The 115,343-nt window shown below is 54.8% G+C and carries 90 protein-coding genes, 5 pseudogenes, 2 riboswitches and 1 other annotated feature (1 of these 98 running past the window's edge); of the genes and pseudogenes, 82 read left to right on the forward strand and 13 right to left on the reverse strand.

What is annotated here, in order from left to right; genetic code table 11:
• The first annotated feature begins 213 nt into the window (after positions 1-213).
• Positions 214-867 (forward strand): deoxynucleoside kinase, encoded by a 654-nt coding sequence (locus KQX66_RS03285; RefSeq protein ID WP_216789735.1) that lies wholly within the window; start codon positions 214-216, stop codon positions 865-867.
• A gap of 109 nt (positions 868-976) precedes the next feature.
• On the opposite strand, the gene KQX66_RS03290 is transcribed toward KQX66_RS03285, so the two are convergent.
• Complete coding sequence (locus tag KQX66_RS03290) at positions 977-2,329, reverse strand: LLM class flavin-dependent oxidoreductase (protein WP_216789737.1); 1,353 nt, start codon at positions 2,327-2,329, stop codon at positions 977-979.
• A 367-nt stretch (positions 2,330-2,696) separates the two neighbouring features.
• Here KQX66_RS03290 and KQX66_RS03295 point away from each other — a divergent pair, with 367 nt between their 5' ends.
• The 6 genes from KQX66_RS03295 (at position 2,697) to KQX66_RS03320 (ending at position 8,504) form a co-directional block, all read left to right on the forward strand.
• Positions 2,697-3,482: a methionine ABC transporter ATP-binding protein gene (locus KQX66_RS03295; RefSeq protein ID WP_216789739.1), complete on the forward strand. Its 786-nt coding sequence runs from the start codon at positions 2,697-2,699 to the stop codon at positions 3,480-3,482.
• On the forward strand, positions 3,479-4,147 hold the full coding sequence (locus KQX66_RS03300) for a methionine ABC transporter permease (RefSeq protein WP_216789741.1): 669 nt from the start codon (positions 3,479-3,481) through the stop codon (positions 4,145-4,147). The genes KQX66_RS03295 and KQX66_RS03300 overlap by 4 nt, the downstream gene beginning before the upstream one ends.
• A 69-nt stretch (positions 4,148-4,216) precedes the next feature.
• Positions 4,217-5,086, forward strand: a complete 870-nt coding sequence (locus KQX66_RS03305) for a MetQ/NlpA family ABC transporter substrate-binding protein (RefSeq protein ID WP_216789744.1) — start codon at positions 4,217-4,219, stop codon at positions 5,084-5,086.
• Between the two features lie 58 nt (positions 5,087-5,144).
• Positions 5,145-5,255: riboswitch (TPP riboswitch) on the forward strand.
• An 88-nt stretch (positions 5,256-5,343) separates the two neighbouring features.
• Positions 5,344-7,131: a phosphomethylpyrimidine synthase ThiC gene (gene thiC / locus KQX66_RS03310; protein ID WP_216789746.1), complete on the forward strand. Its 1,788-nt coding sequence runs from the start codon at positions 5,344-5,346 to the stop codon at positions 7,129-7,131.
• Between the two features lie 19 nt (positions 7,132-7,150).
• Positions 7,151-7,801, forward strand: coding sequence for a 5,6-dimethylbenzimidazole synthase (gene bluB, locus KQX66_RS03315; RefSeq protein ID WP_216789748.1), 651 nt, complete (start codon positions 7,151-7,153; stop codon positions 7,799-7,801).
• A gap of 172 nt (positions 7,802-7,973) precedes the next feature.
• Positions 7,974-8,504 (forward strand): GNAT family N-acetyltransferase, encoded by a 531-nt coding sequence (locus tag KQX66_RS03320; protein ID WP_216789750.1) that lies wholly within the window; start codon positions 7,974-7,976, stop codon positions 8,502-8,504.
• 95 nt (positions 8,505-8,599) lie between these two features.
• Here the strand turns inward: KQX66_RS03320 and KQX66_RS03325 are convergent.
• Positions 8,600-9,057 (reverse strand): annotated as a pseudogene (locus KQX66_RS03325) (sugar O-acetyltransferase); the annotation flags it as partial.
• 428 nt (positions 9,058-9,485) lie between these two features.
• Between KQX66_RS03325 and KQX66_RS03330 the strand changes: the two are divergent.
• From KQX66_RS03330 to KQX66_RS03355, 6 genes are all read left to right on the forward strand, one after another.
• Positions 9,486-10,670 (forward strand): Glu/Leu/Phe/Val family dehydrogenase, encoded by a 1,185-nt coding sequence (locus tag KQX66_RS03330; protein WP_253956911.1) that lies wholly within the window; start codon positions 9,486-9,488, stop codon positions 10,668-10,670.
• 122 nt (positions 10,671-10,792) lie between these two features.
• Positions 10,793-12,412, forward strand: a complete 1,620-nt coding sequence (locus tag KQX66_RS03335) for a spore germination protein (protein WP_216789753.1) — start codon at positions 10,793-10,795, stop codon at positions 12,410-12,412.
• Positions 12,413-12,792: 380 nt separating this feature from the next.
• Entirely contained in the window at positions 12,793-12,987 is a 195-nt protein-coding gene (locus tag KQX66_RS03340; RefSeq protein ID WP_216789755.1) for a hypothetical protein, read from the forward strand.
• Between the two features lie 170 nt (positions 12,988-13,157).
• Positions 13,158-15,131, forward strand: a complete 1,974-nt coding sequence (locus tag KQX66_RS03345) for a putative thiazole-containing bacteriocin maturation protein (protein WP_216789765.1) — start codon at positions 13,158-13,160, stop codon at positions 15,129-15,131.
• Entirely contained in the window at positions 15,128-17,071 is a 1,944-nt protein-coding gene (locus tag KQX66_RS03350; protein WP_216789768.1) for a TOMM precursor leader peptide-binding protein, read from the forward strand. The genes KQX66_RS03345 and KQX66_RS03350 overlap by 4 nt, the downstream gene beginning before the upstream one ends.
• Positions 17,072-17,095: 24 nt before the next feature.
• A complete protein-coding gene (locus KQX66_RS03355) occupies positions 17,096-18,691 on the forward strand; it encodes a SagB family peptide dehydrogenase (protein WP_216789770.1) in 1,596 nt (531 codons plus the stop codon).
• A 78-nt stretch (positions 18,692-18,769) separates the two neighbouring features.
• Here KQX66_RS03355 and KQX66_RS03360 read toward each other — a convergent pair whose 3' ends face one another.
• A complete protein-coding gene (locus tag KQX66_RS03360) occupies positions 18,770-19,294 on the reverse strand; it encodes a DUF420 domain-containing protein (protein ID WP_216789773.1) in 525 nt (174 codons plus the stop codon).
• Between the two features lie 299 nt (positions 19,295-19,593).
• Between KQX66_RS03360 and KQX66_RS03365 the strand changes: the two genes are divergently transcribed.
• From KQX66_RS03365 to KQX66_RS03540, 37 genes and pseudogenes are all read left to right on the forward strand, one after another.
• Positions 19,594-20,652: a spore germination protein gene (locus KQX66_RS03365; protein ID WP_216790461.1), complete on the forward strand. Its 1,059-nt coding sequence runs from the start codon at positions 19,594-19,596 to the stop codon at positions 20,650-20,652.
• Positions 20,649-21,884, forward strand: coding sequence for a Ger(x)C family spore germination protein (locus KQX66_RS03370; protein WP_216789775.1), 1,236 nt, complete (start codon positions 20,649-20,651; stop codon positions 21,882-21,884). The genes KQX66_RS03365 and KQX66_RS03370 overlap by 4 nt, the downstream gene beginning before the upstream one ends.
• A 278-nt stretch (positions 21,885-22,162) precedes the next feature.
• A pseudogene (locus KQX66_RS37225) lies at positions 22,163-23,440 on the forward strand (family 8 glycosyl hydrolase); the annotation flags it as partial.
• A gap of 81 nt (positions 23,441-23,521) precedes the next feature.
• A complete protein-coding gene (locus KQX66_RS37230; RefSeq protein WP_438804169.1) occupies positions 23,522-24,157 on the forward strand; it encodes a discoidin domain-containing protein in 636 nt (211 codons plus the stop codon).
• Between the two features lie 139 nt (positions 24,158-24,296).
• The gene (locus KQX66_RS03380) at positions 24,297-27,743 is read left to right on the forward strand and encodes an S-layer homology domain-containing protein (protein WP_216789779.1); all 3,447 of its coding nucleotides are present in this window, start codon (positions 24,297-24,299) and stop codon (positions 27,741-27,743) included.
• A 219-nt stretch (positions 27,744-27,962) separates the two neighbouring features.
• A complete protein-coding gene (locus KQX66_RS03385; protein ID WP_216789781.1) occupies positions 27,963-29,558 on the forward strand; it encodes an AraC family transcriptional regulator in 1,596 nt (531 codons plus the stop codon).
• Positions 29,559-29,671: 113 nt separating this feature from the next.
• Positions 29,672-30,664, forward strand: coding sequence for an iron-hydroxamate ABC transporter substrate-binding protein (locus KQX66_RS03390; RefSeq protein WP_216789783.1), 993 nt, complete (start codon positions 29,672-29,674; stop codon positions 30,662-30,664).
• Between the two features lie 304 nt (positions 30,665-30,968).
• The gene (locus KQX66_RS03395) at positions 30,969-36,497 is read left to right on the forward strand and encodes a glycerophosphodiester phosphodiesterase family protein (RefSeq protein WP_216789786.1); all 5,529 of its coding nucleotides are present in this window, start codon (positions 30,969-30,971) and stop codon (positions 36,495-36,497) included.
• 224 nt (positions 36,498-36,721) lie between these two features.
• On the forward strand, positions 36,722-37,081 hold the full coding sequence (locus KQX66_RS03400; RefSeq protein WP_216789788.1) for a VOC family protein: 360 nt from the start codon (positions 36,722-36,724) through the stop codon (positions 37,079-37,081).
• Between the two features lie 102 nt (positions 37,082-37,183).
• Positions 37,184-38,005: a GNAT family N-acetyltransferase gene (locus KQX66_RS03405; protein ID WP_216789790.1), complete on the forward strand. Its 822-nt coding sequence runs from the start codon at positions 37,184-37,186 to the stop codon at positions 38,003-38,005.
• 456 nt (positions 38,006-38,461) lie between these two features.
• Positions 38,462-39,877 (forward strand): amino acid permease, encoded by a 1,416-nt coding sequence (locus KQX66_RS03410; protein WP_216789792.1) that lies wholly within the window; start codon positions 38,462-38,464, stop codon positions 39,875-39,877.
• Positions 39,878-40,072: 195 nt separating this feature from the next.
• A complete protein-coding gene (gene bioA / locus KQX66_RS03415; protein ID WP_216789794.1) occupies positions 40,073-41,440 on the forward strand; it encodes an adenosylmethionine--8-amino-7-oxononanoate transaminase in 1,368 nt (455 codons plus the stop codon).
• Entirely contained in the window at positions 41,437-42,216 is a 780-nt protein-coding gene (bioD, locus tag KQX66_RS03420) for a dethiobiotin synthase (RefSeq protein WP_216789797.1), read from the forward strand. The genes bioA and bioD overlap by 4 nt, the downstream gene beginning before the upstream one ends.
• An 18-nt stretch (positions 42,217-42,234) precedes the next feature.
• Complete coding sequence (gene bioB / locus KQX66_RS03425) at positions 42,235-43,260, forward strand: biotin synthase BioB (RefSeq protein ID WP_284439779.1); 1,026 nt, start codon at positions 42,235-42,237, stop codon at positions 43,258-43,260.
• 12 nt (positions 43,261-43,272) lie between these two features.
• Positions 43,273-44,451, forward strand: a complete 1,179-nt coding sequence (gene bioF, locus KQX66_RS03430; protein ID WP_216789800.1) for an 8-amino-7-oxononanoate synthase — start codon at positions 43,273-43,275, stop codon at positions 44,449-44,451.
• Positions 44,448-45,308 (forward strand): alpha/beta hydrolase, encoded by an 861-nt coding sequence (locus KQX66_RS03435; RefSeq protein ID WP_216789802.1) that lies wholly within the window; start codon positions 44,448-44,450, stop codon positions 45,306-45,308. The genes bioF and KQX66_RS03435 overlap by 4 nt, the downstream gene beginning before the upstream one ends.
• Entirely contained in the window at positions 45,271-46,131 is an 861-nt protein-coding gene (gene bioC, locus KQX66_RS03440; protein ID WP_216789804.1) for a malonyl-ACP O-methyltransferase BioC, read from the forward strand. Before KQX66_RS03435 ends, bioC begins: the two co-directional genes overlap by 38 nt.
• 54 nt (positions 46,132-46,185) lie before the next feature.
• A complete protein-coding gene (locus KQX66_RS03445; protein ID WP_216789807.1) occupies positions 46,186-46,566 on the forward strand; it encodes a hypothetical protein in 381 nt (126 codons plus the stop codon).
• A gap of 247 nt (positions 46,567-46,813) precedes the next feature.
• Positions 46,814-48,451: a spore germination protein gene (locus tag KQX66_RS03450; RefSeq protein ID WP_216789809.1), complete on the forward strand. Its 1,638-nt coding sequence runs from the start codon at positions 46,814-46,816 to the stop codon at positions 48,449-48,451.
• Positions 48,448-49,653: a Ger(x)C family spore germination protein gene (locus tag KQX66_RS03455; protein ID WP_216789811.1), complete on the forward strand. Its 1,206-nt coding sequence runs from the start codon at positions 48,448-48,450 to the stop codon at positions 49,651-49,653. The genes KQX66_RS03450 and KQX66_RS03455 overlap by 4 nt, the downstream gene beginning before the upstream one ends.
• A gap of 15 nt (positions 49,654-49,668) precedes the next feature.
• Positions 49,669-49,899: a hypothetical protein gene (locus tag KQX66_RS03460; protein ID WP_216789813.1), complete on the forward strand. Its 231-nt coding sequence runs from the start codon at positions 49,669-49,671 to the stop codon at positions 49,897-49,899.
• A gap of 39 nt (positions 49,900-49,938) precedes the next feature.
• Positions 49,939-51,033 carry a GerAB/ArcD/ProY family transporter gene (locus tag KQX66_RS03465; RefSeq protein ID WP_216789815.1) on the forward strand — a complete coding sequence of 365 codons (1,095 nt, stop codon included), beginning with the start codon at positions 49,939-49,941 and terminating at the stop codon, positions 51,031-51,033.
• Between the two features lie 9 nt (positions 51,034-51,042).
• Complete coding sequence (locus KQX66_RS03470) at positions 51,043-52,158, forward strand: GerAB/ArcD/ProY family transporter (protein ID WP_216789818.1); 1,116 nt, start codon at positions 51,043-51,045, stop codon at positions 52,156-52,158.
• A gap of 52 nt (positions 52,159-52,210) precedes the next feature.
• Entirely contained in the window at positions 52,211-52,732 is a 522-nt protein-coding gene (locus KQX66_RS03475) for a GNAT family N-acetyltransferase (protein ID WP_216790466.1), read from the forward strand.
• Between the two features lie 147 nt (positions 52,733-52,879).
• A complete protein-coding gene (locus tag KQX66_RS03480) occupies positions 52,880-53,977 on the forward strand; it encodes a GerAB/ArcD/ProY family transporter (RefSeq protein ID WP_216789820.1) in 1,098 nt (365 codons plus the stop codon).
• Between the two features lie 61 nt (positions 53,978-54,038).
• Positions 54,039-54,374 carry an antibiotic biosynthesis monooxygenase family protein gene (locus tag KQX66_RS03485; RefSeq protein WP_010497341.1) on the forward strand — a complete coding sequence of 112 codons (336 nt, stop codon included), beginning with the start codon at positions 54,039-54,041 and terminating at the stop codon, positions 54,372-54,374.
• Positions 54,375-54,545: 171 nt separating this feature from the next.
• On the forward strand, positions 54,546-55,100 hold the full coding sequence (locus KQX66_RS03490) for a hypothetical protein (RefSeq protein WP_216789822.1): 555 nt from the start codon (positions 54,546-54,548) through the stop codon (positions 55,098-55,100).
• A 100-nt stretch (positions 55,101-55,200) separates the two neighbouring features.
• On the forward strand, positions 55,201-56,178 hold the full coding sequence (locus tag KQX66_RS03495; RefSeq protein ID WP_216789825.1) for a phosphotransferase enzyme family protein: 978 nt from the start codon (positions 55,201-55,203) through the stop codon (positions 56,176-56,178).
• A 1-nt stretch (position 56,179) separates the two neighbouring features.
• On the forward strand, positions 56,180-56,875 hold the full coding sequence (locus KQX66_RS03500; RefSeq protein ID WP_216789827.1) for a DUF4274 domain-containing protein: 696 nt from the start codon (positions 56,180-56,182) through the stop codon (positions 56,873-56,875).
• 16 nt (positions 56,876-56,891) lie between these two features.
• Positions 56,892-58,199 (forward strand): SMI1/KNR4 family protein, encoded by a 1,308-nt coding sequence (locus KQX66_RS03505; protein WP_216789830.1) that lies wholly within the window; start codon positions 56,892-56,894, stop codon positions 58,197-58,199.
• 41 nt (positions 58,200-58,240) lie between these two features.
• Positions 58,241-59,755 carry an SMI1/KNR4 family protein gene (locus tag KQX66_RS03510; RefSeq protein ID WP_216789832.1) on the forward strand — a complete coding sequence of 505 codons (1,515 nt, stop codon included), beginning with the start codon at positions 58,241-58,243 and terminating at the stop codon, positions 59,753-59,755.
• Positions 59,756-59,870: 115 nt separating this feature from the next.
• Positions 59,871-60,126: a binding site (T-box leader), on the forward strand.
• Between the two features lie 44 nt (positions 60,127-60,170).
• Positions 60,171-63,251, forward strand: coding sequence for an isoleucine--tRNA ligase (gene ileS, locus KQX66_RS03515; protein ID WP_216789835.1), 3,081 nt, complete (start codon positions 60,171-60,173; stop codon positions 63,249-63,251).
• 177 nt (positions 63,252-63,428) lie between these two features.
• Positions 63,429-64,340, forward strand: coding sequence for an SDR family oxidoreductase (locus tag KQX66_RS03520; RefSeq protein WP_216789837.1), 912 nt, complete (start codon positions 63,429-63,431; stop codon positions 64,338-64,340).
• 36 nt (positions 64,341-64,376) lie between these two features.
• Positions 64,377-64,622, forward strand: a pseudogene (locus KQX66_RS03525) (GNAT family N-acetyltransferase); the annotation flags it as partial.
• Positions 64,623-64,728: 106 nt separating this feature from the next.
• Positions 64,729-65,127 carry an IS200/IS605 family transposase gene (gene tnpA / locus KQX66_RS03530; RefSeq protein WP_216789839.1) on the forward strand — a complete coding sequence of 133 codons (399 nt, stop codon included), beginning with the start codon at positions 64,729-64,731 and terminating at the stop codon, positions 65,125-65,127.
• A gap of 4 nt (positions 65,128-65,131) precedes the next feature.
• Entirely contained in the window at positions 65,132-66,187 is a 1,056-nt protein-coding gene (locus KQX66_RS03535) for an RNA-guided endonuclease InsQ/TnpB family protein (RefSeq protein WP_216789841.1), read from the forward strand.
• A gap of 279 nt (positions 66,188-66,466) precedes the next feature.
• Positions 66,467-67,252, forward strand: coding sequence for an arylamine N-acetyltransferase family protein (locus KQX66_RS03540; RefSeq protein ID WP_216789843.1), 786 nt, complete (start codon positions 66,467-66,469; stop codon positions 67,250-67,252).
• A gap of 138 nt (positions 67,253-67,390) precedes the next feature.
• Here KQX66_RS03540 and KQX66_RS03545 read toward each other — a convergent pair whose 3' ends face one another.
• Positions 67,391-67,966, reverse strand: coding sequence for a TetR/AcrR family transcriptional regulator (locus tag KQX66_RS03545; protein WP_216789845.1), 576 nt, complete (start codon positions 67,964-67,966; stop codon positions 67,391-67,393).
• Between the two features lie 47 nt (positions 67,967-68,013).
• Complete coding sequence (locus KQX66_RS03550; RefSeq protein ID WP_216789847.1) at positions 68,014-69,354, reverse strand: SCP2 sterol-binding domain-containing protein; 1,341 nt, start codon at positions 69,352-69,354, stop codon at positions 68,014-68,016.
• 252 nt (positions 69,355-69,606) lie between these two features.
• Positions 69,607-69,811, forward strand: a riboswitch (cobalamin riboswitch).
• Between the two features lie 157 nt (positions 69,812-69,968).
• On the opposite strand from KQX66_RS03550, the gene nrdI reads away from it, so the two are divergent.
• The 17 genes from nrdI (at position 69,969) to KQX66_RS03635 (ending at position 92,691) form a co-directional block, all read left to right on the forward strand.
• On the forward strand, positions 69,969-70,328 hold the full coding sequence (gene nrdI / locus KQX66_RS03555; protein WP_216789849.1) for a class Ib ribonucleoside-diphosphate reductase assembly flavoprotein NrdI: 360 nt from the start codon (positions 69,969-69,971) through the stop codon (positions 70,326-70,328).
• Positions 70,315-72,399, forward strand: a complete 2,085-nt coding sequence (nrdE, locus tag KQX66_RS03560; RefSeq protein WP_216789852.1) for a class 1b ribonucleoside-diphosphate reductase subunit alpha — start codon at positions 70,315-70,317, stop codon at positions 72,397-72,399. Before nrdI ends, nrdE begins: the two co-directional genes overlap by 14 nt.
• A gap of 43 nt (positions 72,400-72,442) precedes the next feature.
• Positions 72,443-73,405, forward strand: coding sequence for a class 1b ribonucleoside-diphosphate reductase subunit beta (gene nrdF, locus KQX66_RS03565; protein ID WP_216789854.1), 963 nt, complete (start codon positions 72,443-72,445; stop codon positions 73,403-73,405).
• A 208-nt stretch (positions 73,406-73,613) separates the two neighbouring features.
• On the forward strand, positions 73,614-74,798 hold the full coding sequence (locus KQX66_RS03570) for an MFS transporter (RefSeq protein ID WP_216789856.1): 1,185 nt from the start codon (positions 73,614-73,616) through the stop codon (positions 74,796-74,798).
• Between the two features lie 71 nt (positions 74,799-74,869).
• Positions 74,870-75,847 (forward strand): helix-turn-helix transcriptional regulator, encoded by a 978-nt coding sequence (locus KQX66_RS03575; protein ID WP_216790468.1) that lies wholly within the window; start codon positions 74,870-74,872, stop codon positions 75,845-75,847.
• Positions 75,848-76,065: 218 nt separating this feature from the next.
• Positions 76,066-77,019, forward strand: a complete 954-nt coding sequence (locus tag KQX66_RS03580; protein ID WP_216789858.1) for an ABC transporter substrate-binding protein — start codon at positions 76,066-76,068, stop codon at positions 77,017-77,019.
• Positions 77,020-77,450: 431 nt separating this feature from the next.
• Complete coding sequence (locus KQX66_RS03585; protein WP_216789860.1) at positions 77,451-79,526, forward strand: hydantoinase/oxoprolinase family protein; 2,076 nt, start codon at positions 77,451-77,453, stop codon at positions 79,524-79,526.
• Complete coding sequence (locus tag KQX66_RS03590; RefSeq protein WP_216789863.1) at positions 79,523-81,268, forward strand: hydantoinase B/oxoprolinase family protein; 1,746 nt, start codon at positions 79,523-79,525, stop codon at positions 81,266-81,268. The genes KQX66_RS03585 and KQX66_RS03590 overlap by 4 nt, the downstream gene beginning before the upstream one ends.
• A gap of 18 nt (positions 81,269-81,286) precedes the next feature.
• Positions 81,287-82,111, forward strand: a complete 825-nt coding sequence (locus KQX66_RS03595) for a PfkB family carbohydrate kinase (RefSeq protein WP_216789865.1) — start codon at positions 81,287-81,289, stop codon at positions 82,109-82,111.
• Positions 82,112-82,135: 24 nt separating this feature from the next.
• Positions 82,136-83,140, forward strand: coding sequence for an SIS domain-containing protein (locus KQX66_RS03600; RefSeq protein WP_373948194.1), 1,005 nt, complete (start codon positions 82,136-82,138; stop codon positions 83,138-83,140).
• A gap of 358 nt (positions 83,141-83,498) precedes the next feature.
• The gene (locus tag KQX66_RS03605; protein ID WP_216789869.1) at positions 83,499-84,491 is read left to right on the forward strand and encodes an ABC transporter ATP-binding protein; all 993 of its coding nucleotides are present in this window, start codon (positions 83,499-83,501) and stop codon (positions 84,489-84,491) included.
• Positions 84,488-85,501: an ABC transporter ATP-binding protein gene (locus KQX66_RS03610; RefSeq protein ID WP_216790470.1), complete on the forward strand. Its 1,014-nt coding sequence runs from the start codon at positions 84,488-84,490 to the stop codon at positions 85,499-85,501. The genes KQX66_RS03605 and KQX66_RS03610 overlap by 4 nt, the downstream gene beginning before the upstream one ends.
• On the forward strand, positions 85,498-86,442 hold the full coding sequence (locus KQX66_RS03615) for an ABC transporter permease (protein WP_216789871.1): 945 nt from the start codon (positions 85,498-85,500) through the stop codon (positions 86,440-86,442). Before KQX66_RS03610 ends, KQX66_RS03615 begins: the two co-directional genes overlap by 4 nt.
• A gap of 48 nt (positions 86,443-86,490) precedes the next feature.
• Complete coding sequence (locus KQX66_RS03620) at positions 86,491-87,315, forward strand: ABC transporter permease (RefSeq protein WP_216789873.1); 825 nt, start codon at positions 86,491-86,493, stop codon at positions 87,313-87,315.
• A 69-nt stretch (positions 87,316-87,384) separates the two neighbouring features.
• Positions 87,385-88,965 carry an ABC transporter substrate-binding protein gene (locus KQX66_RS03625; protein ID WP_216789876.1) on the forward strand — a complete coding sequence of 527 codons (1,581 nt, stop codon included), beginning with the start codon at positions 87,385-87,387 and terminating at the stop codon, positions 88,963-88,965.
• A 132-nt stretch (positions 88,966-89,097) separates the two neighbouring features.
• Complete coding sequence (locus tag KQX66_RS03630; RefSeq protein WP_216789878.1) at positions 89,098-91,044, forward strand: cache domain-containing sensor histidine kinase; 1,947 nt, start codon at positions 89,098-89,100, stop codon at positions 91,042-91,044.
• Between the two features lie 27 nt (positions 91,045-91,071).
• Positions 91,072-92,691 (forward strand): response regulator transcription factor, encoded by a 1,620-nt coding sequence (locus KQX66_RS03635; protein ID WP_216789880.1) that lies wholly within the window; start codon positions 91,072-91,074, stop codon positions 92,689-92,691.
• A gap of 51 nt (positions 92,692-92,742) precedes the next feature.
• Here KQX66_RS03635 and KQX66_RS03640 read toward each other — a convergent pair whose 3' ends face one another.
• The gene (locus tag KQX66_RS03640; protein ID WP_216789882.1) at positions 92,743-93,759 is read right to left on the reverse strand and encodes an acyltransferase family protein; all 1,017 of its coding nucleotides are present in this window, start codon (positions 93,757-93,759) and stop codon (positions 92,743-92,745) included.
• Between the two features lie 311 nt (positions 93,760-94,070).
• Between KQX66_RS03640 and KQX66_RS03645 the strand changes: the two genes are divergently transcribed.
• The 3 genes from KQX66_RS03645 (at position 94,071) to KQX66_RS03655 (ending at position 97,651) form a co-directional block, all read left to right on the forward strand.
• Positions 94,071-94,511 carry a Dps family protein gene (locus KQX66_RS03645; RefSeq protein ID WP_216789885.1) on the forward strand — a complete coding sequence of 147 codons (441 nt, stop codon included), beginning with the start codon at positions 94,071-94,073 and terminating at the stop codon, positions 94,509-94,511.
• A 132-nt stretch (positions 94,512-94,643) separates the two neighbouring features.
• Positions 94,644-96,014 carry a M23 family metallopeptidase gene (locus KQX66_RS37755; RefSeq protein WP_284439776.1) on the forward strand — a complete coding sequence of 457 codons (1,371 nt, stop codon included), beginning with the start codon at positions 94,644-94,646 and terminating at the stop codon, positions 96,012-96,014.
• 254 nt (positions 96,015-96,268) lie between these two features.
• Complete coding sequence (locus tag KQX66_RS03655) at positions 96,269-97,651, forward strand: MFS transporter (RefSeq protein WP_216789890.1); 1,383 nt, start codon at positions 96,269-96,271, stop codon at positions 97,649-97,651.
• A gap of 41 nt (positions 97,652-97,692) precedes the next feature.
• On the opposite strand, the gene KQX66_RS03660 is transcribed toward KQX66_RS03655, so the two are convergent.
• The 3 genes from KQX66_RS03660 to KQX66_RS03670 form a co-directional block, all read right to left on the reverse strand.
• Positions 97,693-98,862: a winged helix DNA-binding domain-containing protein gene (locus KQX66_RS03660; protein WP_216789892.1), complete on the reverse strand. Its 1,170-nt coding sequence runs from the start codon at positions 98,860-98,862 to the stop codon at positions 97,693-97,695.
• Positions 98,863-99,062: 200 nt separating this feature from the next.
• Positions 99,063-100,742: an ABC1 kinase family protein gene (locus KQX66_RS03665; RefSeq protein ID WP_216789894.1), complete on the reverse strand. Its 1,680-nt coding sequence runs from the start codon at positions 100,740-100,742 to the stop codon at positions 99,063-99,065.
• Entirely contained in the window at positions 100,739-101,089 is a 351-nt protein-coding gene (locus tag KQX66_RS03670) for a phasin family protein (RefSeq protein WP_216789896.1), read from the reverse strand. Before KQX66_RS03670 ends, KQX66_RS03665 begins: the two co-directional genes overlap by 4 nt.
• A 188-nt stretch (positions 101,090-101,277) precedes the next feature.
• Between KQX66_RS03670 and KQX66_RS03675 the strand changes: the two genes are divergently transcribed.
• The 4 genes from KQX66_RS03675 to KQX66_RS03690 all read left to right on the forward strand — a co-directional run bounded on the left by KQX66_RS03675 (position 101,278) and on the right by KQX66_RS03690 (position 105,278).
• Positions 101,278-102,135 (forward strand): AraC family transcriptional regulator, encoded by an 858-nt coding sequence (locus KQX66_RS03675; RefSeq protein ID WP_216789899.1) that lies wholly within the window; start codon positions 101,278-101,280, stop codon positions 102,133-102,135.
• Positions 102,136-102,279: 144 nt separating this feature from the next.
• Positions 102,280-103,464 (forward strand): MFS transporter, encoded by a 1,185-nt coding sequence (locus KQX66_RS03680; RefSeq protein WP_216789901.1) that lies wholly within the window; start codon positions 102,280-102,282, stop codon positions 103,462-103,464.
• Between the two features lie 501 nt (positions 103,465-103,965).
• The gene (locus KQX66_RS03685; RefSeq protein ID WP_216789903.1) at positions 103,966-104,364 is read left to right on the forward strand and encodes a cupredoxin domain-containing protein; all 399 of its coding nucleotides are present in this window, start codon (positions 103,966-103,968) and stop codon (positions 104,362-104,364) included.
• A 266-nt stretch (positions 104,365-104,630) separates the two neighbouring features.
• Positions 104,631-105,278 (forward strand): SIMPL domain-containing protein, encoded by a 648-nt coding sequence (locus KQX66_RS03690; protein WP_216789905.1) that lies wholly within the window; start codon positions 104,631-104,633, stop codon positions 105,276-105,278.
• Here KQX66_RS03690 and KQX66_RS37240 read toward each other — a convergent pair.
• On the reverse strand, positions 105,269-105,502 hold the full coding sequence (locus KQX66_RS37240) for a hypothetical protein (protein WP_253956893.1): 234 nt from the start codon (positions 105,500-105,502) through the stop codon (positions 105,269-105,271). The two genes, KQX66_RS03690 and KQX66_RS37240, sit on opposite strands and share 10 nt — an antisense overlap.
• 81 nt (positions 105,503-105,583) lie before the next feature.
• Positions 105,584-105,817: a flavin reductase family protein gene (locus tag KQX66_RS37245; RefSeq protein ID WP_253956894.1), complete on the reverse strand. Its 234-nt coding sequence runs from the start codon at positions 105,815-105,817 to the stop codon at positions 105,584-105,586.
• Here KQX66_RS37245 and KQX66_RS03700 point away from each other — a divergent pair.
• The 3 genes from KQX66_RS03700 to KQX66_RS03710 all read left to right on the forward strand — a co-directional run bounded on the left by KQX66_RS03700 (position 105,777) and on the right by KQX66_RS03710 (position 108,820).
• Entirely contained in the window at positions 105,777-106,064 is a 288-nt protein-coding gene (locus tag KQX66_RS03700) for a winged helix-turn-helix transcriptional regulator (protein WP_253956895.1), read from the forward strand. The genes KQX66_RS37245 and KQX66_RS03700 overlap by 41 nt on opposite strands.
• Positions 106,065-106,136: 72 nt before the next feature.
• Positions 106,137-107,159, forward strand: coding sequence for a helix-turn-helix transcriptional regulator (locus tag KQX66_RS03705; RefSeq protein ID WP_216789909.1), 1,023 nt, complete (start codon positions 106,137-106,139; stop codon positions 107,157-107,159).
• 206 nt (positions 107,160-107,365) lie between these two features.
• Positions 107,366-108,820 (forward strand): MFS transporter, encoded by a 1,455-nt coding sequence (locus tag KQX66_RS03710; protein WP_216789913.1) that lies wholly within the window; start codon positions 107,366-107,368, stop codon positions 108,818-108,820.
• A gap of 91 nt (positions 108,821-108,911) precedes the next feature.
• On the opposite strand, the gene KQX66_RS03715 is transcribed toward KQX66_RS03710, so the two are convergent.
• Positions 108,912-110,372 (reverse strand): DUF5050 domain-containing protein, encoded by a 1,461-nt coding sequence (locus tag KQX66_RS03715; protein ID WP_216789916.1) that lies wholly within the window; start codon positions 110,370-110,372, stop codon positions 108,912-108,914.
• 249 nt (positions 110,373-110,621) lie between these two features.
• On the opposite strand from KQX66_RS03715, the pseudogene KQX66_RS03720 reads away from it, so the two are divergent.
• A pseudogene (locus tag KQX66_RS03720) lies at positions 110,622-111,791 on the forward strand (MFS transporter).
• A 294-nt stretch (positions 111,792-112,085) separates the two neighbouring features.
• On the opposite strand, the gene KQX66_RS03725 reads toward KQX66_RS03720, so the two are convergent.
• The gene (locus tag KQX66_RS03725; RefSeq protein WP_216789919.1) at positions 112,086-112,475 is read right to left on the reverse strand and encodes a hypothetical protein; all 390 of its coding nucleotides are present in this window, start codon (positions 112,473-112,475) and stop codon (positions 112,086-112,088) included.
• A gap of 366 nt (positions 112,476-112,841) precedes the next feature.
• Between KQX66_RS03725 and KQX66_RS38185 the strand changes: the two are divergent.
• From KQX66_RS38185 to KQX66_RS03745, 4 genes and pseudogenes are all read left to right on the forward strand, one after another.
• Positions 112,842-112,979, forward strand: a pseudogene (locus KQX66_RS38185) (sigma factor-like helix-turn-helix DNA-binding protein); the annotation flags it as partial.
• 436 nt (positions 112,980-113,415) lie between these two features.
• Positions 113,416-114,348, forward strand: coding sequence for a YybI family spore inner coat protein (locus tag KQX66_RS03735; protein WP_216789926.1), 933 nt, complete (start codon positions 113,416-113,418; stop codon positions 114,346-114,348).
• A gap of 214 nt (positions 114,349-114,562) precedes the next feature.
• Positions 114,563-115,054: a hypothetical protein gene (locus tag KQX66_RS03740; protein ID WP_216789929.1), complete on the forward strand. Its 492-nt coding sequence runs from the start codon at positions 114,563-114,565 to the stop codon at positions 115,052-115,054.
• Between the two features lie 177 nt (positions 115,055-115,231).
• A protein-coding gene (locus tag KQX66_RS03745) for a phosphodiester glycosidase family protein (protein WP_216789931.1) crosses the window boundary here: on the forward strand, positions 115,232-115,343 show its 5' portion. Its footprint extends 695 nt past the window's final position; only the first 112 of its 807 coding nucleotides appear in the window; it begins with the start codon at positions 115,232-115,234; the stop codon falls past the right edge of the window.

Genomic DNA, 115,343 nt, shown 5'->3' on the forward strand with positions numbered 1-115,343 from the left:
ATCGGAAAGCCGTATGAGGGAAAACCTCACGTACGGTTTGATGAGGAGGGGCAGATTTCTCTGCCCTTCACTCTAGTGCGAACGTGCAGCCGTTGATCGCAAGTTGAGACAAAACCGGGCTTTCCTGCTATAATAGAGCAGTTGTTTTAAGCCATGAATGAGCGTTGTTAAAATGATAAGCTTCACAGAAGCGGTATAAGGAGAAAGGGGACAATGTCAGTGATTGTTGTCGGGGGGATGATCGGTCTGGGGAAAACGTCCGTAGCCGAATTGCTGGGACGGGAGCTCGGATCGGAAGTATTTTACGAGAGCGTGGACGATAATCCGATTTTGCCGCTTTTCTATACGGCATCGAAGGAAGAGATCGAGAAGCACCGGTACCCGTTTTTACTTCAGTTATACTTTCTGGACAGCCGGTTTAAGTCGATCAAGAGGGCGCTGCGGAGCAACCGCAACGTCTTGGACCGGAGCATCTACGAAGATTGGTATTTTGCAAAAGTAAACCGCGAGCTCGGACGCATCAACGATCTGGAGTTTCAAGTGTACGAGAATCTTGCGAACAATATGCTGGAAGAGCTGGAGGAGCTGCCGAAGAAGGCTCCCGATCTGATGGTGTATTTAAAAGGCTCGTTCGAGACGGTGCTGCGGCGCATCTCGCTGCGCGGACGCGATTTCGAGCAGGACGAGTCGCTTGTCGAGTATTACCGGTATTTGTGGAAAGGGTACGACGAGTGGCTGATGAAATATTACAATCAGTCCGACGTGTTAATCGTCGATATGGACCTGACCGACGTGGTAAACAATGAAGAAGACGCCCGGAAGCTGGTCGAGCAGGTAAAGGACAAGCTCAGCGTGTTGCAAATGTAAACGGATGATCTCATCGTCCGACAAGAAGACGGCTGCCGTCCATCAAAACGAAAGACCGGAACTCCTTCGCAGACGAAGGGGTCCGGTCTTTTGCTATTCATCATGCAAGCTAATGTTGCGGCTGCTCCTCTCTGGCGGCTGCGAACCGGTTCTGCGGCTTCGGCAGGTGAAAATGGTCTCTCAGCGTACTGCCCTCATACTCCGTACGGAACAGCCCTCTTTGCTGGAGCAGAGGCACGACGTGCTCCACGAAATCCTCCAAGCCTTGCGGAAGCAGGGGGGCCATCAGCATAAAGCCGTCGGCGGCTCTTTCCGTAAACCAGGTTTCCAGCGTATCCGCAATTTTCTCCGGCGTGCCGACGAAGTGCTCGCTGCTGAACGAGCCGGTCAGTAGGGAATAAACTTCCCTCAACGTTGGGTTTTCTCGCGCGATGACGGGCCGGTGCTTGATGTAATCGGATTTCGTCTCCGGGAGCCGATCCAGCCCGAAATCTGCCGCTCTCGAATCGAGGGTGGCTCCCGTAAAATCGACGCTTTTGAAGTAGTCCGACAAGAAGCCGATGCCCGTCTCCTCGGTGATGCAGGATTCCAACTGCTTCAGCTTCCGCTTCGCCGCTTCCTCCGTTTCGGCGATGACCGGAGAAATACCCTGCAAAATGTACACGTCGTCGGCCGACCTTCCCGCAGCGGCCACCTTGCTCTTGAAGGAACGGTAGAACTGCTTCGCATCGTCGATATCGTATTTGATGGAAAACACGACCTCCGCTGTGCCTGCGGCAAAGCTTTGTCCTGATTCGGAATTGCCGGCCTGCACGAGGACGGGATGGCCCTGCGGGGAACGACCGATGTTGAGCGGACCTTGCACGGCGAAAAACTCGCCTTGGTGGTTGATGCGGTGCAGCTTGCCCCGGTCGAAAAACTGCCCGCTCTCCTTATCACGGACAAAAGCGTCGTCCTCCCACGAATCCCATAGTCCTTTGACGACTTCGAGGAACTCCTCCGCGCGCTTATAGCGCAGCGAGTGCTCGTAATGCTCCTTGCCTCCGAAGTTGAGCGCCGTATTTCCCGACAAGTCTCGGGTCGTGACAATATTCCAGCCGACCCGACCTTTGCTGATATGATCGGCCGACATGAAGAGGCGGGCCAAATTGAACGGCTCGATGTACGAGGTGGAGGCGGTGGCGACGACGCCGATTTTCAAAGTAGCGCCCGCCAGCGCGGTAATGAGCGTAATCGGTTCGTAGCGGTTCAAAATATTCGGATGGGACGCTTCGTTGATCGCGAGGCTGTCGGCGATAAAGGCGATATCGAATTTTCCGCGTTCGGCAAGCTGTGCGAGACGCTTGTAATAATCGATGTCGATACTCGCATCGGGTTGAGCTTCGGGATGCCGCCACGAAGCGACATGCATGCCGGTGCCGACCAAATAGGCGGACAGTTTGATTTGTCTTGTTCGGGTCACAAGCGATACCTCCATATATCCAAGTTAATCAATGGATTTAATTTGTTATAATTTAGCATGATCTTGGAACGCCGTCAATTCCTCCTTGCATCGCCATCTAAAGTCCGGCAAACCCCTGGCTGTTTATCTGAATCCGGCTCCGGCTGTTTTTTTCTCGTTCTTTTCTGAAGTAAATGCCCAGCTAAAAGTTCTTGACAGCGCCCGGTCCATCCTTTAAATTAAATAAATATAATCGGTATAGTCGGAATTAAAAACGACGACTTGCACAATTAGTTGACCAGTCCACTGGAAACTAAGCTTTCCCCGAGCTATGGCTGAGGGGCGACGCTTGGTTTTTTTATTTTTATCCCGAAAAGCAGGTGAAGGAATGATCGTCATTCGCAATCTTAGCAAATCGTACAAAACATCGTCAGGCGCATTTCCTGCACTTCAGAACGTCAGCTTGCAGATCGAAAAGGGGGATATCTTCGGCATTATCGGCTTCAGCGGCGCGGGCAAGTCGACGTTGATCCGCTGCCTCAACCGGCTGGAGGAGCCGGATTCCGGCAGCATCGAGATCGAGGGCACGGTCATCACGGACTTGAACGGGAAGGAGCTGCGGCTGGCCCGGCAAAAAATCGGCATGATTTTTCAGCAGTTTAATCTGCTGGACGCGAAGACGGTGTACCAGAACGTCGCGTTTCCTTTGCAGGTCGCCGGGCATCCGAAAGCGCACATCCGCGGGCGTGTCCGCGAAATTCTCGACCTTGTCGGCCTGGGCGATAAAGAGAACGCCTATCCGTCGCAGCTCAGCGGTGGCCAGAAGCAACGGGTCGGCATCGCAAGAGCGCTTGTGAACGAGCCCGACGTGCTGCTCAGCGACGAAGCGACGTCGGCGCTCGATCCGCAGACGACCTACTCCATTCTGGAGCTGCTCAGGGACATTAACCGCCAGCTGAAGCTGACCGTCGTTCTGATCACGCACGAACTGGACGTACTGCAGCATATTTGCCGCAGCATGGCGGTGATCGAGAGCGGCCGCATCGTCGAGACCGGACCGGTCGACAAGCTGTTCCTGAATCCCGAGAGCGATACGGCGCGGCGATTCGTCCGCATTCTGGAGCATTACCGCGACAGCCGGTATGTGATGGAAGGAGTGGGAGCGGGAATATGAGAGACGATCTGATCGAGCTGCTGCTGCAGGGACTTGGCGAGACGGTCTACATGGTGCTCTGGTCTTCCGTTTTCGCGCTCGTGCTCGGCATTGCGCTGGGCATTACGCTCGTCGTGACGGAGAAGGGCGGTATTCTGGAAGCGCCGCTGCTGCACAAAATCATCGGCACGGTCATCAACAGCGTCCGTTCGCTGCCCTTCATTATTCTGATCATTCTGCTGCTGCCCCTCTCGCGGCTGATCGTCGGCACCTCGCTCGGTCCGACGGCCGCCATCGTGTCGCTCTCGATCGGTGCAGCGCCCTTCCTGGGACGGGTGATCGAAAATTCACTCAAGGAAGTGAGCGCAGGCAAGATCGAGGCCGCCAAAGCGGTTGGCGCCTCGCCGACAACGATTATTTTCAGGGTGCTCATTCCCGAAGCGCTGCCGGCGCTTGTCCGCGCGATGACGATTGCGATCATTGCGATTACGGAATTCACCGCCGTGGCCGGCGCGATCGGGGCGGGCGGTCTGGGCAGCCTGGCTATCCGCTTCGGGTACCAGCGGTTTCGCGAGGACGTCTTGATCGCAACCGTCCTTCTCATCATCGTATTGGTTCAACTCATCCAATGGTCGGGCGATTACATCGCCAAATCGATCGACAAGAAGCGTTACAAGCCGGATTGAGCGCAAACATTGCGTTTGTGAAGGAACGGCGGATGTTCATCATTTTAATTATAGAAAGCAGGCGTAGCTATGGGTAAAAAAGGAATTTTCTCTCTTGCATCCATCCTAGTTATTTTTGGTGCTGTCGTTTCGGGATGCGCCTCGGGCGGCACCGCGCAGGCCCCGGACACGAAGGCTGCGGCGCAAGGCAATGCAGCCGGTACGGCCAAACCGACGAAAGAAACGACGCTAAAAATCGGTGCGGCCGCCGTACCGCATGCAGAAATTCTAAACTTCGTTAAGCCGAAGCTGAAGGAGCAGGGGGTCAACCTCGAAGTGGTCGTCTATGACGACGAAGGGCAGCTGAACCCAGCGCTGAAAGACAAGCAGATCGACGCGAATTATTTCCAGCACGTTCCTTATCTGGATTCGGTCAAGGGCGAGAAAGGCTATGATTTTGCCGTCACGACCAAGGTTCACGTGGAGCCGATCGGCTTCTATTCAAGCAAGCTGAAATCGAAGGACGAGATCAAGGAAGGGGCGCGGATCGGCATTCCGAACAACCCGTCCAATGAATACCGAGCACTGGTGCTGCTGCAGCAGCAAGGGCTGATCAAGCTCAAGGACGGCTTGACGACGTATGAAGCAACGCCCAAGGACATCGCGGACAATCCGAAAAAGCTGAAGTTCATCGAGGCCGACTCGGCAACCTTGCCCCGGTCGCTTCCCGATCTGGAAGGCGCGATTATTAATACGAACCTCGTGCTGGAAGCCAAAATCGATCCGAAATCGGCCTTGTTCCGGGAAGATTCGAAATCCCCTTATGCCAATGTCATCGTCGTGCGCAAGGGAGACGAGACGCGGGAAGAAGTGAAGAAGCTCGACGCCGCTTTGACGACGCCGGAAGTGAAGAAGTTTATCGAAGACAAATACGGCGTTGCGGTCGTTCCGGCATTTTAGAAAAATTTACGCTGGCTGTTGATTTTTGGCGGAGTCCGGGTTATTCTTGTACTGACAACTTCATATGCGCGGGAGCTTGGTGAAGCCAGGCTGAGAGGATAACCGGATGTTATCGACCGTTAAACCTGATCTGGGTAATGCCAGCGGAGGAAACACGTAGCCTTTGTATGCACAAAGACCGCTTCTTTGCCGTTGCGGTCTTTTTTGTATGCATTACGTTCCCCGCTTGCTCACATTCATTCGAGGAGGAATTGAACATGACAAGCGAAAACAAGTCAAATCAACAACAAGCCGTGCCGGACGTATCGGGATTTCCCGGGAGCCGAAAAGTGTACATTCAAGGCTCCCGCAGCGACATTCGGGTCCCGATGCGGGAAATTGCTTTGAGTCCGACGGTGAGTGCGGAAGGGGAAACGGCCAATCCGCCCGTTCGCGTCTACGACAGCAGCGGTCCGTACACGGACGGCGATGTCCGGACCGACATCCGGCAGGGGCTTCCGGCCAATCGGCGGGGATGGATTATGGAACGGGGCGACGTGGAGGAGTATGACGGAAGAGCGGTAAAGCCGGAAGACAACGGCTTCAAGGAGGAAGAGGGAGCCCGGCGGCAGGAATGGTTTCCCGGAGCAACGCGCCGTCCGCTGCGGGCCAAGCCGGGTGCGAACGTTACGCAGATGCACTACGCCAAAAAAGGAATTACTACGCCCGAGATGGAATATATAGCTATCCGCGAAAAGGTCACTCCCGAGTTCGTGCGCAGCGAGGTGGCGCGCGGTCGGGCGATCATCCCGTCGAACATCAACCACCCGGAAAGCGAGCCGATGATTATCGGCCGGAACTTCCTCGTGAAGATCAATGCGAACATCGGCAATTCCGCCGTCGCTTCGTCGATCGACGAGGAAGTGGAGAAGATGCGGTGGGCGACGCGCTGGGGGGCGGATACGGTCATGGACTTATCGACCGGCAAGCACATTCATACGACGCGCGAATGGATCGTCCGCAACGCTCCGGTGCCGATCGGGACGGTGCCGCTGTATCAGGCGCTTGAGAAGGTCGGAGGGAAAGCGGAGGAGCTGTCCTGGGAAATATACCGGGATACGCTGATCGAGCAGGCGGAGCAGGGCGTCGATTATTTTACGATCCATGCCGGGGTGCTGCTGCGGTACATTCCGCTGACCGCGAATCGCGTGACCGGGATTGTGTCCCGGGGCGGGTCAATCATGGCTTCGTGGTGTCTGGCGCATCATCAGGAAAATTTCTTGTACACGCACTTTGAAGAAATCTGCGAAATTATGAAAACGTACGACGTCGCTTTTTCGCTTGGGGACGGCCTGCGCCCGGGGTCCATCGCCGATGCGAACGACGAGGCGCAGTTCGCGGAGCTGGATACGCTGGGCGAGCTGACGCAAATCGCCTGGAAGCACGACGTGCAGGTGATGATCGAAGGCCCCGGCCACGTGCCGATGCACTTGATCAAGGAGAACGTGGACCGGCAGCTTGAGGTGTGCCAGGAAGCGCCGTTCTATACGCTCGGACCGCTCACGACCGACATTGCTCCCGGCTACGATCACATTACTTCGGCCATCGGAGCCGCGATGATCGGCTGGTTCGGGACGGCGATGCTGTGCTATGTCACCCCGAAGGAGCACTTGGGGCTTCCCAACAAGAACGACGTGCGGGAAGGCGTCATCGCCTACAAAATCGCGGCGCATGCGGCCGACTTGGCCAAAGGCCATCCGGGCGCGCAGGAGCGGGACGACGCGCTGTCGAAGGCGCGGTTCGAATTCCGCTGGCGGGATCAGTTTCATTTGTCACTCGATCCCGAAAGGGCGCTGGAGTATCACGATGAGACGCTTCCGGCGGAAGGCGCGAAGACGGCCCATTTCTGCTCGATGTGCGGCCCGAAGTTTTGCAGCATGCGTATTACGCAGGATATACGGGAATATGCTAAACAACACGGTTTGGAAGACCGCGCCGCGCTTGAGAAAGGCTTGGAGGAGAAGTCCGAGGAGTTCAAGAAAGCGGGTGGTATGATTTACAATTAAACGCCCTGGGAGGGATCGTATGTTTACGGAGCAGGAAAAGGAAGCGTTATACAAGGTCATCTATACGAGAAGGGATGTCCGTTCCTTCCTGCCGGACCCGATTCCGGAGGAAGCGGTGACGAACGTGCTTCACGCCGGCCACCACGCGCCGTCCGTCGGCTTCATGCAGCCCTGGAACTTTATATTGGTGACTTCGGAGCCGCTGAAAGAGCGGCTGGCCTGGGCCGCGGACAAGGAAAGAAGGGCGCTGGCGATTCATTACGAAGGCCAGCGACAGGACCAGTTTTTGAGCCTCAAGGTGGAAGGGCTGAAGCAAGCGCCGCTGACGATCTGCATTACATGCGATCCTACCCGGGGAGGCGCCCATGTGCTCGGCCGCAACTCCATCCCCGAGACCGACATGCTCTCCGTCGCTTGCGCGATCCAGAATATGTGGCTGGCTGCCTGTGTGGAAGGGCTTGCTATGGGATGGGTAAGCTTTTATAAGAAAAACGACGTGCGCGAAATTCTGGGCATTCCGCCGCATATCGAGCCGATCGCGCTGTTGTCGGTCGGGTATACGGAGAACTACCCGGAGAAGCCGATTCTGGAGACGGCTCAGTGGGAGAAGCGCCGCTCCTTGCAGGACCTCATCTATCACGAGACGTGGGGAAACCGGCAGCCGGAATGATCGAACTTTTCTATTTTTCGATTGAAAATGTCAATGGACCGGCACCTTGACGGCAATCACCACCCGATGATACAGTGAAAATCAAATACATTATATCCGATGTGTTTAGTGGAAATTAATTTGCTGCAAACTGGTGCATCGGATGAAGCTTAAGGAAAACGGGTGGGGTGCTATGGGGAAATCGGATGAAATTTGGATTCGCGATGCGACGGAGCTTGACCGGGAAGCGATTCTTGAGGTCATGCTGGAGGCTTATGAGCAGTACCGGCCGGTGCTGCCTTCTGCCCGGTGGGAGCCGTACCGGGAGTCGATCCGGGCCTCCGTGGACGGAGAAGGTCCTGCGGCCCGGCTTGTTGCCGAGCTTGCGGGGAAGGTGGTCGGGAGCGTTCAGCTGTTCTTGTCCTCCGAAGCCGCTTACGGCATGCCGGAGCTTGGGATTCAGTCGCCGATCATCCGCTTTCTGTCCGTTTCGCCAGCCGTGCGGGGCCGGGGAATTGCGACGCTGCTAATTCAAGAAAGCGCCAGGTGCTCGCTCGCCTTAGGGGCGGCTACGCTGCATTTACATACGTCGGACATGATGGAGTCCGCGGTCCGATTGTATGAGCGCTTAGGCTTCGAGCGTGCCTTCGACAAGGATATGCGCAATGGCGATACGCTTGTGAAGAGTTACCGGATTCATTTGAAAGAAGCCGCTCTATTGTAAACACCGATTTTGCAACGCCTTAAGGAGATATCGCTGAGACATGTGTCTTTTGGATATCTCCTTTTATTATTCGTAATCGTGATTTATATTGGTTAATCGCCGATGTTCACCCCAGGGTTGATGACGGCTCTCCCGCCAATCCATACATTGTTGCCGATAGTTACGGGTTTCCCGTATTCAACTCCCGAATTTCTTTCGTTCGGATCTAACGGATGCGTAGCGGTATAAATGTGTACGCCCGGGGCCATGAAGCCGTTATCCCCTATCCAATTTCGCATACATCCAGGAAGACGCAATCGAAATTTGCATAAAAATTTTCGCCGACATGAATGTTGTAACCATAATCACAGCGCAAAGTCGGTTCTATGTATATACTTTCTCCAGTTGAACCGAACAATTCTTTTAATAGTTCCGTCCGAGTGCTTTCTTCGGTTTCTAAGGTCTGGTTGTATAATCTGGTTAGTCTTCGTGCATTTGCCCGTTCTTGCAGCAATTCCGGGTCAGCCGCAAGATACAGTTCGCCATTCAGCATTTTTTCTTTTTCTGTTTTCATTTCTCCGTCTCCTTAACCAAAATAAAAGAATTCCAAAATGTAGAATTCACTAGAATCTTATCATATAGATATATAATTATAAAAAGAAACGAGGCATGTCCTCATCCCGTTTTTTCGCAGGATGAGGCCGTACGAGGTGATAAAACAACACAATAAAGGAAACTATTCATTGAATATCAGGCTATAAATATTTATATATTGTACAATATTTCTTTTTGTGTTATACCTTATTGAGGGTAAATGTTGGGCAAGACCTGATATCCGATCAGTCATGCCCACGCATAACCAATAATAACAACATGGGGGAAGTCCACGTGTCCTTGATCGTAAAGAACGAACAGAACGATAAGAATGAACCTACGCAAGCGCAAGAGAAGCTCAACTTGTTCGAAAGAACGCAGGAAGTCATCCGTACCGCTCTTGATCGAATGGGGTATAAGGACGATGTATACGACTTGTTGAAAGAGCCGCTTCGGCTGCTGACGGTGCGCATTCCGGTTCGCATGGACGACGACTCGATTAAAGTATTTACAGGCTACCGCGCTCAGCATAACGATGCAGTCGGCCCGACCAAAGGCGGCGTCCGCTTCCACCCCGACGTGACGGAAGAGGAAGTCAAAGCGTTGTCGATGTGGATGAGCATCAAATGCGGCATTACGGGGCTGCCGTACGGAGGCGGTAAGGGCGGTATCCAGTGCGATCCGCGGTCGATGTCCTTCCGCGAGCTGGAGCGCTTGAGCCGCGGCTATGTCCGCGCTATCAGCCAATTGGTCGGCCCGACCAAAGATATTCCGGCGCCGGACGTGTTCACGAACTCGCAAGTTATGGCTTGGATGATGGACGAATACAGCCGCATCCGCGAATTCGATTCGCCGGGCTTTATTACCGGCAAGCCGCTTGTATTGGGCGGCTCTGCGGGCAGAGAGTCCTCGACTGCGCTTGGGGTAACGATCGTGATGAAAGAGGCTGCCAAAATCGCAGGCATCGAAATTCCGGGCTCCCGCATTATCATTCAAGGCTTCGGAAACGCAGGCAGCTTCCTCGCTCAATTCCTGCATCAAGCGGGAGCGAAGGTCGTGGGCATCTCCGATGCTTACGGGGCTTTGTACGATCCGGAAGGTCTCGATATCCCGACGCTGCTGGACAAGCGGGATTCGTTCGGCACGGTCACGCCTTATTTTAAAAGTCAGCAAATTACAAATAAAGAGCTGCTTGTGCAAGAATGCGACATTCTGGTTCCGGCAGCCATCGAAAACCAGCTTACGGAGGAGAATGCGCCGGACATCAAGGCCCGCATCGTAGTCGAAGCGGCGAATGGACCGACGACGCTCAAGGCGACTGAAATTTTGACGGACCGCGGCATTCTGCTCGTTCCCGACGTGCTGGCCAGCGCCGGCGGGGTAGTCGTCTCCTATTTCGAATGGGTACAAAACAACCAAGGCTACTACTGGTCGGAGGAAGAAGTTCAAGAGAAGCTGGAAAAAATATTGACGACTTCCTTCCATAATGTATACCGGACCTCGACGGACAAAAAAGTAGATATGCGATTGGCGGCTTACATCGTAGGGCTGAAGCGGGTGGCCGAGGCCATCAAGTGGAGAGGCTGGGTATAGGCTTATATAGAAGAAAAACGGCAAAAATCCATCTATGGGAGCATAGGTGGATTTTTGTTTGCATCCGTCGCTCCGTATAACAAAATTACGGTTGGCTCACCATAATATGGGGGGCGACAGGCATGTGGAAATTTATTTCGACTCATATGATGAATTGGGAAATTATTTTGCAAGCCTTCCTGTGCAGTGTGGTGCCTTATGGTGTGTACAAGCTGGGAGCTTGGTTAAAATCGGCTTTGACGATCCGCAGCAGCAGCAAGCCTGCCGCGGAAGACCGGTTATACGTCTTTTCCGGAAAGTTCGAGAAGGACTTGCCGGAGCTTCAGGACAGATTAGGCCACAATGACGATATATTGATCCGAACGTTTGAAATAGGCGATGCACGGACGCAAGCTGCTTTGATCCTGGTCAAGGAGCTGGCGGACAAAAACTACATCGATACGCATGTATTACCTTCTCTGATGTCCGACTTCGCCATGCCAAGCTGCGCGGATGAACTGCCGCCGCATATTAGGAATCGGATCTTGTCCGTGAGCGAGCTGGGTGAAGCAGAGAACCTGCGCGATTTGCTGCCCGGTTTATGGAAAGGCCATGCCGGCCTCTTGATCGACGGCTGCCCGAACGTCTTCGTCCTGGCCACCGGAAGCGAGAAAAAACGCAGTCTCGGCGAACCGGCCTCGGAGGCTTTGGTCCGGGGGCCGCGCGTCAGCTTCAATGAAAGTCTGGCGGATAACACCGCGCTGCTGCGTCAGCTCGGCGGGAGTCACACGCTATGTATCGTTTACACGCTGCTGGGGCGTAAAGCTCCCAAAACGGTAGCGATCGCTTACAATAGCGATATTGCCAATGACGCTTTGGTGCAGGAGGTCCGGCAGCGCATCGCCCGGATCGATATGGACGATGTTCCCGATTCCGGGTATATCGAACAGTTTATCGAGGATAATCATCTTACGCTGTTTCCCCAAGTGCAAAATACGGAACGGCCGGATCGGGTCAACAGCGCGCTGATGGAAGGCAGGGTCGCGATTCTGCTGGACGGCTCCCCGTTTGCGCTGATCGTCCCGGTAAGCATCAGCATGCTGCTGCAATCCCCGGAGGATTATTATGAGCGCTGGATTCCGGGTACGCTCGTGCGCGTATTACGTTACACCGCAGCGCTGATTTCCACGCTCGGGCCCGCGCTCTACATTTCGTTCATCTCGTTCCATCAAGGGCTGATTCCTACCAAATTGGCGGTGTCCATCGCCGGCTCAAGGGAAGGCGTGCCCTTTCCTTCGTTAATCGAAGCGTTGATCATGGAAGTATCGATCGAAATTTTGCGCGAGGCCGGTTTACGCTTGCCGAAGCCTATCGGTCAGACCATCGGCATCGTCGGCGGTCTCGTCATCGGGGAAGCGGCGGTACAAGCCGGCATTGTCAGTCCCATCATGGTCATCGTCGTTGCCATTACGGCCATTTCTTCGTTTGCCATCCCTCAATACAGCGCAGGAATCGCTTTGCGGATCATCCGTTTCGGTACGATGTTTTCGGCGGCCGTCTTCGGACTGTACGGGGTCATCCTGTTCTTCCTGCTGGTGTGCAGCCATTTGGCCAAGCTGAAGAGCTTCGGCATTCCTTACTTGAGCCCGGCGGCTCCTTACCGGCTCGAAGATTGGAAGGACTTCGTCCTCCGCGCGCCGCTTTCTTTCATGACGCGCCGTCCGAAGGCCATGCAGGCCAAACAGCCGAAGCGCCGCGGATAGCAAGCTTGGATCGTTATCGCAATCCCCCGGGTGACACAAGTTGTCCGGGTTATTCGTCGTTATCCGATATGAAAACGTACTTTTAACCATTATTGAAAAATGATTGGAAATTAAGCTTGTCCCCCCGTAACACATGCGGATCAAAATTCATAAAAATGTTGTATGTTCTGTCGAGAGCAAAGAAAGCGTGATCACCCGGCCGCATACTCCTTGCCCGGGACCTTCCTTTCTATCTCTTGCCAGTCTCCGGCTCGAGCCGGCACTACTTTATTTTGACGGAGGGAATGTCAACATGAGTGAATTTCAGAATGAGCTTCAGCAATTGCAAGTCGCGGCATACAATGCGGGTCAGGTGACGCCCCTACAGCATCAAGGCCAGTATGAGGCCGATACCCGTCTATGCGGTTGTGGTTGTGGTTGTTTCCGTTGTCCATGCGGGGGATGCGGTTGCTTCCGCTGCTTCTGCAGCTGCTTCTGCGGCGGAGGTTGCGGTTGCGGAGGCGGAGGCGGTTGCGGCTGCGGAGGTTGCGGAGGACGTTGCGGAGGCGGGCGCTGCGGACGTTGCGGTTAAGTAGTTAACAGGACTACCCGGAAGTATCAGCCCCTGCACACGCGGCTTCGATCCAAACCGCAGGGGCTGGAACGGCCCCTTAAAAATAATTGACAAGAAGGACAAACGACAATACATAAGATAGCAGTGAACATCCGGCCGGATTGACCAAAAGTACGGATAAGGAGGAGTGAGATGACCACATTAGATGCTTCCGTGCGTCCGAAAATGAACGGGGACACCTTTTTTATCCCCGATCCGAATGGTTCGGTCTATTTTAGAAACAACATGGGCTCGTTCAAACTGGAAGGCGAGTCGATTGACCGCTGGATCGAAAAGCTGATTCCGGTATTTAACGGGAAGTACACGCTTATGGAATTGACGGACGGCTTGCCTGAGCCGCACAAAGGCCGCGTGTTCGATATTGCCGCTTTATTGATCCAAAACGGCTTCGCGCGAGATGTCAGCGAAGACCTTACCCACCGGCTATCGGAAAGGATTCTTGAGAAGTTCGGCTCGCAAATTGAATTTCTGAGCAATTTTGGTGGCTCCGGCGCGCATCGCTTCGAGCAATATCGCCAACAAAAGGTGTTAGCGGCAGGTTCCGGCCCTTTTCTGGTTTCATTGGTGGCGGCCTTGCTGGAATCGGGCTTGCCCCGAATCGGAGTGGCCATTGGCGATTCATTGCCAACCAACCGTGAGCGGCTGAAGGAACTGGGGGGGCATGCCGGGAAATCCGATCCGGAAATACATATTCAGGAAGTGCCTTACCCCGGACGGGACATTTCCGCTTGGCAGCAGGTCCTGAAACCGTTCGATTCGATCATGTACGTATCGCAGGAAGGGGATATTGAAGAGCTTCGGATCGTCCAAGCGGCCTGCAAGGGGGAGAGCAAGCTTTTTCTTCCCGCGATTTGCTTGCAGCAAGCCGGTTTGGCCGGGCCTCTTGAGCGGCCGGAAGACGGGAATGGCTGGGAGTCGGCGCTGCGTCGCATTCATCAGCCCGTTCTGCGCCAAGATCCGCAGCAGCATGGGTTTTCTGTCCATGCCGGGGCTTTGCTGTCGAATGTGATCGTATTCGAGCTGTTCAAAACGGTGACGGGTGCCGCCGATCCGCTGCGAAATCAAGCGGTATATTTGCTGAACCTGGAGACGCTGGAAGGGGATTGGTATTCGTTCGTGGCTCACCCGATGGTCATCGGCTGCAACCGGATTGAACGAATTCCGGATATTGAACCACGGCTGATGCAGGATCCGGGTTCGGCGCCGGAAAGCGGAAGGCACAGCCCGCTGCTGGATTATTGCGAACGGATAACCTCGCCGGATACGGGCATTTTTTATGAGTGGGACGAAGGCGACTTAAAGCAGCTGCCGCTTGCGCAATGCCGGGTTCAGGTGGCCGATCCGCTCTCGGCCGGGCCGGTTGAGCTGCTTCCTTCCATTGTCTGCACAGGATTGACGCATGAGGAAGCAAGACGGGAGTCGGCGCTTGCCGGACTGGAAGCTTATACGTCCCGGTTGGCGGAACGTACGGGTCAGGCGTCTTCACCATCGGAAACGGACACAACGGGTCTGCGTATATCCGAATATGTCGGCATCGGAGCGGGAGAGACGCTGGCGGAAGCCGTATGCCGGGGCTTGCGAAAGTGTCTGACGGAAGAGCTGGACATTCGGCGGACCGGTCGAATGCCGCTTGTCACCCCGGTGCAGCTGAGTATGGTGGATGACGAGAGGGTCCGTTATTATTTGAAATCCTTGTCAACGCTGCAGGGGGAACCGGCCCTCGTTCTGGAGGAAGAGCTGTTCGGTTTCCCGGTGGTGCGTGCGGATATCGGCGGAAGATGGTACACGGGCGTCGATCTCAATATCACCCTTGCGCTTCGAAGGGCTCTGCTCCGAGCGCTGTCGGAGGTTCAAAGTCAATCGCCCCGGCTTCAAGTCCGCATTGCTTCGGTTCCAGGCCGGGCACCGAAAAAAGCAAGGCCCCGCAGTCTGGCCATCCCGGCCTGTGAAGAAACGGTGCAAGCCGGCGTACTGGCCTCCGCCATAGATCAGCTGAAGCAGTACGGCCGACGGCTGCTTGTATTTGATTACAGGCTCGATCCTTTCTTGAATAAAGGGCCCGTTCACGTCCTGGGCGTTGCGCTGGGAGAGGAGGTTTCGCCATGAGCAGTGTTGTAGCGGTCATCGGCAAAGGCGTGCTGGCCGATTTGATATGTGCCGAACTGAATTCCGCCTTTTGGGTGATCCGTACGGTTGAGCTGGAGGTGGAGGAGTTCCGTTCGGCCGATCTGGTTATCCTTGCGCAGGATGGTTGGCTTCCTGGCGTGCAGGACCGGGCGGAGGAGGTTCTTCAATCTGCCAAGGTGCCCTGGCTGCGGGGCTTCGTGTCTTTCGGGGAGGCGTTAATCGGACCGTTGGTTCGGCCAGGCGTTCAGGGATGCTCCAGATGCGCGGACATGCGGCGGCTCATGGCCGCCGTCGACCGCAAAGAGCTGCGAGTGCTGCACCAGCAGATTGCCGAACGCGGCGGAATTTCGCAGGACGCCTGGGCTTCCCGCACGGGACTGACGCAGGCGGCGACGCTCCTGGCCGCGGAAGCCCGGCGCGTGCTTCTCGGCGGACAGCCTCAATTGGAGGAACGAATCCTGCTGGTGAATCTAAGAACCTTGAAGACTTCACGCCACCTCTTTCTACACGATCCGATGTGCCCGATTTGCGGCGAATTGCCGGAAGATTCGGAGGAACTGGCCAATTTCTCGCTCGGGTCGAGTCCGAAGGTTCACCCGAACAGCTTCCGCTGCCGTTCGATCGACGAGCTGAAGCAGGTGCTTGCCCGCGATTATTTGGACTTCCGGACCGGACTCATGAATGGCAAAATGAAAGACAGCGTATCGCCGTTCGCCGATATTACCGTAAATCTTCCGTTTTTCGCCGGCGACGAACCGAGTTCAGGGCGGACGCTCTCCTTTGCAGACAGCGAGCTGACGGCGATACTGGAAGGCTTGGAGCGTCATTGCGGCGTGGTCCCGCGAGGCAAATGGACAAAGGTTCGCAGCAGCTACCGCGAGATCGCCGATCATGCGTTAAATCCGCTCGAGGTAGGGGTCCACGCGGATGAGCAGTATGCGCGGTCTGATTTCCCATTCCGGCGTTTTGATCCCGACCGCGAGATGGACTGGGTCTGGGGCCGCTCCATCATACACAATCGTCCCATTCTGGTACCGGAGCTGCTCGCTTATTACAGCCTCGGCTGCGGAAACGGCGTTGTCTATGAAACGTCGAACGGATGCGCTCTGGGCGGCAGCATGGAAGAGGCGATTTTCCACGGTATCATGGAGGTGCTGGAGCGCGACTCGTTCCTGTTGACCTGGTATGCGCAGCTTCCGCTCTCCCGTGTCGACCCTTATTCCGCAGGCGACCGCGAATTAAATCTGATGATCGACCGGATGAAGGCGGTGGCCGGTTACGAGCTTCACGTGTTCGATGCGACGATGGAGCATGGCATTCCGTGCATCTGGACCTATGCGAAAAACCTGAAACCGCGGGGGATGAATCTCATCTGTGCAGCGGGAGCGCATCTCGATCCGATCCGGGCGCTGAAAAGCGCGATCTTCGAGCTGGCGGGCATGATGCTCTCGCTCGATGACCGATTCGAAGCCAACCGGCAGGAAAGCGAACGGATGGCAGAGGATCCTTTCCAAGTGAGAGAGATGGAGCATCACTCCATGCTGTACGGCTTGCGGCAGACGGAGAAGCGTTTGGATTTCTTGTGGAAGAAGCCCGGACCTCCGCTGACGTTTCGGGAGGCGTTCCCGCCGCAAGTTCTGCATGCGGATCTTGCCGACGATTTGAAGATGATCCTGGAGAAGTTCCGCTCCTTGAATCTGGATGTAATCGTAGTCGATCAGACCTCGCCCGAGCTGAAGCGAAATGGGTTAACCTGCGTCAAAGTGCTGATTCCGGGGATGCTGCCGATGACATTCGGTCATCATTTGACGCGTGTTACAGGGCTGGAGCGGGTACTGCGGGTTCCGGCGCAGCTCGGCTATATGAAGCAGCCGCTCACGGTCGAACAGCTCAATCCGCATCCCCATCCGTTTCCGTAAGGGACAACGAGAGGGGAGAGTACCGTGAGCCTTAAGTCTTTTTTGCATAAGCTGCATTACGATCCCGATCATTCCAGGCCGTCGGACTTCGAACCCGATTGGAATAATGCTCCGCTCGCTTATAAGCTGTACCGCGGCTTACCGGCCTTTGCGCTCTCTTCGGAAGTGCCGCTGACCCTTGAAGGAAGATCCGTACCGGATCGACCGGAGATTCGCGATATCGGTCATTTTCTCTGGTATGCTTACGGGCTTGCACAGCTGTGCCAGTCCGTCTTTTACATGGATTACGGCGGGCCGGAGGGAGAAACAAACGTATTCCACTCGTTCCGGCGGTTCGCGCCTTCCGGCGGCTCCCTTTATCCGAGCGAATTGTATGTGTACTTGAAAACGGACGATTTGCCTGTCGGGATCTATCATTACGATACGGCGCATCATCGTCTCGTGCTGCTGCGCCTTGGCGATTTTGACGCGTATCTGGCCCGGGGGCTGGGGGACCGCTGCGACCTTTCGGCTTGCTTCGGCGCTGTGTTTGTGTCTACCGTATTTTGGAAAAATTTCTATAAATACAATAACTTCGGCTATCGTCTGCAAGGGCTTGACGCCGGCGCGCTCATCGGACAGCTGCTGGAAACAGCCAAGCGTTTCGGATATCATACGGGAGTGTACTTCCGTTTCCTCGACCGGGCCGTTAACCACTTGCTTGGCCTTGATGAGCAGGAGGAGAACGTGTATGCGGTCGTCCCCTTATCGCTGCAGCCTTCCGGCAGCTGGTTCTATGGCAGCGGAGCTGAAGCGGGTGTCTTGACTTCCCGCCAACTGTGCGCCGCGCTGCCTGCAATCCGGCACGAGTATTACATCCGCTCGCCCCGGACGACAGAGTACCCGATGCTGCTTCGAATGAACGAAGCTTCGTTGATGGAAACAACGCAATCGTTCGGTCCGCTCGATGCCGCGAATATCGGAGGAACGATGACCGGCGAAGGGGAGACGGTTGCGCTGCCCCGGATGCAAAGGCTGTCGTATGATCTGGCTTCGGTCGTCCGCAAGCGCTATTCGCCGCACCTGGATTTTGTTTTTAACCCGGTGGATGCTCATCAGGCCGCCGCTTTACTGCACGAGGCAACGGCCTCGTTCCCATATACGAACGATTTGGATATGGCAGGCCGCGAGCCCAGGAAGCGGGTGTCCATTTACGGCTGTTTGTACGGCATCGAAGGCATTCCCGACGGCGCTTACCGTTACGATGCTCTGGCTCACGAGCTGCGGCTGATCCGTCTGGGAGACTACAGAACGCTGCTGCAGCAGGGAATAGCCATGGGCAATGTGAATCTGTTTCAAATCCCGCTTTGCCTGCATGTGGCCGCGGACAGGAATCATTACGCGGATGCGCTCGGTTTTCGGGGGTACCGCATTCAGCAGATGGAAGCGGGAATGCTTGTTCAGCGACTGTTGATCGCGGGGGTCGCCCTTGGGCTTAACGGGCATCCGCTCCTCAGCTTTAACCCGGCGGATTGCGACAAAATATACAAGATGGAAGCGGATGACGTTACGAGTCTCATCCAAGTGCCGCTAGGAGCCTGTAGGCCCAGCTCCCGGCTGGAGGGCGGACTATACTCCTGAGAGAAAGGCAAAAGACAGCAGCTCGAAATAACTTTCGGGCAAGCTGTCTTTTTTTTCGTGTCAGCAAGCTATGGACTCTTAATAGTAAGGTGAAATTAACAGATACACAAGAACTCCGGTGGAGCTTACATACAGCCAGATGGGCATCGTCCAACGGGCGATTTTGCGGTGAGACTCGATTTTCATATTGAAGCCCCGGGTTACGGTGATTAAGGCCATCGGGACGTTCACGATCGCCAGCAGCACGTGGGTGATCAGGACAAACAAGTAAACGTATTTCAGCCACAGGCTTCCTCCGAATTTCGTCGGTTCGGTAAGAAAATGGTACATGACATACGAAACGAGGAAGAGGGCCGTGGTCACAAAAGCGAGAAGCACAAAGTTCCGGTGCGCCGCGATGTTTTTCTTCTTCACGAAATAAAGCGAAAGCAGCAAGAACGCAAAGGTAAAGCAGTTAAAAATGGCGTTCAGCAGAGGGAGCACCGTCACGTCGAAGCCGACCGTACCTTCATATTTCGGCATAAAAAACAAGGCGGCGATTACTCCGATAAGGATAATGGAAAAAACGGCGATCAATGCGGTAAAATTGCGTGGTTTGCTCATGGTATTTCCCCCGTTTCCTGGCATTCTGCGATTATCGTCCATTTAAGGATAGACATCCTTTTCTTCAAAAACAACGGGGTTTTCCCGCGTTTTGTTACATTTTATCGAAAGCTGGGAACCACGAGGTCCGGCCTGCCGCGCTTGCATAACATTGGGATGGAATGCCCACCATAATATGGACTCCGGAGCAGAATGTGGAACCGTGTTCAAAACACCGTTTCGGAGGCAAAATGAAGCATGACTACTTAGGAAGAGGGGTTGCCGTGGCTTATTTACCGCCCGAGGACCGCATCACAACCATGCAAGCAACCGTGCTGATTTCCAATTATATGCTGGGCGTAAGCATTCTGACGCTGCCCCGTACTTCGGTAGAGGCGGCGCAAACGCCCGATGTCTGGATTTCGCTCATCCTAAGCGGACTGATCACAGTAGCGGTCGGTATTCTGATTGTGAAATTGTCCCAGCGTTTTCCGGGTCAAACCTACTATCAATATAACCGGCTGCTCGTCGGCAAGTGGCTTGGGGTTGCGCTCAGTTTTTTTACGGCTTTATATTTTATAGTTATGGCCTCTTTTCAGGCTCGGGCGGTACTGGACGTTACCCGGCTGTTCCTGCTCGAGGGTACGCCTAACTGGGCGATTACGTTCGCTTTTATGTGGGTGGGGGTTTATTTGATGCTGGGCGGGATCAATCCGGTCGCCCGGCTCTTCGAAGTGATCTTTCCGATCACGACCGTCATTCTGATCTTGATCGCCTTTATGGGGCTCAGCGTATTCGAGCCCGACAATATGCGTCCCGTACTAGGTCACGGCATCATGCCGGTGCTGCGCGGGCTGAAAACGACGATACTGGCCTACACGTCCGTCGAGATCATGCTTGTCGTTCCCGCATTCATGAAGCATCCGGAAAAGGCGGTCAAAGCGGTGCTGATCGGGGTGCTCGTCCCGGCGTTCTTTTACGTCGTCACCTGCGTCATTGTCATAGGAACGTTATCGGTGGACGGCGTGGTTACCCGAACCTGGCCGACCATCTCGCTTTTCCGGAGCTTCGAGTTCAGGGGAATCTTCTTCGAGCGCTTCGAGACACTGCTGCTCGTCATCTGGCTTATGCAGATTTTTACCACCTTTACGTTGTCTTATTATCTCGGAGCGCTTGGCATCGCACAAAGCTGGAAGGTGAATCATCGGACGGTCATTTTCGTCCTGATGGCGGTCATCTATGTGATTTCCTTCGCGCCTGCGGATACGAACGAATTGTTTAAGCTGGGGGAAATACTGGGACTGTCGTCGCTGGTTCTGTTTATTCTGGTGCCCGCGGTTCTTTACGTGCTCCCGGGCAGGAAAGGGGCCCGGTCTTGAAACGCCGAAAGAGGATGCTTGCGATCATGGCTCTGCTGCCGATGTTGCTTCTTCTGACGGGCTGCTGGAGTCAGCGGGAAATCGACGACCTTAGCCTTGTGGCCGGAATCGCGCTGGATAAAGCCCATGAAACGAAGGTCGAGACGGCTCTGAACAAAAATGGGGCGGCGCGCAAAAAAGAAAATTTGATCTCGATCACCTATCAGATTTTCACTTCCAGCTCCGGCGGAGGGCAAGGCAAAGGGGGCGGCGGCTCGTCCGAGAAAAAGAGATACGAAAATTTTACGGAAACCGGAGACTTGCTATTGGAATCGACCCGGGAAATCTCGCTCCGGACGGACCGGCCCATATTTGCTCAGCACTTCAAGACGCTGGTGATCGGCGACGAGCTGCTTCGTACGACACCATTCTGGAATTTTATGGACCTGATGTACCGCGAGTCGGAATTTAGACCGAGCGCGCTGGTATTCGTATCCCGCGGATTGGGGAGGGAGACGTTCGAGCTGAAAGGGACGAAGGAAATCCCGGCATTCCGCATCCTGAAAATGGTCGACAATCAATACAAATCGACCCGCATCCTTCCATCGGTAACTTTGGCAAAGCTGCTAACCTACCTGCAAAGCAAGTCGAGCTTTTTATTGCAAGCAATCATCAAAGGGGGAGGGGAGATTAAATTTGCCGGAGCGGGGATCATTCACGGGCAGAGCGGCAAGCTGGTCGGCTTTCTCGACGAAGACGAGCTGAGCAGCGTTACGCTGATTACCGGAAAGGTACGGGGAGGCGTCGTGAAGTACACCGACGAGGAAACCGGGCAAAAAAACCTGTATGAAATTTTGTCGTATAAGAGCGACATTGTGCCGCGTGTGGAAGGGGACAACATCTCATTTGAGGTTCGAATCGAATCCCGGGGCCGGTTAAGCGAAAGCTGGGTGATGAACGAGAAAAGCTTCAACGACCGCTTCCTGAAGCGTCAGGGCCAGTATGTCGCGAAGCAGGTGGAACGGGACATTCGGCAGACGCTGCAAAAAATGCAAAAGCAGTACAAAGCCGACGTGTTCGGATTTAGCAAGGAACTGCGCATTCATGAGCCGAAAACATGGGATAAAGTCAAATCCCAGTGGGACCAAAAGTTCAGTCAAGCCGAGGTTCGTCTACACGTCAAAACGATCGTGACGGAGTACGGAGCGAGCGGTTCGAAAGTCATTGAGCATCGCAATCCGCCCGGACCATGAAGGCAATCCATCATTTGGAGAAAACACAAAAAAAACATAACCGGATCTAAAAAAAACAAAAGACATTAGCAGGCGGATGTTATAGATTGTAAGTACATAAATAAAATGCCATATGATGAAGCATGTACATTCCTGGACCGGCGCAGAACCTGTAAGTTTGTTTCAGGTTCTTTTTTGCACATGCTTCTCCGCTGGAACACAGGCGAACGATCATACTAAGCGGAAAGGAGGAAATGGTTTACCGCGCGCAACAAATCCTACCCGATATAAAGGAGGAAATGAGAATGTACACAACCCGGGTTCAATCGATCCGCAACAAGGTGAAGGCGGCTTCTTTGGTTCTGCTTTCCGCTGCGCTGCTCCTGGCGCCCGGTTCGTTTCAGCCGAAGGCGCATGCCGCCGGCGAAATGAAACCGTTCCCGCAGCAGCTGAGCTACCCAGGCATCCTCAAGCCAAATCATGTTTCGCAAGCTTCCATGAATGCGTCCGTCGCTGCTTACTACGACTATTGGAAGGGGGCGCATCTGAAGAACAACTTGACTTCCTTGCCGGGCGGCTATTACGTCAAAGGGAACGTTGCGGGCAATCAGGGCGGCTTCAAGGCGCTGGGCTCTTCGGAGGGACAAGGCTACGGCATGGTGATTACGGCGCTGATGGCCGGTCATGACCCGGATGCGAGAACGATTTTTGACGGGCTGTTTAAAACGGCAAGAGCTTATAAAAGCTCCGAAAATTCGAATCTGATGGGCTGGATCGTCGCGGACGACAAGAGAGCTCAAGGGCATTTCTCCTCGGCCACCGACGGAGACCTTGATATCGCCTATGCGCTCATTTTGGCCGATCGTCAATGGGGGTCCGACGGTTCGATCAACTACTTGGCGGAAGCGAAAAAAATGATTACGAACGGCATCAAGGCCAGCAACGTGACTACCGGAAACCGGCTGAATCAGGGAGATTGGGATTCCAAAAGCACCTGGGATACGCGTCCGTCGGATTGGATGCTCAGCCATTTGCGGGCCTTCTACGAAGTGACGGGAGATCAAACCTGGCTTGACGTCATCAACAATCTGTACAACGTCTACGGCCAGTTCAGCAGCAAATACACGCCGGTTACCGGTCTGATCTCCGACTTCGTTATCGATAACCCACCGAAGCCGGCTCCGCGCGATCACATGGAAGGGGAAGAATTCCCTGACCAATATAATTACAACGCCAGCCGCGTTCCGCTGCGCATTGTCATGGACTACGCGTTCTACGGGGATGCGAGAGGCAAAGCGATCGCCGACAAAATGGCGACATGGATCAAAGGAAAGACCGGCGGCAACCCGAACAATATCAAAGACGGCTACAAGCTTGACGGCACCGTAAACGAAAACGCAAGCTATGCGACGGCCGTGTTCGTCTCGCCGTTCATCGCCGCGTCCACGACGAACAGCAGCCATCAGGCGTGGGTCAATGCGGGCTGGGATTGGATGAAGAACAAGAAAGAAGGCTATTATAGCGATTCCTTTAATCTGTTATCGATGCTATTCATTTCCGGCAACTGGTGGATTCCGACGGCCGGCGGCGGCACGCCGGATACGCAGGCACCCACGGCTCCGGCGAACTTGACCGCAGCGGCCGTATCGAGCAGTCAAGTGAATCTGAGCTGGACGGCTTCCACGGATAACGTCGGGGTCAAAGAGTACAAAATTTATCGCGGCGGTACGGAGGTCGGCACGGCGACAGGCACTTCGTACAGCGATACGGGCTTGAATCCGTCTACGACCTACAGCTACACGATCAAGGCATACGATGCGGCAGGCAATGCGTCGGCGAACAGCAATACCGCCAGCGCCACGACGACCGACGGTCCTTCTACGGATACCAATATTGCAAAAGGGAAAGCAGCCAAGGCCAGTTCAGTAGAGGGAAGCGGATACGAAGCGTCCAAAGCGTTCGACGGCAATGCCTCCACCCGCTGGGCGAGCAAGGAAGGAAGCGACCCTGAGTGGATTTACGTCGATCTCGGGAAGACGTTCAGCATCCAAAAAGTGAAGCTGAACTGGGAAGCCGCCTACGGCAAAAATTACAAAATTCAAGTATCGAACGATAGCGGCTCGCCGGCGAATTGGACGGACGTGTATACGAAGACGAACGGGAAGGGCGGAGTCGAAGAGATCACGTTTGCCCCGCAGGATGCCCGGTATGTCCGGATGTACGGCACGGCAAGAGGCACGTCCTACGGGTATTCGCTCTACGAATTCGAAGTATACGGTTCGAGCGGAATGTAAGGGATATGTAAGCGTTCTATTGTTAAGGTTTTATATTGTTTTTGGGAATCCGTGGACAATGGGCGCTCGCCGGGATTAGACTGATGAATGTTCGGACCTCAACTTTGGCAGTACAACATTGATCAGAGGAGCAGTCATCATGATATCCCCAAATTGGAAACGCACCTTGTCCCTTATTCCCTTGTCCATTTGTATCCTTGGTCAAGGCCTGCCTGATGCAACCGTATATGGAGCGCCGGTCGATGCAGGAGGTCAAGCAAGTCCGTCGTCCGGAAAATGGATGACGGGCGAGTACCACGCGCACACCTATCAGTCCAACGATGCGCAGGAATCTCTGGAGCACGTGCTGGATGTCGCATTCGATCAGCACGGTTTCGATTGGTTGGCCCTTGCCGATCATTTGAGAATGTCCAACCGGGATGATAACGGCAACAATATTCCCGGCGGACCGGTTCCTTTATCCAAGGGTCTTGCCCAGTATCAGGCTCCTAAAATCAAACAACTGCAGGAGTCGGGCAAGTACAAGGATAAAATTGTTTTTTCGGGCTTCGAATGGGACATGCCGAAATATGAGCACGTGGGCATCGGCATCGTAACCGACAATCCGGGGTCGCCCGAGTCGCTGAAAGCCGTAAGCCAGTTCGAATATTTATTCACCGACCGGGACGAAAGCCTGTTCGATCCGGCGGACGTTGCCGCCTGGAAGGCGCAGAACAAACGGGCATATACGACTCGCGACGACGCGCTGACCGCTCTGCGGTGGCTTCGTGAAAAATATCCCGAGTCCAGCTACGCGATCTTGAATCATCCTTCGAGAAAAGGCGTTTATACGATTGCCGATATCCGGGATTTTAACAGCGCCGCACCGAATATCGTCTTCGGATTCGAAGGCATGGTCGGCAACCAGATGGAGTCCGACCGGGGCGGCCTCAACCTGACCACCCCGGTCAACCGGTCCTACGGCGGAACGGATTACATGGTCGCCAAGCTTGGAGGCGTATGGGATTCTCTGCTAGGGGAAGGAAGAAAATTCTGGAACTTTTCCAATTCGGACTTTCATTTCAAAATCAGCAGAGATGAGTTGGCTTCCAGTGGGTATTGGCCAGGAGAATACTCCAAGAACTACACGTGGGTGAACGGTTCCGATATGAAGGCGGTTGTGGCCGGCATGAGGTCGGGAAAATCGTTCTCCGTATACGGCGACCTGATTGACGCGCTTGATTTTACGGTTGCCGGTGACGGTCGCAAGGAAGAGATGGGCGGAGAGCTTCAGGTGAAGGAGGGGGATAACCTCCAGCTTACGATTCGGTTCAAAACTCCGAAAACAAACAATAACGGCGATCCCGTTGAAGTCGATCATGTCGATCTGATTTCCGGCGACGTGACGGGTTTGGCCCAACCGGGCACCCCCGAATATAACAAAGACACCAACGATTCGACCAAGGTGCTGCAGCGCTTCACGAGCGCAGACTGGACGACGGATGCCGAAGGGTATCATGTCATCAGCTACAATCTGGGTACGGCAAGCAAGAATCAGTACTTTAGGCTCAGAGGAACGAATCTGGGGCTCAACGTCGAGGGAGAAACAAGCAACGGGGAGCCGCTGGTCGATCCGAAAACGGATATCGCCGATGACAAAACCCGTTTCGCCGAAATTAACAAGCGGAATTACCGGGACCTGTGGTTTTATTCCAACCCGATCTTCGTAAGCGTGGCACCCTATAGCGATCAGCAGGCTGTCGACGATACGAAGCAATCGTTGTCCTTGGGCGATATTAGCCAAGTCGCTACCAATCTTCAACTGCCGACGACAGGCAAGCATGGGGCAACCATCTCGTGGACAAGCTCCAATCCTAAGCAGATGACCGATGACGGCAAAATCGTATCGCGTCCCTTGCAGGACACGGCTCTCACGTTGACTGCTACGATTCAGCGCGGAAATGCCGCAGCGAGCCAAGCTTTTGCGGTGAATTTGAAAGGAACTTCCCTGGAGCTTCATGGCACGTGGAAGACAGCGGACGGACAGCCTTATTCCAGCGGCGCCTGGACGAATCAAAGCGTTACGGGCAGCGTCTATGCCAGCGTATACGGAAGCGTGTATGGGACCGATCCCGCTCTGGCGCTATCAACCGACAACGGGAAAAATTTTGAGCCTTATCAGAGCAACAGCAACATTGATGTTTCCCAGGAAGGCGTGCATTCGCTGCTATTCCGGGCTACTGATTCTTTTGACAACAAAGCATTGCTTCCGTTAACCGTGAAAATCGACCGTACGCCTCCGGTCATCACGCTCAAGGGAGATCCGATCGTGAATCTGACCGTCGGTGCGGCCTATGTCGAGCAGGGCGCTTCCGCAGCCGATAACTTTGGGGTGGACGGCGATGTCGTCATCACCGGAACCGTCGATACGCATACGGCGGGAACCTATACGGTGCATTACAATGCCCGGGATTTGGCGGGGAATCGTGCCGCCGAGGTACGGCGTACGGTCATCGTAGCGAAAGCGGCGGACAGCAGCGATTCAAGCGATGATTCTGGAAGCTCCGGCTCCGGCGGCGGTTCGAGTCCGGCGAGCGGGAATTCGGGTAACACGACAACCCAACCGGCATCAGGCGATAAAACAGACCGTCCTGTCTCTTTGGAGCTTGCGGTCAACGCAAAGCAACCTTCCAAAGGCAGCATCAAGGACGCAGTGACTATCGAAGTTCCGGCAGGCGCCTTGCCATCGAACGGTACGATTCGGGCCAGCATCCTGTCTGCCAAGGAGACTCCTTCTATCGGGAATCTGCGGGCGGTAAGTCCGGCGATCGAATTCACAAGCACGACCGGTCATACTTTTAATCAACCGATCGCTCTGACGTTCCATTATAATGCGAGTCAATTGCTTCCGGGGCATCAGGCAGCGGTGTATTATTATCACGAGCAGCAAAAGCGCTGGATTTATATCGGCGGGACCAACCGTGCGGACGGAACCGTCACCGTGAACGTTAACCATTTTACGAAGTTTGGCGTATTCGATTATCAGCCGGTCGCTTTTCCGGATCTCACCGGACATTGGGCGGCACCGTACGCTGATCGTTTGATTGGGATGAATGTCATTCAAGGGTTTGAAGACCGGATGTTCCGTCCGGAAACGCAAGTTACGCGCGGGCAATTCGCGAAAATGATGGCGGAAGCGCTTGGTCTTCAAGCCTCCGCTGACGCCTCCGGGTTTGCCGATGACCCGCAGATTCCGGATTGGGCGAAATCTGGCGTAGCCGCAGCGGTCAAAGCAGGCCTGATCCACGGATATGAGGAAAACGGCCGCACGTGGTTCAAAGCGGACCAAACGATCACCCGGGCGGAAATGTCCATGATGATCGCGAATGCGCTGAATTCCGGCGGCGGATTCAATTCGGGGAACGAAACGAAAGCTTTCCGGGATGCCGCGAGCATTCCGGCTTGGGCAGAAGCAGCTGTGAACGCCTCGGTATCGGCCGGGATCGTGAGCGGGTACGAGGATCAAACGTTCCGAGCCGGTCAAACGGCTACGAGAGCGGAGGCGGCAGCGATGATTTACAAGCTTTTGGAAGCCTTGAAGCTGTAGCCAACACATTCGCACAATCTCTTTCATAAACGTAAAAAGCCTGGCAGGAATTCCTGTCGGGCTTTTTAGCTTTGTGGGGCTATGCGGGGGCTATTCGCGGTTTGCGTTTTTTTGCGCGTTTTCTGGTAACGTGTTGAAGAGCTTCGGGAGCATCCTTTATAATGAGCATTAATGATAATAATAATCGTTATCAATTACGAAATTGGAGCGAAAACAGGGATGCGCGATCTTTATCAAATGAACGATATCGAGCGGCTGTCGGCAGGGAATGATGCGCACAGACGCTGGATAGATGCCTATACTTTTATTGTTGCGGAGGAGGGGAAGGGCGAGCTCCGTATCGACGGCTTGCGAATGCTGGTGGATTCCGGCACCGTACTGTTCTGCAACCCCGGGAGAATGATCGAATACCGTACCGCCCCCGGGAGCGGCCTGCTGCTGGACTTGATTACGTTCCGCATCTTCACTTCGCGCGATCAAGAAGAACGGCCCGCGGGACAAGCGGCGTATGAAGAAAGGCGGAGCCCGTGGCTTCCCGACGGCAAGCTGTACCCGGAGTCCCCTTACCGGATCGGGATGCTCGTCAAGGAGCTGAGAGCACTCCGCAGTAATAATGCCGGGGACGAACCGTTCCGGGAGGAGATGCTGCTTTACGAGCTGCTTCACTTGCTGACGCCGGGCCGCCATGCCGACTCGGAGCCGGATATCCGGCCGTCGAGCAAGGGGATCGAGCTTGCCATCGACTATATGCATAGGCATTACCGTGAAGAAATCAGTCGGGACATGCTGGCACAGATGACGGGCTTTCACCCGCGCTTTTTTTCGATGCTGTTCAAGCGGGAGACCGGGCACAGCTTCTCCGACTACTTGGCCCGCATCCGGATCGACCGGGCGAAGGAGCAGCTGCTGCTGACGGGCGAGAGTCTGAACGACATTGCCCGCAATGTCGGCTATGCGGACGGGTTTTACCTGAGCCGCAAATTCAAGCAGATCGTCGGCGTATCGCCGACAAGCTATGTGCGCGAGCCGAAAAAAATCGTCGTCTACGACCTGGTCGGACATCTGCTCGCTCTGGGCATCAAGCCGCTCGGCGCTTCGTACAATCAAGGGCTGAGCCGCCTGGCGCTGCTGAGGGAGGAGCTGGCGGGCACGCCCGATGTCGGCTACACGTCCGTGGAGCCGATGCTGGAGCTTGAGCCGGAGCTGATCATCGCGACAGATTGGCTGGATCGCGGCATGATCGAGCAACTGCACAAAATCGCGCCGACGCTTGTATTTCACAGCGGCGACCCGTTCGAGAGATTCAAGTCGCTGGCGGATATCCTGAACCGGAGACAGGAAGCGGAAGCGTTCATTGCCCGGTATGAGGAGAAAGGGAAGCGGGCGCGGGCGGAGCTGAACGGACTTGTCGGCCCGAACGAGACGGCGGCCGTTTACGAGATTTGGGCCGACTGCCTCTGGGTCATGTGCGAATCGTATGGAAGGGGCGTCTATAATTTGTACAAGCCGCTCGGGTTCACCCCTCCGCCGAAGGTGAAGCGGGACGTGCTGGAAGTCGGCCAACCGAAAAAAATTTCACTCGAAGAGCTGCCGGACTATGCGGCCGATCATATGTTCATCAGCGTATACCCGGCGAACGGCGGAGCCGAAAGCGCTAGAAAAGTAATGGAGAGCGCCATCTGGAAGCAGCTCTCTGCCGTACGGCACAACCGGGTATATTCGATTGAGCTGGACGTGATCCATTCCGTTGACGTGCTGTCGTTGGAAAAGCAGCTCGATATCCAGACGCAAATGTTGAAATCCGCCCTCGGATGACCTTTTGTCCATAAAAATGATGACCATCGGATATGTTCATTCTGCCTCGGACTGATACAATACGAGAGGGGATTTAAAATGATAATCATTATCATTGACATCGGAGGGGGACTATGCGTCGCATCAGCATCAAACAGATCGTATGGCTAGGGCTGCTTTTCGTCGTGATGGCGGCCGTTATCACAGCTTGCAGCGGCGGGGCGGAGAATCCGTCGAGTACGGCAGGAAATCGCGCAGCCTCCGGAGACAAGCCAGGGACGAAAATATTCAAGGCGGAAAATGGGGAAATCGAGATTCCGACGAATCCTCAGCGGATCGTCGCCATTCAGTTCGCAGGGGATCTGCTGGCGCTTGGCGTCAAGCCGGTCGGCGTAGGGTCGATCGTGTTGAACAATTCCGAGCAATTGAAGGACGAACTGGCCGGAGTGGCGGACGTCGGGGACGTTTCCGTCGAGAAGGTGCTGGAGCTGGCGCCGGATCTCATCGTTGCGCCGAGCTATTTGCCGCCCGAAGTGATCGAGAAGCTTGGCAAAATCGCGCCTACGGTGACTCTTCCGTGGGGAGGCTTCGCCGGATCAGACCCGCTGGAAGAAGTGCGTACGTTCGGCCGCATGCTCGGCAAGGAGAAGGAAGCGGAGGCATGGATCGCGCGCTACAAGGAGAAGGCTGCGCAGGCGAAGCAGAAATTGGCCGGAGTCATCGGTCCGGGGGAAACGGCGGCTTCCTACGAAATCTGGGCCAAAAATTTATGGATCTGGGACAAAAATCAGCGGGCCGGGTACAATCTGTTTGCCACGCTCGGGTTAACGCCGCCGGACAAAGTGAAGAAGGACGTTTTCGAGCCGGGCAAGAGCCGGGACATCTCGCAAGAGGTACTTCCGGAATATGCGGCGGATCATATGTTCGTTACGGTGTATCAGGAGGATGGCGGAGCGGAACGGGCCAAGGAGTTAATGGACAACTCCCTATGGAAAAACCTTCCTGCGGTTAAAAACAATCGGGTGTATTTGCTGAACCTGAAGCAATTCTGGTTTTCGGACGGACTGTCGCTGGAGAAGCAGCTGGACATTTTGACGGAAACGATTTTGTCCCGGAGCCAACAGTAAATGCCGGTTCATTTACAATTTATTTAATTGCGTTTGATGCTCCGCTAACAAACCGCAGTACAATTAAGAAGTGTAAGGACAGCCGAATAAGCAGGGTACGAGACGAGGAGAAAACCCTTTTATGCAGCAAATGGAGGTGCCGGTTCGGCGCGCCCCCTCTGTTTGATGGATGGAAGGGTTTTTTGTCATGTTCACAAGAAAGGAGCCGTGCATACCGAACCGGATGTTGCCAGGATAAACGCTCTGAAAGCAGACGCGGGACCAAAATGACCTACCAAGACGATAGGAAAGGACAGAACCTACCATGATACGTCATGCCAAATCGTTCTACGTATTTCTCATTATCGCATTGCTTAGCGGGACGATTCCGGTCGGGCTTGTTCCGGGACAAGCCGAAGCTGCCGACGCGGGACGAAAATCCATGATCGCCAAAAAGACGAAGAACGCACCCGCGATTGACGGACAGCTCGACGAATCCGTCTGGAGCATCGACCAGCCGTTAACCGTCCGTACAGGAGAAGGCGTCATCAAAGAGTCCCAATTCGGCCTTTTATGGGACAATCAATATCTCTATATCGGCGTGAAGGCCGACGACGATACGCTGATCCATAACGGATCGGGCTATTGGTTCGAGCAGGATAATATCAATCTATTCTTTGATCCGACGAATCACCGCTCGGCTCCGTTTGCAACCGAGGACATGCAACTCGGATTCGTATATCAGCCGGGCTCGACGACGCCGGAGTTTCACTTCGGCGCCGCACTGAATAATCATAGCGGCAAGGACGAGAAAAAAATACTGCGCGCCATCCGCACGACCGGCAGCGGCTGGACGCTCGAAGTGGCCGTGCCGTGGGATATGCTCCAGCTTGACCCAAGGCGGAACAAGCAGTTCGGATTGGAAGTCGGCACGACCGACCGGTACGATGCCGCAGACCCTGCGAAGCAAGGGTCGAGCTATTGGAGCGCCTACAACACCACATCGTTCTGGAACGATACGTCCGGGTACGGCACCGTAACGCTGGACGACGGCAATCCGGTGACCGGAGCGGTGAATCCGGTGCTTTTGCACGAGACGTTTGACGGATATCCGTCAGGCCAGCTTCCATTCGGCTGGATTTCCGATGTGAATGCGGGGAGCAATCCGTTTACGGTCGTGCAGGATACATACGGCAATGGGCGAATGGTCTTCGACGGGAGCGCGTCAGGCAAGCAAGCCCGGGCGATTGCGCCGGTGCAGTGGGACAACTACGTTATAGAAGCGGACGTCCGGTTCGAAAAAGTGCTGGATGCGGGACGCTGGGCTTCCCTTATGTTCCGCGGAACCGCCAGCGGCAAAGCTCCTTATAACCAGATGGCGGTCCGGCAAAACGGCACCTACGAAATCGCCTACCGGAAGCCGGATAACGCATGGTTCAGCCCTACGCCTGTGAGCGGGATGTGGAAGCCGCTTGCCTTGAATAACGATTACACGATGAAAGTCCGCGTGTTCGACAACAATGTCAAAGAATATATCAAAGCGAAGAGCGATGCGGACTTTACGCTTTTGACCGACAAGACCCTGAGTCCGAACGTGCTGCTGGAACGCGGCAAAATCGGCTTGCAGGTCGACCAGAGCAAAGTGTCGTTCGATAACGTGAAGGTCACGCGGATCACGGCCGACCGGCTCGATCTGGCGATTCCGTCGACGGTGGAAGCGCTGACCGGACCACTGAACGTGACCGGCAGTGTCTACTTCTCGGACGGCGTGACGGAAGCGGTCTATAGCGACCGGCTGAAGCTGTATTCCTCCGACGAGGGTACGATCAAAATCGTGGACGGCAAGCTGTATCCGATCAAAGCGGGGAAAGCGACGATTCAAACGGTTTTCGCCAATGCCGAAGCGGTGCAGGAGGTTACGGTTACGCCGTCGGCTGTCGGGGCAAAGGTCGTTTCGCTCAAGCATAACGAAGGCTACGTGCTGGGAACGGCGGGCGGAACGATCGATCTTCAATCCATTGTATCTCAATCGGAGCTTAGCGATTTTACCTCAGGTACGCTAACCGGCGACCGTTTAACCTGGAGCTCGAACGGCAGCGGGATCACGATAGAGCACGGCAAAATCAGCGTCAAGCAAAAAGGCGTCCACACGCTGACCGCTTCCATCGATAGCGCAGCGGTTTCGTTCCTCGTCGTGGCCAAAGAAGCCGGCGACGCCGAGTACGTGCTGTACGAAGAAAACTTTGACGCTTTGCCGGACGGCACGCTGCCGCCGGGCTGGACGAGAATCGAAGGCACGACGCCGGGTGCAGCCGTCGTGAAATCCGGAGCATTCGAGCTGAATGCGAGCACGGCCCCGGACAACCCGTCGCGCGTGCTGCTTCCGGACTATTTGAAGCTGTTCGGAAATTATAAAATCGATGCGGATGTCACCCATTTGTCGGCCAACGATGCGGCCCGATGGAATTCGATCATGTTCCGTATTCAAAATAACGACTACCCTTATTATCAAATGGCGGTCCGCAAAGACGCGACGGCGTCCAACGGCGTCGAATTCGCCGAGCGGACCCCGGCGAACGGCTGGAACGTCACGGACCGCGGTTCGAACAGCGAAGCGATCGATTCGGCTAAAATGTACCGTTACACGGTCAAAGCCTACGGCAACCGGGTGCAGGAGCTGATCGATAATCGCGTGATGGTCAACACCGATGCGGCCTCCGCTTATGCCAAAGGCGGCATCGGCTTTCAGGCAAACGGCAGCAGGATGAAAGTGGACAACATCCGGATTACGCTGCAGCAGGAGGCGCTGCCGCCGATGCCGACGGACCGCTTCGTGAACGTCACCGAGCCGGAGACAAAAATTTCGCTTGCGCCGTCCGTTGTCAAAGAGGTTCACAGCGCAGCGGATTTGGCAAGCTTGAACGGGCCCGCCCCGCCGGCAACGGTGATTCTGCATGTGAACCCTGAGTTAAAGGTGACCGACCCGGCAGGCGCGAGCGAGCTCGGAAGCTTGGACGAGGTGCTGGCTTCGCTCGGCACCCGGATGATTCCGGCGTTCTATGTGAAGGATGAGCAAGCTGCCGATATGCTGACCGACTATGTGCAGCGAAACGAGCTGGAAGACGCTTTCGTCGTCTCGGACCGCGGCGAACTGGTCAAGCGGGTAAGAACGGCGTACCCGATGATCCGAGGCATTGTCGATTACAGCGCAGCGCCGGTCCCTATGACGCAGGAAAGCCTGCTCGAAATCCGCAGAAAAACAACGGTCAATCAGGCGAAAATCGCCATCCTGCCGCAGAGCGCGGCTTCGATTGACAATGTCGCTTATTTGCAGCAGCGGCTGATCGCGGTATGGGGCAAGGAAACGGCAAGCGCAGCGGACAAAAGCGTGTCGATCCACCGGCTGATCACGGCCGGAACGAACGGCATCGTGACGGATTCCCCGGCGGCGGCCTTCGATGCGCTGAAAGTGTACTCCAACCAGACGACGCTGGTCCGCAAGCCTTATGTGATCGGCCATCGGGGCATTCCGTCGGAGGCTCCCGAGAATACGATCGAGAGCAATGAGCTTGCCGTCGATTACGGGTCCGACTTTATCGAGAACGACATGTACGTGACGACGGACGATCACCTCGTCATTATTCACGACGGCGTGCTGCAAAATACGACGAACGGGTTCGGCAAAGTCGAGGAGCATTCGCTGGAGCAAATCAAGGCGCTCAACGCGAGCAAGCCGAAGCCGGGCTATAAGGAAACGAAAGTGCCGACGCTCGACGAGCAGATCGATCTGGCCAAAAGACGCGGCATTATGGTGTACGCCGAAATCAAAACAAGCAATCCGCGCGCGGTCGACGTGCTGGTGAAGCTGATCAAGGAGAAGAACGCGGAGCACTTGCTCAACGTCATGTCGTTCGATCCGAATCAGTTGAAGCGGTTCGCCGAGCAAATGCCGGGGATGCCGCTAGGGCTGCTGCACAGCGGCTTTGACACCTCGAATGTTAACAAATCGCTGCGAGAAACGTTGAAGATCGTTCAGAAGCAGAACGTCACGTATAACGTAGGGTATACCGGACTGAAGAAGGACTATATGGAAGCGGCCAAGCACCGCGGAATCTTCATCTCGCCGTGGACGATCAATATCGAGAAAGATTACAAGAGCATGTTCACGATGGGCGCTTATGGCCTTACGACCGACTATGCAAGCTATTCGAAAAACTGGGCCGCCTCGGTTTTTCCGGAGAAGGACAAGTACGTTCTGGCGCAAGATGAAAGTGCAGCCGTGACGGCGCAAGTGTATTCCTACGCTCGCGTAAAAACGAACGTCGTACCGGACATCGTCCTGTTGGACGGGCACGATGTCGTAGACGTGAACGGAGGCAAGGTTACGGCCAAAAAGCCGGGAACGGCGCACGCCTTGTTAAGGTATACGGCGTCGATGGACGCAAGCAGCAAGTACGATCTGTACACGCAGCCCGTTGCTTTTGAAGTGAAGGGCGACAACAGTAACGGCGGAGGTGGCAACGGCGGAGGTGACAACGGCGGAGGGAACAACGGCGGAGGGAACAACGGCGGAGGGAACAACGGCGGTGGTGATAACGGCGGAGGCAGCAGCGACAGCGATAGCAGCAGCACCGATAGTATCGGCGGGAAGCCGGCGGAAGGCGCAGGCAAGCCCGATGTCCCTGTGGTCAAGCCGGGAGCGGTGCTTGAAGCAAGCGGCGGTAAAATAGACGCCGATACGCTGAAGGAGGCGTTCCGTGCCAACTCCGGCGTCGAAGTGAAATTTACCGGCGATAAGCTGGAACTGGCAGCAGCAGGCCTTTCCGATGCGAGCCGCAAGAACGGCGCGACGCTGGCGGTAACTAGCGACAGCGGCCGATATGCGCTGCCATTGAACGCACTGAAGCTGGAAGCTTTGGCGCAGCAGCTTGGCTCGGCGGTAAGCGACATGTCAGTCCGTTTTGCGATAAAGAAGCTGAGCGGCAGCGAACGCGACGAGATCAAGCAGGCAGCGAACAGCGCATCGGTAGCAGACGGCGTCCATCTTTCGGTGGAGGCGGTGAACAAAGAAGGCCGCACGGTGCCGGTATCGTTCGGGTTCGCACCGGTCACATACCAGCTGCGTCTTGGTCAAACCGTGGACCGGTCCAAAGCGACTGGAGTCCTCTATGACCCGGTAACGAAACGGGCGCGATTCGTTCCGACCCTTTTCGATACGAGGAACGGACAAACGACTGCAACGTTGAAGCGGAGCGGGAACGGCACGTATGTCATTATCGAAATGAACAAAAGCTTCGCGGATATGGCAAACCATTGGGCGCAAGCGGAAGTCGAACTGCTCGCTAACAAGCTCGTTGTTGAAGGAGTCAGCGACAACCGATTCGAAGGCGATCGCCCGATCACCCGGTCGGAATTCGCGGCACTGCTTGTCCGCGCATTGGGTCTCAGTCCTGCGACGGCAAAAAGCGGGTTTAACGATGTGGTTTCCGGGGCATGGTATGCGGAGGATGTAGCGGCCGCAGCGGCAGCGGGGCTCATCAGCGGATATGAGGACGGTTCGTTCCGTCCGGACCGGCAAATTAAGCGTGAAGAACAGGCGGCCATGCTGATCCGCGCCATGTCTTACGCAGGATTGGAAACACAGTTATCGCAGGCGAAGCAGAGCGAGGCTTTGGCGCCGTTTAAGGACACCGGCAGCTTGAGCTGGGCAAAAGCCGAAGTAGCGGCTGCGATTCATGCCGGTCTGCTGAACGGAATGACGGCGGAGACGCTCGAAGCGAGCGGAATCGCAACGCGGGCTCAATCCGCGGTAATGCTAAAGCGTTTCTTGAGCAAAGCGAACTATATCAATTAACGCTTAGAGATGAAACTTTGTTCGAAGCGAGTCTGCCCGGGCTGCCAAACCTGGGCAGACTCTTTTTGCTCTAGCGCAGATTGTCCGCCCTCCGGGTTTTCTCTATAACAAGATGAAATCTGACTCTTCCAACTGGAAAAGGGGACAGGCTATTGTCGTTTATCGTTTATAATCGAGTTAGGAACGAAATCAGTTACCCGGCAGGACGGGATGGAGGTTGGAATATGAAGGTTAGACGAATCGTTGCCAATATTGACACCCGGAAGATCGAGGAAGCCAAAAGCTTTTATCACGACGTACTCGGCCTCGATCTATTAATGGACCATGGCTGGATCGCCACCTATGGCTCGAACGAGGAGATGAGCGTTCAAATCAGCTTTGCTTCAGAAGGAGGCTCCGGCACGCCCACGCCCGATCTATCCATCGAAGTCGACGATGTCGAGGCTGCGCTTGAACGCGTGAAGAGAGCCGGATTTACGGTCGAATACGGCCCGATGAACGAGCCGTGGGGCGTTCGGCGCTTCTTTGTCCGGGACCCGTTCGGCAAGCTTGTCAACATCCTTGCTCATGTCCAAGCCGATTAAATCGTTATAACGATTTAATCCTGCCCGTTCCGGCAACCTATTCTCGCTGAGATCGTCTACAGTAGATAGGAGACGACTGGAAATTAGGGGGAGGAACCGAACGTGATTGTAGAACTGGATGTAAACGAATATTCGAAAATAACGCCTCTGTTATCGGAGGAGGATCAGACGAATGTCGCGCTGATGAGCATCGTGGCAGGCAGCAACAAAGGCAAAATTTTCGTCGACGATCCCGAGCGCCCGAGAACGGCCATGATTTGGGCGATTGCGAGCATCGCTTTTTTCGTTGGGGATAGCCGCAATTCCAAATTTACCGCTCATTTGAATTCGTATATGGACCGGAAAATAAGACAGGATTCCTTGGATATCATCGGGGGCACCTGGTTCACTATTGCGGTTGCGGACGAAGCCTGGGACAAGGTGTTAAACGAAGCGTTAACGGGCTACGAATTGATTGAGGGCGAAGATTTGGCATTTGAATTTTCGGCCGACCGCTATTCGAAGCTCAGGCAGGAGCAGGCGGAAAGCCGCATTCAGGTTAGGCCGCTCGATGCCGAACTCTTAAACGATCCGGAAAATGACTTCGTTCTTGAAGACTTGAACGAATTCTGGAATTCGATCGGCGACTTTATGGACAAAGGGTTCGGCTATTGCGTGTTGAAAGACGGGATTGTACAGAGCGTCTGCTTCTCCGGCTATGTGTACGGGAACGGGCATGACCTTGTCGTTCGCACCTATGAGGAAGAGGACCGGCAGAAGGGGCTCGGAGCGGCGGTTACTTTCGCTTATCTCGATCATTGCGTACGCAATGGCTTGGTGCCTCATTGGACGACGGATGAGGAGAATGAGGCGTCCATTGCGCTGGCGAACAAATGCGGTTTCGTGCTGAAGGAGAAGTCGAAAGTGTACGAATTCGAATTTTAGCTTTTCCGCAAGCGAGGAAGAGGGAGTTTCGGTGAAACCGAAGGCTTCCTCTTTTTTCATGTCTTCAATCGGCAATAAGTAGATTTTCCGGCCTACAAAAATCGCGGAGTCCATACATTGGAAAAAAGGAAAAGCGCGAATGTTGTCGAATGTACAATAATGCATGACTTCACGACTAAAAACAAGCCGAAGCGGCGTTAGGGATATACAAATTATTGACTTAATGATGAATTATAGTATAATAGGAAAAAATTACAAAATTTAGTTTCATAGCTCTGTTTAGCTTATAGTCTATAGAAAAGAGCTTGGCGTGAAGGAGAAATGTCCGGACATGCTAAGTTTTTTATTTTTAGCAAAGGATGATTGCGGAGGGGAGTCTTGGGAAACGGCCATTTTAACAGAATAATTGTAAGCGTTTACTAGAAAATGACATTATTGGAAGTGGGGTATTGTTATATGGCTAATGCAATCGAGGAGAAGGACAACCGTCTGAAGCGTTCCATGAAAAGCCGGCATATGTTTATGATTTCGCTGGGCGGGGCCATCGGTACGGGCTTGTTTGTCAGCACGGGGTATTTGATCAATCAAGCCGGGCCGGGTGGTGTCGTCTTGGCCTATTTGGCCGGCGGACTTCTGATGTATCTGGTTATGCTGTGTTTGGCCGAGCTGGCGGTCGTGATGCCGGTGACGGGTTCTTTTCAGGCCTATACCACCAAGTTTATAGGTCCGGCTACCGGGTTTACGATCGGCTGGTTGTATTGGATCAACTGGATTGTCGCCGTCGGCTCGGAATGGGTCGGCGCGGGGATTCTGATGACCCGATGGTTCCCGGACGTGCCCTCATGGGTGTGGATCTCGTTGTTCATTGTGCTGATGTTCCTGTTAAACGCCTTTTCCGCAAGTCTTTTTGCCGAATCCGAGTTCTGGTTCTCCGGCATTAAAGTGACGACGATCATGCTGTTCATCTTGTTAGGACTGGCCGCTATTGTGGGACTGATGCCTTTCGAGGGGCTGAATGCGGCTCCGATCCGCTCAGGCTTCGCCCATGACGGAGGGCTGTTCCCCAACGGATTTATTCCCGTATTCATGACCATGGTCGCCGTCAATTTCAGCTATCAGGGGACGGAGCTTATCGGCATTGCCGCGGGAGAGAGCGAAAATCCCGAAGAATCGGTTCCGAGGGCGACGAGAAATACGATTTGGAGAATTTTATTTTTATTCGTGGCGTCGGTCTTTGTTCTCGGTTCGTTGATTCCGTGGCAGGAGGCCGGTCTGACGGACAGTCCGTTTGTGCTTGTTTTCGATAAAATGGGCATTCCTTTTGCCGCCGATATTATGAATTTTGTTATTTTGACGGCTCTGCTCTCGGCGAGCAACTCCGGGCTGTATGCGTCCTCGCGTATGCTGTGGGCGCTCTCCAAAAGCAATATGGCCAGTCCTTACTTAAGCAAGCTGACCCCTCAAGGCGTGCCGTTTCGGGCGCTTATCGTCAGCGCCGTTATTGCGTCGCTCGCCTTGATTTCAAGCGTTGTGGCTCCGGATACCGTATTTTTGTGGCTGACCGGGATATCCGGATTCGCCGGAATTATGGTTTGGATGGGGGTTGCCTTATCGCAATATGTGTTCCGCCGCCGTTTTATTGCCGAAGGGAACAGTGTTCACGATCTGAAATACAGGGTCCGGCTGTTTCCTTTTGTGCCTATTTTCGCGATCATCCTATGTATCGTTGCGCTGGTCGGGCTAGCCTTCGACCAGGAGCAGAAAATCGCTCTTTACTACGGAATCCCGTTTACGATCATTTGTTATTTGGTTCACTATTTGTTTTACCGGCACAAACACCCGAAGCAAGAGCAGACGGGGAAAAGCTTATAAAAGGGCTTGGCTACGAAGCCCCGTAAGACCTATGGAAGAATACCTTCCATAGGTCTTTTCTTTTGCCGGGACTACAGCCGGCACGAGTCTCTCGCTTTACACGAGGGAATCGGTTTGCTAGAATAGGATCGAATTGTTAACCGGTTATAATTAATTTAGGTTAACAATAAAATACGATAGGGGCGGTGATCGGTGATGGAAACGGCGACAACCTGCGAAGAGCTGGCGGCTTGGAATAAGGCGTACTTATGGCATCCGTTTACACAGATGAAGGACTATGTTAAAAGCGAGCCTCTCATCATCGAACGGGGCGAAGGCATCTTGCTTTACGATGTTCGGGGATGCGCTTACTATGACGGGTTTTCGTCGGTCTGGCTCAACGTACACGGACACAACGTTCCCGAGTTGAACGAAGCGGTAACGTCCCAACTGGCGAAAGTCGCTCACTCGACTCTGCTCGGCATGGCCAATGTGCCGGCGATCGAGCTCGCCGCGAACCTGGTACGTATCGCTCCGGAACGGCTGACGAAGGTGTTTTATTCCGATGCCGGCGCGACCGGCGTGGAGATTGCGCTCAAGATGGCGTTCCAGTATTGGCACAACCGGGGGATCAGCCGCAAAACGAAATTTATTACGATGAACCAGGCTTACCATGGGGACACGCTCGGCGCCGTGAGCGTCGGTGCGATTCCGCTTTACCACGACGTCTTCCGGCCGCTGCTGTTTTCCTCTTACGTCATTCCGTATCCTTACGCTTACCGCACTCCAGGCGGGGCTTCCGCGGCGATGGAAGCAACGCTGTCCGCGCTGCGGGAGCTGTTGGAGTCGCGGGCGGACGAGATTGCGGCGCTCCTTGTGGAGCCAATCGTGCAGGGAGCAGGCGGCATCATCGTCATGCCGCAAGGATGCTTGCGCGAGATTGCCGCGCTGTGCCGCAAGCACGACGTGCTGCTGATCGCCGACGAGGTGGCGACAGGCTTCGGCCGCACCGGTGCGATGTTCGCCTGCGATTTGGAGGGCGTCTCGCCCGACTTGATGGTCGTCGGCAAAGGGTTAACCGGCGGCTATCTGCCGCTGGCTGCGACGCTGGCTACCGACGAGATCTACGCTGCGTTTTACGCCGATTACTCCAAGCAAAAGACGTTTTTTCACGGTCACTCATATACCGGCAATCCGCTCGGCTGCGCCGTCGCGCTGGCCAGCCTCCGTCTTCTCGAAGAACGGAAGATGATACATACGGTAAATGCAAAGGCCGCATTTGCGGCGAAGAAATTGGCACTGCTTGCCGATTGGTCGCATGTCGGCGAAATCCGGCAGCAAGGCCTGATGATCGGGATCGAGCTTGTCCGGGAAAAAAAGTCCCGCGAGCCTTATGCCTGGACGGACCGCATCGGCGTCCGCGTCAGCATGCGGGCGCGAGAGCTCGGCATGCTGACCCGCCCGCTCGGCAACGTTGTTGTTTTGATCCCGCCTCTCGCCAGTACGGAAGCGGAGCTTGATGCGATGACGGACATTTTGGCGGCTGCGATCTATGACGTCACCGAGGAAGGCTGGGGAGCGTGACCGGGGCACACGTGTCGTCTTCTCACAGCGGTGAGAAGCTGCCTGGCCGGAAGTGCTGGCGCGGAATATTCGTCACGGGCACGGATACCGGCGTCGGCAAGACGGTGATTACGGCGGCCATCGCCGCCGCGCTTCGCAGCGAAGGGCAGAACGTCGGCGTCTGGAAGCCGGTCCAGAGCGGGGGGCTTCTTGGCAAAGGTATCACAGATGCCGAACGGCTGCTGCGCGGCACCGATATTTCCGACCATCCGGAACAGGTCGCGCCGTTTACGTTTGCAGCTCCGCTGGCTCCGGCGCTTGCCGCCGTGCACGCCGGTGTAAACTTGACGATGGCCGGGCTTCTGGCGGCAGGGGAACCGTTGGCCGAACGGTACGACGCCCTGCTGATCGAAGGGGCAGGGGGCGCTGCCGTGCCGTTAACCTCCGACGCTCTCGTGGCGGATCTCATCGCGGAGCTTGGCGTTCCGGCGCTGATCGTCGCCCGCTGCGGCCTGGGCACGGTCAACCATACGCTGTTAACTGCAGCGGTGCTGCGGCAGCGGGGCATTCCCGTAGCAGGCGTCGTGATGAACGAGGTAGATCACGCGATATCGCGCAACGACCCGAGCACCGCTTGGAATGCGGAGCTGATTGAGCGCTACGGCAGCCTCCGCGTGCTGGGACGGTTCCCGTGGGTAAGCGGCGAAGCCACGATGGAGAGACTCGTGCAAGCCGTGAAGCAGCATATCGACATTTCGCCGGTCCGACAAATAGTGGAAAACGCAATAAATTCGTAGGAGGAGAGGGAGATGAGGATGAAGGCAACCGGAATGCCCGGAATACCCGAAATATCCGAAACGGCTGCGGATTGGCAGGCACTGGCTCAAAAGGCGCTGGAGGGAGAACGCTTGTCCGTCGAAGAAGGGCTCGCCGTACTGGAGGCCGACAACGACGAAGTGCTGCCGCTGCTGCAGGCCGTTTTTCGGATACGCAAACATTTTTACGGCAAGAAAGTCAAGCTGAACATGATTATTAACGCCAAAAGCGGCCTTTGCCCCGAGGACTGCGGCTACTGCGCCCAATCCATCGTATCCTCCGCGCCAATCGCCAAGTACCCGCTGCTGGAAAAAGCCACGCTGCTGGCCGGCGCGCGCGAAGCGATGGCCCGTCAAGCGGGAACCTACTGCATCGTCGCGTCCGGCAAAGGCCCGACGGACAAAGAATTGGATCAGGTCATTGAAGCGGTGAAGGAAATCCGCGCGACGATGCCGCTCAAAATTTGCGCGTGCCTCGGCCTTCTGAAGGATGAGCAAGCCGAACGCCTCGCGGAAGCGGGCGTACATCGCTACAACCATAATTTGAACACGAGCAGGACCAACTACCCTTCCATCACGACAACCCATACCTACGATCAACGGGTCGAGAGCGTGGAAAAGGTGAAACGCTACGGCTTGTCCCCTTGCTCCGGCGTTATTATCGGCATGGGCGAGACGAACCGCGAAATCGTGGAGATGGCTTACGCGCTTCGGGAGCTGGAAGCCGACTCGATTCCGGTCAACTTCTTGAACGCCATTCCGGGGACTCCGCTGGAACAAGCAGGGCGGACTCCCGCGATGAAGGCGCTCAAGGTGCTGGCGCTGTTCCGGTTGATCTGCCCGTCCAAGGAAATCCGCGTGGCGGGCGGCCGCGAGGTCAATCTCCGGACGCTGCAGCCGCTTGGCTTGTACGCCGCGAATTCGCTGTTCGTCGGCGATTATTTAACGACGAAAGGGCAGGAGGCTGCGGCTGATTATCAAATGATCGAGGATTTGGGCTTCGAGATTGAACAATGTGCTCTTTAAGGCGGTGACGGCATGAAATGGATCGAAGACGAGCTTCGGAAGCTGGAAGATCGTTCGTTAAACCGTTCGCTGCAGATCAGCGTCACGGTATCCGGCCACCAAGGTTACGTGCAGCGCGGACAAAAAACGCTGCTTGACCTGTCGTCCAACGATTACCTCGGTCTGGCCCGCCATCCGGCTATTGCTGCCGCCATGACACAAGCGCTTCTCGCCGAGGGAACCGGTTCCGGCGCGTCGCGTTTGATCACCGGCAACCGGCCTCCCTACGGCCGATTGGAAGATGCTCTCGCCGCTTGGCAGCAGAGCGAGGCCGCGCTTGTTTTTGCCAACGGCTATATGGCGAACCTCGGCGTCATACAGGCGCTTGCAGGCCGCGGAGATGTCGTGTTCAGCGACCGGCTGAATCACGCGAGCATCGTGGACGGCATTGGGCTAAGCCGCGCCGAGCACGCCCGGTACCGCCACAACGACATGGAGCATTTGCGCCTGTTATTGCACAAGCACCGCGATGCAGGACGCAAGCTGATCGTCACGGACGCGGTCTTTTCGATGGACGGCGACCAGGCACCGTTGGCCGAGCTTGTTACACTGAAGCGAGAGTATGGAGCCATCCTCATGGTCGACGAAGCCCATAGCGGTGGGGTCTATGGGCCCCGCGGCGAAGGGCTGTGTCATGCGCTGGGGCTGCAAAGCGGCGTGGACGTGCATGTGGGAACCTTCAGCAAAGCGTTCGGCGTCTACGGTGCCTACGTTTCCGGCAGCCGTACGCTCATCCGTTGGCTGGTCAATAAGGCAAGGCCGGTCATCTACTCGACGGCACTGCCCCCGTCCGTCATAGCCGGGATTACGGAAGCGCTGAATCTGGTGCAAACGGAACGCCACCGGCGCCAACGGCTTGCCGCGTCCAGTCGGCAGTTCCGATCGTCGTTGCGCATGGCGGGCTTTCAAATCGGGCCCGGAGATTCGCCGATCGTCCCGGTTGTCGTCGGAGACAACGCGACTGCCCTGCGTTTCAGCTCTGCGCTGGAAGCGGAAGGCATCGCCGCCGTTGCCGTCCGTCCCCCGACGGTCCCCGATGGAACGGCGCGCATTCGTTTTTCGTTATCCGCTGCGCATACCTCGGACGACCTGGCCGATGCCGCCAGCCGCATCGAACGGGTCGCTCTACGGCTGGGGGTGCTGGCGCAATGACGGACCCGCTTCGCATCTTCGCAAATAAAGCGGCGCTTCGAGCATCCGCCAGAACGCATACAACGGCAGGGCAGCGCTGCGCCGTTATCTTATGGCTGACCGGGTGGAGCATGCCGGAAACGGTATTCGCGGAGCTTCAATCGTATCTGCCCGAATTCGTTCATGTCCCGGTAAGGTTGAACTGCGCCAAAACGCCGGAGCAGATGATGGCTCAGGCTGAAGGGGCTGCCATCGCTTGGTTCACCAGGACAGACGACGCCCTTCCGAGCCTTGTATCCTCCCGCAGAAGCGGAAAACTCCTGATCGCCGGCTGGTCCCTCGGCGGATTGCTTGCGCTGCGGCTCGCCGCCCGAGGGTTCGCGGACGGCCTTGTGCTTTTCGGCGCAACCGCCCGATTCGTCCGCTCCCGGGAAGAATCGGACCTCGGCTGGCCGGATGCCGTTCTCCGGCACATGGCGGCGGCAATCGCCAAGGATCGTCTGGCGGTTGAAGCCCGATTCCGCCAACGTCTGCTTTCGGAAGAGGAGAAGATAACCGGCTTCGGCCCGCAGCTTCCCCCGGCAGGAAGCTGGTCGACCGCGGCGCTGCTCGCCGGCATCCAGCTTCTGCGGACGGAGAACCATGTATCGGCATTGCCGGAGATTGCTTGTCCGACGCTTCTTGTCCACGGCAAAGAGGACGAAGTATGCCCGTACGGTGCGGCGGAGGAGCTGTATAAACGGCTGCCGCAAGCAGAAATCCTGCCGGTTGATGGCGGCGGGCATATCCCGTTTCTTGGGCGCGAGGCCGCTATCGCCGAAGCGATAAGGAGGTGGCGGCATGGAGCACAGGTTGCATTCGATTCGCCGCCGGTTTGACCGCTCCGCCAAGGCATCCTATGACGCGCACGCACGCGTTCAACGCGTCATGGCGGACAAGCTCGGCAGGTCGCTGGCCCGCCGGAAGCAGGGAGCCGGCGAAGCACGGCCGCATCTGCTGGAAATCGGCTGCGGCACCGGCCTGTTGACCGAGATTTTGCTGCGCGATTGGCCGGATGCGGTCATCACCGCGCTGGATATCGCTCCGGCCATGCTGGAAGCGGCGGAACGGCGCATCCGGTCCAAGGCGTCATCGGCCGCCGAGAGCCAACGGCTCCCCGTAAGCTTCCATCTGGCGGATGCCGAAGCGTGGGCCGTCCAAGCGGAGCCGTTGTCGTTCGATCTGATCGTATCGAGCGCTTGCTTTCAATGGCTGGGTCGCCCGCAGGAAACGCTGCGGCATTTGCGGCGGCTGCTGCGTCCTGGCGGCTTATTGGCGTTCACGACCTTCGGTCCGGAGACGTTCCGCGAGCTGCACGAATCGTTTGCCGCCGTTTACCGCTCCCGCGGTTTGGAGCCGCAGCGGCACGGCCTTCCGTTTCTTTCTGCCGGCGAGTGGCGGACCCTGCTTCAACATGCGGGCTTTGCGGACGTTCGAGATGAGTGTGCCATCCGGACCGAAGGCTATGCCTCCGTCAGCGAATTTCTGCACTCGGTCAAAGCGACGGGAGCCAGCGCATCGGCGGCGGACGCTCCGCGCGGTCTTGGCTGGCGCTCCTTATTCGCCGGCATGTTCCGGGAATACGAAAAACGGTTTCCGGCCCCGGAAGGGATTTCAGCCACGTACCAGCTTCTTTTGCTCCAAGCGGAAGTTCCCTCATGACAAAGTTTCCTGGAAACGATAAAATGGAAACGAAGTTACCGGAGGTGGATGGCGATGTGCCGCTATGCGATGTATGGCCCATACAAAAATATTTACGCTTGTTTTTCGTGCCGCAAAGTGTTCAAGCAAACGTCCGATGATGAACTGAGCAAAATCGAAGTGGCGAACAGACAATACAAATGTCCGCAATGCGGGGAAGTCATGAATAATATGGGACACGACTTTCAAGCGCCAAAGCAGAAGGATATCAAGCAATGGAAAAAAGTTGAAACGCTGTATGCTCACGGCTTCAGCTATCATTCCTGCGGCTGCGGCGGACCGGGGTACCGGCCGGCGAAGCTGAACGAAGTCGAAGCGTTTCTGGAGGCGAATCAAACGTTCAAGACCGAAGGAGAGGTTCTGCTGCGGAAGCTGTCGGTTAAGGCGCAGGGTTAGACATATAATGCAGGGTTAGACATATAATAACGAAAAAAAAGGCCGGGGATGCTTTCCCACAGGCCTTTTTTTGATGGCTCGACGGACCTTTCGGCCATTCGATCCACTAGGACTTAGTGTACCGTATTTTGGAAGTTCAAGGCAAGAGAACGTTTATTCGGTTCCATCGGCCAAATGAATACATGTTACCAAATTTGAGCAATGTATCAGTAGAACCAGAGCCATAACAAAATGCAGGTGACGGAGGATGCGTTTCTTCAAATCAACAAGAACCGGAGGGGCCGGACGCAGCGCCGCTGGAAAATGGGAGGCCGATGGAGCCAGCTCTACTCCGCAGGAAGCCGCGCCGTTAAGTCCGGACCTTGAGCTTAATTTAGAGCATATTCGGTCGGCAACGGGAAACAGCCCGGATCTGATCATACGGACGATTCGCATCGGAGCTTCAGGTACGACGAAGGCGGCGGTCATTCATACCGATGGGCTGACGGACAAAGAAATCATTACCCGGTTTCTGGAGTCGTTCATGCTGCATGCTCGCGATCCGGCGCTATTCCGAGATTTGGACGGAACCGGGGGCACAGGGACTCCGCTGCAAATGCTTGAAGATTTTACCTTAACGCTCAGTTCGGTAACGGAAATCGACGATTTTCACGCGCTGTTCGACAACCTGCTGTCGGGCAATATGATCATTCTGATCGATGGGTTCGCCAAAGGGTTGTCCGCCGATACGAAGGGCTGGGAAGACCGCGGCGTCCAAGAGGCATCCGTGCAATCCGTTGTGCGCGGGCCCCGGGAATCGTTCTCGGAATGTCTGGGTACCAACATTGCCTTAATCCGGCGCAAAATCAAAGACCCGAAGCTCTGGATCGAGTCCCGATCGATCGGCCGGGTGACGAAGACGAAAGTCGCTTTGATGTACATCAAGGGTATCGCCAACGACAGCACGGTTGAGGAAGTGCGCAGCAGGCTGGACCGCATTGATATCGACGGTATTTTTGAGAGCGGGAATATCGAGGAGCTGATTCAAGAGAAAACGATTACCCCGTTTCCGACGCTGTACAATACGGAACGCCCCGACTCGGTCGCGGCGAATCTTTTGGAGGGCCGGGTGGCGATCGTTGTGGACGGAACACCGTTCGTTCTGGTCGTGCCGGTCGTATTCGCCCAATTTTTTCAGTCTCCCGAAGATTACTATCACCGGTCGGATTACGGGATTATTCGCATTCTCCGATACATCTCCCTGATGATTGCGCTGCTCGCTCCCGCTTTATTTATTTCCATTACGACCTTTCATCAAGAGATGCTGCCGACCACGCTGATGACCAGTATCGCGACACAGCGGGAAAGGGTGCCGTTTCCGGCCGCCATCGAAGCGTTCCTGATGGAGTTTACGTTCGAGCTTCTCCGCGAGGCGGGCATCCGGATGCCCAGAGCGATCGGCCCCGCGATTTCCATCGTAGGGGCGCTTGTGCTGGGGGAGGCGTCGGTCAGGGCCGGTCTGGTATCCCCGGCGATGGTCATCGTCGTATCGATAACGGCCATTGCCAGCTTTGCCTTTCCTTCGTTCGCGATGTCCATTCCGATCCGGATTTTGCGCTTCGTCCTGATGGGATTGGCCGCATCCTTCGGCCTTTTCGGCGTATTTATCGGACTGATTGTGCTTAACCTGCATTTGTGCAGTCTGCGTTCGTTCGGAGTTCCTTATATGGCGCCTTTTGCCCCGTATATTCCTAACGACAAGAAAGACGCCATATTCCGGTTCCCGTTGTCCGCGATGCGAAGACGGCCGGTCCTGATGCAGAGTCCGAATCCGGCGCGGCAAAATACGGTCCCGTCTGAGCCGGATGCGCATCATCAGCGGGAGGGCAGGAGAGGCAACCCATGAAACGCAACGTGTCGTTGGTTTGCATTTTATGCCTGCTGCTCGTCCTGACCACGGGCTGCTGGAGCCGCCGCGAGTTAAACGAGCTGGCGATCGTTACAGGCGTAGGCATCGATAGGGTCGATAACCAATACTTGTTGTCGCTCCAAGTGCTCAACATGGGGCAAGCGGGGAGTGAAGCTTCGGGAGGCGGGGGCGGCTCAAGTCTACCGGTGACGACGCAGTATATAAAGGCGGATTCGGTCTTTGAAGGCTTTCGCCGTTTGACGACCAAGCTTCCCCGCAAGCTGTATTTTGCTCATATCCGGGTCCTTGTATTTAGCGAAACGCTTGCGCGAGAAGGGCTACGGGATATCCTAGATCTGTTTGTGCGCGACCATGAAATTCGGCCGGATTTTTTCCTTATCGTGACCAAAGGCGTCGAAGCCAGGGAAGTCATGAGCCAGATCGTACCGATCGAGCAGTCGCCGGCCACCGCCTTGCTGAAAAGCTTGGAAATCTCCGAAAAAAACTGGTCTCCCACCATTGCCATAACGTTGGACGAGTTTATTACGGATCTGATGAAAGTAGGCAAGGAAGGAGTAATGACCGGTTTGCAATTAAACGGAGATCCTCGCCAAGGCCAGACGGATGCGAATTTGAAAACCGTCAATCCCCGCAGCAATTTCCGGTTTTCCAGCATTGGGGTGTTCAAGAACGACAGGCTGGTCGGCTGGTTGAATGAGGATGAAAGCCGGGGCTTCAGTTATATTACGAACCGTGTCGACGCTACGGTGACGGATGTTCCGTGCGATTCGGGAGGAAGGGCGACGATTGAAATTCTTCGAAGCCATACGAACCTAAAAGGCAGCGCGCCCCGCGGTGAACCGGTGATAACCGTCGAAGTCGAGTCCGAGGGCAATGTGGGAGAAGTATCGTGCAAGGAAGATTTGTCCAAGCCGGAGACGATCTATGCGTTGGAGCGCAAGGCGGAGCGGAAAATTGAAGGTTTCATCCAACAGGCGGTCCGCAAAGCCCGGCAGAGCAGCCGCTCCGACATCTTCGGATTCGGCGAGGCGATTCACCGGTACGATCCACGGAATTGGAATCGGTTAAAGGACGATTGGAACCGGTATTTCATGAGTGCCAAAGTAGAGACCCGGATCGACGTCAAACTGCGCAGAACGGGCAAGGTGGGACAATCGTTCATCGACAAAATGAAATGAGGAGGAGCGTTCGTCATGAAGGTGCTGCTCGTCTTATTGGCCGCTGCTGCGATTGTTGCTATCGAATGGCGTTCCTTGATGGAGCGAAAGCTGAAAAGAGAGCTGTGGACGTTTTTCCTGCTGTGTCTCGTCGGAACAAGTCTGGGGATAGCGGAAGTGCTGCGGCTCAACATCCCCAATCCGCTGGATTGGATTTCCGCGCTGTATAAGCCGCTGAGCAATCTCATCTACGGAAGTTCGGCTTAAGCCCATATCGTCTGTCGAAGAAATGGCAGGTGGAACCGTATGTTCGATAACGACAAGATCGATACCCATCAATTTACGCTGCTTGTGATTTTATTTGTTGTCGGGGATGCGCTGTTGTACGTGCCTTCGTGGCTGGCTTCTTCCGCCAAGCAGGATGCCTGGCTGGCAGCCGCTGTCGGATGCATCGAGGGCTTGGCGATCGCTTGGCTGTATACGACGTTGGCCAAACGCCACTTTCCGGCGACGCTGATCGATCTATGCCGCTCCGTCCTGGGCCGATGGGCGGGAACGGCAGCAGCCTGCTCTTTCGTCAGTTTTATTCTGGTTGATGTTTCTCTCATGTTGTATGAAATCGGGGACTTCATCACGACGCAGATGATGCCGGAGACCCCGATCGAGGTCGTCATTCTGCTGTTCACCGGCGTTATCGTACTCGGTGTGCGGCATGGGGCGGTTACGCTGGTTCGCTCGTCCGAATTGGTGTTTCCTTCGTTTGTGCTGCTTTACTTGATGTTGATCTTGTTTATTTCTCCGCAGATCAAGCTGGAGCATGCCCAGCCGGTGTTGGGCAAGGGCTTGAAACCGATTATGGAAGGAAATTTAAGATTTTTCGGGAATCTGGAGGAAAGCGTCATCCTGCTCATGCTGTTTCCTTTGGTCCGTAATCCGGGCAAGGGGGCAAAAGCTTTTGCGACGGGACTGGTTGTCGGCACGATCGTTCTTACCGTGTTTTCCACGGTTTCCATTCTGGTGATGGGCAGCGATATGACCGCATTGTTGGCCTATCCGAGCTATGTGCTGGCGCAGAAGGTTGCCGTCGGCAAGTTTTTTGAGCGGATCGAAGCCATTATGGCGTTTCTTTGGTTTATTACCGTTTTTGTCAAAATATCCGTCTGCTACTATGCCGCCTCCTATGGGATAGCCCAGATCGTGAAGCTGCCGAGATTCCGGCCGGTTACGCTGCCGCTCGCCATGATTTTAATGGTGCTGGCTCTGGTGTTCGTTCCGAATCGGCCGTACTTTGACCTTTTTGCGACGAAGATCTGGACGCCTTACACGCTCACCTTCGGATTGTTTCTCCCTTTGCTAATGCTCGGAGCGGCTTGGCTGCGCAGGTCGCCCGGGAAGAGATGAGGTGAAGGTATGGACGGTCAACGGCAAATCTCGGTATATCAATTTAAGGTCCTGACGATCTTGTTCTCGTTAGGCTCTACGCTGCTCGTCATCTCATCGGGACTGGCCGACGAGCTGAAGCAGGATGCCTGGCTGGGCGCCGCTTTGGGCACCTTGGGAGGGCTGGCGCTCGCCGCGCTGTATAATGCCTTGGCGGGACGGTTCCCGGACAAGACGTTGACGGAGCTTAGCACGCATCTGCTTGGAAAAACGGCAGGCCGTATGTTTATGCTCGCCTACCTCTTTTTCAACTTTTACTCCGCGGCTGCTTTAATCTGGTACGTCGGCAACTTCCTGACGACCAATCTGTTCATCGAAACTCCGAGGCCGGTATTGATGATCCTCTATGCTGCCGTCATGCTGTATGGGACGCATCTGGGGCTAGGGGCTTTGGCGCGGTCTGCGGAGACGTCTGTTCTGATCTTTATGTTCGCGCTTGTCATCGTCATGTTATCGCTGCTGCCGGAAGCCCAGACCGGGAATCTGCTGCCGGTAATGGAAGCGGGGCCCGGACCGCTATCGCGGGCTTCGTTCACATTCTTAAGCTTCGCTTACTTTCCGTGGGTTTCATTGCTGATGATTTATCCGAAGCACGTAAGCCGTCCCGAAGCGTGCGGTAAAGCGCTCTACACCTCCGTACTAAGCTCGGGCGCGATTTTGACGGCCGTAACCGCATTGACGGTCATGGTGCTAGGTCCCGACCGGACGTCCATCGAGCTGTATCCGACCTATAACCTGACGATGAAAATCAGCATCGGTCATTTTTTTGAACGCATCGAAGCGCTGTTTGTCTTGTTATGGCTGCTCGCTATATTTTATCAAGCGGTGCTCATTTACTACGCTGCCGTAACGGGCTTGGCCCAGATGATTCGGGTGGACGAATACCGCTCGCTCAATTTGCCGATGGGCCTGTGCCTTGTACCTTTTGCGCTGCTCATTTATCCGAATGTCGGCTACGAGCAGGCGTGGGATTATAAGGTGTGGCCGGTATTTTCGTTGACGTTCGCCTTGTGGCCGGCGGTTCTGCTGCTGGTAGCGAAGTTTAGGGGCCGAGGAGCGAAGCGTCATGCAAAAAATGGTAGGTAAAGCGCAGACGATTCGTTATAATGGGAGCAGATACCAAGGAAGGTGGCTGCACATGCTCTCAAATGTACCGATAAGCTTCGCTTCGCTTCAATTTCGTAGGACCGCTGAGGAGGACTTGGAGTTTGTATTAACGACGGAGCAGCATCCCGCGAATACGCCATTTATCATTTCCTGGACCCCGGAGCAGCACCGGGAAACCATACACAGCAGCGATAAGCTGCATCTCCTCGTCGAAACGCCGGACGGCAGGCCTGTCGGCTATCTTATTCTCGCCGGATTGACGAGTCCGAACCGCTGTATCGAGCTGGTCCGTATCACAATTGCCGACCAGGGGCGGGGGTACGGCAAAGCGTCGATCCGGTTCGTTCAGAACCATGCGTTCAAGCACTTGAAGGCTCACCGCTTGTGGCTGGATGTCAAGGAGCACAACGCAAGAGCGAAGCAGCTTTACGAATCGTCGGGCTTTAAGACGGAAGGAACGCTGAGGGAATGCATCCGCACGAACGGCGGGTACGAATCGCTGATCGTCATGTCCATGCTGGAGCGGGAATATGAAGAGCGTGGCGGCGAATGAAGCAGCATGAAACCATTTTGAATAGACGCGGCATTGCGTATTCTGGACCTTGTTGTCCGCCTAAAGTTTGAACAGTCAGGCTTTACCGCATGTTTTTCCTTTAATTGGGCATCTTAATCAAGATCGTCCAACCCGGAGGCCTCGCGGATGAAAAAGTATGCTTTTAACGAAATTACGACTTGGCAATATATATTTCTCATTTTCACTTCGGAAATTGGCATCGGCGTTCTCCCGTTTCCTGCGAATGTGGCCCGGTACGCGGGGACGGACAACTGGATATCGGTGATCTTGGGCTGGGCTCTGATTACGGCCGCCAGCCTGTTTATCATCCAAGCCATGAAGCATTACCCGGACGGGACGCTGCTTGATCTGCTGACAAATTATTGGGGCAAATGGGCGGGGATGGCCGGCGCGATCGTCGTCGCTCTCTATTTTGCTTTTTTCTCATACGTCGTTTTCTCCCGGACGGTGATCTACGTCAAAGCATGGCTGCTCCCGCAAACGTCGGAGCTTCTGCTCGTCGTACTGCTGATCGTTCCGTTCTGGCTCATTGCCCGCAGCGGAGTCCGGGTCCATGGCAGATTTGCGGAGTTCGTTGTTTTGATCTGCTGCTGGATGCCTTTGATTTTTATCTACGTGATTGGCGACGCCGAGTGGCTTCATCTGCTTCCCGTGCTTAAGGAAGGGTGGGAACCGGTGGTGAAGGGTACGCCGGAGATGGTGTTTACTTTTTTAGGCTTTGAAATGACCTTTGTGCTGTATCCGTTTCTGCAAAAGAAAAACCGGGCGGCCATCGGGGTGATTACTGGCAATACGCTGGCCTTGCTTGTCTACTTGCTGCTGGACTTTACTTGTCTTGTGTTCTACAGCCCGGACGAGATCTCGCAATACAACGAACCGGTGATCAGCTTGCTGAAGGTGGTCGAATTTCCTTTCATCGAACGGTTTGAAATCGTGTTTCTCGCGCTGTATCTTTTGTTAATCGCTTTGACGTGGATTCCTTTTACGTTCTGCAGCGTATACTCCACGAGCTGGATGCTGGGCAAGCAGGACCATCGGCCGCATCTGATCGTGTTTTTGCTGCTGCTCGTAGGGTCTTATTGCTTTTATCACCCGACGTTCCGCGCGAACAACAAAATGATCGATTGGATGGGCAAATTCGGAGCAGGCTTTGCCGTCGTGTTTCCGTTGTTGCTATGGATGCTTGTTGCGGCTGCCGACCGGTACCGGAGGACGGCCAGTTAATTGACAATGATAATCTTTATCAATATTATAAAATGGTAAGTTTATCTAGGGGAGTGATTCCATGTTTATTGAAATGAAAACGATTATCGTCAAAGAAGGAACCTCGGATCTGGTCGTTCAGCGCTTCAGCGGAGAGGGTGCCATTGAAAAATCCGAAGGCTTTATCGATTTGAGCGTACTCGTCAAGAAGGCCAGAAAAGGCGACGAAGAGGTCATTGTAATGATTCGCTGGGAATCTGAGGAAGCGTGGAAGAAATGGGAGACCAGCGAGGTTCATCTCGAAGGTCACCGGCAGGCAAGAGGCAAGCCGAAGCCGGAGCATATCCTCAGCTCGAGCCACGGAAACTATGAAGTGAAGACGGTCAAAGGGCCGTATCGCCAGCAAGCGCAAGCGTGACGGGCCCGCTCCTGTCCGTTCTATCGATTCGGAAACGAAGCTTCGGCTTAAGCTCCTCGCGGGGCGCTGAGGCTTTTTTTGCTGTCCATATGCTGGAAGGAATCCCTCTGGACAATCGGAGCGGGCTCCATTACAGTAGAGAGGAATGAATTGACAAAAGGAGTACGGGAAATGAAAAGCAAGCTCAAAAAAGTATTACTGCCTACGATGGCGCTAAGTCTGATGATCATGGCACCCGCGATTGCGGAAGGACCGTCCCAAACGGCGGGACAGCAGCCGCCGCTGCCTGAAGAAATCGCCTTCCAAATTCCGACGAACAATTATTGCAGCGCGGATAAGTCTCTGGATTTTTCGTTCCAATTATCCAATGCCGGCAGCACGCCTGCCGATATTACGGTGTCCTTTTATCAACAGGACGGCACCAAGCTTACGACGGAAGGCACGTCCTACCAGGAGATCGGTTCCACGATCATCCCGGGCAAGCCTTTTACGCTGAAAGGCTATACCACAGGGCTGTACCATATCAACTTTGGCAACCATCTCAAGTGCAGCGAGCGCGTGTATCTAGGGAGAATCTTCGTCAATTCGGGCAAAGCCTCGCTGCTTGCGAGAGGCTGGGTGAACACGAACGGAGCGGTTCAGAACGTCGAAGTGAACGGCAATCAGACGTTCGAGCTTGCTGCTGTGCCAACGCCGGCCGAAGCGACAGCGACCAAAGCAGAGTAGGTCAATCCAGTCAGTCCATTGAGGAGCGTCGGTTTCGTTCAGGAGCCTGGCTCCTCTTTTTTGCAGGATAGACGAATCGAAGCTTTTGGGAGGGTTCGTTATGGGTGCCAATTGGGACGATGAGAGCATCGCGAGGGAAGCTCTGAAGCAATTCCCGGTTCATGGGGAGCGGCTCGTTTACTTGGGGAAGAGCGATAATGTGACCTTTCAGGTGAAGACGAAGCAGGAAAGCGTGAACTATCTGATGAAGCTGCATTATGCTGCAAGAGGAAGCCATTCCAAAAAGACCGTCGAATCGGAGCTGCTGTGGCTCGAAGCGTTAGCCGCGGAGACGGCCTTGACGGTACCTTCTCCGGTAAGAAACCGGGACAACGAGCTGACCGTAGAGGCAGTCGTCAACGCATCCGGGGAAAGCATCGTCGTCACGCTGCATCGGTGGGTGAATGGCGAGCTTCTGGACAGGGAGCCGACAACCGGGGAAGCTCGAAGCCTGGCCCAACTCATGGCCGCGCTGCATCGGCATGCGATGGAGTGGAACGCTCCCGCAGGGTTCACCCGGCCAGTGTATGATACGGACAACGTGTTGTCGCTGCCGGGTCCGTTAAAGCGGCTGCCGGAGCTAAACGTCATTTCGAACGAAGCATACGTTTGCCTGGAGCGGACCGCGCATAAAATCGCCGCCGGGCTACAGCGTCAAACGGTGGCCAAGTCCACCTGGGGGCTGATTCATTCGGACCTGCACGAAAGCAACTACGTCTTCGATCAGGGCATTCCGAGGCCCATCGACTTTTCCGCGTGCGGCTACGGCTTTTATCTGTTTGACGTGGCCGAAACGTTTCTGCATCTTTCGCCGGAGAACCGGCGCCAATTTTTGTCCGCCTACCGGGAGGAACGGCAGATGCAGAAGATCGATGCGAAGAGCCTGGACCTGTTTTTCGTCTGGGCGATTCTGCGCAACTTCGCTTTTCTCGCCCGTAACCCTGCGGAGCATGCGTCGCTATCCGAGCTTATCCCCAAAGTAGTGAAAAGCTATTTTGAAAACTATCTGAAAGACGAACCGGTTCTGGGAGGGGGATAACATGCTGTTGTTTGAAGCGATCAAAAACCGGTCGATGGCGGAGCTTGAGGCCGCAGCGTTAGCGGACGATGTGAACGGGCAGGACAAGTTCGGCCGCACTCCGCTGCATTATATCATTACGCAAAAGGCGCCGATGGAGATGTTTGCGTTTTTGCTCGCCAAGGGAGCCGATCCGCAGCTGGAAGACAAGCTCGGCTTAATGGTGCTGGAAAAAGCAGTCAAATTCGGCAATAAGCGTGCGGTGGAGCTGTTGATCGCACATGGCATCGAATTGGACCATCCGAAGGGCATTACGCATACGCCTTGGTTTAAGGCGAGACATCATCCCGAAATTGCCGACCTGCTGCTTGGCGCGAAAGGGACTTTCCGGTTAACGCTGACGGAGGCGGAAAGCGAGCTCGTCGATGCTCTGCTTTATTCGGAGAACGAGGAGCGCATGGCCCGGCTGCATCTGTTGAACACGCCGGAGCTTCTGCACGCTTTTGTGCTGGGATTTAACTGGGATGACGAGCTGGAGCCGATCGAGGCGATTGTGCGGCATCCGGAGTGCCGGGAAGCGACGGCTTACGAAATATACGATCTCGCGGACGGAGACTACTGGCTGGAGCGCGAGAGGAGCGGGGATGAGTACGAGCGGCAGTACATCGCGTTAATCCGTTATACGCTGGAAAGATTTCCGGAGTTGAAGGCTATATAAAGGAGAAAGCAGAAGCATGAAGGAGAGAGTAGAAGGATGGATCGGGCGCTGGGACGCGCTGCTGAAGCGCCTTGAAGCGCAGGGCGCAACGGTGCGCGAATGGGTCGTCGAGCCGGAAGCGGACGAGGAACGCGTGGGGGAAACAGAGGCGCGCCTTGGAATCGGGCTGCCGCCGACCGTGCGCCGGATCATCGCCGAAGGAGCGGGAAAAGTTACGATTTACTGGTATTTCGACAAGGAGACGCTGTCCCCTTTTGAGTCGTCCGGCGAGCTGGCGTGGAGTCTCGATGCGTTCGAATGGCCCTATTTTGGCGACGACGAGCTGGAGGAGGAGAAGCGATACCTTGCTTTTCATGTAGCCGGCAACGGGGACTATGTGCTGCTCGATCTTGAAGGCTATCCGGATGATCCGCCGGTCGTCAGCTGGGGACATGAGACGGGCGAGTTTCTGCTGCTGGCCCCATCGTTCACCGAATTTGTGGAGCGGGTAACGGAGCTGGCCTTCATCGGCGCGGAGGACAGTGCGTACGAGCCGTTTTGCGGGCCGGATGGTCTGGATGTCGACGGGCTGAACGCGAAGGCATGGAAAGCCTGGCTGGACCGCTATTTGACGCTTACACTGGAGGAGGCGGCGAAGGAGCTGCCGCTGCTCATCGACTATATTACGTTCCATGAAGCGGAGGATGCGGGGGTGCGCGAAGCTCTTGCGCGCTATGAGCCTGACGCCGTGCTGGAGGCATGGCTGTCCAGACTGGAGCGGGAGACGTACCGGGGGAACCGGGATCAACTGTTCGGGTACATAGGAGAAACCGTTGGCGAAGCGGCGGCGGAATGGGTGCGTTCGCTCTGGTCGGACCGGCCTCCGGTTGAAGTGTCGAACTATAGCAGAGCGTATTTGTCGGCATGCTGCCTTCCGGGAAGCGAAGGGCTGGAACGCGTGTTGGCCCGGTTGGAGCTGGAGGCGCAGAGCAGCAAAATCGATGGCTACAGCGCGAATGGTTTGCTGCGGTATTTCCACAGCCGGGACGTCATCCGGTGGGCGGAGTCGCACGTCGCGTTTCCGTTCGGGGGCTGGGACGAGCTTTTCGCAGCCTCTGCCCCCCATTGGGAGGACGTCTGCCGCTGGCTGGACGGGCATGAGGCCATGCGGCAGTCGGCGCTGTCCGCACTCGGCAAGCTGTTCGCGAGAGGGGAAGCTCCGGAGGGCGAGCCGGGTCGCGGTGAAATTATCCGGCTGCTGGATAAGGCCGAGCGGGAAGCCGTGCTGAAGAAGGAAAAGGAAGCGGTTCGGCGGGTAACGGCGCATTTAGCCGATTGGCGGTAACGGAGGCAGGACGAAGAGACTGAGGCAAAGGGGAACGGAATGTGCGATCGCAGCTTAACCTACAGATCGAGCGTTTGAAGCAAATCTTGTCTGCGCACGGGCAGCCGTTCGCGCCGGAACCAGGAGCAAGCGAATCCGAGCTCCGGCGCCTGGAGGACAAAACGGGAATTCGCTTTGACCGGGATTTTAAAGATTTTTACCGCTTTTCCAACGGCTCGGGGCACGCTTACTGGGGAGCGGTATTTCCGGACGGGGCGATTCCCGTTCATTTTTTACCGCTGGAAACTTGCGAGCAATATTGGCCGGAATTTGCGGAGCATGACGAAGACGACGAGACGGACGGGGAGGTTCGGGGAGCGGAACGGGAAATCTGGGACCCCCGCATCAAGCCTTATGACGAGCACAAATACTGGTTTCCCTTCGCGACCTTGAACGGATCGACCTTGGTCTACTACGATGCGGACCCGGCACCCACAGGAACATACGGGCAAATTATCGTGTACCAGCACGATCCGGATTGTGTTTATTATGCGGCCGGAAGCTTTATTGAGTTTTTGCAGCAGTCTAACCAATTGCTGGAAACGGATGCCGCCGATTGGTTCGAAGATGAAAGCTTCGAGCTCACGGCTTCGGCGTCGTTTCCTTCGGCTGAGCAGCTCCCTCCCGCGGAAGGCGCCGCATCGTCCGCGACGGTCACCGACGACCGAAGACCAGAGCCTGAGGCGGATGCCCGCTCTGCGGAGCAGGCCGAAGCAGAAAAGCCTGGGTGGCCGCTTGCGGATGGGGACATCGCCGCGTTCGAGCGGAAGTACGGGCTGGCGCTTCCGCAGGATTACAAGGCTTTTCTGCTGCGCCGGAACGGGGGCCGGCCGGAGAAGCGGCGGTTTACCGTATTGAACGCGGCCATCAGCTCGCATGCGATGTACTATCTGCCGCTGGACGCTGCCGTCGAAAGAAACTTGGAGCGTTTTTTCGTCGAGTTGAATCGGGGAGGCATCATTCCGGGCGAGCTGCTGCCAATAGCAACCACTCCCAGGGGCAGCTTTGTATGCTTGGCGCTGACGGGGGCGAATCGAGGCTGCGTCTACTTTTGGGACCGGGACGACCAGGAATATGACGAGGAGGACGGACTGAAGCCGTCCTACAACTATATGTATTTGGCCGCGGCCGACTTTGCCGATTTTGTCTACGGGATCGAATGGCAGGACAAGATGGAGCAGGCGGTCGAAGCGTTCGTTGAGCGGCTTGACGGCGTCTTGGCCGGCGAATTCCGGCAGGTCATGACGGAGCTGAAGCGGGAGACCGAGAACGAGAACGAGGAGTGCAAGGAGGAGATCAAGAAGAAAACGCTTGTTTTTCTCGATCGTCTTAAAGAGTGCCTGTACTCGAAAGCGTGCGTGTCCCGATTTTCGCTTAACAAGTGGAAAGCCATGGCGGAAGCCTTCGCCGCGGGCGGTCCGAAAAGCGAGTCGGCCAACGTGCTGATCAAGCGAAGCTTGTCCTGTACGGCTGGAGGGCGGTCAATCCGCTCTTGGGACTGCATGAGGACGTGTTGACCCATCTATTTGCGCTCCGCGGCTTGATCCGGCTGTGAAAAGGGATGTATGCGATGAGCAACCCTGTTGACATTTGGTTGAAACTGGTGTACAACTGTACTAATTGAATTTCCTATTAAATTCATTGACGAGAACGAGTACGCTAATCCCTTGTTCCCCAGAGAGTTGGCCCTGTGCTGAAAGCCAACGTTCAAGAATTAGCCGAACATCCTCTCCGAGAAGGAATGCTGAAGCTTCAGTAAGCAGCCCCGGGATCCCGCCGTTACAAGGGACGCGTATGATGGTACGTCGTAGAGGTGCCGCGGAATCATGTTTCATGATGATTGCTGCGGAACAAGGGTGGTAGCGCGAGAGCAAATCTCGTCCCTTTACGGGGCGGGATTTTTTTGTTTTTCAAGAAGAAAGGATGAGACCTGTGAGAAAAGTCGACGTGAAAGAAAAAGCAAGAGTCCGCGAGCTTCGTGTGCTGGAGCAGTGGAAGCGGGACGAAACGCACCGCAAATCGATCGAGAGCCGGGCCGGACGGCCGAATTTCGTGTTCTACGAAGGGCCCCCGACAGCCAACGGCTCGCCGCATATCGGGCATGTGCTCGGGCGCGTCGTGAAAGATTTTATCTGCCGGTACAAAACGATGTCCGGCTACCGCGTCGTCCGCAAAGCCGGCTGGGACACGCACGGACTTCCGGTCGAGCTGGGCGTCGAGAAGCAGCTCGGCATCTCGGGCAAGCAGGAGATCGAGAAGTACGGTGTGGCCGAATTTGTCGAAAAATGCAAAAGCAGCGTATTCGAATACGAGAAGCAGTGGCGGGAGCTGACCGAGGCGATCGCGTATTGGACGGATATGGACCATCCGTATGTGACGCTGACCAACGAATATATCGAGAGCGTCTGGCACCTTTTGTCCGTGATCCACGGCAAAGGGCTGCTGTACAAAGGCCACCGGGTCAGCCCGTATTGTCCGGACTGCCAGACGACGCTCAGCTCCCATGAAGTGGCGCAAGGCTATGAGGATGTCAAGGACTTGAGCGCAACCGTAAAATTCAAAAGCAAACGCGGAGACGAAATCTTCCTCGCCTGGACGACCACTCCGTGGACGCTGCCGTCCAACGTGGCGCTTGCCGTGAATAAAGACATCGACTATGCGAAGGTCAAGTACAACGGCGAAGTGTATGTCGTCGCGGAGAAGCTCGCCGAGAACGTGTTCAAGACGGACTATGAAGTTGTGTCTGTGCATAAAGGATCGGAGTTCGTCGGCACCCCTTACGAGCCGCCTTTCGGCTATGTTCGTCCGGTCAAAGGGCATATCGTCGTCGATGCGGATTACGTGAGCGATACGAGCGGGACCGGTATCGTGCATACGGCTCCCGCGCATGGGGAGGACGACTACCGGACGACCCGCAGGCACGAGCTGGATTACGTCAACCTCGTGAATCTGGCCGGCCGCTACACCGAGCAGGTGACGGAATTCGCCGGGCGCTTCGTCAAAGATTGCGACGTCGATATCGTGAAAAGCTTGTCCGAGCGTAGCCTGCTGTTTTCCAAGGAGCGCTACGAGCACAGCTACCCGTTCTGTTGGCGCTGCAAATCGCCGCTGCTGTACTATGCGATGGAAAGCTGGTTCATCCGGACGACGGCGGTCAAGGACCAATTGATCGAGAACAACCGCAAGATCAACTGGTACCCTTCCCACCTCCGCGAAGGGCGTTTCGGCAAGTTTCTCGAAGAGCTCGTCGATTGGAACATCAGCCGCAACCGCTACTGGGGGACGCCGCTGAACGTCTGGCTGTGTCAGGATTGCGGGCAAGAGCACGCGCCGGGGAGTCGGCAAGAGCTGCGGGAGCGGGCGATTCAGCCGCTTGACGAGAGCCTGGAGCTGCACAAGCCGTACGTTGACGAAGTGAAGCTGCGCTGCACCTGCGGCGGCACGATGGAGAGAACCCCGGAAGTGATTGACGTCTGGTTCGACAGCGGCTCGATGCCGTTTGCGCAGTACCATTACCCGTTCGGCGACGAGCAGCTGTTCCGCGAGCAGTACCCGGCGGATATGATCTGCGAAGGGATCGATCAGACGCGGGGCTGGTTCTTCAGCCTGCTGGCCGTTTCGACGCTGTACAACGGGCAGTCGCCTTACAAAGCCGTCATTTCGACCGGACACGTGCTGGACGAGAACGGGCAGAAGATGTCCAAGAGCAAGGGCAACGGCATCGATCCTTGGGAAATCATCGAGGAATTCGGCACCGATGCGTTCCGTTGGGCGCTGCTGGCCGACAGCGCGCCGTGGAACAGCAAGCGGTTCTCCAAGCAAATCGTCGCCGAAGCGAAATCGAAGGTGATCGACACGCTCCATAACGCGCATGCGTTTTATGCGCTGTATGCGGCGATCGACGGCTATAAGCCGGAGGAGCACCCGCTGCGGACTTCCGCGAACGAGCTGGACCGCTGGATTCTGTCGAGGCTGAACAGCACGTTGCGTCAGGTCGTGAAGGGGCTGGACGATAACGACTTCCTGAATCCGGCGAAGCAGATTGAGGCGTTCGTCGACGAGCTGAGCAACTGGTATATCCGCCGCTCCCGCGACCGGTTCTGGGCCAGCGGCATGACCGAAGATAAAGTGTCCGCGTACCAGACGCTCCGCGAAGCGCTCTTGACGCTGGCAGCCATGGTCGCTCCCTATGCGCCGCTTATCGCTGAAGACATCTACGGCAACCTTGGCGGTGAGGGAAGCGTTCATCTCGCGGATTACCCGAAGGTGAGCGATTCCGCGGTGGATACGATACTTGAGCGGGATATGGAAACCGCGCGGCAAATCGTCGAGCTGGCGCGCAGCGTCAGGAACGAAACCGGGATCAAAACCCGCCAACCGCTGGCGGAGCTAATCGTTTCGCTGGACCGGGACTTCCATCTGAGCCGGTACGCGGATATCGTCAAAGAGGAGATCAACGTTAAGGACATCCGCATGGAGCAAAGCGACAGCGGGTTCGTGGACTTCAGCTTGAAGCTGAATCTGAAGGTGGCCGGCAAAAAATACGGCAAATTCGTCGGACCGGTGCAAAGCCGTCTGAAGCAGCTGTCCGCCGCGGAAACGAAGCAAGCCGTCGTCGCGGGCTTCCTGGATGTGGCGGTCGACGGAGAGACGCTTCATCTTACGCTCGACGAACTGCTCGTGGATAAACAAGCCAAAGCCGGCTTCGCGTCCGCTTCCGGCTATGGAATTACCGTTGCTTTAAATACGGAGATCACCGAAGAGCTGGAGCAGGAGGGGCTTGTTCGGGAGATCATCCGCGCCGTGCAGGATACCCGCAAAAAGCTGGAGCTGCCGATCGAAAAGCGCGTCGCGCTCGTGCTCGACGTCGATCCGCAGCTCAAGGAAGCGCTGGAGCGGTTCGATCATGTGCTGCGGGACAACGTGCTGCTGTCCGGCGTCCGGTATGCCAAGGAAAGCGGGATGGAATCCGTTTCATTAGGAGAGCGCACGATCGGTCTGCGTATTGAGTAATCCAACTGCTTTTGCTTGAAGCAGAGGGGAGATATACGGCACGAAGCATCAAGATGCGAGACGTCTTGACGCTTTGTGCCGTTTCTTTTTTAGTGGGAGAGTTTTATATATGACGTATGTTGACAGGTTTGCTTGTTTACAATGAGGGAGGAATCAACGACCAGGGAGGAATCAACGATGAAGTCTTTGCATGGAAAGGTGGCTTTGGTTGCCGGCGCTACGCGCGGTGCAGGCCGAGGCATTGCGATTGAATTGGGAGCCTCCGGAGCCACGGTTTATGTCACCGGCCGGACGACCCGGGCGAAACGCTCCGAGTATAACCGGCCCGAGACGATCGAAGAGACGGCCGAGCTTGTCAATCGCGCGGGCGGCAAAGGAATCGCGGTTCAAGTGGACCATCTTGAACCGGACCAGGTCCGGGATCTGGTCGCACGAATAGAACAGGAACAGGGGCGGCTGGACATCCTGGTCAACGACATTTGGGGCTCCGAGTACTTGGTGCAATGGAACGTGCCCGTATGGGAGCAGTCCCTCGAAGGAGGGTTGCGCATGCTGCGGCTGGCGGTCGATACGCATATCATTACGAGCCATTTTGCGCTTCCCTTATTAATCCGCAGCGGCAACGGACTGGTCGTTGAAATGACCGACGGCACGGAAGAATACAACCGTCAAAACTACCGGCTGTCGCTGTTTTACGATTTGGCCAAAACTTCCGCCATTCGCATGGCCCGGTCCTTGGCCCATGAGCTTGCGCCTCACCAATGTACGGCGGTGGCAGTGACTCCCGGTTGGATGCGCTCCGAAATTATGTTGGAGCATTTCGGGGTGAAGGAAGAGAATTGGCGCGACGCCGCTTCGAAAGAACCGCATTTTATGATCTCGGAAACGCCGCGGTTTGTAGGCCGGGCCATTGCCGCGCTGGCGGCCGACCCGAAGGTGTCCCGGTGGAACGGCCAGTCCTTGTCGAGCGGCCAGCTTGCGCAAGTGTACGGGTTCCATGATCTGGACGGCTCCCGGCCGGATTGCTGGCGGTATATCGTCGAGGTGCAGGACGCGGGAAAACCGGCAGATGTCACCGGGTACCGTTAATCGGTTAGAATGAAATGTATTCCCGCAAGGCGAGGTGGAAGCTCGTACTATTTGCTTTTTTCCGACTCGCTGCTCAACATTTTGGGGTTTGTAGTCAAAGAAAAGTACCGAAACCAAGGTGTTGGTGGTATGCTGATCCAGAGTCTTGAAGATTGGGCGGAAACCAGCGGGTTTTCCGGAATTAAGTTGCTGTCCCATCCGAGCCGGATTCACGCCCACCGGTTCTACGAACGAAGAGGATATGTTTTTACAGACCTTAGCCGAGAAAGCCCTTACCTTTAGACATGGGATGAATCGGCTTAGGACAAGGGCTGTCTTTAGCCAGCTTCATTATCCTACATTCTTTCATCTTGTTGCAGTTGTATGTTTAGACTGATACAATCGGCGTATGAGAGAAGAATATAGAAGAACGGCAACAACCGTATCACTCATCAACTATCATTTTGTGTTTTGCCCGCGATACCGAAGAAAGGTACTTGTGAATCAAGTAGAAGCGCGATTTAAAGAGCTTGTGCAAGAGCTGTGTCAGGAAAACGATTGGCTTATGGTTGCGATGGAAGTCATGCCCGATCATGTGCATCTATTCTTAAATGTGCGACCAACGGATTCTCCAGCGGACATTATGGTAAAATTGAAAGGTGCGACCTCGCGATTTTTGCGTCAAGAATTTAAGCACTTGAAGCATCTGCCAAGCCTTTGGACACGTTCCTATTTTGTCAGCACGGCAGAGAATGTTTCGAGCGAAACCATCAAACGTTATGTGGAAGAACAAAAGACAAGGGGGTGAAGCCATGCAAACCGTAACCGTTCAAATTCGAATATTCCCAAACGATGTTTCCCTGCAGAAGGAGATGGGGGGCGAATACATCAAAACGGTCAATCTCCTAACCGAACAAGCGGAAGAATTGGGTACATTTCCAAAGCTCACCTCCAAGGATGTCGATGCCAAACTTCCATCCGCAGTAAAGAACCAAGCTATTCGAGATGCGCGAAGCATTCATAAAAAGACGAAAAAGCAAGGAAAACGTCCGGTTCTCAAGCGCAGAGCCTACTACGTAAATAACCAGAACTATTCACTTGGGGACCATAGCGTTGCATTTCCTGTTATGTTGGACGGAAAGGCACAGCGACTGAAGATTTCGGCCCGTGTAACGGAACGCGAACAACGTTTTCTATCCAGCGGCAAGCTTGGCCTTTTAAAAATGGTTGAGAAGTCGGGCAAGTGGTACGTACAAATTTCTGTTGAAAGAAAGACAGAACAAACAACGGGCGATGTCATGATGGGAATTGACTTGGACTTAAAAATCCCTGCCGTTGTTGTCACCTCAACAGGTAAGACGAAATTTGTTGGCAACGGCAGACAGAACAAGTACATTCGCCGCAAATATAAAGAGCGAAGAAGAAAGATGGGCAAGTTAAAGAAACTGTCTGCGATTCGTAAGCAAGAAAATAAAGAACATCGCTACATCAAAGACCAAAACCACAAAATCAGCCGTAAGATTGTGAACATGGCGATCGAAGAACAAGTGTCGGTCATCAAGATGGAAAAGCTGACGAACCTTCGCCAAACGACAAGAACAAGTCGTAAAAACGCTAAAAACTTGCATAACTGGACGTTCTATCAATTGCAAATGTTTATCGCATACAAAGCGGCATTGGCCGGGATCAACATCATCGAAGTCAATTCTGCCTACACCTCCCAAACGTGTCCAAACTGCGAGAAACGGACCAAGGCAATGGACCGAACGTATCAATGTTCATGCGGGTATCGCGCACACCGCGACAGAGTTGGAGCCATCAACATCATGCGCCAACCTGTGATAGATGGTAACAGTCTATCAGCCTAGATAGCTATACCTCTGATCTAGGATGAGCTAATGAGCTAGCTCTTAACTTAGCAGTCTGCACAAAACAGAAATGGCCTGCGTGCGTTAACTAGCTAAGAATCCCTCGGATTTAGCCGTGTTGGAGGCTCAAAAAGGACCAAAAAAATTATATTAAAAAGTTCAACTAGCACTCTTTTCTTGATCGGCATCATACGGAAAAAAAAGGATATTTGAGGATGCTCCTCGAATACATTACTTCACTTACGTCATCTCATGCCGACAAGGAGTGGAGTTTAGACGATGATCGACCGCCGCCATGATGTAAGGCCGGAAGTAAGAGCTTATCTGGAGCGAATCGGATACGAAGGCCCGCTGGATGGAAGCGCGGCCGTGCTGGCCGAATTGCAAGAATGCCACATTCATTCGGTGCCTTACGAAAACCTGGATATTGTGCGTCGCATTCCGCTGTCATTGGAAGTCGAGGATCTGATCGACAAAATTGTCGTTCGTGGCCGCGGCGGATACTGCTTCGAGCTGAACGCGCTCTTCGGCTGGCTGCTGCGGGAGCTGGGATACCCGGTCGCGGATTTCGTAGCCCGCTTCTGGCGCGACGAGCCGGCCCCGCCCCCCAAGCGCCGCCATCAGGTGCTGAAGGTCGAGGCGGAAGGGGCGACGTATCTATGCGATGTGGGAGTAGGCGGGATTGTGCCACGCTGGCCCGTCCAGCTCATCGAGGGACTGGAGCATCAGCAGGGAGACGAATGCTACCGGATGGAACGCGACCCCTACTACGGTTGGGTGCTCAGCGAGCTGAAGGATGGGCAATGGTGCTGGCTGTATTCCTTTACCGAAGAACCGCAGCTGCCTAAGGACTTCATCATGGCGAGCTATTGGTGCGAGAACGCTCCCGACTCGGTCTTCATCAACCATGCCAGGGCGGCGATTCGTACCCGGGACGGGCGGAAGACATTGGCCGGGGAGGAGTTCCGGATTTTCACCGCGGACGGCGTCGAGACCTTTACCCCGCAGACAAAAGAAGAGTACGCCGAAGCGCTGCGCACTCATTTTGGCATTATTTTGGAATAAAGGAGGGGGACGTATGAGCCTTCGACAAAAAATCCAAAGATGGTTTAAATACTTCGTGATCATGACAAAAATATAGTTAATGCTACATATAATTAGTAATATTAATAATTAATGAAATAAAAAAGAACTGCCGCACCGCTAAGAAACGGGGTCGGCAGTTCTTTGCTTTAAGTCGGCTCGACATGCGCGCAAAATTTTGTCGCTTAGCTCCGGATCGTTGACGGAACGGGCCAGCAAAATCGAGCCGACCATGGTTGCGGTCAGCGCGATGCTTTTGTCCTCGTCTTGACCGGCAAGTCCCGAGACGAAGGAGAGAAAGCGGGAGACCTCTTCGGTGAACACTTCGCGGATGTCCTCGGAAGACCGGGCGATTTCGCCCGCCAGGGCAGGCATGATGCACCCTTGCTCCGACGAGTCGCGGTGGGCCGCGCTCAAGTATGACTCGATCACGACGTATAGCTTCTCCTCGTCTGACGCCTGTTCCGCGACAGAGCCGAGCCGGGTGACGGTGTCTTCCATCGCGCTTTTGCAGGCTTCCGCGACCAACTGCTCCTTGCTGTCGAAATGGGCGTAGAAGCCGCCGTGCGTCAGTCCGGCCCCGCTCATAATTTGCGGCACGCTGACCGCTTTGATCCCGCTCGCCCGGAACGCCTGCGAAGCGCTTTGCACAATTTTATGCCGGATATTCATTTTATGTTTTTTGGTATAAGGCATCTTACGTTTCACCACGCCTAACGATAATTTATGTATTCTCCCTGATGTCACGAAGGAAAGCATTTGCGGAACGCCGTAAGCAGCTTGAGCGGGCCTTTCGTCCGGATTTTGCGAAGCAGCATAGCTGGAAGTGGATGCTCCGTCTTTCCAAGGACGCGAATCCAGGTCCCGCTGTCTGCGGTCAGCTCGAAATCTGCTTCCCCGGTATGCCCCTCTGTTACGGTAATCGTCTGCTGTTTGATCACAACCGTTGCTTTCGCTTCTTCTTGACCGGTAAAGGTAAAATGATACGTTGCGTTCAAGTCCTTGGCCTGATGGCGCTGAAAGAACAGCGGGAGCATCTTCAAAAAAGATCGGACGGACTTCGAACGCAGCCCGTTGCTTACCCGCTTCACCCGCTTGTGCGGAAAACGGCGGACGACATGCTGCTCGGCATCGGAACCTGGAACGACATAGATCGTTTCTTTTTTGTTCTGCAGCGGCTTGACGATGTCCTCCAGGAATTGCTTGCGGTTGTTCCAGAACGCGCCGATGACGTCTTCTCCTGCGGGACAGACGGCCATACAGTAGGCGGCCTTGTAATTGGCGCCGAACGATAAGCTCTGCCACATGGAGGCCGTTTCTCCGTCTTCGACTCTGGAGCGGTACGCTTTGGCGTTTTTGCTGTCCGCAATCGTCTCGATCCAGTTGGTGAACCCGCCCGAAAATTCCCGGTAGTTGTGCGTGTAGCAGGCCGAAAAATTGAAGTGTCCGTCCGGTTCGATAGCGCCGACGGGACAGGCGGCGACGCAGAGCTTGCATTCCAGGCACGGATTGTAGTCGATGGGCCTCGACTCCTCCGAAATGCGGGCGTCAGTCACGATGGTCCCGAGCAAAATGAAATTGCCGAATTTCGGATGAATGACATTGCGGTGAATGCCCATTTGACCGAGTCCGGCCGCCACGGCGATCGGCTTGTGCGAAATGACCCATTGCTTGCCGTCCCTGGCTACCTCCATGGGGAAGCCCATCGGAGGGTTCACCGCTTTGATGCCCATCTCCTCCAGACGGGATACAATCTCATGCCCGACATGCGTGATGCGGTCGTGCACGTGATAAAATTCCGCGTTGGCGACGGAGCGGGCCGCAGACCGGACCGGCTCGCGGTTCATTCGGCACACGAAGCTGATCAGCAGACCGGCATCCGGCAGCAGCTCGCGTATTTCGTGGCGCTGCCCGTCCAGCTCGGACCGGTCGATCGCGACGAAGCCGACGTCATCAGCCCCCGCTTCCAGGCAAAGCTTGCGCAGCCAGGCGGCATCGAGGGCCGCTTCCCGGGACGTGCCGGAAGGAGGCTGTTTGGCAAGGTGCTGGCGGACGGTAGGGTGGTCTTCGAGCTTTCTACTCATGATCATTATAGCTCCTTTCGTTCCAAAAACGAAAATGTAGAACCCGGATCGACGTTTTAAATATGATGATCATCATAAATATTATAATCATCATATTTAAAACGGTCAATAAATATCCACATTTGCGGAACCCGCACCAGGACGCTGGCGGGGCCGAATATGCCCCAAAAATCACCCGCAGACCGCTGTTCAAGCCGTGAGCATTAGTCTTGACAAACACAATATCTTGATATAGATTTGAAACTATCATCTACATATCGTGATTGGACAGGCGCCTTTCCGCTAGAGACGCGGACAGGCTTAATAGGGAAGTCCGGTGCAAAGCCGGCGCGGTCCCGCCACTGTAAGGAAGAGTGTCCCTCCGAGTTCGCCCACTGGCCTTGTCGCATGTATGGCCGGGAAGGGGGAGGGAGCGATGACCCCGAGCCAGGAGACCTGCCTGTTCATTCGACACCCGTCCTACGGAGATAGGAACGTGTCCGGCATCGTGCTTAGACAGCATGTTTATTTACATGCTGTTTTTGAGACGCATTCGGTCCGTTCCGCGGGCCGGCGGCGTCTTTTTTTGCCGGGCCCGAGGCGTTGGCGGGAGAGAAAAAAGGAGACGAGAACCCATGCTGATTGCGTACGACTCCAGAACGGGGAATGTGCGGAGATTTATCGGTAAGCTGAATATGCCATCGGTTCAAATCGAGGAGAACATGCAGATGGACGAGCCTTTCGTCCTTGTTACGTATACGACCGGCTTCGGTCAGGTTCCGGAGAAAACGGCCGCTTTTCTTGAGCGCAATCACAGCCGGCTGCTTGGGGTCGCCGCCAGCGGCAACCGCAATTGGGGCGAAGGCTTCGCCAAGAGCGCCGATCGGATTGCATCCATGTACCGTGTGCCGGTTTTGGGCAAATTCGAGCTTGCAGGGACGAAGCGCGATGTAGAAACGTTTAGAAGCGAGGTGGGCACCGTTGCGGCATATTGAATTGAACAACCAGCTGATGCGGCGGGAAGCGGACGGATTTTTTCAACTGGAGAAGGACCGGGAGGCGGTCCGGGCGTTTATGGAAGAGGCGGAACGCAGCAGCATCCGTTTCGCCGATACGGCTGAAAAGGTCCGTTATATGATCGACAACGACTACTACGAGAACGTGTACGACCGCTATTCGCCGGAAGAGGTCGAGGACGTCTACCGGATTACGCACAGCTACGGCTTCCAGTTCCAGTCGTACATGGCGGCGTCGAAATTTTATACGGATTATGCGATGAAAAGCAACGACCGCTCGCTCTACCTCGAGCATTATCCCGACCGCGTGGCGATCGTCGCGCTGTATCTCGGACGCGGCGATGCGGACACCGCACGGGCCTTGGCGGCATCGATGATGGAGCAGCGGCTGCAGCCGGCGACGCCGACGTTCCTCAATGCCGGAAAAAGCCGGCGCGGCGAGATGGTGTCGTGCTTTTTGCTGGAGATGGACGATTCGCTCAATTCGATCAACTACGTGCTCGCCACGTGCATGCAGCTGTCCAAAATCGGCGGCGGCGTCGCGGTGAACCTGTCCAAGCTGCGCGGGCGCGGAGAGCCGATCAAAGGCGTGGAAGGTGCCGCCAAAGGCATCATGCCGGTGCTGAAGCTGATGGAGGACGCGTTCTCGTACGCCGATCAGATGGGACAGCGCAAAGGCTCCGGCGCGGCCTATTACAATATTTTCGGCTGGGACGTCATGGAGTTTCTGGACAGCAAGAAGATTAATGCGGACGAGAAAAGCCGTCTGAAGACGCTTTCGATTGGACTGATCGTTCCGAATCGGTTCTACCGGCTGGCCGAGGAGAACGAGCCGCTTCACGTATTCGCGCCATACTCCGTTTGGAAGGCCTACGGGACGCATCTCGACGACATGGACATGGACGAGATGTACGACCGGCTGCTGGCCGACGACCGGGTGCGCAAGAAAGCGGTCATGGGCGCGCGCGACATGCTCGTAAAGATCGCGACGGTGCAGCTCGAATCCGGGTACCCGTACATGATGAACAAAAGCAACGCCAACCGGGCGCATGCACTTAAAAATATCGGCTCGATCAAAATGTCGAACCTGTGCACGGAAATTTTCCAGCTTCAGGAAACGTCGGAGATTGCCGATTACGGGCAGCCGGACATCATCCGGCGCGATATCAGCTGCAATCTGGCTTCGCTTAACATTGTGAACGTGATGGAGCAGGGCAAAATACGCGAATCGGTCTACGAAGGGATCATGGCGTTAACGGCGGTCAGCGATATGACCCATGTCGCCAATGCCCCGGGCGTGGCGAAAGCGAACCGCGAGATGCATTCGGTCGGGCTCGGTGCGATGAATTTGCACGGCTTCCTGGCGAAGAACAAGATCGCGTACGAAAGCGAAGAAGCTAAAGATTTTGTACGTACCTTCTTCATGATGATGAATTTCTATTCGCTGGAAGCCAGCATGGAGACGGCAAAGAAGACAGGCGTTACGTTCGCAGGCTTCGAGCGGTCGGATTACGCCGACGGCAGTTATTTCGCCCGTTACACGAGTACGGATTACCGGCCGGTAACGGAGAAGGTTAAGGAACTGTTCGGGCAAATGGCGATTCCTTCTCCCGAGAATTGGCGGGTGCTGCAGGAGGCCGTCCGCACGCATGGGCTGTATCATGCCTACCGGCTGGCGATTGCCCCGACGCAAAGCATCTCGTATATTCAAAATGCGACCTCCAGTATCATGCCGATCGTCGAGCCGATCGAGACGCGGACGTATGCGAATTCGACGACGTATTACCCGATGCCGTATATGAACCGGGACAACTTCTTCTATTACAAGTCCGCCTATCAGATGGACCAGTTCAAGGTGCTGGATCTGATCGCGGAAATTCAGGCGCACGTCGACCAAGGCATCTCGACCGTGCTGCATGTCAACAGCGACGTGACGACGAGACAGCTGGCACGGTATTACATTTATGCCGCCCGCAAAGGCTTGAAGTCGCTGTACTATACCCGGACGAACCGGTTGACGATGGAAGAATGCATAAGCTGCTCCGTGTAACGACGACAGCATTCGAGCAAGGCAAGAGAGAGGAGCCAATGGTATGAGCGTGTTGAAGGCGGTCAACTGGAACCGTCCGGATGACGATTTTACGATAACCTTCTGGAACCAGAACATCATGCAGTTCTGGACTGACGACGAAATTCCGCTGTCCGACGACAAAATGAGCTGGCTGACGCTCAATGACGACGAACGCGATCTATATATGAAGGTGCTTGGCGGATTGACGCTGCTCGACACGGTTCAGGGCGGCGTCGGGATGCCGAAGCTGCTGGAGCATGTTGAAGGGCTGCAGCGCAAGGCGGTGCTCGGCTTCATGGGCATGATGGAGCAAATTCACGCCAAATCGTACAGCAGCATCTTTACGACGCTGGCGACAACCGAAGAGATTGACGGCGTGTTCCGCTGGGTGGAACAAAATGTGTTTTTGCAGACGAAAGCGGAAACGATCTCCCAGTACTACAACCACATCCGGACGCCGAAGGAGCTGTACCTGGCGATGTGCGCGTCCGTTTTGCTGGAAAGCTACTTGTTTTACAGCGGCTTTTTCTACCCGCTCTATTTGGCCGGACAGGGGAAAATGACGAGCAGCGGCGAAATCATCGATCTCATTCTGCGCGACGAGAGCATCCACGGTCTGTATGTCGGGGTGCTGGCGCAGGAAGTGTTCGCCGGACTAAGTGAGGAAGATCAGGAGGACGCCACCGAGACGCTGCTAGGACTGCTGCGCTATTTGCACGGCAACGAGGAGCGGTACACGGAGCAGCTGTATGCCTCCGTCGGCTTGGTTGACGAGGTGAAGGCGTTTCTGCGTTACAACGCGAACAAGGCGCTGATGAATTTGGGCCAAGACCCGCTGTTCGAGGAGGAAGAGATCAACCCGATCGTCCTGAACGGTATCAGTACGCGGACGAAGCAGCACGATTTCTTTTCCAAAAAAGGAAACGGCTACGTGCGCACGATTCATGTCGAGCCGCTGACCGACGACGACTTCCGGTTTGACTAAGCAAGTATGCAGGTCGCTTACTTAAGGTTTGAAGCACGGTTTGCCATCCGGATTATTCGCTTGAAGCGGATCGGATGGCGGATCGTGCTTCTTTTTGTGATGCCCGAAGAAAAAATCCCTCCAGCGTTCGGCACGCTCCGCAGGACGGCGGACACCCGCTTCCGTTCCCTCTACAATTAGGAAACGAAACGGAGGGAGGAATCGTTAAATGCGTGCAAAATCCATTATTTTTACTTCGGTCCTGATCGGTTATGTCGGTCTGGGCATTCTCAATCCGCTCGTCGCTCCGCTGATTCGCGAGCTTGGCCTTTCGGAAACGGATGCCGGCTGGATTGTCGCGGCTTCCTCGTTCATGGTGCTGCTCACATCGGCGTTCTGGGGAAGCTGGAGCGACCGCATCGGGCGCAAGCCGGTGCTGCTGATCGGGCTGACGGGTATGGCCGCCAGCTTCGGCCTATTCGTCGCGGTGACCGAGCAAGGCTTGTCCGGCAAGTTCCAGCCTGCCGTATTGTTTACGCTGCTGCTGATCTCGCGCTTGCTGCTGGGAGCTGCGTTTCCGGCTGTCCTATCGTCCAGCCAGGCGTATATGGCGGATATTACGACCGAGAAGGACCGCGCCGCCGGCATGTCGTTAATCGGTGCAGCCAACGGGCTCGGGCTTGTCGTCGGTCCTGCGGTCGGCGCGCTGCTGACCACCCTGAGCCTGCTGGCCCCGATCTATCTCGCGGTGGCTCTGCCTCTGCTTGTCATGCTCTTGGTCGCCTTCGGCATGGCGAATTCCAAGCCGCAGACGCACGGCCAGCAGAAAATAACGCTGCGCAAAGGAATACTTCCTTACCTTGCGGTTGCGATGATCGTCATGATGGCGTTGATCCAGACGCAGGTGACCGCCGGATTTTATTTTCAGGATAAGCTCGGCCTGTCGGCGACCGAAACGGCGCAAGCGGTCGGCGCAGCTCTGTTCTGCATCGGCTTCATGATGGCGCTGGTTCAGTTCACGGTTGTCCGCAAAAACCGGCTGACCCCGTTGAAATTGCTGCAGGTGGGAGTCCCGGTCTTCGCTGCTGGTCTTGTACTGCTCGTAAGCTTCAGCCATATCGCGCCGTTCTTTGCCGCTTTCGCCCTGATGGGGATCGGGGTGGGGCTGGCGATTCCCGGCTTCACTTCGGGGGCTTCCTTGGCCGTAGCGAAGCATGAACAGGGCGCTGCCGCAGGGATGATTGCCGCAGCTATCGGGATCGGATCGCTTCTCGGTCCGTTGACCGGGACGTTCCTGTATCGGATCAGTCCGGAAACGCCGTTCTGGCTGTTGATTCTGCTGCTTGCGCTGTTAACGGGCTATGTGTGGGGCAGCCGGAGAATCCAGGGGGAACAGCAGGCCGTGGTTGACTAATCAATTGAGAATTATTATCATTTAAGAGGAGGGATGAACGACTACGGAGTGAGAGGATTCAGGTGCTAACGATGATAGCTGAGGATTTTCATCAAATATATAATGCGTTTTTCGACGGTTTTCAATTGTCGCGCCGTTATGCCGACCGGACCGAGCAGTTGCCCGTTCCGCGCCAAGCCGGGGAAGGCGCGCTTCGCCGGTTCGTGCCGCGACCGGATTTGGAGATCGTCATTTCGGACTACACGCTCACGCGGAACCGTCAATTTCAGCTGCACATGGATTCGGCGATGGTCGAGCTTAGCTTTTGCCTGCAAGGAAAGCGGGAGCTGAACATTTCCGGCACAAGGCATGAACTTCACGCAAACCGCTGCACGCTGCAGCTGGTGGATCGACTTCACGCGCATTTTGACTTCGTCGAGAACCAGCCGATGCTTGCGGTCGGTATCGGGATTCCCGTCGCGACGTTCGACCGTTTTATGGAAGATTTTGAAGGGAAGCGTGCCGTCGATTTTGCCAAGCTGGTCGACCGCCGTTCGTTTCGCCTGTTCGAGCAGACGATCGAGCCTGCGGCTTCCGTCATCCTGCAGCAGATGCTGTACGCTTCCTGCTCGAACGAGACGCGCAAAATTTATATGGAAAGCAAGGCGCTGGAGCTGCTCTCCCTGTCGTTTCATACGCTGCTGTGGGACCGCGAGCCCGACGATAAGCATATCCGGTCCAGGCTGAGCAAGAACGATCTGGAGAAAATACGCCAGGCACAGGAGGTGCTGCTGCACCGCATGGATAGTCCGCCTTCGCTGCTGGAGCTTTCCCGAACGGTCGGTCTGAACGACTTCAAGCTGAAGATCGGATTTAAAGAAGTGTACGGGCGCACGGTTTTCGGCTATTTGCGGGAAAAGCGGCTGGAGAAAGCGCTCCTGCTGCTGCAAAGAGGGCAGGTCAACGTGAATCAGGCCGCCTGCGTCGTCGGCTATTCGAATCCGAGCCATTTTGCCGAAGTGTTCCGCGAGAAATACGGGTTCAATCCCGGCGAGCTCGTTCGCAAGTAGTGGGTCTGCCGCGTCTGATCGCCAAACCGCCAGAGGAAACTCCTTTGGCGGTTTTTGTTGCGCATAAAAATCCCGGCAACCGCAGAAAAAATCCGTGCAGGGGTGGATGAGCGGACACGGATACGGTAGCATACCATTTATTGATAATGAGTATCGTTATCAATAAGATTGAGCGCACCGCAAGGACTGGCGGCAAAAACAAAGGAGGGCCAAAAAACATGCACAGACGAACTTGGTTATCGCTTCTGCTTCTGCTTGCGATCGCCGGGGTGATTGCCGGATGTACGGCAAGCGACCCGGGAACCGGCGCTTCAGGGGATCCGAAAAAGCCCGGGGGGACGGCGGCGCAAGCTTCTTTTCCGAGGACGATCAAGCATATGAAAGGGGAAACGGTAATCAAGGAGCGGCCGGTAAAAATCGCGGCGCCTTATCTTACTTTTGTCGACGACTTGGTCGTCTTGGACGAAATTCCCGTTGCCGCTCAGGGGATGGCGATGATGAGCAGCTTCCCGAATTTGCAGAAAAAGCTCGAGGGGAAATCCGTGATCGATCTGGGTAAAGAAGTGAGCATGGAGAGGCTGCTCGCGTCGCAGCCGGATCTCATAATCGCTTCCGACGATATGGCCGATAAATACGAGCAGCTCAGCCAAATCGCGCCGACGGTTATTTTTCCGTATAACGAAGATTGGAAGGGGACGCTGCAGCTGATTGCCGGGGCCATCGGGAAGGAAGAGAAGGCGGCGGCCTTCTTGGCCGACTTCGACCGCAAGGCGAAGGAATACAAAGCGAAGCTGGCGAGCCGCAGCGGGGAGACGGTCTTGTTCGCGATGTACGGCGGGAAGGAGTTCATCACCTTCAATGAACAGCGCGTCGCCGACTTTTACAAGGAGCTTGGACTAAAGCCGGTGCCCGGCAATGAAAAGGGCGGGTCCTTGTCCCTCGAAACGCTGTCGACGATGAATCCGGATCATATTTTTATCGTCAACAACTACGCTACGCCGATTAAAAAGGGCGTCAAAGAAACGCTGAAGGACAACACGATCTGGAACGGAATGAAAGCACCCAAAAGCGATCAAGTCTACTACATTGAGGATACGTCCATCCTCGGGCCGATGCCGCTTGGCAAATTGATCGCGATCGAAGAAGTGATGAAGGCGATGGGGAATCGGTAAGGCCTCAACTGACCAATTCTCAACAAGCTCGCCCTTGCGATATGCAAGGGTGTTTTTTATGTCAACTAACATGCTGTGGAGTGTTGGTTCATGAAAAATTGTACTCTATCGCTTCAACTATAATATTTTTCTTTCTTTTTGTTGCCCTGCCCCGGGTGCAACCCGGCTTTGGGTTCGCACCGCCGGACGAGCGCAAAGACGGCCGAAAATGAGGAGACGATTTGACAAGTAATGAGTACGATATTCCATGGTTTGCCGGAAACCGGGCTTATATAATTCACTTGTAACAATAGATTACACCAAACATCCGGAGCAGCCGGGGGTGAAATCGTGCAAAAAAGGGGGAAGGGTAACCCTCTGATCAATTGGTGTAAGTAAGACGGACGGTTGACTTTCCATTAGGAGTTCCAATGCGGATGAGGAGGAAAAGCATGCGTTACATGGTCGGAGTAGATGTCGGTGGAACCTTCACCGATGTAACATTGGTCGATACCCGCTCGGGAGAGATCTTAAACCACAAGGTTCCTTCCACGCCGGATGATCCGTCCCGGGCCATCATGAATGGCGTCGAGCAAATTCTTGAGTTAAACGGAGTTTCGGTATCGGAGGTCCGGTATCTGGCCCACGGCACGACGGTGGCGACCAATTCGCTGATCGAGAGGAAAGGAGCGCTGACAGGGCTGCTTGTCACCGAAGGGTTTCGCGATTTGCTCGAAATCGGACGGCAGACACGTCCCGGTCTGTATGATTTTTTCAAGGAAAAGCCCGAGCAGGTCATTCCCGGCCATCTGCGTCTGGAAGTCGACGAGCGCCTGTATGCGGACGGCAGCGTTCGCAAGCCGCTGGACCCGGACAGGCTGCGGGAGGCGATTGAACGATTGAAGCAGGAAGGCGTGCAGGCGATCGCGGTATGCTTTCTGTTCTCCTACCTGAACCCGGAGCACGAGAAGCAGGCGGTTGAGGAGATTCGCCGTCAATTCCCGGAGGCCTACGTTTCGGCTTCCCATCAGGTGGTTCCCGAATTCAGGGAATACGCCCGGCTCAGCACGACGGCTTTGAACGCATACCTTGGTCCGGTGATGCAGCGCTATATGGAAAATTTCCAGCAATCCGTCCGCAAGGCGGGGATTCCGGTCGATCCGTACATTACGCAGTCGAACGGAGGCATCATTTCGATTCAGGAATCGGTATCGAATCCGGTGCGCACGGCGGTTTCCGGACCGGCGGCCGGGGTCGTGGCGGCGTCTCATCTGGCCGAGCTGACCGGCTACAAAAATATGATTACGTTCGATATGGGGGGCACCTCGGCGGATTTTAGCCTGATCGAAAACGGCGATCCGAAAATTTCGATGGAGCGGGAAGTCGAAGGGTTCCCCGCCCGCATTCCGATGCTGGACATCCACGCATGCGGCGCCGGCGGCGGATCGATTGCCTGGCTGGATGCAGGCGGGGCGTTAAAGGTCGGACCGGAAAGCGCCGGATCGATGCCCGGGCCGGCGGCTTACGGGCGGGGCGGAACGCGTCCGACCGTAACCGACGCCAACGCCATTCTCGGACGCTTGAATCCGGATGGCATCCTTGGCGGCAGAATGGCGCTTGATGTGGAAGCGTCGAAGCGGGCCGTGCAGGAGCACCTTTGCGCACGGACGGGCCTGTCGCTGCTGGAGGCGACCATGGGCATTCTCACCGTCGTGAACGCCAACATGACGCGGGCGATTCGCCTCATCTCCGTCGAGAAAGGCTACGATCCGAGGGAATTTACGCTCGTTTCCTTCGGGGGCGGCGGCGGTCTTCATTGCGGAGCCCTGGCTCGCGAGCTCGGCATTCCAAGGATACTGGTTCCGCCGTCTCCGGGCACCTTCTGCTCCCTTGGCCTTTTGGTGACCGACGTCCGTTCCGACTACGTGCGTTCGATGCTGCTCGAATCCGCCGGCGGCAGCATGGAGACGATTCGCGGGCTGTTTTCCTCCATGATACAAGAAGGGGCGGCCATGCTGGAGAAGGAAGGCATTCCGGAGCCGAAGCGCCGGTATGTGCTGGGTCTGGATTTGCGCTTCAAGGGGCAAAATTACGAATTGACCCTGCCTGTCGAATGGTCCGAGCTGACGGACGAAGGGGTGCAGGGGATTCTGACGCGGTTCCATGAACAGCATGAGAAAAACTACGGCTATTCCAACCGGGCGGGGGTTATCGAATTCGTGAACTATCGCGTCACGGCGCTCGGCGAGCTGCCCAAGGCGGCGTTGCGCCGAACGGAGGAGAGTGGCGGCCGGTCCGCGCAGCCGACCTCGCGTCGGGAAGTCTATTTCGCGGAGACGGATCGTCCGGGGTATTACGATACGGCCATTTATCAGCGCAGCGAGCTGGCCCCCGGCGACCGCCTTGCGGGTCCGGCCATTATCGAGCAGATGGACTCCACCATTCTGATTCTGCCGGGGCAAACAGCCGGTGTGGACCCGTATCGCAATCTGGTGATTCAAACCTTTGGCGAGGAGGAACAACGATGAAACGGATAGATCCCATTACGCTGGAAATCGTCGGCAATCTGCTGCTTTCCGTTGCGGAGGAAATGGGCGTGACGCTGGTCAAAACCGCCTACTCCACCAACATTAAAGAGCGAAAAGACTGTTCGACGGCCCTGTTTGACGCCAAGGGACGCATGATCGCACAAGCGGAATACGTACCGATGCATCTGGGGTCGATGCTCGGGGTGGTCGGCGAGGTATTGAAGAAGTTTCCCGTCCAATCGCTGCGTCCGGGCGATATGTTCGTCACCAACGATCCGTATGCGGGTGGCGGGACGCATCTGCCGGACATCACCATGGTCTCGCCCGTCTTTCTTGAGGACCGGCTGGTGGCGTTCGTAGCAAACATCGCGCATCATTCCGACATTGGCGGGATGGTGCCGGGGAGCGTGTCGGCGCATTCGGATAACATTTACCAGGAAGGGCTGCGGATTCCGCTGGGGCGAATTTGCCGGGCGGGCGAGCTCGTTCAGGAGACGTACGATTACATCATTTTGAATACGCGGACGCCGGTGGAACGCAGCGGGGACCTGGATGCGCAGATTGCCTCGAACATTGCCGGGGCCAAACGGATGGCGGAGGTCGTGCACAAATACGGGCCGGATGATTTTGCGGAATGCACCGATGCGCTGCTGGATTATGCGGAGCAGCTGATGCGCGCCGGAATCCGCACACTGCCGGAGGGAACTTACACGTTCGAGGATTATTTGGACGACGCGGGTGCGAATTCGGATACCCCGATCCCGATTCGGGCTGCGATCACGATCGAAGACGGAACGGCCAAGGTGGATTTTACGGGAACGAGCCCGCAGGTGCCCGGACCGCTGAACATGACGTACTCCGGGCTGCTGACCACCGCCTTCTATTGCTTCAAGGCCGTGGCCGGACAATCGATCTTTGCCAATCACGGCATATACCGGGCGCTTCAAGTAACGGCGCCGGAAGGGACGATCGTCAACTGCAAGCTGCCCGTTCCGGTAGGGCAGCGGATCGATACGGCCCAGAGGGTCGTGGACGTGATTCTGGGCGCGCTGGCCCAAGTCGCGCCCGAGCGCGTCCTGGCGGCCTGCAACAGCGTCGTGACCTCGGCTATTTTCTCCGGGACGAATCCGAAAACCGGAACCTATTTCGTTTATCTGGAAACGATTGCCGGAGGCGCGGGAGCACACTCCCGGGGGGACGGGCTCAGCGGCGTTCAGGTGCACATGACCAATACGTCGAATCTGCCCGTAGAAGCCTTGGAGCGGGAATACCCGGTTCTGGTGGAGCGGTATCAGCTCAGGACCGATTCGGGCGGAGCCGGGCGGTTCAGGGGCGGCCTCGGCATTCAAAGAGACTTCCGCATCCTGAGCGACGGGATGAGCTATACGGGGCTGGGCGACCGCCACAAGTTCGCGCCATGGGGCTTGGAGGGCGGCAAGAGCGGGAGCCCGGGCAGCTTCTGGGTGTCTTTGAACGGAGGCGAGCCCGAGCGGTTGGGATCGAAGATTTCCGGCATCTCGCTGAACAAAGAGGATTTGGTCCGTGTCTGCTCGCCGGGTTCGGGCGGTTACGGAAACCCGTATGATCGCCCGGTTGAGTTCGTACTCAAGGATGTGCGCGAGGGGAAGGTTTCCCGCCAATCGGCGGAAGATGATTACGGCGTTGTGCTGGTATCCGCCTCGACCGGTCTGCAGATCGACGAGCAGGCGACGGCGGAGCGCAGGGCGGGGGCCAAGGTTTAGAGGGGGCGAGCAGGGAAGATGAAGCTGATTGGCATCGGCGACAACGTTGTCGATTATTATCAGGACCAGGGGCTGATGTACCCCGGAGGGAACGCCTTGAATGTGGCCGTCGCCGGCAGGCGGAACGGGGCCGAGGCCAGCGCTTATTTGGGCATCGTAGGAGACGATGCGGCGGCGGAGCATGTGGTGAACTGCCTGCGGGAAGAAGGCATCGACCATGCCCGTCTCCGCAGAGCGTACGGTCCGAACGGCGAGGCGGTCGTCGCCTTGAGCGGGGACGGCGACCGGATTTTTGTCGGAACGAACCGCGGAACCCGGATACAGTCCCTGTTGACGCTCCGCCTGACGCAGGACGATCTGGACTATATCAACAAGTTCGACGTCGTGCACACAAGCGTGAACAGCGATATGGAGCACGAGCTGCACCGGCTGGCGCACAAGGCGCTTTCGTTTGATTTTTCCACGCCCAAGCGCTGGGATGCGGCCTATTTACGGCTGATTTGTCCTTATTTGACCTATGCTTTTTTCTCGGGCAGCGACATGTCTCCCGGTCAAATCCGTTACTTGTTCGAGGAGGTTCACCGGTTGGGCGTCCGGGTGGCGGGGGTGACGAGAGGAGCGGAGCCGGCGATGTTTTCGGTCAACGGCGCTGTCTACAAGCAGCCGCCGGCGGCCGGCGGCGCGATCGTCGATACGATGGGGGCGGGCGATTCTTTCATCGGCGCCTTCCTGACATCTTACCATGAGCATCGGGATATGCATGAGGCGCTGCTCCGGGCTTCCCGGTCGGCGGCTCTCACCTGCGGGCATTACGGCGCGTTCGGTTACGGCAAGCGAAAATAACAACAAATTCAGGAGGCGATGGCCATGACAAATTCCATGCCTTATACCAAGGCCGATTCTCAACTGCATCAAATCTTCGAGGCTTACAAACAAAGAACGATTAAACGCGTATTTTTCGTGGCATGCGGCGGCTCGTCCGCCCTGATGTATCCAAGCAAATATTTTCTGGACCGCGAATCCAGACACATTACTTCCGAAGTGTTCAGCTCCAACGAATTCATTCACCGGAATCCGCAATCCTTGGACGAGCATTCGCTGGTCATCTTGTGTTCGCACAAAGGCAAGACGCCGGAAACGACGGAAGCCGCCAAATTTGCCAAAAGCAAAGGCGCCCTGACCGTATCGCTGATGTATGTGGAGCATGCTCCGCTGGCGGACGAATCCGACTTTATCGTCAACTACAGCTGGATTTCGGCAGGCCATATGGAGCCTCACCCGGAAATCATGAACTATGCGATCCTGTATAAATTGTCCATGGGGCTGCTGTATATCAAAGAAGGCAATCGTAAATACGAAAAGCTGCTGAGCAGCTTGGACAACCTGGGCGGCGTCTTTGAAAAGGTCATGAAGCAGCATGAGGAACAGGTGAAGGCTTATGCCGAGCAATATAAGGACGAAAAAATCATCTACACGATGGCCAGCGGAGCGAATTACGGGATGGCCTACTCCTTCGCGATTTGCATCTTGATGGAGATGCAGTGGATTCATTCCCATGCGATTCATGCCGGGGAGTTTTTCCACGGGCCGTTCGAGATTCTGGATAAGGATGTTCCGTTCATTCTGCTGCTGGGCTTGGACGAAACGCGTCCATTGGAGGAGCGGGCGCTGGCGTTCCTGGAGCAGTACGGCGAGAAGCGGATTGTGATCGATGCGAAAACGTTCGATCTGACCGGGATCGACGAAGAGGTGAAGGGCTATTTGGCCCCGCTCGTCATCAACTTCGTCCTGCGCATGTTTGCCCTGGCGCTGTCCAAAGCCCGAAACCATCCGCTGGAAACGCGGCGTTACATGTTCAAGGTTCCTTATTAAAACCGGATACGACCGGCAACCGTTCGACGGTCACGGCTTAGCGCGGGCTTCCGCCGGGCTGTGGCCGTTATTTTGTTATCGCTAATCGGACGATATTGCAACAAAAACGAAATATTGTCAAAGAAAATAACGCCAAAGAAGCCGGTCCCATGCAAAGTGTGCTTATTGTCCGAAAGACAGGATGAATTTACAACGAAAACAGACACCGTTACATGGGATGAAAGGTGACACCATAATATAATAGGGCTAGAAAGAGAAACGATGCGTTTGAGCGTGTCGTCTCGGCGGCGGTGGAACAAAGCGGAACGTTTGGATTAATGATAGCGTTATCAAAGTGTTAAGGCTGGGAGAGATACTCATGAATCATGTTCTGCTAAGAATCAGCAACCTGAGCACGGAATTCAAAACGGAAAAGGGCGTATTTCCGGCGGTTAGCGGCGTGGATCTGACGATCAACAAAGGGGAAATCCTGTGTATCGTCGGTGAAAGCGGCAGCGGGAAAACAGTGGCCTCGCTTTCGCTGATGCAGCTCCTTCCCGCCTCTGGGAAAATTGCATCGGGCGAGATCTGGTTCGAAGGCCGGGATCTGCTGAAAGTCAAGAAGAAGGAAATGTCTCAAATCCGGGGAAAGGCCATCTCTATGATTTTCCAAGACCCGATGATGGCCTTGGACCCTGTCTATACTTGCGGCAGCCAATTGATCGAAGCGCTGCGCATCCATAGCAAGATATCGCGTTCCGGCGCTTTCGACAAGGCGTTGGAGCTGCTGAAGCACGTGGGCATCGCTCACCCCGAAAGAGTCATGCATGCTTATCCGCACGAGCTGTCGGGCGGGATGTGCCAGCGGATTATGATCGCCATGGCGCTCTCGTGCAGCCCCAGGCTGCTGATTGCCGACGAGCCGACGACGGCGCTGGATGTGACCGTTCAGGCGCAAATCCTCGATCTGCTGAAAAAGCTCCGGGACGAAATGCACATGAGCATCATGCTGATTACCCACGATCTCGGTGTTGTCGCGGAGATGGCCGACCGGGTGGCGGTGATGTATGCCGGCAAGGTCATGGAAGAAGGAGACGTCAGGTCGATCTTCCGTAACCCGCAGCACCCGTATACCCAAGGCTTGATTCGCTCCATTCCCCACTTGGATCAGGCGAACGAAAAGCTGTACAGCATCAGCGGAGCCGTACCCAGCATCAACTCGATGCCGGACGGCTGCCGGTTCAGTCCGAGATGCCCGGATGCCGCCGAGATATGCGGCAAGGAGGAACCGGCCATGTACCCGACCGGCGGCGGCTGCAGAGCCCGCTGCTGGAAAGCCGATCCGGCCTGGAAGGAGGGCGAAGCGGGATGAACGAGAAGCTGCTGGAAGTCAGGCATGTAAAAAAATATTTTCCGGTCAAAAAGGGTCTCTTCGCGAACCGGCAAGGCTATGTGAAAGCGGTTGACGATGTCAGCTTCTCGATTTTCAAGGGGGAGACCTTTGGACTCGTCGGCGAATCCGGCTGCGGCAAAAGCACGCTGTCCCGCGTTCTGATGCGGCTGACCGATGCCGACAGCGGCGAAATCCGGTTTGACGGCAGCGATCTTTTGAAGCTGAAAGGCAAGGAATTGAGAAGACAGCGCCGGAAAATGCAGATGGTGTTCCAGAAACCGTTCGAATCGTTAAACCCGAGAAGGACCGTAGGCGAGATTATCGGGGCGCCGTTTGAGATTCACGGCGAGGCCGCCGGCCGGGACAAGGAACAAAGGGTGAAACGCCTGCTGGAGCTGGTCGGATTGAGCCCTCACTATATCAACCGCTATCCGCACGAATTTTCCGGCGGCCAACGGCAGCGCATCGGCATCGCGCGGGCGATTGCTTTAAATCCGAAGCTTGTAGTCTGCGACGAAGCCGTATCCGCTTTGGACGTGTCTATCCAATCGCAAATTCTCAATCTGCTGAACGAGCTGCAGCACGAATTCGGTCTGACCTACTTGTTCATTTCCCATAATTTATCGGTGGTCAGGCATATGAGCAGCCGGATCGCCGTCATGTACCTCGGAAAAATCGTGGAGATCGCGGATGCGGGAGAGCTGTACGCCAATGCCAGACATCCGTACACGAAAGCGCTGCTATCGGCGATCCCGATGCCCGATCCCGATTTTGCCAAGGAGCGCATTATTTTGAGCGGCGACGTTCCAAGCCCCGTCAATCCGCCGGCGGGCTGCCGCTTTTGCACCCGGTGCGCGGAAGCGCTGCCGATCTGCAGCGAAGTCGCGCCCGATTTTGTACAAATCAGTGACAAGCATGCTGTGGCATGCCATTTATATGGAAGCGGCGGGGATCCAACCGGTTCTGCGGATAGAGGGGGATCGAAGTGATACGTTATTTGACTGGCAAAATGGCGCTCGTCATCGTTCAGGTGCTGATCGTAGGCACGCTGGTATTTTCGCTGATCCATCTTATGCCGGGCGATCCGGCCGTCCTCGTCCTTGGCACCGAACGGGGAGGAGACGCGGCCGCTGTCGCGGAAATGCGTCATACGCTCGGGTTGGACCAGCCCTTGATCAAGCAGTACGGGGAGTGGCTGGCCCGGTTTGCCCAACTAGATTTGGGCCAATCGCTTTTTGACAAAACCCCGGTCAAAACATATATTTCGCAAAGGCTCCCGAATACGATCGAGCTGGCGCTTGTCTCCATCGTTCTCGCTGCCTTGATCGGAGTTCCGCTCGGCATTGCCGCAGCCTTGAAGCGGCAGAGCGTCCTCGATCTGACCCTTTCGTCTCTGGCGGCCTTGGGCGTTTCGTTTCCCGTCTACGTTCTCGGCGCGTTTATGATTCTTCTCTTCAGCTTCAAGCTTCAATGGCTGCCCGCCAGCGGCTTTGTCGAATTTGCCGACAACCCCGGCAAGCATTTGCTGCGGCTGGCCATGCCTTCCTTGACGCTGGCGCTGGGCTTGGCCGCTTCGATCGCCAGAATGACGCGTTCGTCCATGCTGGAGGTGCTGAACAAGGAGTTTGTCCAGACGCTCCGGGCCAAAGGATTATCGGAGTGGACCATCATTTCGCGCCATGCTTTCCGCAATGCGATCATTCCCGTCATCACCGTCATCGGCCTGCAGCTTGGCAACCTGATCGGAGGCACGGTGCTGATCGAATATTTGTTCAACTGGCCGGGTATGAGCACACTGTTGGTGAAATCGATCGCGAACCGCGATTATCCTTTGATTCAAGGCTGCATCGTCGTCATGTCCGCATTTTTTATCGTCGTGAACATGCTGGTCGATCTGCTGTACGGCTTGATGGACCCAAGGGTGCGCTAAAACGGGAAAGCGGCGGACGGTCGAGTGTTTAACGTAAGGAGTGGGAATATGCTGAAAAAGTGTCTGAGGAACAGAACGTTTGTCATCAGCGTTATCGTTCTGCTTCCGATTCTGGTTATTGCGGCGATCGGGCCGTGGATCGTTCCCCATGACCCGCTGGAAATCAACCCCAATCTGGTGCTGAAGCCGGCTTTGCCGGACCATCCGTTCGGCACCGACGAATTCGGCCGGGACATCTTAAGCCGTCTGATTTTGGGGATACGCCCTTCGCTCACCGTCGCGCTGGGCTCTACGCTGCTGGCCTTTGCCGTCGGGCTGCTGCTCGGCATTGTAGCGGGCTACTTCCGGGGGATCGCGGAGAAAACGGTGATGCGGGCCGTAGATATCGTCCTGTGCTTCCCACCGATTTTGCTGGCCTTGATGGTGGTAGGCTTCTGGGGAGCGGGGATTAAAAACTTGATCATGATTATCGGAATCGTGTATGCGCCGCATTTTGCCCGCATTGCCTATTCATCAACCCTTCAGATCAAGAAACAGGAGTATGTGGAGAGCGAGCTGTCGCTTGGCGCCTCCCATACGCGGGTGCTGTTCGGCTGCATTTTGCCTAACATCATGTCTCCGCTTATCATCCAGATCAGCCTGACCATCGCAGCGGCGATTCTTCTAGAATCGGGGCTCAGCTTCCTCGGCTTGGGCGTCGTTCCTCCCGAGCCTTCGTGGGGGCAGATGATCGGCCAATCGCGGGGCTATATCAGTTTGAATCCGATGTATGCCGTCTGGCCTTCGCTCTGTCTGGGGATCACGATCCTGTCCGTCAATTTGCTGGGAGACAGCTTGAGAGATATCCTGGACCCGAAATTGAACCGTTCCTAGCTTTGGTGATAAGGATTGTCATTCCGAATGACTGTCCCTATTATAAATATTAAAGGGAGGTTTTGCAGCATGTTAAAGCGTTTGTCAAGAGTGGCGGTTTTGATCCTGATCGTTGCGTTGATCGGCAGCGGCTGCGGAGGAGCGGGACAAAATGCCGCCGGGCCGGAAGGCTCGGATAAAGGAGCCGGCCAATCCGGAGGCAGCCTCATCTTCGGTCTGTCCGGCGAACCGACCACCATGGACCCGCTTGTGCAAAACGGGACTCACGGCAGAACGATCAAGCTGAGTCTTTATCGGGGGCTCGTCAATTACGACAAGGACGGCAAGCTGAATCCCGAGCTGGCCGAGTCGTATACGGTGTCGGCGGACAAGAAGACGTACACGTTCAAGCTTCGCGACGCCAAGTTTCACAACGGCGATCCGGTTACGGCGGAAGACGTAAAATACACCTTCGCGCGCGTTGCCAATCCGAAAAACAACGCCACGTTCCGCAACGAGCTGTCCGTCATAGACAAAATCGAGACGGTGGACAATAAGACCGTGGCCATCACGCTGAAAGAGCCTTCTGCCCCCTTCATCCATTATTTGGCACTCCCGGAATCGGTCATCGTATCGAAGAAGTGGACGGAGGAAAAGAACGGCGATTTGAATGCGGCTCCAATGGGAGCGGGCCCGTATAAGTTTGACAAATGGACGAAGGGCCAGGAGTTTGTCGTGAAAAAATTCGAAGGCTATTATAAAAAAGACAAGCCGAAGCTGGACACGATACGCTTCGTCTTTTATCCCGACGAGAATACCAGAGTGAACGCGCTCAAGGCAGGGGACGTGGACTTGATCGATACCGTTCCGTGGAAGGACGCCGTCGCACTGGAACAGGATCCGAAGCTGAAGCTCGACAGCGTCAGCGGGCCGTTCATGCAATTGCAGTTCAACACGCAGTTTGCGCCGTTCAGCGATCCGCGGGTGAGAAAAGCGATCTCCTACGCGATCGATCGCAGCACGATTATCAACACGGCATTTAACGGGCGCGGAAAACCGATCTACGGCATGGCGATCCCGCAGGGCTACATGGGCTACGATGAAAAGTACGAGAATTACTTCGAGCCTAATCTCGAAAAAGCCAAGAAGCTGCTTGCGGAAGCGGGCTATCCGAGCGGCTTCAAGGCCCGGCTGCTGGCTACCTCCCAATTCGCGTATCACCAGCAGACGGCGGTCGCCGTACAGTCCGAGCTGAAGAAGGTCGGCATCGAAGTCGAGCTCGATCTGCCCGATTGGGCGACCCGGGTGAAGAAAAATACGGAAGGGAGCTACGACTTCGTTGTCGCAGGCACGGCCGGCGATATTACAGATGCCGATTGGCTCAGCAACTTCTATACCGGAGGCCCGGCGAGGCTTAACAATTCGGCATTTTTCGACGATGCCGAAATCAACAGGCTGCTGATCGACGGCAGGAAGGAGCAGGACGAGGCGAAGCGGAAAGATATTTACAACCAATTGATTAACCGCGCGCTGGACTTGTCGCCGTTCGTCTACTTGACCTGGCGCGAGCAGGGCTACGGCATGAAGAAAGAGGTCGGCGGCTTCAAGAACATGCCCGGGTTCTTGTCTTTCCAATCGGGGATTACGCTGGAAGACGCGTTTATGAAGTAAGGTCTTGGCCATCAAGGCAGCTCCCGGCACACCGATCCGGGGGCTGCTTGTTTACCCGAAAAATCTTGATGGGGAAGCGGGACTCAAGTACAATAGAACAAACACCGCCTCGGCAGCATGTATCCGGCTTATGTGCCGGAACGGGCAAACGTCACCATGGATGAGGAGGGGAAGCGGATTCTGTATAAGCTGAAGCAGTGGATTCGGGCGCTTTTTCGCAATCTTCAGATTCGGATTATCGTCTCGGTCGTTTTTCTCGTTTTTATCGCCGTATCTCTATCGCTTCATATCAGCTTCAAGCATACGGAGACTTTGTTCGAGAAGGAAACCTCCGATCTGCTGCTGAGCAACCTGGAGCAAATGGGCAATCAGATTGAGGACGTCACGCTGGATATGATGAGACTGTCGAATGTGCTGAGTCTGGACGATATCGTCACGGCAAATTTGAATGCGTTTCCAAGAAATCCGGCTTTCGAAGCGTTCGCTGCAATGAAATCGCCTCTAGAGATGACGCCGGACGATTATTCGCGCATCTCGCGTATCGAAAATCATTTGAATTTCGCCAAAAACAATACGTTTTTCAATTATAACGCCCATATGATCATCGTCAGCTCCGATGGAATTATCAGCAACGTGATGGGAAATGTCGTCAGCGATATCGACAGAAACCAAGAATATTTGAATTTCAAGCAGGAATTCGGCTTGCGGCTGAAGCAGGAAAAATGGTTTGCTTCCCTCGTACGGCATGAAAGCGAGACGGTCTGGACGGTTCCCTTCACTTACCATACCTCGAAATTAAGCGAAGACAAGAAATACGTTTCCCTTGCCAAAACGGTCAAAGACAGATTTACCGGTGAGACGCTCGGCATCGTCATCATCAATGTGGACCTGGATAACTTCGTTTCGCTGTTTACGGTCCGTTCCAAAGGATCGGTTCTGCTGCTGGACCGGCAAAATCAAATTATCAAGAGCTCCGGCGAAGCGCCATTCAGCGATATCGAGCAGGTGAGCAAAGAGCTGAAGCTGTACGGCACCCAAAAAGGGTATAACGTGATCGGGGCAGCCGGCGGCAAGCGGTATATGGTCAATTATTACAATTTGAACCGGCTTGACTGGACGGTCGTCTCGGTGATCCCTTACGAAGACGTGATGAACAGCACGTCAAGCTTGAAAAATAAAGTGCAGACCATCAACTATATCGTGTTCGGCCTTTTCCTTTTATCGAGCGTCGCGCTGATTCTTTATATCACGAATCCGCTAAAGCTGCTCATCCGGGATTTAAAAAAGAAGAAGATCGGCATTTACAGTTTGGGAACGAAGGAGATCGAGTATGCCAACGATGTTAACGGCATCGTCAAGAGCTTCGACCATCTGTTCAAGCGGATCGACGAGCTGGTTCAGAAAGTGATGGAGGAGCAGAAAAGAGAGCAGGAATTGAAATACGAAGCGCTGAAGGCGCAGATCAATCCGCATTTTTTGTTCAATACGTTAAACATCATTAAATGGACGGCCATGATGAACGGGGCGGCCAATGCGTCCAACATGATTGCCGATCTGGGACGGCTGCTCGAGGTCAGCATGAAAAAGGGCGAAGAGGAAATTACGCTGAAGGAAGAAATGCAGCTGCTTCAGGCGTATATGAACATCCAGAACGCTCGTTACAACGACAGCTTCGAGCTGGTCTTCGACATCGATCCGCAGCTTGAGCGGCACAAAATCATGAAGCTGCTGCTTCAGCCGGTTGTGGAAAACGGTATCCTGCACGGGTTGAAGAACAAAAGGTCCGGCGGCCGGATCGAGCTTCGGGCCGGCTTGCATGAGGGTCGCTTGCGAATCGATGTGGCCGACAATGGGGAAGGCATAACGCCGCACCGGATCGCCGAAATTTTCAACGAGGCCGGCGAAGGGCAGGGGCATCGGCATAAATTCAGCGGCATCGGGCTCCGAAATATTCACGACCGGCTGCGGCTCAAATACGGCGAGCCTTTCGGACTGCAGCTTGCGTCAACTCCCGGGCAAGGAACGACCGTGTCCGTAACGGTCCCGGCGGAACCGGGCACGGAGGAGACTTCATCTTGAGGCTTACTGGGAAAAGGAGGACGGCCTATGCTCAAGGTCATGATCGTGGATGACGAAGCGCTCGTCAGAATCGGGATCAAATCCTGTATCGAATGGGAGAAATACGGTTTGGAGTTTGTCGGGCAGGCGGAGGACGGCATACAAGCGCTGGAGCTGATCGAGGCGGTCCGCCCCGATCTCGTGCTTACCGATATTTTAATGCCGAATATGGATGGTCTGGAGTTGATCGAACGGTTGTCGGCCCGGTTTCCGCAGATCAAGATCGTTGTTCTGAGCTGCCACCATGAGATGGACAGCGTGAAGAAGGCGATGCGCCTGGGGGCGGAGGATTACATTCTGAAGCTTTCGATGAAGCCGGACCAGCTTTTGGAGGTGCTGCTCAAAGCGAAGGCGCAGGTCGAAAAGGAACGGCTGCAGAACGAAGAGAAAATCACGTTTGAATCGGTATTGAGAGCCAACAAGCAAGTCATCAAAAACGGTCTGTACAAAAAATTAATGAGCGGCTCGATTCCTTACGCCGAATTCCAGAAAGAATCGTCCATTATGCAGGTCCGGCCGGAATTTACCCAATATCTTGTCATGTACTGCGCTATCGACGACTATGACGACGCTCCCGCGAAAAGCAGGATGAGAGACAGCCATCTGCTCAGCTCCTCGTTTCTCAACATTTTGCAGGAAGGACTTGCCGACTATGCCAAAGCCGAGTTCGCCGAGCTGGACGAGGGGGAATATTTGATTCTGCTGGACGCCACGGTCCTTCGGACGCCCGAGCATCCCATCCTATCGGAGCTTTTTCAGAAGGTGAACCGATCGTTGAAGCGTTACCTGAATATTACCGTATCCTTGGTCGTTTCGGGAAAAACCGGCAGCCTAAAGGAGGTTCCGGCGCTTTACGCTCAAGCGAAACAGGCGTCCGGTTACCGTTTTTACCGGGGAAAAGCGTGCCTGATTTTTGCAGGCGACGTGCCGGAGTTCACGGATAAGGAAATTATTTTCGGCCTGGAGGAAGAGAAGCGGCTGATCGATCATTTGAACGCCAACGATTATGACGGGGTGACATCGGTGGTCAACCGTTTTTTTCACAGCATTGCGGCGCATGGGGCCTATCATCCGATGCGGGTGAAAACGTCGCTGCTCCACGTGCTGTATATTTTCATGAAAGTTCTTGAGCCTTATCAAGAGCACTTGCGGTTGATTGACGACGAATCGGACACGAAATGGTCGGAGATGATTTTGGACGCGGAAACGCTGCACGATATTAAAAGCTCCGTCGACGGGTTTATCGGCGGGTTCATGCAGTCGATGCTTTCCGTCAAGGGCCAGACGGCGAGAGCCGAAATTATGAGTGTAAAGCGATATGTATGCGAGAATATCGGGCAAAACATATCGCTGGAGGAAGCCGCGAAGTATTCCAATATGAGCCGGAGTTATTTTTCCTACCTCTTTAAGAAGGAAATCGGCGAGAGCTTTACCCATTTTGTGAACCGCACGAAGATGGAGAAAGCAAAAGAGCTGATTATAAACCGGAACCTCAAGGTGTACGAAGCGGCGGAGAAAGTCGGGATTAAGGACGAGGCCTACTTCAGCAAGCTGTTCAAAAAATATATCGGGGTAAGCCCCGGGAAAATAAAAGGAAAAGGAATGTGAAGGCAGGACAGCGTGTCCCGCTTTTCCTACTCTAAAAAAAGAACCCCGTCATTACGGGGTTCCGTGCGATTTGAGGACAAGCCGCTTCACGAAAGTAATATCCGGCTCGAACCATCGTTTGGCGTGGGCTTCGACCCATGGCTGCGACAGCAGCCAGACGATGCCGAACCCGGCGATAATCGCCAGCCCTTGGCTCCAGGGGGTCTGCAGGTAGACGTAAATCCCTGCCGCGAGCAGCGATTTCAGAATGAAGGCATGGAGCAGAAAGACATACCCCGTCCGTTTTCCCCAATCCGTGATCCGGCTGGCCGCCCAAGGCACCAAGCTCAAAAAAGCGAGCGAAGCGGCCACCTGCACCCCGTACATCCCCAAGCGATATATACCGGCGTACCACTCCGGATGACCGGCCTCTGCGTAGGTGAAGCTGCCGTACAGCCAACGCGGATCGATTCGTCCGCCCAGCCAGAAGAAGCAAATGACACCTAGGCCGAGAAGGACGGCGGGCATCCGCAGCCGTTTGACTATGGTTTCCCAATGCTGCGGCAGGAAGTAGCCTGCCAGGAAGAACGGAAAGTATACCAAGGTCCGCGATACGCTGAGCCAAGCCCCGGGCCAAGGGAGGTAACCGACGGCGATGCCAAGCAGCAGCGAGACGATCAGCGGGTGGCGCATATGAACGAACGCGCGCAGCAGCAGCCTCCAGCAAAAGTGGCTGAGCAGGAACCAGAGCAGCGAGTAGGGCATGAAGAACGAATGAATCACGCCTTTGGCTTGAAAGAAGACAATATCGGCCAAGCTGTACAGCGTCTGGAACAACACATATTGATAAGCAATCGTGCAAAGCCCGTCGATTCCGGGCCGGTCGAGACGGAAGCTTTTGGCAAAGTAGCCCATTGCCAGAGCGAACATCGGAATATGGAATGAGTAGATCGTCTCGTAAAGGGCGAACAACGGCGAGCTCCGATCGATCATCGGTTCGATGGTGTTGGCTGTGACGACGAAAACGATAAGCAAAAATTTCATATTAAGCGCATAAGTGTGAAGCGATGGTGCGGAAGCCTTTCCCACGGGAAGTCACCTCTATATGTATACTGTGCTGTCTGCCGGCTCTCTCGCCGCATTGGAGCGGCTGCAGCCGGCTCCTCGTCTTGAGCATACCTCTTTCGATGCGCCGGAGCAGTGAGAAGGATCACGGCTCATTGGTGATCAAAGTCACAGACATTTCTCAGTCGCAAAATCAATCGGAGTGACGATGCCAAACTTCACCAAATCTTCATCCGATCCTCATCTTCTCTTCATGAAAGAGAGTCAGGGCGATGCTACAATCAGATTATGAATTTAGACCTAATCTAAATACAAATCATGAGGAGGAATCATCCATGAATGAACAATTAACGGTACTGTTGAACAACCAAATCGCCAACTGGTCTGTCTTGTACGTCAAGCTGCATAATTACCACTGGTACGTCAAAGGCCCTCAGTTTTTCACGCTGCATACAAAATTCGAAGAGCTGTATACGGAAGCGGCGCTGCATGTAGATGCGCTGGCCGAGCGGCTGCTGGCGTTGGGCGGCAAGCCGGTTGCGACGATGAGCGGAAGCCTGCGGCTCGCCTCGGTTCGCGAGGCGGAAGGCGAGGAGACGGCGGAGCAGATGGTGGCGGCGCTGGTGAACGATTTTACTCTGATCATCGGGGAGCTTAAAACAGGCATGAAATACGCCGAGTCCGTGGAGGACGAAACGACGGGAGATCTGCTGTTGGCCATTCATTCGAGTCTGGAAAAGCACGTCTGGATGCTGAATGCGTTTTTGGGCAACTAATTCAAGCGGTAAGCTCAAATATCGCAGTTCTGTGGCTCTGCCTTCCGGAGCGCGGCTTGGACAATCGGCTTGCTTCTATCGTATGATGAAGTCATAGATATGGAAGAAGCTGTATTGGAGGAGATCAGAACGATGAAGCCGCGTTCCAAAAAGATAGGGTACTTGCTGGCCGGAACGGCCCTTGCCGCCGCTTGTGTGGTATTGGTCGCATACGGCGGCGAGCCCCCTGCATGGCTGCTCGCGTCCGGGAAGGGCACTGCGCCGGAGGCTGCGGAAAAACAAGCCCCGGTCCGCCGCGAAATTCTCGATTTTCATATGACCGATCTGGATAAGGGCCGGATTCGTTATACGGACGGCACAAGCAGTGTGACGGAAGACGGAGGCGCCCATTGGACGGAGCCAGCCTCGGGCCTCCCGGATGCAGCGGCATCCGGTACGAACGGGTCAAGCGCTTCGCTAACCGATGGCAAAAAGCTCACGACGATTGCCTACCAAGCTAAGGATTACCCGGTGAAGCAGTCGCAATTTGTCACCAACCGGGTCGGCTGGGCACTTGTCTCGGCCGGAACGGAGCTGGCCAATCCGCTGCTGGTAACGACGGACGGGGGACAAACCTGGCATGCCGAGGTAACGCCCGCGGTGAAGGATGCGCTGCAGGAAGAAAAGCAGCGTCAGCAGCGGATTAGCCGGGAAACGGCTTTGTACGCTTCTCCCGAGCAAGCCAAGAAGGTGATGGATACCGCCTGGACACTCCTGCCGGATACGGCGAGTCCCGGCGACGTTGTGCTGGTACGTCACGATAAGCCCGGAGAAGTCGCTTGGCAGGGGAAGACGTACGAGCTGCGGCCGTTCGAGGCCGGATATTTCACTTACCTTCCGGTGCCGATGAAGACGAAGCCCGGCTCGTATCCGATCGGCGATCAGACGCTGAAGATCAAGGATAAAAAGTTCGAGACCCAACACCTCAAAGTATCGAAGCAGATGGAAAGCATGCGTCAGGACACGAAACGAATCGAAGCCGACCAGAAAAAAATCGATGCCGCGCGAAGCAAGTCGGAACCCGCGTTCCTGTTCTCCGACCCTTTTATTCAGCCGATCGAAGGGATATTGACGACGCCGTTCGGTCATACCCGCTATGTGAACGGCAAGTTTGCCAGCTCCCATACGGCCATTGACTTGGCGGCCAAAGAAGGCACCCCGATTAAAGCGGCGAATGACGGCGTCGTAGCGTTGGCGGACAATTTCTATTTGACGGGCAATACGATCTATATCGATCATGGAATGAATCTGTTTTCCCAGTATGCGCATTTATCGAAGCTTCAGGTGAAAACGGGAGACCGGGTGAAGCGGGGCGATATTATCGGGCTGGTGGGCTCGACCGGATTCTCGACGGGACCGCACCTGCATTTTACGTTCTGGGCGCACAACGTTCCGGTCAATCCGAATCTGTTCTTTAATGCGACTCCGTTTCAATGGCTGAAGCAGGAGCCCCAATCGCGTTAAGCAGGCAAGCCTGCTGCTTTCCGGAAAAGGTCCGGCGAATAGCACCGAGGCTATGCGCCGGACTCCCGAAGCAGCTGCGAAATGTGACCGGATAACTTCCGCAATATGTCTATCGGAAGCCAAGACTTCTGTCGCCCTTCTTATATACTACAGGCTATGAATTACATAGATTAACATATATTATTATTTATCCATCAACCATTGTAAAATAAACCTTATCAAAAAATAAAGACAAGTGGAAAGGGGGAGTCAGAGTGGAAACGACAGCTAAACAACAAACAGGAGAGAAACTGATGCGAGTCCTCGTTTTCACACTGGTTATCTCTGTCATGAGCGCAACGATGTTCAACATCGTGCTGCCGCAGATTGGGGCGGAGTTCCGGCTAACGCTTGCGCAAGTCAGCTGGGTCTCGTCGGTCTATATGCTGATTTACGCGATCGGTTCGGTCACCTACGGGAAGCTGGCCGATAAGTATAAGCTCAAAAATTTGCTAACATTCGGGCTAATCTTCTTCGCGATAGGTTCCCTGATCGGGTTAGCTGCGCAGACGTACTGGATGGTACTCCTCGGCCGGATTTTGCAGGCTGCCGGGGCGTCGGTCGTGCCTGCAACGGCCATGATCATCCCGATTCGCTACTTCCCGCTGGAGACGCGCGGCCGCGCGATGGGCATTGCGGCCGCCGGGCTGGCGCTTGGCGGAGCGCTCGGGCCGACAACCGCCGCTTTGATCGTCAGTGTCGTGCATTGGCGCTGGCTGTTCCTGCTGCCGGTCTTGGCGCTGCTTACGCTCCCGTTCTACCGCAAGTATCTTGACGACGAACCGGGCAAGGCCGGGAAAATCGATTGGCTGGGCGGCGGTCTCCTGGCTATTACGGTAGCACTGGTGCTGCTGTCCGTGACGAACGAGGCTTGGCTTCTTGCAGGCTGTGCATTGCTTACGCTAGGATTGTTTATCGCGCGCATTCGCTCTGCGGCCGAACCGTTCGTCCAACCCCGGCTGTTCCGCAATAAAAGCTACTCTTATGGGCTCGCGATCGCTTTTGTGGTGAACGGGGTCGGATACTCGCTTGCCTTTTTGAGCCCGCAGCTTTTATCCCTCGTCAACGGTCTGGCTCCGGGATTGGTTGGCTTCAGCATGGTTCCGGCTGCCATTGCGTCGGCGCTTCTGGGCAGAACAGGCGGCAAGCTGGCGGACGATAAAGGCAATCCGTTCCTGTATTTCACAGCCTCGGCGCTGCTGATTGCGTGCTTTGTCCTTCTGTCGACCTTTGCGGGAATTTCGCCGATCGCGATTGCCATTTTCCTGATCTTGGGCAACGTCGGGCAGACGTTCATGGTCGTGGCTTTGTCGAACACGATTTCCCGGACGCTGCCTAAGGACCAGACCGGCGTGGGGATGGGGCTGCTCTCGCTGCTGAACTTTATCTCCGGCGCTCTTGCCGCCGGCCTGTACAGCAAGATGGTCGATCACGGTTCCGCGATGCAATGGAATCCGGCGAACATGTCCTTGAATCACAACGCGTTCGTATTCAGCAATATTTATACGGTGCTCGCGCTTCTTCATCTCGCGACGCTGGCCTTCTACTTTTTTCAGTTCGGTAAGGTGATGCGGAAAAGCCGTGCCGTGGAAGGGTGAACGAACGGGGCTGCTATGATACACGCAAGACTTTGTGGTATTCAGAGTTGGCTTCGCGGCTCCGGCGAGACGAATTGAATATCGCGGACATCGGCGTCTGCTGCGGCGAAGTCGAGCAGTCCGCGACCTTCCTCGGCCAAGGCTTCGCAGTCTTCTCCGGATAACGGCTCGAAGGGCTCGATGACCAGCGTGGCGGTACGGCGCTGGCGCACGATCCTCCATATCCCACGGACGAAGCCGTCAATGAGGATGGTGGACCGAATGATGCCGTTCTCGGTGAAAACAAGGGGGCGGTACTCGTCGGCCAGGATGCGCGTTCGATCGGCATAGGACAAGAGCATGTTATCGAACTCGCCCAAAAAGCGGGGCGGCGCCGGAGTATCCGGAGCGGGGAGCGGCGCGCCCGGCACATCGAACAGCTCGCTGCCGTCCTCACTCCTGTAAACAGTTAAACTCGGCCGGAGTCGGTCGATCGTTTCGCGCAGCCGGGTTAAACCGGACCACACTTGCATGTCTTTAACGGTGGCCGGTCCGAATGCGGCGAGGTACCGGAGAATCGTCTCCTCCAGCGATGGAGCCGAGGCTAACGACTGCCCCAGCCAGGCTTCCGCAGAGGTGTGGGCGGCTTGACCGCCGTCGCCCCAGATGCCGCGCGGCGGGACTTGAACAAGCGGCACCAAGGCGCGTACGGCGTTGGCGAGTGCGGCGGGTTCGCGGTCCGGCCACTGCTCGCGCAGCAGCTTGCCAAGCTCGCCGAGTGTCAGAGGCTGTTTCTCGACCAGTATCCGGCCGGCTGCCGCGACCGCTTCAAGATCAAGCCCCGTCAGACGCCGTCCGTAGCTGCCGCTGAGACCGCGTTCGTAGACGGACTGCATCAACGGACGCAAGATCAGGCTGTCGCGGGCGGTAACCAGATGAATGGTGGAACGCATCAGTGCGATGCGAACTGCTCGCCGGTCCAGGAGTAAACGCGACAGATCCTCATGACGGAATCCGCGCAGCCGCGTCCACAGCCCGAAATAAGGCGGGTTAGGTGATTGAGCCTGCATGCCGACCAGATGCGCTAGCGCATCTTCTACCGGCATGTCCGCGCGCTGCAGCAGCAGTTGGCGCGCGAGCAGGGCACGGTTCAAGGCGCGGGCTCCGAGCACGGGACGCAAGGTTTCCCCGAGAGGGCCGTTTGCAGTGTTTGGCTGGGGTTGTATTTGCACGAGATGAAGACCTCCTTAACAGCGCAATCAAGCTGTACTATCCTTTAATTCCTATTATATCTTGGTAATCCTGACAGCAGCATGTCCGTTTGAAATTGCTTATAAAAAAACGACCGCCCCCTTGGGAATCGTCCGAGCAGCTCGAACAACCCCAAGGAGGCGGCCTAGAGACAAAGCATCATCGGGTGCTGAATCGATGCTCAAAACCGTCCCGATCTGAAAATCGACAGCAGCAGCCATAGAAACATCAGCGCGGCGACGCAGAATCCGATTTCAATGACGGGAAAATTCCACAGCAAGGTCGATTGTCTGCCAAGCGACGAGCCGATAATAAGACCGACCATAATAATGCTGAATGCGAGCAGGACGATGCTAAACGATAGCTGGTTGCTGATGCGGTCCATTTTTCGCATCAAGGCATCGAGCTCGGCGATCGAGATTTCAAAGCGCAGCCTGCCTTTTTTTACCATACCGAGCAGCTCGCGCAGCTTCATCGGCGTCTCCGTCAGCAGGGTGGCGGCCTCGCTTACCTGATGCCACACGCTGTCGGCCACGTTGCGGGGACTGAACCTTTCGGCGAACAGCTTTCGTCCGAACGGTTCGGCGATGCTGATGACGCTGAACGTCGGGTCCAGCGAAGTGACGACACCTTCGAGCGTCAGCAGCGCTTTGCCGAGCAGCGTCAGGTCGGCGGGAATGCGCACGCGGTGTTCGTAGGCGACGGCGAGCAGGTCGTTGACCGATTCGCCGAGCTTGACACGGCTGAGCGGCACGTCGTAGTATTTCTCCCGCAGCTCGTCCACATCCGCACGCAAGGAGTCCATATCGACATCGTCGGGAATGATGCCGATGCCTTCAATCGCTTTGATGACGCCGTCGGTGCTATTGCGCCGCAGAGCAATGACCAGCGAGCCGAAATGATATTTCATCATCGGGGTAAGACGTCCGACCATGCCGAAGTCGATCAATCCGATCACCCCGCCCGGCAGGACGATGATGTTGCCCGGGTGCGGATCGGCATGAAAGAAGCCTTCCACAAAAATTTGCTGAAAGACGATGCGGGCAATCGTTTCGGCCAGCTTTTTCGGTTCGTACCCCAGCTCTTGCAGACGCTCCGTTTCGGTGGGCTTTACCCCTTCCAGATACTCCATGGTCAGCACGTTGCGGCTCGAATAATCCCAATAAATCGCCGGTATACATACATCCGAATCGCGCTCAAACGGCTTCGCCATCCGCTGTGCGCTGCGGCCTTCGTTCGTGTAATCCAGCTCGGCGCGCAGCGACTGGGACAGCTCGTACACCATGTCGCGCACCTGATATTTGGCCGCCCAGTCGAGCCGGTGCTCCGCCAGGCGGGCCAAATCGTCCAAAATTTCAAGATCCGTTTCAACAATGGAACGAATGTTCGGGCGCTGGATTTTGACGGCGACCGGCTCGCCCGTATGCAGGCGGGCAAGATGGACCTGCCCGATGGAAGCCGCGGCGATCGGCGTCTCTTGAAATTCCGCGAACAGCTTCTCGAAGGGCTCGCCGAACTCGCTTTCCAGAACTTCGCGCACTTGCTCGAAAGGGAAGGGCGGAACCCGGTCCTGCAGCTTGACGAGCTCGTCGATAATATGAGCGGGCAGCAGGTCGGGACGCGTGCTGGCGATTTGGCCGATTTTGACGAAGGTCGGGCCAAGCTCCTCCAGAAACGTCCGGATACGCTCGCCGATGGTGCGCGACCGGGCCTCCCGCCGTTCATTCAAGCCGATGCGCGTCCCCGCAAGCAGATCGGGCAGTCCAAGCTCTTTAACGAGGAAGCCGAGCCCATTGCGGGCGAACGCTTTGGCAATGTCGCGGTACCTCTGCAGGTGCCGGATTTTCCGTCCGAGACTCATGAGCTTGCGGGAGGTAAGGATTGGCCGGCTTCGGGCTGCTTGCCTTCCAGCTCGGCCACGCGGCGCTCGAGCTCCCCGATGCGCTGGGTCAGCCGGACGTAATCGTCTTTGGTCGTCAAGCTCATCTCATGAAGCGCCTGACGCATGTAGCCGCGCACCTTCTCCTCCAGCGTGGATTGGGCTTCCTCTCCTTTGCGTACCAGATCGTCCACGAACTGCTGCGACTCGGCCTTGTTCAGTTCTCCTTTTTTGACCAGCTCGTCGACGAATTTCTCCGCCTGCTCTTTGCTGACCACCGCAAAGCCCAATCCCATCGAAACCGCTTTTCCCAACAAATCTCTAATCATCTCTGTCCCTCCTGTTCGTATCCGTATAGGGTGATTTTACCATAGCGGGCCGCAAACGCAAAAACGAACACCGGGCACGCTCCCCGCCTAAAATAAAATTCGCTGATGCGCACGGATTATCAAAAAAAGCGGTGCATTTTGTTGTACAATACATTCCATGACACGATGGCTGGAGGCTTGGTGAGCGAATGGATTATTTCAAAAGGATTCAAGGGGCGATACAGTTTATCGAAGACCGCCTTCAGGAGGAGCTGGACATTACGGCCATTGCGTCCGCGGCTTGTTTTTCGGCTTTTCATTTTCAACGGCTGTTTCAAGCCATCTCGGGATTTTCCGTGCACCAATACATTCGGAGACGGAGACTGTCCGAAGCTGCGGTTTTACTGAAGGAAACGGGCAGAACCGTTCTCGACATCGCGGTTGCGTTTCAATACGGCTCGCAAGAAGCGTTCACCAGGGCGTTCGAGAGTCAGTTCGGCATCACGCCGGCGAAATACCGGAAGGAATCCGTCCCGCTTCGTTTGCAGGACAAAGTGAATTTTCTCGATTATCAACAACATGCGGAAGGGGAATTGAACATGAACCGGCCTGAGATTATCGACTTGGACGCGATCCGGATCATCGGCTACGAATACCGGACAACGCTGCAGGAGGAGCAATATTTTGAAGAAATTCCGCGCTTTTACGGCGAGTTTGGGAGTAACGGATTGTTTCTGAAGATTCCGGGCAGAGCCGCCCCGGAGTTGGCCTACGGGATTGCTTGCGAGTTTCAGGATGACGGCCGCTTTTCGTTCGTGATCGGAGAAGAAGTGCACGAGTTTACGGATAATTTGGAACCGGGATTCCTCTGTTACGAAATTCCGAAGGGGAAATACGCCGCATTCCGGGTCGACGGATCGGCGCAGAATACGAGAAAATACATATACGGCACATGGCTGCCGAATTCGAATTACGAGCGGCGGGAGGGGCCGGATTTTGAGGTGACCGATGTGCTCAAGTCGTCTCCGGAGGCCATAAGCATGGTCATTTATATTCCTATTGAATAGGCGGGATAAGAGGCTGCAAATTTCGGCAGCTTCTTTTTTTATTGTCCGTGGCACGATTGCTTAACGTCAACGGTCGATTTTTGACCAAAGATCAGCTACAATAGTCAAGGCATCCCGAATTGAAGTCGTGAAGGAGAGTTACCGTTGACGTTATCCCATGAACGCGGCTTGGAATCCCCGTTCGCGCTCCGGCATTATCTTACGCTGATTACCGTAGTCATTATCGCCGGGATGAACCAGGGGCTTCTGCTGCCGCTGCTTACTCTGCTGCTTGACAAGACGGGGGTCTCGACCGGGGTGAACGGCTTGAATGCGGCCGCTCTGTATATCGGGACCTTCGCCACGATGTTTTGGATCGAGAAGCCCGTGCGCCGTTTCGGCTACAAGCCGGTGATCGTCGGCGGCATCCTGATCGTGCTTGTCACGCTGGTCTTATTTCCATTATTTCCTAATTTTTGGGTATGGCTTGTGCTCCGGTTTATGGTCGGAGTAGGAGACAGCGGGCTGCATTATGCGACCCAGCTGTGGATCGTATCCCGTTCCCCGGCGGATAAGCGAGGCCGGTACATATCGCTCTACGGGATGGCTTACGGGGCGGGATTCAGCTTGGGACCGCTTGGCATCAACCTGCTGCCCTACGGGATGTGGGCGCCTTTTCTGGCGACGATGCTGTGCACGGCCGTATCGCTGCTGTTCGTAAGCCGGCTGCCTAACGCGCTCCCGGAAACGGTGAAAAGGGGGCAGGAGGCGCAAGCCGCCGCCACCTATCCTGCTGTGTTCCGGCTGGCCTGGTACGCTTTGCTTACTTCGTTCCTGTACGGGTACATGGAATCGTCCATGAACAGCAATTTTCCCGCTTACGGCTTGCGCATCGGCATGTCCGACACCTGGATATCCCTGCTGCTGCCGATCATCGGGATCGGTTCCCTGATCCTCCAGCTGCCGCTTGGCGTATGGAGCGACAGGTGGGGCCGCAAGCCGATCCTGATGGCGGCTGGCCTGATCGGCGGGGCCGCCTTTGCCGCCGTTCCGTTCGCCGCGCAGGGGAATCTGCTGCTGGTGCTGATTCTGTTCGGCCTGGCCGGCGGGCTCGTCGGCTCGTTCTTTACGCTGGGGCTCGCCTATGCGGCGGATGTGGTGCCGAAAGCCGTGCTGCCCCGCACGAACGTCATCGCCTCCGTGCTGTTCAGCATCGGCAGCATCACCGGGCCGAATATCGGAGGCTTCAGCATGCAGTACTTCTCCGTCCACAGCATGTTTTATTGGCTTGGGGGCGCGTATGTCTTATTTGCGCTGCTTGGATTATGGTTCCGGCCGAAGGCTCCCTGAGTCAAGCAGGCAAGCAGAGAAGGGCCGCACATGCGGCTGAGCTTGTTGAGAAAGTAGTCAGACGGGATTATAGAGGTAACGAAGGGGTGGGTACCTACTTCCGACCGCTGCTCCACCCCACAAAGTGAAGTTGAATCAGGGAAGCTTAGTCCGAGTACTTTGCGGGGACCCCGGGTCTTCGGGAAATTTGATTGGAAGTCGCTTAGTAGCGGACATTTCCCGAAGACAAAGGCGGCCGCTATCGCTTCTCTACTTTTGCTTAGACCACTTTCTCAACACTCTGGGCCGCACATACGGCTCTTTTTTGAAGCAATTTTGCCTTAGTTTAGACATAAAAATAGCTCTTGCGAGTCATTCTGAGACGCTTAAACTTGGTTATAGTTAAATCAAATAACAGTACCGCAAGATGACATAATGTTCCATGTCTGCACGGTGCTCGTTCCGTTATACTTGAGGTGTTCCACAACGGCAGATTATAAACAACGGAGAAGGTGGAATGGAATGAAAATCAATAAAAACAAGTTGCTTTTCTTGGCGGCAGCCTTCGGTATATTGTGCATCGGAGCCATTCTTGTTGCATTCATTCAAGACGATTCGAGTTCGGTCGATCCTTTGATCGCTGAAAAAGCGGCGGGTTATCAGGTCGCGACCGTCCAGGTAAAGGAAGACGGCTTTGAGCCTAAACAAATCGAGCTTCAGGCGGGCGTGCCGGCGAAAATCAACTTCAAGAAATCGTCGCGATTTACTTGCATCAAGAGCATGATCTCTAAAGATCTGGGAATTATCGACGCTCCATTGGCAACCGGAGACAATATCGTCGCCTTACCCGAATTGAAGCCTGGCACGTATCGCTACCATTGCGGAATGTACATGTTTGACGGAGTCATTACGGTGAAATAAATAAGAACGACGGGGAAGCGGGAATGTTGTCCCGTCCAGACGGCAATGATTGAACCGCCGAGCGAAGCGGTGGTCATCTCCCGATATTTTGTCGGGGGAGGGCCGCCGATTTTTTTTTGTTTGAAACGCTCGAGGTTGCGGAATTGTCTGCCTGGAGAGATGCTGCCGGGGTTTATTTTCGGTTATTCCAGTTTCCGGAAGGGTTCATACCAGGTTTGTATCGAAATACATTGGATAGTAGATCCTTTTAAGGAAGGTGATCCGAAATGAATACGACGACGGCCTCAGCCGAAAGCTCCAAAAACATAATCGAAGTATCCGGCGAAGGAACGGTTGCCGCGGCTCCGGACCGGGCCCAGATTACGCTCGGGGTACTGACGGAGAAGGCGAATCTCAGCGAAGCGCAGACCGAAAATGCCAGCGCAGTGTCAAACATCCTGCAGTCGCTGTTCCAGCTGGGAATTCCGAAGGAGAAGGTACAGACGGTCCAGTACGGCATCGAGATCCAATACAACTACAAAGAAGGGGTGCAAACGTTCCGCGGCTACAAAGTCACCCATCTTCTGCGAGTAACGGCGGACAAGATCGAGCAGACGGGAGTCATCGTGGACACGGCGGTTCGCCATGGAGCGAACACCGTATCCGGCATCCAGTTTACTTCGGCTCACCCGGAGGCGTATTACCATCAGGCGTTGACGATGGCGGTCCACAGCAGCCGACAGAAAGCGGCGACCCTTGCGAAAGCGATGGGCGTAGCGCTTCATCCTACCCCGGTACGCATTCAAGAGGTGTCGCATGGCGTCGAACCGCCTCCGTACCAGATGGCGACTTTTGCCGCTGCGGCCCCCACGCCCATCCAACCGGGAGAGCTGAATATTTCCGCTGCTGTCAAAGCTTATTATTCTTATTCTTGATTCCCTGGGTCGAATGAAAAAGCAGATGTCAGTCCAGCGTAGTCTCCGGCCATGCTTGCGAGCGGCTTCCAGCGCTCCGTTTCCGTTTTATAATTTCCTGCATAGGCGGCGGAATCCACTTGCACGCGCTGCACGATTCCAAGAACGAGATGATCCCCACCTACGGGACTAATTCGATCCAGCTTCAGCTCGAACGCAATCGGCGCTTCAAGCACGGCCGGCACATCGACACTTTTGCAAAACTGTGGCGTGACTCCTGCAAGCTCGAACTCGTTACGCTCGGGCTCGACATTAGCGGACGAACGCTACATCGCTTTGCCCAGAGGCTTGGAAACCATATTAATGACATACTCGCCGACCTCGCGAATATTGGTCAGCGTATCCTTGACCGTACCTTCCCGTTCGCCTACGCCCGGTCCGATGGAAATCAGCAGCGTGGGCGGATTGCGGGAAGCGACTGTAAAAAAACTAAAAGGCGCCAAATTAAGAACGCCGTTTTTGCTTTTGGACGAAAGCGGAAAGTGGAAAATGAAGATCATGTATCAATTAGCCTGTCAAAAGGTGACGCGCTACGGAGAGCTCAAGAGGGGAATTCCGGAAATTCCCCATAAGGTGTTAAGCTCCCAGTTGAACGAGTTGGAAAGCAGCGGTATCGTTAACAGGGAAGAGTACCGGCAAACGCCTCCGAAGGTGGAATATTCGCTAACGCCAAGAGGAAAAACGTTGATGCCCATTCTGGAGGAGATGTGCAAATGGGGAGTGCAGAATCAATTGCCGTTGAAATGAACGCACCGACCGAGTACAATGAGGCTAGATGATAATCATTCTCATTGGATAATTGGAAGAAGGTGCGTTGTTTTGACACCGAATGTCGTGGTAGCCGACATACACGATTATTTTGACCGGATCGCCGAGTTGGTTCATGGAACGGTTCGTACCCGAAGCTGGGAGCAGCAGCTTTCCCCGCCGCCACATATCGGAAAGGGAAAGATCACCCGGATGCGGATTCGTCCGGGAATGGAGATCGTTGTTTCGGATATGACGTACGAGCGCAATATGAAGCTGCACATTATGGAAGCATGCCGGCTGTTCGAATTGAGCTACTGCGTAAGCGGTGAAATTTATTGCGAATGGGACGGCAAAGAAAATTTGACGGGGAGCCGGACGGGCAACGTTCTGTTCCTGGAAAATGTTCGAGTATACGAGGAAATGAAAGCGGGTCTCCGGCAGCAATTGCTGGAGGTGCGTTTTGCTCCCGAGGAGCTGCTTCGTTACGCCGACGATGCGATCGAGAAGCAGGGGATGGAAGCTTGGATGAAGCGGCATAAGGGAAGTATTGATCCTTATTCCGATTCTCCGGCCATCCGTAAATGCGTATCCGAACTCATGCACTGCACCTACAAAGGATCGATGAAGCGATTGTATATGGAAGGCAAAGCGATGGAGCTTCTTGCTTTGTTTGCCGAGGCGGGCGGACAAGGTCCTGTAGACGGCAGGCTCGTGCTGCGCCGCGACGATATCGAGAAACTGAAGGAGGTCAGGCAGTGGGTGATCAGCCGGGCTGAGCATCCCCTGTCCATCCGGGAACTCGCCAGACTCGCCGGGATCAACGAATTTAAGCTAAAGAAGGGCTTTCGCGAGCTGTTCGGTACAACGATCTTCGAGCTTGTAAGACAAGAGCGGATGGAAAGGGCGCTTCGCTTCATGGAAGTCGAGCGAATGAATGTAGGAGAAGCTGCCGTTGCCGTCGGTTACAGCAATGTCAGCAATTTTACAACGGCGTTTCGGAAGCACTACGGTTGCAATCCCGGCGAATATGTAAGGCAGCTTCACCATCTGGATTTGCGGCGAAGCATAGAACAGGAGAACAATAACAGTTGAAGCGGGCCCTTCAGACCCTTGGATTTCCATAGGTTTGAGGGGTTTTTAGTGTATTTCATCCTCCTTATACAGGGATAAAAACTTCCTCCACAGGTAGCACGGTGATGGCTTTTCGATTGATAATCATTATCAAACGCTGGACTGGCGGGCTGACGACCGCCTGTTCCAACGCGAAAAGCTTAGATTTTACTGTAGGAGGAAATTCCATGTCCAATCCGATCTCCGAAACATTCACATCCGATCGTTCCCCGAAGCAGCAGACGGACCGCCGCCGTTGGTATGCGCTTGCGGTGGTTTTGCTGCCCATCCTGCTGATCCAATTGAATACGTTCATGATTCAGGTCGCGCTGCCGTCCCTGCAGAACAGCCTGCATGCGGGTTTCTCCGAAGCCCAGTTTATTGTCGCCGGTTACTCGCTCGGCATGGCACTGGCTTTGATTATTGGCGGCAAACTCGGCGATATGTACGGCAGAAAACGAATGCTAGTCATCGGCGTGGCCGGCTTTACGCTTATGGCTGCGCTCGGCGGGCTGGCTTCGGATCCGTCGGTTCTTATCGCCATTCGGGTCATGCAGGGGCTGTCCACAGCGATTATTCAGCCGCAGGTATTGTCGACGATGCAAGTCAGCTTCCCGCCGCAGGAGAAGGCACTCGCTTTTGGAATTTACGGCGCATTGATCGGCATCGGCTTCACCTTCGGCCTGATTTTGGGCGGTCTGCTGATCGATTGGAATTGGTTCGCGCTCGGTTGGCGGAACGTTTTCTTTTTCAATGTGCCGTTCGGTGTGCTTGTTCTGTTGTTATTGCCGATCATCCCCGAATCTCGCGGGGGGCAGGCTCAAAGCATAGACTGGAGCGGCGCCATCCTGCTGGTCGCCGGTTTGTTTCTGCTTATTTACCCGCTGTCGGAGGGGCAGAAGCGAGGCTGGCCGCTCTGGACGTGGGGCTGTCTGGTCCTGGCTATCCCCGTTCTGTTGGCCTTCGTCGCCGTCGAAATCCGGAAAAGTAAGCAGGGGGCCGTTCCGATTGTTGATCTGTCCATATTCAAATTGCCTTCGTTCCGAGTCGGCATGATCACGGTAACCGTGTTCTACAGCGGCATGTTCTCTTTCTTCTTTATCCTGAGCTACTTCCTGCAATACGGCTTGCATTACAGCGTCCAATCTACGAGTCTGGTTTTTCTGCCGATCAGCGTCGGTTCTTTCCTGAGCTCCTTGATATCTTCCGGAATCATCAGGAGATGGGGAGAAGTCGTGCTGAAAATAGGCGCGCTGGTCATGGCGGTCTGCAGCTTTGCGCTCATTGGATCGCTGCATGCCGATGCGGCGGGGCTGCTGACTATGCGGAATATGACGATCCTGCTGATGTACGGGCTCGGTCTCGGATTGGCCGGCACGCCGCTTGTCAATGTAGCACTCAGTGTCGTGCCTGCGAAAAATGCGGGCACAGGCTCCGGCTTGTTCACGACCTTCACGTATTTGGCCAATTCGCTGGGGGTTGCGCTGATCGGCATTTTGTTCTCGGCCATGCTGGGTAAGCCGTTGATAGCAGCACATCTGCCGGATTATGTACGGGCATTCTCCGTTTCTTTAACCGTTACCGGAAGCCTTGCTTTTGCCGCGTTCATTTGCCTGTGCTTTCTGCCCAAGCGGAAGGTGTGAGAGCATGTGCTCGGTCATGCTAGGTAAGCAAACAAGTCTTCGAACTGCAGGGTTTGAGGGCTTGCTTTGTTTGTCGCGAACAGGAGGTCGTTTAGGGCTGCGGGTCATCGATTTTCATATGGTACATCGTGCGGTCGCCCATCGACCAATAGGGGAAATAGAGCTGGTCTTCGGCTATATATAACGCCGTTGCCCGCGCTTCGGCCAGTGCTTGACGCCCGGTGCCGTCCAGCCGGATACGCTCCATGGAAGCGTACCCGGAGATCCCGAAGCCGCCGCTGACATAGTAAACCCAACCATCTCGGTAATTCAGTCCGAAAATCGGAGTCCTCGCGGGTTCGTGCAGGGGAATATCAACGGAGCCGTCAGCGCTCATTTTGCGCAGCTGCTTGCCGTCCTGCACATAATAGATCCATCCGTCAATGATACTGATCTCCGTCACATTATCCCGCAGCTCCGTTTGTCCCGATCCGTTGTTCCCCATGACGTAAAGCTTCTTTTTTTCCCCTTCGCCGGTCAGATAATAGAGGCGTTCGCCTTGCAGAAAAAAATACTTGATGTGGTCCATACTGGAAAGTAGGGTCTGTTTCTCCGAACTGTCCATTCTCATCCGCTCAATGCCGCCCGGAGTGTAGTATGGAGCGTTTTCGTTGCCGCTGCGTTCGGCAAGGCGAAGGTAGTACATCCAACCGTCCCGGACCCACAGGCCACTGGCATTCGTCTGCGATACAAGCGTCCGCTCCGTGCCGTCGGTTTTGATTTTGTAGATGGCGTTTGGCTTGCGAGGCTCGGATGCGATGTAGTACAGCCAATCCCCAACCACATTGATGGATGTGGCTTTATCGTCCGAAAGCTTGGTCTGACTCGAACCGTCCGGCTTGGATTTGACCAACTGGTGCGCTCCCTCCGACCAGAGGTACGGATTCATGTACACCCAGCCGTTCTTGACGGCAAGCTGCCCGCCGTTCGCCAGGTTTAACGCCTCCGCTTGAGTGCGTTCCTCATCGTCGAGTCTGGCACACGATTGGATGGCAAAGCCGCGTACGTTATCCCAAGAAGTTTTCCAGTTGAACTCCTCGTGAGCAAACCTCCAAGTCATCGGGAAATAAACGATGTTGCGGTACAGCAAAACAGGATAAGGTTCGTCAGCATTAACGATCGTTTTGCCGTTCACCTTCACGGGAAAAGGAGCGGGAACGACAGTTTGCGAACCGCCGCTGTTAGCGTTGACCTCTGCGGTCAGATCTTGTGACAGAGGAACGCAGCCGTCTTTTTTATCCAGAGATAGCCCGTTCTCCTTGCTCCAAGAAACGGCCAAGCCCAAAGAAGACGTATAATTCCAGGTCATCGGAAAATAGGTGATGTCACGGTACAGCAGCAGCGGGTACTGGCTATGTGCCTGGTCGGTAATCGTGCCGTTCACGGTCACGGGGAACGCAGGGAACGACGCTTGAACCTCCGGCGAAGCTGCCGCCCGGGAAACGGGAGCCGGCCAAACGAGCATAAGGCTCAAGATAGCCGCTACGGTCCAAGCTTTCAATATTTGAGGCATGATCAAAACTCCTTTCCGGCTAGAGTTTTCGGACAAATTTTGCGGTGCAGGAGGAAAAAGCTGACGTTGTTTTTAACGCCGGAAACGCCTATTTGTTGCGCGTATTTATAGGGGGACGGGAAGTTTGCGGGCCGTCATTTTGAGGAGGTTGCGAAGATAAATAAACGAAACTCATTTTTGTCTATTTGTTATGTGTGTGTGTGCGGATCTAACCCCACGATGATCAACGCTTGAAAGGAAGTAAAACCCGTGTTAAACAATCGCTATGTTCGAACCATCATTTTATCCAGAGTTTGTCTGCAGCTTGGCATTAGGTAAGAAACTTTGCCATTCTGCTTTACGTCACCGAGTTGACGAAGAACGACCCGTTGTATGTATCGCTTATCGCGGTCGTGGATTACGCGCCGATCTTTTTGTTGTCCACTATCGGGGGGGATATTCGCCGACCGGTGGCTGCCGAAACGAACGATGGTCTGGTGCAATCTCTTGTCTGCCGTCTCCGCTTTCGTCGTGCTGCTGGCAGTACACTCAGGCTCGTGGTACGCGCTGCTTTTTACAACCTTTATCTCCGCCGTGCTTTCCCAGTTTTCCCTGCCGTCGGCGATGAAGCTGTTCAAGTAGCATGTGCAGGAAAGCAGCTGCAAGGTGTCATGGCGATGTTTCAGTCGTTGATGGCCGTCTTTATGGTGGTCGGTCCGGTCATAGGGACGTTCGAACCGGAGCTTTGCGCGGGAGCTGCGGGACGGGCTTCGTTATGTATGGGCGAGTCGCCCGCTCTGGACATTGGGAGGGACTTTCGCTGTCTCTGGCCTGGCTGTCGGGCTGATTTCACCGCTTACGATCTTTGTCGCCATGGAAAACCTGGGCTAGGACAAATCGTCTTTGCAGTGGCTTCTGAAGACGAACGGCGCCGCCATGCTGGTCGGCGGAACCCTCGTAATGACAATATCAAATAAAGTAAAGCCGCAAACGCTGCTTGCGGCAGGTCTGCTCCTCAGCACCTTCGGCGTGATCGGCATTGGCTGGTCGACCAGCATTCCATTGACTCTCCTTTTGAAAGCTATCAACGGGCTGGGCTTTCCATGTATCCACATCGGCATCAATACTTTGATCCCGCAAAATACGGAAGGTTCGTTTATGGCCGGGTCGGGGGCGTGCTGACGCCGATGTTCATGGGCATGATGGTCGTCGGCATGGCTTTGGCGGGGTACTTGAAGGATGCTCTCGCTGTACACGGTGTATTCAATCAGCGGAGTATTGTTCTTCATCGGCGCACTGGTGCTGGTTCCGCTTATGGAAAACGTCGTACGCCTGACAAAAAACAGGCGCGGGGATAATGGACGATATTTCATCTGGGACGGGGAGTTTTGGAGTCGTTACCCACGCATTGCCTACAAAGGGTTCATAATAACCCATTGAGAAGTGTGTCGAGTTTGTCGACAGCTTCTCTTTTTTTGCTTTTGTTACGTATATGTTAATCATCGTTAATATGGCCGAGTAGTCTTTGGTACCGCAGGAAGTTTTATACCGGCTTCATCCATTAAGCTAGTGTACATATGTCTGAGCGAGTGAGGCGTGAGGAATGATGAAAGTTTTTCAATCCATCAGGAGCGACCGACGAATAGCACGTGAAGAAACCCACGCTCTTAAAAACGTGGGTTTCTCATCAATCTGATAATGTCTATAAAAATAGACATTCCGATTTTCTCAAAACTAATTTTGTATAACAAAGTAACCGGTGTCTGATCCCGTGAAAACTGAATTACTGTACGTTTTTATAGAGACCCTGATTGGTGTGTTTCTTGGCAAAGCATCTTTCATCCCTTGGGATAAATAAAAGTTTCCATAGGTTTTTCCTGCCGGGTAGGAGGTTGATACAGTGTAATGAAAACCGTTGCTTGCCGAAAGAAACATCTCTGCTTCGTTATCTGAGGGAGATTGGTTCCAGGCAAAAAAATCCGGGGCGTTGGAAATATAAGCGGGATTGCTAGATGTTCCTTTTGGAAAAATTAGGCTTGGTTGGGCAAATGCAGCCGTTGAAAAGCTTAGAGCGAGAATGATAGAAAGAACCGTCATCAGAAGAGTTCGTTTTGGGAGTTTCAACCTAAAACACCTCCGATTTTTTAATGCACATGTTTATTTGAAAGCTGGCCAGCTATTCAAAATGTGTTTTTGTTAACCAAGTCATAGCATGATATATAAAATATGTAAAATAAAGATATTTTTATAATGTTTTTATGGTAATGGGGACCGCCATGATTTACTGCTCGAATACCGCAAAGCGAAGAAGGATCTCATAACTTTGTCCAACAAAACGGTAGACAAAGAAGACCGCTCGTTGATTTCGGATACGAGCAATCGATTGCGAGCGAACAAAGGTAGTGGACCACTCCTGGATGGATCAGCTAGTTACCAAGCCGGCATGGCCGGTCGGGAGCTGACCGAAGACGAACGGTTCAACTTCAAGATACGATGTGCAATTTGTCCGAACGGAAACGACAATGTTTTGTACTACATATCGCCTTCCGGTTCTCAATGAGGCAGATTGCAGAGGAGTTGGATTTGAAGAAAAAGACTGTTCAGACGAACATTGAGCGGGCCAAGTAGAAGATTGAAGCAAATAAATTAAGCAGCCTATTCCTTGTGGGGGAGGCTGATTTTTAGTTAGCTTCTCCATATATATTGTTGATGGTATAATCTATATATTTATGACTTATCAGTTTGATGATGAGCATCGTGGGACGGCAGGAGGTATGTCTGGAGCTGTTAACACGCTTTTCTCTGGTTTGGCTTTCGAAGGGATTTTTCACTATTTATTCAACGTGAAGAACTTGGAATGCAACAGAGGAACTAAAGTTGCAACGAAAAGCTAAGTAATCAATGAATACCTTTGAAGGTATTAGGGTAATAAAGTTTGTGTACTTAAAGTAATGGTTCTTTTTCTTTAGCAAGAATTGCGCTCCTTATTTTTGTATCGGGCCATATTCCCCCGCATTCCTGCATATAATTTTACATTGGGAATAAAGAGACAGGTGGGATGAAGATGGGCCCGTATGATTTCAGAAAAGCGATCCATTACTATAACACAAAAATACGAGAAACGAATCACCCTTATTACTGGTACTGTTTGGCTGATACACAGGCACGAGCCGGATTAACCAACGAAGCGCTGCAAACGATTGAAAACGCCTTGTCGTTTCCAAATCCTTACCCTTCAAAGCAGGAACTGCTAGAAATGCAGGCAAGCCTCCAATCTGTTTCTCCAAGAGAAATAAATCCAATCAGACCTTCCATAGTGAATGCAAAGCGGGGCGATATTGACGGGGACGGGATCAAGGACAATGTCCTTCTTACCGCAAATAAAACCCCGGATAGTCCTTTTTGGAGAAATATAACTTTGGTCGTCCAAAATGGGAAAACACATCACTATAATCCAATCCTCTTAAAAAATAACGCCGGATACAATCCGACACTTTTTCTTGGCGATTTTACAGGCAATAAGGTGGATGATATTTTAGTGGTCATTGATACTGGAGGAAGCGCCGGTGCTATATATGCGTATGTATTTTCTTATATTAACGGTCAACTCCGACAGATTTTTAATTCTGATGTATTCAATGAAATCTATAAGTACGATGTGACTTATGAAAATCAATACAGAGCAACAGTGATCAATTATTCCCTAAAAGAAAAGTATATTGTTGACCTTACTTATAAGGGTAAGGAATATTTATCTGAAATTTATACCCAGCAAGGTGTTTTGAAGGCACCGATAGACGGTTGGGTAAATCCTTTGTCTGGTTTATACCCGGTTGATTTTAACAGGGACGGCACATATGAGCTCGAAGCGTATCAGAGGATAGCCGGGAGGTACAATGCTGACTCACTCGGATTTGTACAGACCGTATTGAAATGGAACGGGCAGGTGTTTGGTCCTGACCGGCAGAATGTGGCCATCTTTGGCGGGGAAATATAGCTACTGAAATCATATATTGCGCGGCATGTCGAACGATTACAAGACTCAACATTCTGTGATCAGGCTACAGAATAACCCGTCTGCTTTTTCCGACGATTTTTGTACCAGATAATCAAGGAACGAACCTCGATGAGGAAAATAATGTATAATATGGATGTGAGAGGGTTGCTTTCTCGACACTATCTCGACACTATATTGAAGAGGAGAGGTTCCTATGAAAAAAACATTCATAGCACTCGGCACTACAGCAACGTTATTGGCTGGCGTACTGGCACCAACAGCAAGCTTCGCATCTGTCCCTATGCAGCCGGAAACCGTTTTTACTGCAGAAGAGTTAGCTGTGCCTATGATTTCAGAGCCTAATGAATTTACTGATGTTGAAATCCCATCAAAAGATACAGACAAGATAACGGGGGCGCTGGAAACAGATAATAGCGTTGTGTGGTATCGTTTCATGACTCCGGCAAAACTAGGAAATCTGAAAATAAAGCTTTATGGCCCTAGCAGTCAGACCTACAAGATTTCTGTGTACGATTCCGATCCCAATAACAGCACTGCTCTTTTATCCATAAACCAAGGCACATTGGGAACGGTTAAGTCCGATAAATTGAAGGCAAACACGTATTATTATTTGCGAGTTGGTTCGAAGACATGGAAGGCAGATAAGCCCCACGACTTCAAAATAGAAGCCTATTATATCAACTAAAAAGTCTTGCGTGGAAAGCACTCTAACCGGAGTGCTTTTCATTTGCGCAAAAATTCGACAATTTTTGCGCCGGATCATTTCATTTTTCTGCGAGATAATCCAAAATGGGTTTTGAACGGTGAGATACGGTATTATATGGTTTGAAATGCACAAACTCATCGGTTGGAGGCGAATTGGATGAAAAAGAGATTTTCCATTATTATGGCGTTGACCGTATTGATGGCATTCGTTATTCCGAACAGCAGCTTCGCAGGCATAGGTGGTCCGACATCATACAAATACTCTACTT

Source organism: Paenibacillus oleatilyticus (genome assembly GCF_018998565.1).
GTDB classification, from domain to species: domain Bacteria; phylum Bacillota; class Bacilli; order Paenibacillales; family NBRC-103111; genus Paenibacillus_G; species Paenibacillus_G oleatilyticus.

Coding starts and splice junctions, on each gene's coding strand:
- KQX66_RS03285 (WP_216789735.1), top strand. CDS start 214: ATGTCAGTGATTGTTGTCGGGGGGATGATCGGTCTGGGGAAAACGTCC.
- KQX66_RS03295 (WP_216789739.1), top strand. CDS start 2,697: ATGATCGTCATTCGCAATCTTAGCAAATCGTACAAAACATCGTCAGGC.
- KQX66_RS03300 (WP_216789741.1), top strand. CDS start 3,479: ATGAGAGACGATCTGATCGAGCTGCTGCTGCAGGGACTTGGCGAGACG.
- KQX66_RS03305 (WP_216789744.1), top strand. CDS start 4,217: ATGGGTAAAAAAGGAATTTTCTCTCTTGCATCCATCCTAGTTATTTTT.
- thiC (WP_216789746.1), top strand. CDS start 5,344: ATGACAAGCGAAAACAAGTCAAATCAACAACAAGCCGTGCCGGACGTA.
- bluB (WP_216789748.1), top strand. CDS start 7,151: ATGTTTACGGAGCAGGAAAAGGAAGCGTTATACAAGGTCATCTATACG.
- KQX66_RS03320 (WP_216789750.1), top strand. CDS start 7,974: ATGGGGAAATCGGATGAAATTTGGATTCGCGATGCGACGGAGCTTGAC.
- KQX66_RS03330 (WP_253956911.1), top strand. CDS start 9,486: ATGGGGTATAAGGACGATGTATACGACTTGTTGAAAGAGCCGCTTCGG.
- KQX66_RS03335 (WP_216789753.1), top strand. CDS start 10,793: ATGTGGAAATTTATTTCGACTCATATGATGAATTGGGAAATTATTTTG.
- KQX66_RS03340 (WP_216789755.1), top strand. CDS start 12,793: ATGAGGCCGATACCCGTCTATGCGGTTGTGGTTGTGGTTGTTTCCGTT.
- KQX66_RS03345 (WP_216789765.1), top strand. CDS start 13,158: ATGACCACATTAGATGCTTCCGTGCGTCCGAAAATGAACGGGGACACC.
- KQX66_RS03350 (WP_216789768.1), top strand. CDS start 15,128: ATGAGCAGTGTTGTAGCGGTCATCGGCAAAGGCGTGCTGGCCGATTTG.
- KQX66_RS03360 (WP_216789773.1), bottom strand. CDS start 19,294: ATGAGCAAACCACGCAATTTTACCGCATTGATCGCCGTTTTTTCCATT.
- KQX66_RS03365 (WP_216790461.1), top strand. CDS start 19,594: ATGCAAGCAACCGTGCTGATTTCCAATTATATGCTGGGCGTAAGCATT.
- KQX66_RS03380 (WP_216789779.1), top strand. CDS start 24,297: ATGATATCCCCAAATTGGAAACGCACCTTGTCCCTTATTCCCTTGTCC.
- KQX66_RS03385 (WP_216789781.1), top strand. CDS start 27,963: ATGCGCGATCTTTATCAAATGAACGATATCGAGCGGCTGTCGGCAGGG.
- KQX66_RS03390 (WP_216789783.1), top strand. CDS start 29,672: ATGCGTCGCATCAGCATCAAACAGATCGTATGGCTAGGGCTGCTTTTC.
- KQX66_RS03395 (WP_216789786.1), top strand. CDS start 30,969: ATGATACGTCATGCCAAATCGTTCTACGTATTTCTCATTATCGCATTG.
- KQX66_RS03400 (WP_216789788.1), top strand. CDS start 36,722: ATGAAGGTTAGACGAATCGTTGCCAATATTGACACCCGGAAGATCGAG.
- KQX66_RS03410 (WP_216789792.1), top strand. CDS start 38,462: ATGGCTAATGCAATCGAGGAGAAGGACAACCGTCTGAAGCGTTCCATG.
- bioA (WP_216789794.1), top strand. CDS start 40,073: ATGGAAACGGCGACAACCTGCGAAGAGCTGGCGGCTTGGAATAAGGCG.
- bioB (WP_284439779.1), top strand. CDS start 42,235: ATGAAGGCAACCGGAATGCCCGGAATACCCGAAATATCCGAAACGGCT.
- bioF (WP_216789800.1), top strand. CDS start 43,273: ATGAAATGGATCGAAGACGAGCTTCGGAAGCTGGAAGATCGTTCGTTA.
- KQX66_RS03435 (WP_216789802.1), top strand. CDS start 44,448: ATGACGGACCCGCTTCGCATCTTCGCAAATAAAGCGGCGCTTCGAGCA.
- bioC (WP_216789804.1), top strand. CDS start 45,271: ATGGAGCACAGGTTGCATTCGATTCGCCGCCGGTTTGACCGCTCCGCC.
- KQX66_RS03445 (WP_216789807.1), top strand. CDS start 46,186: ATGTGCCGCTATGCGATGTATGGCCCATACAAAAATATTTACGCTTGT.
- KQX66_RS03450 (WP_216789809.1), top strand. CDS start 46,814: ATGCGTTTCTTCAAATCAACAAGAACCGGAGGGGCCGGACGCAGCGCC.
- KQX66_RS03455 (WP_216789811.1), top strand. CDS start 48,448: ATGAAACGCAACGTGTCGTTGGTTTGCATTTTATGCCTGCTGCTCGTC.
- KQX66_RS03460 (WP_216789813.1), top strand. CDS start 49,669: ATGAAGGTGCTGCTCGTCTTATTGGCCGCTGCTGCGATTGTTGCTATC.
- KQX66_RS03465 (WP_216789815.1), top strand. CDS start 49,939: ATGTTCGATAACGACAAGATCGATACCCATCAATTTACGCTGCTTGTG.
- KQX66_RS03470 (WP_216789818.1), top strand. CDS start 51,043: ATGGACGGTCAACGGCAAATCTCGGTATATCAATTTAAGGTCCTGACG.
- KQX66_RS03475 (WP_216790466.1), top strand. CDS start 52,211: ATGCTCTCAAATGTACCGATAAGCTTCGCTTCGCTTCAATTTCGTAGG.
- KQX66_RS03480 (WP_216789820.1), top strand. CDS start 52,880: ATGAAAAAGTATGCTTTTAACGAAATTACGACTTGGCAATATATATTT.
- KQX66_RS03485 (WP_010497341.1), top strand. CDS start 54,039: ATGTTTATTGAAATGAAAACGATTATCGTCAAAGAAGGAACCTCGGAT.
- KQX66_RS03490 (WP_216789822.1), top strand. CDS start 54,546: ATGAAAAGCAAGCTCAAAAAAGTATTACTGCCTACGATGGCGCTAAGT.
- KQX66_RS03495 (WP_216789825.1), top strand. CDS start 55,201: ATGGGTGCCAATTGGGACGATGAGAGCATCGCGAGGGAAGCTCTGAAG.
- KQX66_RS03500 (WP_216789827.1), top strand. CDS start 56,180: ATGCTGTTGTTTGAAGCGATCAAAAACCGGTCGATGGCGGAGCTTGAG.
- KQX66_RS03505 (WP_216789830.1), top strand. CDS start 56,892: ATGAAGGAGAGAGTAGAAGGATGGATCGGGCGCTGGGACGCGCTGCTG.
- KQX66_RS03520 (WP_216789837.1), top strand. CDS start 63,429: ATGAAGTCTTTGCATGGAAAGGTGGCTTTGGTTGCCGGCGCTACGCGC.
- tnpA (WP_216789839.1), top strand. CDS start 64,729: ATGAGAGAAGAATATAGAAGAACGGCAACAACCGTATCACTCATCAAC.
- KQX66_RS03535 (WP_216789841.1), top strand. CDS start 65,132: ATGCAAACCGTAACCGTTCAAATTCGAATATTCCCAAACGATGTTTCC.
- KQX66_RS03540 (WP_216789843.1), top strand. CDS start 66,467: ATGATCGACCGCCGCCATGATGTAAGGCCGGAAGTAAGAGCTTATCTG.
- KQX66_RS03545 (WP_216789845.1), bottom strand. CDS start 67,966: ATGCCTTATACCAAAAAACATAAAATGAATATCCGGCATAAAATTGTG.
- KQX66_RS03550 (WP_216789847.1), bottom strand. CDS start 69,354: ATGAGTAGAAAGCTCGAAGACCACCCTACCGTCCGCCAGCACCTTGCC.
- nrdI (WP_216789849.1), top strand. CDS start 69,969: ATGCTGATTGCGTACGACTCCAGAACGGGGAATGTGCGGAGATTTATC.
- nrdF (WP_216789854.1), top strand. CDS start 72,443: ATGAGCGTGTTGAAGGCGGTCAACTGGAACCGTCCGGATGACGATTTT.
- KQX66_RS03570 (WP_216789856.1), top strand. CDS start 73,614: ATGCGTGCAAAATCCATTATTTTTACTTCGGTCCTGATCGGTTATGTC.
- KQX66_RS03575 (WP_216790468.1), top strand. CDS start 74,870: ATGATAGCTGAGGATTTTCATCAAATATATAATGCGTTTTTCGACGGT.
- KQX66_RS03580 (WP_216789858.1), top strand. CDS start 76,066: ATGCACAGACGAACTTGGTTATCGCTTCTGCTTCTGCTTGCGATCGCC.
- KQX66_RS03585 (WP_216789860.1), top strand. CDS start 77,451: ATGCGTTACATGGTCGGAGTAGATGTCGGTGGAACCTTCACCGATGTA.
- KQX66_RS03590 (WP_216789863.1), top strand. CDS start 79,523: ATGAAACGGATAGATCCCATTACGCTGGAAATCGTCGGCAATCTGCTG.
- KQX66_RS03595 (WP_216789865.1), top strand. CDS start 81,287: ATGAAGCTGATTGGCATCGGCGACAACGTTGTCGATTATTATCAGGAC.
- KQX66_RS03600 (WP_373948194.1), top strand. CDS start 82,136: ATGACAAATTCCATGCCTTATACCAAGGCCGATTCTCAACTGCATCAA.
- KQX66_RS03605 (WP_216789869.1), top strand. CDS start 83,499: ATGAATCATGTTCTGCTAAGAATCAGCAACCTGAGCACGGAATTCAAA.
- KQX66_RS03610 (WP_216790470.1), top strand. CDS start 84,488: ATGAACGAGAAGCTGCTGGAAGTCAGGCATGTAAAAAAATATTTTCCG.
- KQX66_RS03620 (WP_216789873.1), top strand. CDS start 86,491: ATGCTGAAAAAGTGTCTGAGGAACAGAACGTTTGTCATCAGCGTTATC.
- KQX66_RS03625 (WP_216789876.1), top strand. CDS start 87,385: ATGTTAAAGCGTTTGTCAAGAGTGGCGGTTTTGATCCTGATCGTTGCG.
- KQX66_RS03635 (WP_216789880.1), top strand. CDS start 91,072: ATGCTCAAGGTCATGATCGTGGATGACGAAGCGCTCGTCAGAATCGGG.
- KQX66_RS03645 (WP_216789885.1), top strand. CDS start 94,071: ATGAATGAACAATTAACGGTACTGTTGAACAACCAAATCGCCAACTGG.
- KQX66_RS37755 (WP_284439776.1), top strand. CDS start 94,644: ATGAAGCCGCGTTCCAAAAAGATAGGGTACTTGCTGGCCGGAACGGCC.
- KQX66_RS03665 (WP_216789894.1), bottom strand. CDS start 100,742: ATGAGTCTCGGACGGAAAATCCGGCACCTGCAGAGGTACCGCGACATT.
- KQX66_RS03670 (WP_216789896.1), bottom strand. CDS start 101,089: ATGATTAGAGATTTGTTGGGAAAAGCGGTTTCGATGGGATTGGGCTTT.
- KQX66_RS03675 (WP_216789899.1), top strand. CDS start 101,278: ATGGATTATTTCAAAAGGATTCAAGGGGCGATACAGTTTATCGAAGAC.
- KQX66_RS03685 (WP_216789903.1), top strand. CDS start 103,966: ATGAAAATCAATAAAAACAAGTTGCTTTTCTTGGCGGCAGCCTTCGGT.
- KQX66_RS03690 (WP_216789905.1), top strand. CDS start 104,631: ATGAATACGACGACGGCCTCAGCCGAAAGCTCCAAAAACATAATCGAA.
- KQX66_RS37245 (WP_253956894.1), bottom strand. CDS start 105,817: ATGATCTTCATTTTCCACTTTCCGCTTTCGTCCAAAAGCAAAAACGGC.
- KQX66_RS03710 (WP_216789913.1), top strand. CDS start 107,366: ATGTCCAATCCGATCTCCGAAACATTCACATCCGATCGTTCCCCGAAG.
- KQX66_RS03715 (WP_216789916.1), bottom strand. CDS start 110,372: ATGCCTCAAATATTGAAAGCTTGGACCGTAGCGGCTATCTTGAGCCTT.
- KQX66_RS03735 (WP_216789926.1), top strand. CDS start 113,416: ATGGGCCCGTATGATTTCAGAAAAGCGATCCATTACTATAACACAAAA.
- KQX66_RS03740 (WP_216789929.1), top strand. CDS start 114,563: ATGAAAAAAACATTCATAGCACTCGGCACTACAGCAACGTTATTGGCT.